General features: G+C 73.6%; 103 protein-coding genes and 1 riboswitch (2 of these 104 only partly in view). Of the genes, 51 read left to right on the top strand and 52 right to left on the bottom strand.

Going from position 1 to position 114195, the window contains the following annotated elements:
- On the top strand, positions 1-498 hold the 3' portion of the coding sequence (locus HCK04_RS18165; protein WP_142648524.1) for a LysR family transcriptional regulator. 414 nt of this gene lie to the left of the window's left edge; 498 of the gene's 912 nt are visible here — the last part of the coding sequence; its start codon lies beyond the left edge, outside the window; its stop codon occupies positions 496-498.
- 51 nt (positions 499-549) lie between these two features.
- Here the strand turns inward: HCK04_RS18165 and HCK04_RS18160 are convergent, their stop codons facing one another.
- A complete protein-coding gene (locus tag HCK04_RS18160) occupies positions 550-981 on the bottom strand; it encodes an SPW repeat protein (RefSeq protein WP_205830399.1) in 432 nt (143 codons plus the stop codon).
- A gap of 264 nt (positions 982-1245) precedes the next feature.
- Between HCK04_RS18160 and HCK04_RS18155 the strand changes: the two genes are divergently transcribed.
- Positions 1246-2163, top strand: coding sequence for a DMT family transporter (locus HCK04_RS18155; RefSeq protein WP_142648523.1), 918 nt, complete (start codon positions 1246-1248; stop codon positions 2161-2163).
- Here HCK04_RS18155 and HCK04_RS18150 read toward each other — a convergent pair.
- A complete protein-coding gene (locus HCK04_RS18150) occupies positions 2075-3217 on the bottom strand; it encodes a hypothetical protein (RefSeq protein WP_240971557.1) in 1143 nt (380 codons plus the stop codon). The genes HCK04_RS18155 and HCK04_RS18150 overlap by 89 nt on opposite strands.
- A gap of 53 nt (positions 3218-3270) precedes the next feature.
- Here HCK04_RS18150 and HCK04_RS18145 point away from each other — a divergent pair, with 53 nt between their 5' ends.
- The 7 genes from HCK04_RS18145 (at position 3271) to hpnH (ending at position 11815) form a co-directional block, all read left to right on the top strand.
- Complete coding sequence (locus tag HCK04_RS18145; RefSeq protein WP_142648522.1) at positions 3271-4044, top strand: polysaccharide deacetylase family protein; 774 nt, start codon at positions 3271-3273, stop codon at positions 4042-4044.
- 172 nt (positions 4045-4216) lie between these two features.
- Positions 4217-5068: a squalene synthase HpnC gene (gene hpnC, locus HCK04_RS18140; RefSeq protein WP_142648521.1), complete on the top strand. Its 852-nt coding sequence runs from the start codon at positions 4217-4219 to the stop codon at positions 5066-5068.
- A gap of 97 nt (positions 5069-5165) precedes the next feature.
- Positions 5166-6059 (top strand): squalene/phytoene synthase family protein, encoded by an 894-nt coding sequence (locus HCK04_RS18135; protein ID WP_142648520.1) that lies wholly within the window; start codon positions 5166-5168, stop codon positions 6057-6059.
- On the top strand, positions 6056-7396 hold the full coding sequence (gene hpnE / locus HCK04_RS18130) for a hydroxysqualene dehydroxylase HpnE (protein ID WP_142648519.1): 1341 nt from the start codon (positions 6056-6058) through the stop codon (positions 7394-7396). The genes HCK04_RS18135 and hpnE overlap by 4 nt, the downstream gene beginning before the upstream one ends.
- Positions 7393-9288 carry a squalene--hopene cyclase gene (shc, locus tag HCK04_RS18125; RefSeq protein WP_142648518.1) on the top strand — a complete coding sequence of 632 codons (1896 nt, stop codon included), beginning with the start codon at positions 7393-7395 and terminating at the stop codon, positions 9286-9288. Before hpnE ends, shc begins: the two co-directional genes overlap by 4 nt.
- On the top strand, positions 9285-10811 hold the full coding sequence (gene ispH, locus HCK04_RS18120; RefSeq protein ID WP_142648517.1) for a 4-hydroxy-3-methylbut-2-enyl diphosphate reductase: 1527 nt from the start codon (positions 9285-9287) through the stop codon (positions 10809-10811). Before shc ends, ispH begins: the two co-directional genes overlap by 4 nt.
- Complete coding sequence (gene hpnH, locus HCK04_RS18115) at positions 10811-11815, top strand: adenosyl-hopene transferase HpnH (RefSeq protein ID WP_142648516.1); 1005 nt, start codon at positions 10811-10813, stop codon at positions 11813-11815. Before ispH ends, hpnH begins: the two co-directional genes overlap by 1 nt.
- Here hpnH and HCK04_RS18110 read toward each other — a convergent pair.
- Positions 11743-12345: a hypothetical protein gene (locus tag HCK04_RS18110; RefSeq protein ID WP_168066015.1), complete on the bottom strand. Its 603-nt coding sequence runs from the start codon at positions 12343-12345 to the stop codon at positions 11743-11745. The two genes, hpnH and HCK04_RS18110, sit on opposite strands and share 73 nt — an antisense overlap.
- A 38-nt stretch (positions 12346-12383) precedes the next feature.
- Between HCK04_RS18110 and HCK04_RS18105 the strand changes: the two genes are divergently transcribed.
- Positions 12384-12662, top strand: a complete 279-nt coding sequence (locus HCK04_RS18105; RefSeq protein ID WP_185948986.1) for a hypothetical protein — start codon at positions 12384-12386, stop codon at positions 12660-12662.
- Positions 12663-12718: 56 nt separating this feature from the next.
- On the opposite strand, the gene HCK04_RS18100 is transcribed toward HCK04_RS18105, so the two are convergent.
- Positions 12719-13504 (bottom strand): SDR family NAD(P)-dependent oxidoreductase, encoded by a 786-nt coding sequence (locus tag HCK04_RS18100; RefSeq protein ID WP_260617319.1) that lies wholly within the window; start codon positions 13502-13504, stop codon positions 12719-12721.
- A 146-nt stretch (positions 13505-13650) separates the two neighbouring features.
- Between HCK04_RS18100 and HCK04_RS18095 the strand changes: the two genes are divergently transcribed.
- The 3 genes from HCK04_RS18095 (at position 13651) to ligD (ending at position 15453) form a co-directional block, all read left to right on the top strand.
- Complete coding sequence (locus HCK04_RS18095; RefSeq protein WP_142648514.1) at positions 13651-13884, top strand: hypothetical protein; 234 nt, start codon at positions 13651-13653, stop codon at positions 13882-13884.
- Positions 13881-14330, top strand: coding sequence for a hypothetical protein (locus tag HCK04_RS18090; RefSeq protein ID WP_142648513.1), 450 nt, complete (start codon positions 13881-13883; stop codon positions 14328-14330). The genes HCK04_RS18095 and HCK04_RS18090 overlap by 4 nt, the downstream gene beginning before the upstream one ends.
- 154 nt (positions 14331-14484) lie before the next feature.
- A complete protein-coding gene (gene ligD / locus HCK04_RS18085; protein WP_142648512.1) occupies positions 14485-15453 on the top strand; it encodes a non-homologous end-joining DNA ligase in 969 nt (322 codons plus the stop codon).
- Between the two features lie 49 nt (positions 15454-15502).
- Here the strand turns inward: ligD and HCK04_RS18080 are convergent, their stop codons facing one another.
- A complete protein-coding gene (locus HCK04_RS18080) occupies positions 15503-15736 on the bottom strand; it encodes a hypothetical protein (protein ID WP_142648511.1) in 234 nt (77 codons plus the stop codon).
- 180 nt (positions 15737-15916) lie between these two features.
- Here HCK04_RS18080 and HCK04_RS18075 point away from each other — a divergent pair, with 180 nt between their 5' ends.
- Positions 15917-17086, top strand: a complete 1170-nt coding sequence (locus HCK04_RS18075; protein WP_142648510.1) for a histidine kinase — start codon at positions 15917-15919, stop codon at positions 17084-17086.
- Complete coding sequence (locus HCK04_RS18070; protein WP_142648509.1) at positions 17083-17832, top strand: response regulator transcription factor; 750 nt, start codon at positions 17083-17085, stop codon at positions 17830-17832. The genes HCK04_RS18075 and HCK04_RS18070 overlap by 4 nt, the downstream gene beginning before the upstream one ends.
- Here the strand turns inward: HCK04_RS18070 and HCK04_RS18065 are convergent.
- The 3 genes from HCK04_RS18065 to HCK04_RS18055 are packed head-to-tail and all read right to left on the bottom strand — an operon-like array spanning position 17747 to position 20220.
- Positions 17747-18469, bottom strand: a complete 723-nt coding sequence (locus HCK04_RS18065) for a haloacid dehalogenase-like hydrolase (protein WP_142648508.1) — start codon at positions 18467-18469, stop codon at positions 17747-17749. The two genes, HCK04_RS18070 and HCK04_RS18065, sit on opposite strands and share 86 nt — an antisense overlap.
- Complete coding sequence (locus HCK04_RS18060) at positions 18466-19071, bottom strand: TetR/AcrR family transcriptional regulator (protein WP_142648507.1); 606 nt, start codon at positions 19069-19071, stop codon at positions 18466-18468. Before HCK04_RS18060 ends, HCK04_RS18065 begins: the two co-directional genes overlap by 4 nt.
- A gap of 45 nt (positions 19072-19116) precedes the next feature.
- The gene (locus HCK04_RS18055; protein WP_260617318.1) at positions 19117-20220 is read right to left on the bottom strand and encodes an enolase C-terminal domain-like protein; all 1104 of its coding nucleotides are present in this window, start codon (positions 20218-20220) and stop codon (positions 19117-19119) included.
- Between the two features lie 103 nt (positions 20221-20323).
- Between HCK04_RS18055 and HCK04_RS18050 the strand changes: the two genes are divergently transcribed.
- Both HCK04_RS18050 and HCK04_RS18045 read left to right on the top strand, forming a co-directional pair.
- Entirely contained in the window at positions 20324-22090 is a 1767-nt protein-coding gene (locus HCK04_RS18050; RefSeq protein WP_142648505.1) for a thiamine pyrophosphate-dependent enzyme, read from the top strand.
- Between the two features lie 4 nt (positions 22091-22094).
- Positions 22095-25097, top strand: a complete 3003-nt coding sequence (locus HCK04_RS18045) for an FAD-binding and (Fe-S)-binding domain-containing protein (RefSeq protein ID WP_142648504.1) — start codon at positions 22095-22097, stop codon at positions 25095-25097.
- On the opposite strand, the gene HCK04_RS18040 is transcribed toward HCK04_RS18045, so the two are convergent.
- On the bottom strand, positions 25094-26137 hold the full coding sequence (locus HCK04_RS18040; protein ID WP_260617317.1) for a family 2 encapsulin nanocompartment cargo protein polyprenyl transferase: 1044 nt from the start codon (positions 26135-26137) through the stop codon (positions 25094-25096). The genes HCK04_RS18045 and HCK04_RS18040 overlap by 4 nt on opposite strands.
- A 109-nt stretch (positions 26138-26246) precedes the next feature.
- On the opposite strand from HCK04_RS18040, the gene HCK04_RS18035 reads away from it, so the two are divergent.
- On the top strand, positions 26247-27182 hold the full coding sequence (locus tag HCK04_RS18035) for an aldo/keto reductase (protein ID WP_142648502.1): 936 nt from the start codon (positions 26247-26249) through the stop codon (positions 27180-27182).
- A gap of 15 nt (positions 27183-27197) precedes the next feature.
- Here the strand turns inward: HCK04_RS18035 and HCK04_RS18030 are convergent, their stop codons facing one another.
- The 4 genes from HCK04_RS18030 to HCK04_RS18015 are packed head-to-tail and all read right to left on the bottom strand — an operon-like array spanning position 27198 to position 33990.
- Positions 27198-27866, bottom strand: coding sequence for an ABC transporter ATP-binding protein (locus HCK04_RS18030; protein ID WP_240971535.1), 669 nt, complete (start codon positions 27864-27866; stop codon positions 27198-27200).
- Positions 27859-28800, bottom strand: a complete 942-nt coding sequence (locus HCK04_RS18025; protein ID WP_221889932.1) for an ABC transporter ATP-binding protein — start codon at positions 28798-28800, stop codon at positions 27859-27861. The genes HCK04_RS18030 and HCK04_RS18025 overlap by 8 nt, the downstream gene beginning before the upstream one ends.
- Positions 28784-31291, bottom strand: coding sequence for an FtsX-like permease family protein (locus HCK04_RS18020; RefSeq protein ID WP_142648500.1), 2508 nt, complete (start codon positions 31289-31291; stop codon positions 28784-28786). Before HCK04_RS18020 ends, HCK04_RS18025 begins: the two co-directional genes overlap by 17 nt.
- Positions 31288-33990, bottom strand: a complete 2703-nt coding sequence (locus HCK04_RS18015; protein WP_142648499.1) for an FtsX-like permease family protein — start codon at positions 33988-33990, stop codon at positions 31288-31290. Before HCK04_RS18015 ends, HCK04_RS18020 begins: the two co-directional genes overlap by 4 nt.
- Positions 33991-34126: 136 nt before the next feature.
- A riboswitch (cobalamin riboswitch) is annotated at positions 34127-34250 on the top strand.
- A gap of 113 nt (positions 34251-34363) precedes the next feature.
- On the opposite strand from HCK04_RS18015, the gene HCK04_RS18010 reads away from it, so the two are divergent.
- From HCK04_RS18010 to HCK04_RS17945, 14 genes are read left to right on the top strand one after another with little or no spacing between them, the layout of a single operon-like run.
- The gene (locus tag HCK04_RS18010) at positions 34364-35866 is read left to right on the top strand and encodes a cobyric acid synthase (RefSeq protein ID WP_260617316.1); all 1503 of its coding nucleotides are present in this window, start codon (positions 34364-34366) and stop codon (positions 35864-35866) included.
- A complete protein-coding gene (gene cobN / locus HCK04_RS18005) occupies positions 35863-39414 on the top strand; it encodes a cobaltochelatase subunit CobN (RefSeq protein WP_185948985.1) in 3552 nt (1183 codons plus the stop codon). Before HCK04_RS18010 ends, cobN begins: the two co-directional genes overlap by 4 nt.
- Complete coding sequence (locus HCK04_RS18000) at positions 39411-41360, top strand: putative cobaltochelatase (RefSeq protein WP_142648497.1); 1950 nt, start codon at positions 39411-39413, stop codon at positions 41358-41360. Before cobN ends, HCK04_RS18000 begins: the two co-directional genes overlap by 4 nt.
- A complete protein-coding gene (gene cobO / locus HCK04_RS17995) occupies positions 41361-41975 on the top strand; it encodes a cob(I)yrinic acid a,c-diamide adenosyltransferase (protein ID WP_142648496.1) in 615 nt (204 codons plus the stop codon).
- Between the two features lie 7 nt (positions 41976-41982).
- On the top strand, positions 41983-43305 hold the full coding sequence (locus HCK04_RS17990) for a cobyrinate a,c-diamide synthase (protein WP_142648495.1): 1323 nt from the start codon (positions 41983-41985) through the stop codon (positions 43303-43305).
- Positions 43302-44036, top strand: a complete 735-nt coding sequence (cobI, locus tag HCK04_RS17985) for a precorrin-2 C(20)-methyltransferase (protein ID WP_142648494.1) — start codon at positions 43302-43304, stop codon at positions 44034-44036. Before HCK04_RS17990 ends, cobI begins: the two co-directional genes overlap by 4 nt.
- Positions 44033-44842: a precorrin-4 C(11)-methyltransferase gene (gene cobM, locus HCK04_RS17980; protein ID WP_142648493.1), complete on the top strand. Its 810-nt coding sequence runs from the start codon at positions 44033-44035 to the stop codon at positions 44840-44842. The genes cobI and cobM overlap by 4 nt, the downstream gene beginning before the upstream one ends.
- Positions 44839-45984: a cobalt-precorrin-5B (C(1))-methyltransferase gene (locus tag HCK04_RS17975; protein ID WP_142648492.1), complete on the top strand. Its 1146-nt coding sequence runs from the start codon at positions 44839-44841 to the stop codon at positions 45982-45984. Before cobM ends, HCK04_RS17975 begins: the two co-directional genes overlap by 4 nt.
- Positions 45985-45989: 5 nt before the next feature.
- Positions 45990-47189, top strand: a complete 1200-nt coding sequence (gene cbiE, locus HCK04_RS17970; RefSeq protein ID WP_142648491.1) for a precorrin-6y C5,15-methyltransferase (decarboxylating) subunit CbiE — start codon at positions 45990-45992, stop codon at positions 47187-47189.
- Complete coding sequence (cobJ, locus tag HCK04_RS42485; RefSeq protein ID WP_142648490.1) at positions 47186-48871, top strand: precorrin-3B C(17)-methyltransferase; 1686 nt, start codon at positions 47186-47188, stop codon at positions 48869-48871. Before cbiE ends, cobJ begins: the two co-directional genes overlap by 4 nt.
- Positions 48850-49068: a 4Fe-4S binding protein gene (locus tag HCK04_RS42480; RefSeq protein ID WP_142648489.1), complete on the top strand. Its 219-nt coding sequence runs from the start codon at positions 48850-48852 to the stop codon at positions 49066-49068. The genes cobJ and HCK04_RS42480 overlap by 22 nt, the downstream gene beginning before the upstream one ends.
- Positions 49065-50171 (top strand): HoxN/HupN/NixA family nickel/cobalt transporter, encoded by a 1107-nt coding sequence (locus HCK04_RS17955; RefSeq protein WP_205830397.1) that lies wholly within the window; start codon positions 49065-49067, stop codon positions 50169-50171. Before HCK04_RS42480 ends, HCK04_RS17955 begins: the two co-directional genes overlap by 4 nt.
- Positions 50168-50755 carry a precorrin-8X methylmutase gene (locus HCK04_RS17950; RefSeq protein WP_142648487.1) on the top strand — a complete coding sequence of 196 codons (588 nt, stop codon included), beginning with the start codon at positions 50168-50170 and terminating at the stop codon, positions 50753-50755. The genes HCK04_RS17955 and HCK04_RS17950 overlap by 4 nt, the downstream gene beginning before the upstream one ends.
- On the top strand, positions 50752-51621 hold the full coding sequence (locus tag HCK04_RS17945; RefSeq protein ID WP_142648486.1) for a sirohydrochlorin chelatase: 870 nt from the start codon (positions 50752-50754) through the stop codon (positions 51619-51621). Before HCK04_RS17950 ends, HCK04_RS17945 begins: the two co-directional genes overlap by 4 nt.
- A gap of 9 nt (positions 51622-51630) precedes the next feature.
- On the opposite strand, the gene HCK04_RS17940 is transcribed toward HCK04_RS17945, so the two are convergent.
- Both HCK04_RS17940 and HCK04_RS17935 read right to left on the bottom strand, forming a co-directional pair.
- Positions 51631-52476 (bottom strand): NAD-dependent protein deacetylase, encoded by an 846-nt coding sequence (locus HCK04_RS17940; protein ID WP_260617315.1) that lies wholly within the window; start codon positions 52474-52476, stop codon positions 51631-51633.
- Positions 52477-52506: 30 nt separating this feature from the next.
- Positions 52507-53115, bottom strand: coding sequence for a YceI family protein (locus tag HCK04_RS17935; RefSeq protein WP_240971534.1), 609 nt, complete (start codon positions 53113-53115; stop codon positions 52507-52509).
- A 34-nt stretch (positions 53116-53149) separates the two neighbouring features.
- Here HCK04_RS17935 and tsaA point away from each other — a divergent pair, with 34 nt between their 5' ends.
- On the top strand, positions 53150-53569 hold the full coding sequence (gene tsaA / locus HCK04_RS17930; protein WP_240971533.1) for a tRNA (N6-threonylcarbamoyladenosine(37)-N6)-methyltransferase TrmO: 420 nt from the start codon (positions 53150-53152) through the stop codon (positions 53567-53569).
- 13 nt (positions 53570-53582) lie between these two features.
- Here tsaA and HCK04_RS17925 read toward each other — a convergent pair whose 3' ends face one another.
- Both HCK04_RS17925 and HCK04_RS41195 read right to left on the bottom strand, forming a co-directional pair.
- The gene (locus HCK04_RS17925) at positions 53583-55889 is read right to left on the bottom strand and encodes a DUF222 domain-containing protein (protein WP_168066034.1); all 2307 of its coding nucleotides are present in this window, start codon (positions 55887-55889) and stop codon (positions 53583-53585) included.
- The gene (locus HCK04_RS41195; protein ID WP_185948984.1) at positions 55868-56251 is read right to left on the bottom strand and encodes a hypothetical protein; all 384 of its coding nucleotides are present in this window, start codon (positions 56249-56251) and stop codon (positions 55868-55870) included. The genes HCK04_RS17925 and HCK04_RS41195 overlap by 22 nt, the downstream gene beginning before the upstream one ends.
- 1793 nt (positions 56252-58044) lie before the next feature.
- Between HCK04_RS41195 and HCK04_RS17915 the strand changes: the two genes are divergently transcribed.
- Positions 58045-60873 carry a glycoside hydrolase N-terminal domain-containing protein gene (locus tag HCK04_RS17915; protein WP_221889930.1) on the top strand — a complete coding sequence of 943 codons (2829 nt, stop codon included), beginning with the start codon at positions 58045-58047 and terminating at the stop codon, positions 60871-60873.
- A gap of 85 nt (positions 60874-60958) precedes the next feature.
- Here HCK04_RS17915 and HCK04_RS17910 read toward each other — a convergent pair whose 3' ends face one another.
- From HCK04_RS17910 to HCK04_RS44240, 3 genes are all read right to left on the bottom strand, one after another.
- Complete coding sequence (locus HCK04_RS17910) at positions 60959-61834, bottom strand: universal stress protein (protein ID WP_142648483.1); 876 nt, start codon at positions 61832-61834, stop codon at positions 60959-60961.
- Positions 61835-61986: 152 nt separating this feature from the next.
- The gene (locus HCK04_RS17905; protein WP_142648482.1) at positions 61987-63495 is read right to left on the bottom strand and encodes an alpha-N-arabinofuranosidase; all 1509 of its coding nucleotides are present in this window, start codon (positions 63493-63495) and stop codon (positions 61987-61989) included.
- Positions 63496-63628: 133 nt separating this feature from the next.
- Positions 63629-64180, bottom strand: coding sequence for a GNAT family N-acetyltransferase (locus HCK04_RS44240; protein WP_142648481.1), 552 nt, complete (start codon positions 64178-64180; stop codon positions 63629-63631).
- A gap of 134 nt (positions 64181-64314) precedes the next feature.
- Here HCK04_RS44240 and HCK04_RS17895 point away from each other — a divergent pair, with 134 nt between their 5' ends.
- Positions 64315-65196, top strand: coding sequence for a hypothetical protein (locus tag HCK04_RS17895; protein WP_205830395.1), 882 nt, complete (start codon positions 64315-64317; stop codon positions 65194-65196).
- Positions 65197-65200: 4 nt separating this feature from the next.
- On the opposite strand, the gene HCK04_RS17890 is transcribed toward HCK04_RS17895, so the two are convergent.
- The 3 genes from HCK04_RS17890 to HCK04_RS17880 all read right to left on the bottom strand — a co-directional run bounded on the left by HCK04_RS17890 (position 65201) and on the right by HCK04_RS17880 (position 68831).
- Complete coding sequence (locus HCK04_RS17890; protein WP_142648480.1) at positions 65201-67471, bottom strand: family 43 glycosylhydrolase; 2271 nt, start codon at positions 67469-67471, stop codon at positions 65201-65203.
- 154 nt (positions 67472-67625) lie between these two features.
- The gene (locus HCK04_RS17885; protein WP_142648479.1) at positions 67626-68255 is read right to left on the bottom strand and encodes an MBL fold metallo-hydrolase; all 630 of its coding nucleotides are present in this window, start codon (positions 68253-68255) and stop codon (positions 67626-67628) included.
- Between the two features lie 69 nt (positions 68256-68324).
- On the bottom strand, positions 68325-68831 hold the full coding sequence (locus HCK04_RS17880; protein WP_142648478.1) for a CBS domain-containing protein: 507 nt from the start codon (positions 68829-68831) through the stop codon (positions 68325-68327).
- Between the two features lie 115 nt (positions 68832-68946).
- On the opposite strand from HCK04_RS17880, the gene HCK04_RS17875 reads away from it, so the two are divergent.
- Positions 68947-69543 carry a CBS domain-containing protein gene (locus HCK04_RS17875; protein ID WP_168066032.1) on the top strand — a complete coding sequence of 199 codons (597 nt, stop codon included), beginning with the start codon at positions 68947-68949 and terminating at the stop codon, positions 69541-69543.
- On the opposite strand, the gene HCK04_RS17870 is transcribed toward HCK04_RS17875, so the two are convergent.
- Positions 69544-70422: a universal stress protein gene (locus HCK04_RS17870; RefSeq protein WP_142648476.1), complete on the bottom strand. Its 879-nt coding sequence runs from the start codon at positions 70420-70422 to the stop codon at positions 69544-69546.
- A gap of 16 nt (positions 70423-70438) precedes the next feature.
- On the bottom strand, positions 70439-72118 hold the full coding sequence (locus HCK04_RS17865; RefSeq protein WP_142648475.1) for a GAF domain-containing protein: 1680 nt from the start codon (positions 72116-72118) through the stop codon (positions 70439-70441).
- A 176-nt stretch (positions 72119-72294) separates the two neighbouring features.
- On the opposite strand from HCK04_RS17865, the gene HCK04_RS17860 reads away from it, so the two are divergent.
- Positions 72295-72753, top strand: coding sequence for an OsmC family protein (locus HCK04_RS17860; RefSeq protein WP_142648474.1), 459 nt, complete (start codon positions 72295-72297; stop codon positions 72751-72753).
- Here HCK04_RS17860 and HCK04_RS17855 read toward each other — a convergent pair.
- Positions 72720-73523, bottom strand: a complete 804-nt coding sequence (locus tag HCK04_RS17855) for an SAM-dependent methyltransferase (protein WP_260617314.1) — start codon at positions 73521-73523, stop codon at positions 72720-72722. The genes HCK04_RS17860 and HCK04_RS17855 overlap by 34 nt on opposite strands.
- A gap of 35 nt (positions 73524-73558) precedes the next feature.
- Positions 73559-74323: an IclR family transcriptional regulator gene (locus tag HCK04_RS17850; RefSeq protein ID WP_142648473.1), complete on the bottom strand. Its 765-nt coding sequence runs from the start codon at positions 74321-74323 to the stop codon at positions 73559-73561.
- Between the two features lie 70 nt (positions 74324-74393).
- Between HCK04_RS17850 and pobA the strand changes: the two genes are divergently transcribed.
- From pobA to HCK04_RS17815, 7 genes are all read left to right on the top strand, one after another.
- The gene (gene pobA, locus HCK04_RS17845; RefSeq protein ID WP_142648472.1) at positions 74394-75584 is read left to right on the top strand and encodes a 4-hydroxybenzoate 3-monooxygenase; all 1191 of its coding nucleotides are present in this window, start codon (positions 74394-74396) and stop codon (positions 75582-75584) included.
- On the top strand, positions 75581-76249 hold the full coding sequence (gene pcaH, locus HCK04_RS17840; RefSeq protein ID WP_142648471.1) for a protocatechuate 3,4-dioxygenase subunit beta: 669 nt from the start codon (positions 75581-75583) through the stop codon (positions 76247-76249). The genes pobA and pcaH overlap by 4 nt, the downstream gene beginning before the upstream one ends.
- Positions 76246-76737, top strand: coding sequence for a protocatechuate 3,4-dioxygenase subunit alpha (locus HCK04_RS17835; protein WP_142648470.1), 492 nt, complete (start codon positions 76246-76248; stop codon positions 76735-76737). The genes pcaH and HCK04_RS17835 overlap by 4 nt, the downstream gene beginning before the upstream one ends.
- Positions 76727-77896 (top strand): 3-carboxy-cis,cis-muconate cycloisomerase, encoded by a 1170-nt coding sequence (pcaB, locus tag HCK04_RS17830; protein ID WP_205830394.1) that lies wholly within the window; start codon positions 76727-76729, stop codon positions 77894-77896. The genes HCK04_RS17835 and pcaB overlap by 11 nt, the downstream gene beginning before the upstream one ends.
- Positions 77893-78660, top strand: a complete 768-nt coding sequence (gene pcaD, locus HCK04_RS17825; protein ID WP_142648469.1) for a 3-oxoadipate enol-lactonase — start codon at positions 77893-77895, stop codon at positions 78658-78660. Before pcaB ends, pcaD begins: the two co-directional genes overlap by 4 nt.
- The gene (gene pcaC / locus HCK04_RS17820; RefSeq protein WP_142648468.1) at positions 78657-79049 is read left to right on the top strand and encodes a 4-carboxymuconolactone decarboxylase; all 393 of its coding nucleotides are present in this window, start codon (positions 78657-78659) and stop codon (positions 79047-79049) included. Before pcaD ends, pcaC begins: the two co-directional genes overlap by 4 nt.
- A 66-nt stretch (positions 79050-79115) precedes the next feature.
- Positions 79116-80456: an MBL fold metallo-hydrolase gene (locus tag HCK04_RS17815; RefSeq protein ID WP_142648467.1), complete on the top strand. Its 1341-nt coding sequence runs from the start codon at positions 79116-79118 to the stop codon at positions 80454-80456.
- A gap of 69 nt (positions 80457-80525) precedes the next feature.
- On the opposite strand, the gene HCK04_RS17810 is transcribed toward HCK04_RS17815, so the two are convergent.
- Both HCK04_RS17810 and polX read right to left on the bottom strand, forming a co-directional pair.
- Positions 80526-81629 (bottom strand): class I tRNA ligase family protein, encoded by a 1104-nt coding sequence (locus HCK04_RS17810; protein WP_142648466.1) that lies wholly within the window; start codon positions 81627-81629, stop codon positions 80526-80528.
- Positions 81630-81639: 10 nt separating this feature from the next.
- The gene (polX, locus tag HCK04_RS17805) at positions 81640-83358 is read right to left on the bottom strand and encodes a DNA polymerase/3'-5' exonuclease PolX (RefSeq protein WP_142648465.1); all 1719 of its coding nucleotides are present in this window, start codon (positions 83356-83358) and stop codon (positions 81640-81642) included.
- A 161-nt stretch (positions 83359-83519) separates the two neighbouring features.
- On the opposite strand from polX, the gene HCK04_RS17800 reads away from it, so the two are divergent.
- Both HCK04_RS17800 and HCK04_RS17795 read left to right on the top strand, forming a co-directional pair.
- Entirely contained in the window at positions 83520-84668 is a 1149-nt protein-coding gene (locus tag HCK04_RS17800) for a histidine kinase (protein ID WP_142648464.1), read from the top strand.
- Positions 84665-85270, top strand: coding sequence for a response regulator transcription factor (locus tag HCK04_RS17795; RefSeq protein ID WP_142648463.1), 606 nt, complete (start codon positions 84665-84667; stop codon positions 85268-85270). Before HCK04_RS17800 ends, HCK04_RS17795 begins: the two co-directional genes overlap by 4 nt.
- A gap of 14 nt (positions 85271-85284) precedes the next feature.
- Here HCK04_RS17795 and HCK04_RS17790 read toward each other — a convergent pair whose 3' ends face one another.
- From HCK04_RS17790 to HCK04_RS17780, 3 genes are all read right to left on the bottom strand, one after another.
- Positions 85285-86292 (bottom strand): acetamidase/formamidase family protein, encoded by a 1008-nt coding sequence (locus HCK04_RS17790; RefSeq protein WP_142648462.1) that lies wholly within the window; start codon positions 86290-86292, stop codon positions 85285-85287.
- Positions 86289-87683, bottom strand: a complete 1395-nt coding sequence (locus HCK04_RS17785) for an APC family permease (protein ID WP_142648461.1) — start codon at positions 87681-87683, stop codon at positions 86289-86291. Before HCK04_RS17785 ends, HCK04_RS17790 begins: the two co-directional genes overlap by 4 nt.
- An 82-nt stretch (positions 87684-87765) precedes the next feature.
- Complete coding sequence (locus HCK04_RS17780) at positions 87766-88872, bottom strand: substrate-binding domain-containing protein (protein WP_142648460.1); 1107 nt, start codon at positions 88870-88872, stop codon at positions 87766-87768.
- Between HCK04_RS17780 and HCK04_RS17775 the strand changes: the two genes are divergently transcribed.
- Together HCK04_RS17775 and HCK04_RS17770 are read left to right on the top strand one after the other, a co-directional pair.
- Positions 88873-89325, top strand: coding sequence for a MarR family transcriptional regulator (locus tag HCK04_RS17775; protein WP_260617313.1), 453 nt, complete (start codon positions 88873-88875; stop codon positions 89323-89325).
- Between the two features lie 18 nt (positions 89326-89343).
- On the top strand, positions 89344-90606 hold the full coding sequence (locus HCK04_RS17770) for a cytochrome P450 (protein WP_142648459.1): 1263 nt from the start codon (positions 89344-89346) through the stop codon (positions 90604-90606).
- 7 nt (positions 90607-90613) lie between these two features.
- Here the strand turns inward: HCK04_RS17770 and HCK04_RS17765 are convergent, their stop codons facing one another.
- The 5 genes from HCK04_RS17765 to HCK04_RS17745 all read right to left on the bottom strand — a co-directional run bounded on the left by HCK04_RS17765 (position 90614) and on the right by HCK04_RS17745 (position 94816).
- Entirely contained in the window at positions 90614-92224 is a 1611-nt protein-coding gene (locus HCK04_RS17765; protein ID WP_142648458.1) for a peptide chain release factor 3, read from the bottom strand.
- Positions 92225-92361: 137 nt separating this feature from the next.
- Positions 92362-93177, bottom strand: coding sequence for an MBL fold metallo-hydrolase (locus HCK04_RS17760; RefSeq protein WP_142648457.1), 816 nt, complete (start codon positions 93175-93177; stop codon positions 92362-92364).
- Positions 93174-93782, bottom strand: coding sequence for a TetR/AcrR family transcriptional regulator (locus HCK04_RS17755; protein ID WP_142648456.1), 609 nt, complete (start codon positions 93780-93782; stop codon positions 93174-93176). Before HCK04_RS17755 ends, HCK04_RS17760 begins: the two co-directional genes overlap by 4 nt.
- Positions 93783-93839: 57 nt before the next feature.
- A complete protein-coding gene (locus tag HCK04_RS44235) occupies positions 93840-94616 on the bottom strand; it encodes a helix-turn-helix domain-containing protein (protein ID WP_168066030.1) in 777 nt (258 codons plus the stop codon).
- Between the two features lie 38 nt (positions 94617-94654).
- On the bottom strand, positions 94655-94816 hold the full coding sequence (locus HCK04_RS17745) for a hypothetical protein (protein ID WP_168066028.1): 162 nt from the start codon (positions 94814-94816) through the stop codon (positions 94655-94657).
- Between the two features lie 63 nt (positions 94817-94879).
- Here HCK04_RS17745 and HCK04_RS17740 point away from each other — a divergent pair, with 63 nt between their 5' ends.
- Both HCK04_RS17740 and HCK04_RS17735 read left to right on the top strand, forming a co-directional pair.
- Entirely contained in the window at positions 94880-95860 is a 981-nt protein-coding gene (locus HCK04_RS17740) for an aldo/keto reductase (protein ID WP_142648454.1), read from the top strand.
- 513 nt (positions 95861-96373) lie between these two features.
- Complete coding sequence (locus tag HCK04_RS17735; protein WP_168066025.1) at positions 96374-98656, top strand: HNH endonuclease signature motif containing protein; 2283 nt, start codon at positions 96374-96376, stop codon at positions 98654-98656.
- A gap of 86 nt (positions 98657-98742) precedes the next feature.
- Here HCK04_RS17735 and HCK04_RS17730 read toward each other — a convergent pair whose 3' ends face one another.
- The 7 genes from HCK04_RS17730 to HCK04_RS17700 form a co-directional block, all read right to left on the bottom strand.
- The gene (locus tag HCK04_RS17730) at positions 98743-98955 is read right to left on the bottom strand and encodes a hypothetical protein (RefSeq protein ID WP_142648452.1); all 213 of its coding nucleotides are present in this window, start codon (positions 98953-98955) and stop codon (positions 98743-98745) included.
- A 288-nt stretch (positions 98956-99243) separates the two neighbouring features.
- Positions 99244-100044 carry a hypothetical protein gene (locus HCK04_RS17725; RefSeq protein WP_142648451.1) on the bottom strand — a complete coding sequence of 267 codons (801 nt, stop codon included), beginning with the start codon at positions 100042-100044 and terminating at the stop codon, positions 99244-99246.
- 261 nt (positions 100045-100305) lie between these two features.
- Complete coding sequence (locus HCK04_RS17720; RefSeq protein WP_142648450.1) at positions 100306-101481, bottom strand: lipid-transfer protein; 1176 nt, start codon at positions 101479-101481, stop codon at positions 100306-100308.
- Positions 101478-101903: a MaoC family dehydratase gene (locus HCK04_RS17715; RefSeq protein WP_142648449.1), complete on the bottom strand. Its 426-nt coding sequence runs from the start codon at positions 101901-101903 to the stop codon at positions 101478-101480. Before HCK04_RS17715 ends, HCK04_RS17720 begins: the two co-directional genes overlap by 4 nt.
- The gene (locus HCK04_RS17710) at positions 101900-102844 is read right to left on the bottom strand and encodes a bifunctional MaoC family dehydratase N-terminal/OB-fold nucleic acid binding domain-containing protein (RefSeq protein WP_142648448.1); all 945 of its coding nucleotides are present in this window, start codon (positions 102842-102844) and stop codon (positions 101900-101902) included. Before HCK04_RS17710 ends, HCK04_RS17715 begins: the two co-directional genes overlap by 4 nt.
- A 152-nt stretch (positions 102845-102996) precedes the next feature.
- On the bottom strand, positions 102997-103827 hold the full coding sequence (locus HCK04_RS17705; protein WP_142648447.1) for a phosphoenolpyruvate hydrolase family protein: 831 nt from the start codon (positions 103825-103827) through the stop codon (positions 102997-102999).
- A 13-nt stretch (positions 103828-103840) separates the two neighbouring features.
- On the bottom strand, positions 103841-105082 hold the full coding sequence (locus tag HCK04_RS17700; RefSeq protein WP_142648446.1) for a Tm-1-like ATP-binding domain-containing protein: 1242 nt from the start codon (positions 105080-105082) through the stop codon (positions 103841-103843).
- A gap of 112 nt (positions 105083-105194) precedes the next feature.
- Here HCK04_RS17700 and HCK04_RS17695 point away from each other — a divergent pair, with 112 nt between their 5' ends.
- The gene (locus tag HCK04_RS17695) at positions 105195-106589 is read left to right on the top strand and encodes a PLP-dependent aminotransferase family protein (protein ID WP_142648445.1); all 1395 of its coding nucleotides are present in this window, start codon (positions 105195-105197) and stop codon (positions 106587-106589) included.
- A 70-nt stretch (positions 106590-106659) separates the two neighbouring features.
- On the opposite strand, the gene HCK04_RS17690 is transcribed toward HCK04_RS17695, so the two are convergent.
- From HCK04_RS17690 to HCK04_RS17655, 8 genes are all read right to left on the bottom strand, one after another.
- Positions 106660-107418 (bottom strand): SIS domain-containing protein, encoded by a 759-nt coding sequence (locus HCK04_RS17690; protein WP_205830391.1) that lies wholly within the window; start codon positions 107416-107418, stop codon positions 106660-106662.
- 12 nt (positions 107419-107430) lie between these two features.
- Entirely contained in the window at positions 107431-108174 is a 744-nt protein-coding gene (locus HCK04_RS17685) for a GntR family transcriptional regulator (protein WP_142648444.1), read from the bottom strand.
- Positions 108168-109058 carry an ROK family protein gene (locus tag HCK04_RS17680; protein ID WP_142648443.1) on the bottom strand — a complete coding sequence of 297 codons (891 nt, stop codon included), beginning with the start codon at positions 109056-109058 and terminating at the stop codon, positions 108168-108170. The genes HCK04_RS17685 and HCK04_RS17680 overlap by 7 nt, the downstream gene beginning before the upstream one ends.
- Positions 109055-109879 carry a carbohydrate ABC transporter permease gene (locus tag HCK04_RS17675; protein WP_142648442.1) on the bottom strand — a complete coding sequence of 275 codons (825 nt, stop codon included), beginning with the start codon at positions 109877-109879 and terminating at the stop codon, positions 109055-109057. The genes HCK04_RS17680 and HCK04_RS17675 overlap by 4 nt, the downstream gene beginning before the upstream one ends.
- The gene (locus tag HCK04_RS17670; protein WP_142648441.1) at positions 109876-110778 is read right to left on the bottom strand and encodes a sugar ABC transporter permease; all 903 of its coding nucleotides are present in this window, start codon (positions 110776-110778) and stop codon (positions 109876-109878) included. The genes HCK04_RS17675 and HCK04_RS17670 overlap by 4 nt, the downstream gene beginning before the upstream one ends.
- Positions 110775-111959: an extracellular solute-binding protein gene (locus tag HCK04_RS17665; RefSeq protein WP_205830390.1), complete on the bottom strand. Its 1185-nt coding sequence runs from the start codon at positions 111957-111959 to the stop codon at positions 110775-110777. The genes HCK04_RS17670 and HCK04_RS17665 overlap by 4 nt, the downstream gene beginning before the upstream one ends.
- 300 nt (positions 111960-112259) lie before the next feature.
- Positions 112260-113885 (bottom strand): beta-1,3-glucanase family protein, encoded by a 1626-nt coding sequence (locus HCK04_RS17660; RefSeq protein WP_142648440.1) that lies wholly within the window; start codon positions 113883-113885, stop codon positions 112260-112262.
- Positions 113886-114048: 163 nt separating this feature from the next.
- On the bottom strand, positions 114049-114195 hold the final stretch of the coding sequence (locus HCK04_RS17655; RefSeq protein WP_142648439.1) for a steroid 3-ketoacyl-CoA thiolase. It continues 1035 nt past the right edge of the window; only the last 147 of its 1182 coding nucleotides appear in the window; its start codon lies off the right edge, out of view; it ends in the stop codon at positions 114049-114051.

Raw genomic sequence — 114195 nt, 5'->3', positions numbered from 1 at the left:
CGCGGCGAGCTCGACGTGCTGGTCGTGTTCGAGCACGCCCTGGATCCGTGGAAGGCGCCGAAGGGCGTCGAGGTCGTCCACCTGTTCGACGAGCCGCAGCTCCTCGTCATGCCGCTCGGCCATCCGGCGGGGCACCGGCCCCGAGTGCGGCTGACCGACCTGGCCGACGAGCCGTGGATCACGACGTTCGGCACCGAGACCCCGGTGTCGGTGCTGGAGCGGGCCGGCGCGCTGGAGGGGATGACGCCCACCATCCGCTGCCGCAGCGACCACTACGAGGTGACGCTCGGCCTGGTGCGGGCCGGGCTCGGCGTGGCCCTCGTGCCGAGCCTCGGCGTGCAGGGCGCGGCGGGCATCCAGGTTTGCCAGGTGGACGGGCCCAGGCTCTACCGGCGGGTGGGCGCCGCGCTGCGCCCCACCAACCCCAATCCCGCGCTGCGCGCGTTCGTCGACTACCTCAGGGACGCCTCGGCCCGCCTCAGCGTGACCCTCCGGTAGGCCGGGCACGCGGCGCCCTGCCCACCGGATGGTGGGCAGGGCGCCGATCGGTCACCAGTTGCCCAGCCTGCGGCCGCTGTGCTCGCCACGCTCGTGCCGGCGGTACGCCTGCGCCATCGCCAGCGTGGCGGCTCCCAGCGCCACGGTCACGATGCCGATCGCGACGTTGTTCCATATGGTCGTCGCGGTGGCCTCACGTCCCGCGCGCAGCACAAACGGCGAGATGATCGCCCACACGCCGAGCAGCGGGAGAAGCCAGCCCATGCCGTAGGTGCGCCCGAAGGCGGACGCGAGCCCCAGGGCGAGGGCGCTGATCACGAGGCCGGTGATGAGGTTGTTGACGGTCATGCCCCGGAATCCGAAGAACCCGACGATCCATGGCGATAGGGCCAGATACAGGCCGGCCAGGAAGGCTAGCCCCTCCAGCACCTGGGCGGGGGCCGTCGAGCCCGCCCGATCGTACGTCTGGCGTAGCTCGCTCACGTCGGGATGACGCTCGAGGCCGGTGGGTCCAACCATGTCTGGTTCCGCCTTTCCTGCTGCGTGCGTTTGTATCGACGGCCATACCCCACAAAATCCCGGCATTCTCGAATTCGATTAATATTCCCGCATTTATTTGGTAATCGCCGGACAAATACGTTCGGGAGCGTTCAAGGCGACATGCGGCGGGAATGGCCGGGCAGGGTAGTGATAGGGCCTTCGACGGGAGGCCCCGCAACCAGAGCCGGAGACGGGACGCTGGGGGTCATGATCGCTGTAGTCCTGGCCTTGCTCGCCGCGGCGGCCAACGCCGTCGCGTCCGTGCTGCAGCGCCGGGCCGCCCGCAGCGCCCCGGCCGACGAGGCGTTCCGGATCGGCCTGATGTGGGACCTCATGCGGCGGCCCACCTGGCTGGGCGGCATCGCCGCGCTCATCGCGGGCTTCCTGCTGCAAGCGGCCGCGCTGACGACCGGCGGGCTCGCGCTCGTCCAGCCCCTGCTGGTCGCGGAACTGCCGATAACGATGCTCGTCGCGGGCTGGATGTTCCGGGCTTGCGTCACTCCCCAGACGTGGCTGGCGGTCGGCGCGCTGACGGTGGGACTGGCCGGGTTCCTCGTTTCGGCGTCGCCCACTCCCGGTGACCGGCTCCCCGGCATGCTGACCTGGGTCGTCTCGGCGGGTGTGACCGCCGGGCTGCTCGCCTGCTGCGTGGCCGCCGCGATCGCCTGTGGCGGGCCCGCCCGCGCGGTGCTGCTCGGGGTCGCCGCCGGACTCGGCTTCGCCTACACCGCCGTGCTCATGAAGCGCACGGTGGAGGAGTTGCCGGCGGGCCTGCGGACGCTCGCCGGCTCCTGGTCGCTGTGGGCCATGGTGGCGGCCGGTCTGTGCAGCCTGTTCCTGCTGCAGAACGCCCTGCACAGCGGTCCGCTCGTCGCCGTGCAGCCCGCGCTGACCGTGACCGACCCCGTGGCGAGCACGGCGTACGGCGTGGCGATGTTCGGCGAGGACATCCGCACCGGTCCGTGGGTGCTGCCCGAGCTGACCGGCATGGCCCTCATCCTGTACGGCAGCGTGCTGCTGTCGAAATACGCCCCGCTCAGGGAGCAGGCTCGCATGGCCGGGGCTCATCATCGCGGAGCGGGAGGAGGTCCGGGAGAAGAAGGGACTCGGCCGGCGCCGTGGTGAACAGGACGGCCGCCCGCGCGATGAGCGCGGCCCGCCCGGGCAGGCCGGGTTCGAGCCGGTCGAGCGCCCGCAGCAGGTCGGCACGGCGGCGCGCGTGGACGCTGACCCCGGCCCGCGCCATCGCGAGCACGCCGTCCCTGCCGTGCCCGGCGATGGGCCGGTGGGTGACGACCGGCACTCCCGCCGCGAACGCCTCCCGGCAGGTCAGCCCGCCCGCGTTGTCCACCAGCGCGTACGCGGAGGCGAGCAGGCCGGCCAGGTCGTCCCGCCAGCCGAGGGCGATCCCCGCACGGCCCAGCAGGCGGTCGAGGCGGCGGCGCAGCCGCTCGTTGCGCCCGCACAGCACGACGGGAATGTAGCGGCCCGAGCGGGCCAGGAGCCGGGCGGTCGCCGCGACCCTGCCGACTCCCCAGGACCCCGCGCAGACGAGCACGATCCGGTCGCCGTCGCGCAGGCCGATGCGGGCCCGCGCGTCCGTCGGCGCACCGGCGCACGCGAATTCCGGACGGACGATCGGGGCGCAGCGGAAGGCCGGCCGGCCGACGGCGGCCGTCACCGCGAGGGCAGTGGACGTGTCCGGACACAGGTAGCGGTCGTTGCCGGGGTGCAGCCAGAGGCGGTGCACGGCGAAGTCGGTCAGCACGACCACGCTCGGCACGGCCAGCCGTCCCCGCTCGCGCAGATGCCCGGCGGCCTGCGCGGCCACGTGGAAGACCGGCACCACCAGGGAGGGCCGCACGCGGCGCACCGCACGGGCCAGCCCGGCAGCGGCCACGATCGTCAGCGGCGAGGTGGAGGGGGCCCGGCGGGAGACGAAGAACACGCGGTAGACCAGCGCGTACAGCCACGGCGACCGCAGCATGACCGCGCGATACCACCAGCGCAGGAGCGCGCCCAGCCGCAGCGGCAGCAGGGCGAGCACGTCCACGACCTCCGCGTGCATGCCGACGGCGGCCAGGCGGCGGGCCAGTTCGGCGGCCACGGCGTCGTGGCCCGCGCCCATAGAGGCGCTGACGATCAAAGCCCTGCCGCTCATGCTCGCGACGTCCCTCATGCTCACGACCCTCCTTCCCGGGCGGGGGGAGGCGTGACGGACACTGGAACGCGATGAGACCTCACGCGCTGGTCGTCGCCGGGCTGGCCCTGCTCCACGCCGGGCCGGGGGCCGCCTGGCTGCCCGCGGTCCGCCGCCTGCTGCCGTCGCTCGCGGGCGAGGGCGATCCCGGGCATGTCGCGCTGACCTTCGACGACGGGCCCGACCCGCGGTCGACCCCGCTGTTCCTCGACGAGCTCGACCGGCTCGGATGCCGGGCGACCTTCTTCGTCCTCGGCGAGATGCTCGACCGCCATCCGGAGCTCGGGCGGAGCATCGCGCGGGCCGGGCACGAGGTGGCCGTGCACGGCTGGCGGCACGACAACGCCCTGCTCACCCGGCCGGGCCGGGTCGCGGCCGAGATGGGCAGGGCCGCGCGCCTCGTCGCCGCCGTCACCGGCACACGCCCGTCGTGGTACCGCCCGCCGTACGGCGTGCTGAGCGCCGAGGCGCTGGTCGCGGCGCGATGGCACGGCCTGCGGCCGGTGCTGTGGACGGCCTGGGGCGAGGACTGGACGCGCCGGGCCACGCCCGGCTCGGTGCTGCGCACCTTGGAGCCCGGCCTGCGCGGCGGGGCGACGCTGCTGCTGCACGACTGCGACCACACCTCCGCCCCGGGTTCCTGGCGCTCGGCGCTGGGCGCGCTCGCCGGCGCGGTCGCGCGCTGCCGCGCCGCCGGACTGCGTGTCGGACCGCTCGGCGCCCACGGCGTGGGTGTACCCGGCGGCGGCGCGCGGCCCCACCGGCTGCCTGCGCCGGCAAGCTTTTACCTGCGGCCGGAAGCATAAAAACGCGGAAAAAGGGACGCTCACCTTTGGCGCCCTTCTCCATCACATTTTTGCGCTTTTTTCCGAACATCACCTGGCCGGGCACGCCGCTTTTCCCGTCGGATTGCCCACGTAAAAGCGCCCGCCCGATCTGTCGGGGTTTGTGGTGAATCGCGGTGGAGATTCTTCAGGCATGTCCGCAGCGGACGTACGCGACGCCGCGCACCGGGAGAACTTCCCGGTGGCCTCCCGCCTGCTCCCGCGCGCGTACCGCCGCGACCTGATGGCGGTGTACGGCTTCGCCCGATATGTGGATGACGTCGGCGACGAGGGTGACCCCGCCGAGCGGCCCGCCCTGCTCGACGAGGTGGAGGCCGACCTCGGCCGCCTGTACTCCGGAGGGAGCCCGCGGCTGCCCGCCGTACGCGCACTGGGGCCGCTGGTCGCCGGGCGGGGCGTGCCGCGAACGCCCTTCCTCCACCTCGTGGAGGCCAACCGGCGCGACCAGACGGTGCGGCGCTACGACACCTTCGCGCAGTTGCTGGGCTACTGCGAGCTGTCGGCCAACCCGGTCGGGCGGATCGTCCTGCACGTCTTCGGCGTGGCCACCCCGGAGCGGGCGCGGCTGTCGGACCGCATCTGCTCGGCGCTTCAGGTGATCGAGCACTGCCAGGACGTGGGCGAGGACCACGCCCGCGGCCGCGTCTATCTCCCCGGCGAGGACCTGCGCAGGTTCGGCTGCCGCGAGGCCGACCTGGACGCGCCGCGCACCTCCCCGCGGCTGCGCCGGGCCGTGGCGCTGCAGGCCCGCCGCGCCGCCACCCTGCTGGACGAGGGCATGCCGCTGCTGGAGACGCTGAGCGGGTTCGCGCGCACCGCGGTCGCCGGGTACGTCGCGGGCGGCCGGGCGGCGCTCGCGGCGCTGGAGCGGGGCCGGCACGACGTCCTCGGCGGGGCGGTCCGCGCGCGCCGCCGCGCGGTGCTGAGCGAGTGGGTGCGCGTGCTGAAGGAGGTGAACGGTGACGGTTCCCGGCGCGATTCCTGATCCCGTTCCCGATCGCCCGCCCGGCCCCGCTCCGCATCGCGCGGGGGACGACCCGCCCGGTCCCGCGCCGCGCCCCCTCACGCCCATTCCCGTGCCGATGCCGGCAGCGGTGCCCGTTCCCGTCGCCTACCGGTACTGCGAGCGCGTCGTCCGCACCCGCGCGCGCAACTTCGCCTACGGCATCCGCCTGCTCGCCCCGCCCAAACGCCGTGCGCTCAGCGCGCTCTACGCCTTCGCCCGGCGGATCGACGACATCGGCGACGCGGCCGGGCCGATGGACGCGCGGCTGTCGGCGCTGGAGCAGGCCCGCGCGGGCCTGCGGGCCGCGCACCCGGATCCCGCCGACCCCGTCCTGGTGGCGTTGCGCGACACCGCCACGCGTTTCCCCGTCCCGCTTGAGGCGTTCGAGGAGCTGATCGACGGATGCGCCGACGACGTCGCGGGCGCGTGCTACCAGTCGTACGAGGACCTGGTCGGCTACTGCCGGGAGGTCGCCGGGTCGATCGGTCGGCTGTCCCTCGGCGTATTCGGCCTCGCCTCCGGGGTGGCGAGCGGTGACCGCGCTCTGCGGCGTGCGGCGCGGCTGGCCGACTCCCTGGGGGTGGCGCTCCAGCTCACCAACGTGCTCAGGGACCTGCGCGAGGACCGCTGCGCGGGCCGGGTATATCTGCCCGCCGACGACCTGCGCAGGTTCGGCTGCACGCTCGACCTGGACGCGTCGGGGGCGTTCACCGATCCGCCCGAGCGGCTGGCGCGTCTCGTCCGCTACGAGGCCGGCCGGGCGCTCGGCTGGTACGCCGAGGGGATGCACCTGGTCCCGCTGCTCGACCGGCGCAGCGCGGCCTGCACGGCGGCGATGGCGGGCATCTACCGGCGGCTGCTCGCGCGCATCGCCGCCGACCCCGGCCAGGCGCTGGCCGGGCGCGTGTCGCTCACCCCGTGGGCGAAGGCGATGGTCGCGGCGCGCGCGATCACGGGAGCGGCCAGATGAACGGCCCGAGGGACGTCGCGCCCGTCGCGGTGGTGGGCGGCGGCCTCGCCGGCATCACCGCGGCCCTCGCGCTCGCGGAGGCCGGATGGCCGGTGACGCTCTACGAGGCGAGGCCCCGGCTCGGCGGGGCCACCCACTCCTTCGCCCGGGGCGGCCTGACGGCCGACAACGGGCAGCACGTCTTCCTGCGCTGCTGCACCGCCTACCGGGGGCTGCTCGACCGGCTGGGCGGCACCGGGCGGGTGCGCCTGCAGGAACGCTTCGACGTGCGCGTGCTCACCCCGCACGGCGGTCGGGGACGGCTGCGCCGGGCCGCGCTGCCCGGGCCGTTCCACCTGCTGCCCGCGCTCGCGGGCTACCGCCTGCTGTCCCCCGCCGACCGGCTGCGCGCGGTGCGCGGCGCGCTCGCGCTGCGCGGGCTCGACCCGGCGGAGCCCGCCCTCGACCGGGCCGCGCTCGGCGGCTGGCTGGCCGACAACGGCCAGCGGGAGGCCGTGCGGCGGGCGCTGTGGGACCTGTTCGCGGTGGCCGCGCTCAACATCCCGGCCGACGAGGCGGCGCTGGGACCGGCGGCGATGGTCTTCAGGACGGCTCTGCTCGGCCGCGCCGACGCCGCCGACATCGGCGTGCCGTCGGTGCCGCTCGGCGAGCTGCACGGCGGTGCCGCACTGTCCGCGATCACCCGGCTGGGCGGGCAGGTGCGGCTGGCGGCGAAAGTCGACAGGGTCCTGCCGGGGCCGGCGATCCGCGTGGGCGGCGCGCGCGTCGGCGCGTCGGCCGTCGTCGTCGCCACCCCGCACGGCCAGGCCGCACGGCTCGTGCCCGCGGAGGCCGCGCCGGACCGGGACGCCTGGGCGGGCCTCGGGGCGAGCCCCATCGTCAACGTGCACGTCGTCTACGACCGGCCCGTCATGCGGCTGCCGTTCGCCGCCGTCGTCGGCTCGCCGGTGCAGTGGATCTTCGACAGGACCGCCTCGGGCGGCCTCACCCGGGGCCAGTATCTGACGGTCTCGGTGTCGGCGGCGCGGCACTGGATCGAGGTGCCCACGGCCGCGATGCGCGAGGTGTTCCTGCCCGAGCTGGAGCGGCTGCTCCCCGCCGCCCGTACGGCGAGGGTCGTGGACCTGTTCATCACCAGGGAGCGGCGGGCGACCTTCCGGCAGGTCCCGGGCAGCGGGGGGCTGCGCCCCGGCGCGGCCACCCGGTGGCCCGGGCTGTTCCTCGCCGGCGCGTGGACCGACACGGGCTGGCCCGACACGATGGAGGGAGCCGTGCGCAGCGGTCTCCAGGCGGCCCGCCTCGCCAGGCGGCATCTCGAACGGGAGCACACCCGATGACCGGCGTCACCGCTGGGGTGGCCACCAGCGCCGCCCGCGCCGCGACCGCCCTGAAGGCGGCGCGCGATCACCTGCTGGGCCTGCAGTCACCCGAGGGCTGGTGGAAGGGCGAGCTTCAGACCAACGTGACCATGGACGCCGAAGACCTCCTGCTGCGCGAGTTCCTGGGCGTGCGGACCGCGGAGGAGACCGCCGAGGCCGCCCGGTGGATCAGGTCGCAGCAGCGCCTTGACGGCCCGCGTTCCGGCACATGGGCGAACTTCCACGAGGGTCCCGCCGACCTGTCCACCACCATCGAGGCGTACGTCGCGCTGCGCCTCGCGGGCGACCCGCCCTCGGCCCCGCACATGCGCGCCGCGGCGGCGTACGTGCGAGGGGCGGGCGGCATCGAGTCGGCCCGGGTCTTCACCCGGATCTGGCTCGCCATGTTCGGGCAGTGGCGGTGGGAGGACCTGCCGGTCATCCCGCCGGAGATCATGTTCCTGCCGCCGTGGTGCCCGCTGAACGTGTACGACTGGGCGTGCTGGGCGCGGCAGACCATCGTCCCGCTCACGATCGTGACCGCGCACCGGCCGGTCAGGCCGCTGCCGTTCGGGCTGCCGGAGCTGCGTACGGGACGGCCCGCGCCGCGGCCCCCGCGTACGGGCTGGGACGCGGCGTTCGCGGCACTCGACCGCGCCCTGCACCGCTACGAACGGCATCCGGTCGCCGGGCTCCGCCGCGCCGCGCTGCGGCGGGCCGTCGAGTGGGTCGTGGCACGGCAGGAGGCCGACGGCTCGTGGGGCGGCATCCAGCCTCCCTGGGTCTACTCGCTGATCGCGCTGCACCTGAGCGGATACGGCATCGACCACCCCGTCATGCGGGCCGGCCTGGCCGGCCTGGACAGGTTCACCATCAGGGAGGACGGCACGCGCCGGCTTGAGGCGTGCCAGTCGCCGGTCTGGGACACCGCGCTCGCGATGACCGCCCTCCTCGACGCGGGCCTGCCCCGCGACCATCCCGCGCTGGCCCGGGCGGGCGAGTGGCTGCTGTGCGAGGAGATCAGGGGGCCGGGCGACTGGGCGGTGCGGCGTCCCGGTCTCGCGCCGGGCGGCTGGGCCTTCGAGTTCGACAACGACGGCTATCCCGACGTCGACGACACGGCCGAGGTCATCCTCGCGCTGCGCCGGTTGCGCCGGCCCGACGCCCGGCCGGCCCTGGAGCGGGGGCTGCGCTGGATGGCCGGGATGGCCTGCCGCGACGGCGGGTTCGCCGCCTTCGACGCCGACAACACCCGCGAGCTGTGCCTGCGGCTGCCGTTCTGCGACTTCGGCGCGGTCATCGACCCGCCGTCTGCCGACGTGACCGCGCACGTGGTCGAGGCGCTCGCGGCCGAGGGGATGGCCCGCTCCCCCGTCGTACGGCGGGCGGTGGTGTGGCTGCTGCGGGCGCAGGAGCCCGACGGCTCGTGGTTCGGCCGGTGGGGGGCCAACCACGTGTACGGCACGGGGGCGGTGCTGCCCGCCCTCGTCGCGGCCGGGGTGCGGCCGCAGGCCCCCTGCGTACGGCGGGCCGTGGCGTGGCTGGAGGCGCACCAGCACCCCTGCGGCGGCTGGGGCGAGGACCTGCGCTCCTACCGCGACCCCGCGTGGATCGGGCGGGGCGAGCCGACCGCCTCGCAGACGGCGTGGGCCCTCATCGGCCTGCTCGCGGCCGGGGAGCGGGGCCCGTGCGTGGACCGGGGCGTGGCCTGGCTCGCCGACAGCCAGCGCCCGGACGGCACCTGGGACGAGCCCTACTACACCGGGACGGGCTTCCCCGGCGACTTCTACATCAACTATCACCTGTATCGGCTCGTCTTCCCGTTGAGCGCGCTCGGCCGTTACCTGCACGCCGGGGAGGAGCCGTCATGACGGACCTGATCGTGTGCACCGCGCTGGGGATCGAGGCCAGAGCCGTCGCCCGCGGGCTGCGGCCCATGCCCGATCACCTCCGGGTCCGGGTCGTCCGGATGGGGATGGGGCCCGAGCGGGCGGCGCGGGCGGTGGCCCTGCTCCCGCCGGGCGCCGCCCTCGCCGTCACCGGCTTCGGCGGGGCGCTCCACGACGGCCTGCGCCCCGGGGACGTGCTCGTCGCCACCGAGGTGCGCTCGGGAGACCAGGTCTGGCCGTGCCCGTCGGCTCCGCTGCTCGCCGGGGAGCTCGCGCGCGCCGGGCTGCCCGCCCGCACCGGCCCGCTCGTCACCTCCCCGCGCATCGTGACGGGCCGTGGCCGCCGGGCGCTGGCACGCGAGGGCGCGTACGCCGTCGACATGGAGAGCGCCCCGCTGGCCGCCGCCGCGGGCGCCCGGCCGTTCGCGGCCGTGCGGGTCATCGTGGACACCCCCGGCGCCCCGCTGCTGAACCTCGCCACGATGGGCGGCGCGGTCGCCGCCCGGCGCACGCTCGCCCGGATCGGCCCGGTGCTGGCGCGGTGGGCGGCGGCGACCGGCCCGCGCCGGGTCCTGCTGGCCTCGCCCCGCTCGTTCTGCGCCGGGGTCGAACGGGCCATCGAGATCGTGGAGCGCGCGCTCGACCGCTTCGGCGCGCCCGTGTACGTGCGCAAGCAGATCGTGCACAACATCCACGTCGTACGCGACCTGGAGCGGCGCGGCGCGGTGTTCGTCGACGACCTGGCCGAGGTGCCGGAGGGCGCGGTCACGGTCTTCTCCGCCCACGGGGTCGCACCCGCCGTACGCGAGGAGGCGGGGCGGCGCGGGCTGCGCGTCATCGACGCGACGTGCCCGCTGGTGGCGAAGGTGCACGCGGAGGCCCGCAGGTTCGCCGCGCGGGGCGACCTCGTCGTGCTCATCGGCCACGCCGGGCACGAGGAGGTCGAGGGCGTGCTCGGGGAGGTGCCCGGCGCGGGCGTGCTGGTCGAGGACGAAGCCGGCGTGGCGGACGCGGTCGCGGCCGTGCCGCCGGGGCGCGGGGTCGCCTACCTCACCCAGACCACGCTGGCGGCCGACGAGGCGGGGCGGGTCGCGGCGGCCGTACGGCGGCGCTTCCCCGACGCCGAGGGGCCGCGCGGCGACGACATCTGCTACGCGACGACCAACCGGCAGCACGCGGTGCGTGCCGTCGCCGAGGAGGCCGACCTGGTGCTGGTCGTCGGGTCGGCCAACTCCTCCAACGCCCTGCGCCTCACCGAGGTCGCCGCGCGCTCCGGCCACGGCGGGGCACCGCTCGCCCGCCTGGTCGACGGGCCCGGCGACGTCGCGCTCGACTGGCTGCGCGGCGCGCGGACGGTCGGGGTGACCGCCGGGGCGTCCACCCCCGGCGCGATGGTGGACGCCATCGTGGCCGCCCTCGGCGGGCTCGGCCCGCTTGAGGTGGAGGAGCGGCGGGTGACCGAGGAGAACGTCGAGTTCACGTTGCCGAAGGAGGTGCGGCCCTGATGCCGATGCCCGTACGCCAGAGTCTGCGCGTCGGGGCCTACATCCTGGCCCAGCGGCTGCGCCGGCGGGAGAGGTTCCCGCTGCTGGTCGAGCTTGAGCCGTTGTTCGCGTGCAACCTGAAGTGCGCGGGCTGTGGGAAGATCCAGCACCCGGCCGACGTGCTGAAACAGCGCATGCCGGTGGAGCAGGCGGTGGCCGCCGTCGAGGAGTGCGGCGCCCCGATGGTGTCGATCGCGGGCGGGGAACCGCTCATGCACCCCCAGATCGCGGAGATGGTCGAGGAACTGGTGGCGCGCAGGAAGTACGTCTTCCTGTGCACCAACGCGCTGCTGATCCCGCGCAAGATCGACCGGTTCACGCCCTCGCCGTACTTCGCCTGGGCGGTCCACATCGACGGCCTGCGCGAGCGGCACGACGCGTCGGTGTGCAAGGAGGGCGTCTTCGACGAGGCGGTCGCGGCGGTGCGCGAGTGCCGGCGGCGCGGCTTCCGCGTCACCACCAACACCACGTTCTTCGCCGGGGACAGCCCGCGCACCGTGATCGAGGTGCTCGACTTCCTCAACGACGACCTGTGCGTCGACCAGATGATGATCTCGCCCGGGTACGCGTACGAGAAGGCGCCCGACCAGGACTGCTTCCTCGGGGTGCGGCAGACGCGGGAGCTGTTCCGCGCCGCGTTCGCGGGCGGCAACCGCAGACGCTGGCGGTTCAACCACTCGCCGCTGTTCCTCGACTTCCTGGAGGGGAAGGCCGACTTCCCGTGCACGGCCTGGGCGATCCCGTCCTATTCGGTGTTCGGCTGGCAGCGGCCCTGCTACCTCATGGCCGACGGGTACGCCCGGACCTACCGGGAGCTGGTCGAGGAGACCGACTGGGACGCCTACGGCCGGGGACGCGACCCGCGCTGCGCCAACTGCATGGCGCACTGCGGCTACGAGCCGACGGCGGTCTTCGCCACCCTCGGCTCGCTGCGCGAGTCCCTGCGCGCGCTGCGCGGCACATAGGAGCCGGGGCGCTCATGGATGCGGAAGACGGGGTGCCGAGGCGCTATCCGGTGGAACTCCGGCAGCGGCGCCGTCGGCCCCAGCCCCAGATGAGGCCGCGCACCCGGCGCGCCGGCAAGGTAGCGGCGCAGGATCTGCGCACGATGCTCGGACGGGATCTCCTCGAGCAGGATCGGACACTCGCGGCCCTGACGGCGGAGCGCGGCCTTGCCGCCCGCGGCCTCGACGTCGCGCACCCAGCTCGCGTCCGGCCCGAGCATCGAGACGAGGAAGTCGGCGCCGCGGTAGTGGGTGACCGCGAGCACGACCGCGGCGAGACCGGGAACACATGGAAGGACCAGCAGCCAGCCCAGCAGCGGGGCCGGACCGACATCACCCGAGGTGTCCCGGACGGTCAGTGCGGCGATCGCGACGCAGAGCGCGATCCCGAGCAGCCCGATCGCCAGCGGGAAAGTCCAGCGCTTACCGGCGCGGGCCGCCCGGATCGTGCCCATCCAGCCCAGGAGTCCCAGCGCCCCGACCACAGACACCGTGGCGCAGGGTCCGTTACTTCTTCGCCGAGCCATCGGTGCGCATGGCCGTCTGCGGCACACTCGACCGCGCCAGCCGGCGGATCGCGCCGCTGATCACCGTGCCCGGAGAGGTGAGCGAAACGCAGGCTCGCGTGATCGCGAAGGCCCTCGCCTTCGGCTACTTCGCCGCACTCGAGCAGTGGTACCTCGACGGCGGCAACCGGCCTATCGCCGAATACGTCGAGGAAGGCATGCGGCCACTACGCGGCATCTGGAGCGCACCGCATCCGTCCTCCGAGCGCGATCACCCCAGCGTCTCGGCGCCTTCCCATTGAGTTCCTTTACGATGTAGATCATCCTATCGGGATGGTCGTACACCTCGGAGGAACGCTCAGGGGCGGCCGAAGCGGCGGGCCAGGATCCGGAACGCGCCGGGCGCGGCCCCGTGCAGGCGGGCGGGCACCCGCAGCCAGGCGGGGACGTACACCTCGGCGCGGTCGCGCTCGACCGCCGTCGCGATGGCGCGGGCCACCCGCTCCGGCGGGACGGGCACCGGCCTGCGGCGCGTGTACGGCCTGCCGCGCCGGGCGAAGAACGGCGTGTCGACGACCCCCGGCACCACCGCCGTCACGCCGACGCCCTTGCCCTCGACGCCGTTCACGTCGACCGCGGGCAGCTCGTAGCGCAGGCTCTCGGCGAAGGCCAGCAGGCCCGCCTTGGTCGCGGCGTACACCGCCTCCTCCCGCACGCCCACCACGCCGGCGATCGAGGCGACGTAGACGAGGTGGCCCCGGCCGCGCTCCAGCATCCCGGGCAGCAGCAGCCGGGTGAGCTGCACGTGGGCCGTCAGGTTGACCGCGATCATGCGTTCGGCCGTGCCCCCGGACATGCGCGGGAGCGGCCCGCTCCAGCCCTCGCCCGCGCACGCCACCAGCACGTCCACCCGCCCGGCGCGTACGGCGAGGTCGGCGGTGGGGTCGGACAGGTCGGCGGGCAGCGTCTCGCCGCCGGTCCGCGCGGCGACGCCGTCGAGCGCCTCCTGATCGCGCCCGGACAGCACCAGCCGCGCGCCGCGCGCCGACAGCTCCAGCGCCGTGGCGGCGCCGATGCCCGACGACGCCCCGGTGACGAGCACCCGTGCCCCCGCCAGCCGCATCCGCCCCACCCCCCTCGTCACCCGCTCGTCACCCCGCTCGTCACCCGCTCGTCACCCGCTCGTCACCCGCTCGCCACCCGCTCGTCACCCGCTCGCCCAAGGGTGTACCCCCGCGGTTTCCGCGAACCGGTGGACCACCGATGGTATGACTGGGTAGCCTGCCAAGTATGACCAAGAAGATTACGATCTCTTTGCCGGACGAGCTGGCCGACGAGGCGCAGGCGTCCGGCAACGCCTCGGCCTACATCGCCGCCGCGCTGCGGGAACGGCGGCGCATCCAGGGCGACCTGGCCATCATGGCCGATTTATGGGGGCCGGGCTGGCAGGACGGCATCACCGATGACGACAGTGCCCGCGCGGCGCGCCTGGTGACCGGCGACGCCAAGGCGGACGCCGCGTGACCGACCCCGTCCCACCGGCCGGCGTCCTGTCCGGCCACGTGCTGGACCTCGACGCCGTCGTCCACCTGATCGAGGGCAAGAGCATGTACGGCAGGGCCGTCGTGCGGCAGTCCTCGGCGCACGGCGTCACCCTCCTCGTCCCCGCGCTCGCCGTCCAGGTGTTGTCGCTCGGCCCCATCCAGCCCCGGCTCGAACGCTTCCTGCGCATGTCGATGGTGGTCACCGGCGCGCTCTCCCCCGGTGACGCCGTCGAAGGCGGGCCGTACGCGCAGACGATCATGACGAGCCTGCGGCGCCACCGGCCGGCCGCCGCGGACGCGCTCCTGCCCGACGTCCTGGTGGCCGCCCACGCGGCCGTCCACGCCATCCGCCGCGACTGGCGGATCATCACCGCGACCCCCTACCTCTACGAGGGCATCGACGTCCGCCTGGAGATCCTTCCCTAGATTTGCGACCAGGCCCTGCGATGCGGCGGCCGGTCAGCGGCAGAGGGATCGACGGCGGGCGAACCATCGCCTGGCGGGAGCCGTCCGCCCATGACCGCGTACACGTCGCCGCAGGTCAGGGGTACTGCCTGGGAGGCGGGGGTACCAGCAGGGCATGGCCGCCCTTCCGGCGTACGCGCCGATGCTGGCCCGGCTAGGGCCGCTGCCCTCGCCCGGCAGCGAGTACGCGTACGAGATGAAGTGGGACGGCGTCCGCGCCCTCGGCTACGTCGAGGACGGCACGCTGCGGCTGGTCTCGCGCAACGGCAAGAACGTCACCGTCGCCTATCCCGAGCTCGCCGGACTGGCCGCCGCCACGGGCGGGCACGCGGTGGTGCTCGACGGGGAGATCGTCGCGTTCGACCAGCAGGGCAGGCCGTCGTTCGAGGCGCTGCAGCCGCGCATGCACCAGCGCGACCCGCTCAAGATCAGGCAGCTCCTCGGCACCACACCCGTGACGTACCTGCTGTTCGACGTGCTGCACGTCGACGCCGCGACCACGATCGCGCTGCCCTACACCGAGCGGCGGAGCCGCCTGGAGGACCTCGTCCACACCGGGCCCCACTGGGCCGTCCCGCCCTACTACACCGGCTGCGGCGAGCACGCGCTGGCCGACTCCCGGCGGCTGGGGCTGGAGGGCGTCGTGGCCAAGCGGCTCACCTCGCCCTACCGCCCCGGCCGCCGCTCCCCCGACTGGGTGAAGGTGAAGAACTTCCGCACACAGGAGGTCGTCGTCGGCGGGTGGCGGCCCGGGGAGGGCCGCCGGGCGAACACCATCGGCTCGCTGCTCGTGGGCGTCAACGACGACAGCGGGCGCCTGCGGTACGCCGGCAGCGTCGGCACCGGCTTCACCGACGAGGCGCTCCGGCGGCTCGCCGAGCGCCTGGCCCCGCTGCGGCGGGACACGCCCCCGTTCGAGGGCATCACACGTGAGGAGGCCAAGGGCTGCCACTGGGTGGAGCCGGTCCTGGTCGGCGAGGTGCGGTTCGCCGAGTGGACGGGCGAGGGGCGGCTGCGCCACCCCTCGTGGCGGGGCCTGCGCGACGACAAGGAGCCAAGCGAGGTCGTCCGCGAGGAGGGCTGAGCCCGCGCCTGCTCACGTGCCGTGTTATGCGGCGCCGCGCCGCCGCGGGTCACGCGTCCTCATCGCGCCGCCACGCGGCGGCGAGGACGACGACGCCGACGACCGCGACGAACAGATCGGCGTAGATCTCGTAGCCGGTGAGGAAGCCCAGGCGCGGGATGACCTGGCGGTTGAAGACGTTCAGTATCGCGCCCCAGAACGGCTGCACGGCCAGGTGGTCGATGGTCCCGCTGATGCCCGCGGCGACCAGGAACGCCCCGGCGAGCCTGATGACTTCACGCATGCCGCCGACGCTAGGGACCGGCCCGCCCGGCGGGGATCGGGCGTCGGCATGCTCCCGTACGGCGAAGGTCGCGGGCGCGCGGCGTGCCCGCCGACCGAAGTCGGACGTCCGCCGACTTCGGTATGGTCCTCGCGCTCGGCCGTTCGCAGGCCACGCGCCGGGTCGTAGGCTGCGGGGGATATGGATGCCCCCGCCGCCCCCCGGCACCGGCGCAGCCGGCGCGACCGGTTCGTGGACACGGCGATGTTCATGCTGGCCGTGGCCTTCGGCTTCTACACGTCGGTGGAGCGTCTGCACACCTCGCCCCTGCCGCCGGCCTGGCTGTTCAGCCTCGACCAGGCCGTGGGCATGCTCGGCTGCGCGGGGTTGTGGCTGCGCCGCAGATGGCCGGTCGGGCTCGCGGTGACGCTCGTCGTGCTGTCGGCCGTCTTCGAGATGATCGCGGGCCCGATGCTGGCCGCGCTCTTCTCCGTCGCGGTGCACCGCCGTCCGCGGACCTCGGGGATGGTGTTCGCGCTCAGCGTCGTCGCCGCGGTCGTCTTCACCTTCCTGCGCCCCGACCCGGACATGCCGCCGCTCGCGCTGCTGACGCTGGGCCTGGCCCTCCAGGGCGCGGCGGCCGGCTGGGGGCTGTTCGTCCACCACCGGCGGCGGCTCGTGCTGGCCCAGCGCGACCGCGCGGCCCGGATGGAGACCGAGGCGAGGCTGCGGGCCGAGCAGGCGCAGCACCAGGTCCGCGAGGCCATCGCCCGCGAGATCCACGACGTGCTCGGCCACCGGCTTTCGCTGCTGAGCGTGCACGCGGGGGCGCTGGAGTTCAACCCCGGGGCCGATCCCGCCGACGTCGCCCGGGCGGCGCGGGTGATCAGAGAGAGCGCCCACCAGGCCCTGCAGGACCTGCGCGAGGTGATCGGCGTGCTGCGCGCCCCGACCACCGAGCACGCGCCCACCCTGGCCTGCCTGGAGGAGCTCGTCGCGGAGTCGGGCCGGGCCGGCATGCGGGTCGAGTTGCGCGACGACCTCGGCGTGCGCGAGGCCGCCGTCCCCGGCCGGGCGGGCCGCGCCGCCTACCGCGTCGTGCAGGAGGCCCTCACCAACGCCCGCAAGCACGCGCCGGGAGCCGCGGTCCGCGTACGAGTGTCGGGGGCGCCCGGCGAGGGCCTGACGGCCGAGGTGGTCAACGACGCTCCCGCCGCCGCGCCGGAGGCCGCCGGTGGGGGCCATGGCCTGGCCGGCCTGGCCGAGCGCGTCACGCTGGTGGGGGGACGTTTGGAGCACGGACCGGCGCACCCGGATGACAGCGGCCCGGGTGGCTGGCGCGTGCGGGCCTGGCTACCGTGGCCGCCATGACCCTCCCGCCGCATGCCCTGCCACCGCATGCCGTGCCGCCGCATGCCGTGCCGGAATCCGCCCCGATCGGCGTGCTCATCGCCGACGACGACCCCCTCGTCCGGGCCGGGCTGGAGATGATGCTCGGCGGCGCACCCGACATCCGCGTCCTCGCCCAGGCCGGGGACGGGGCCGAGGTGCTGCCGCTGGCCGGCCGGCACCGCCCCGACGTGGTGCTGATGGACATCCGGATGCCGGTGATGGACGGCCTGGCCGCCACCGAGGCGCTGCGCGCCCGCGACGGCGCGCCCGAGGTGATCGTGCTGACCACCTTCGACGCCGACGAGCACGTGCTGCGCGCCCTGCGCGCGGGGGCCGCCGGGTTCCTGCTCAAGGACACCCCGCCGGGCGAGATCGTGGACGCCATCCGCCGGGTGGCCGCCGGTCATCCGGTCCTGTCCCCGGCGGTGACCCGGCGGCTCATCGCCCGAGTCGCCGAGGACGGCCAGGACCGGCGCCGGGCCCGCGCGCGGGAGCGCCTGGCACTGCTCAACGACCGGGAGCGGGAGGTCGCGGTGGCGGTCGGCCAGGGCAGGCCGAACGCCGAGATCGGCGCCCTGCTGCACCTCAGCGTCCCCACCGTCAAGACGCACGTGTCGAGCATCCTGGCCACGCTCGGCCTCAACAACCGCGTGCAGATCGCCCTGCTCGTCCACGACGCCGGACTGCTCGACGATCCGCCCGATCCAGGGACCACAGGACGGTGACCTCGTCGCCCAGCTCGGCCCGCACCCGCTGAAGGGTGCGCGGGCTGGGGTCGACCAGGCACCGCTGCGCGGCGGCCCGCAGCAGCGGCAGGTCGACGGCGCTGTCGGTGTAGGCGTGGGCCAGCGGCATCGTGACGCCGATCTCCCGCAGGCGGCCGGGCTTGGCCGCGCCGTAGCAGCCGCGCACCGGCGTGAAGGCGTGGCGGCCACGGCGCAACTGCGCGGCGATCACCTCCACCCCGTCGAGGCCCAGGTTCCGGCAGACGGCGGTGGCGAGCGGGTCCGCGCAGGCGGTGGCGACGACGACCCGGTCACCGGTGTCCAGGTGCGCCCGGAGCCGGTCCAGCGCCACGGCGATCCGGCGGGGCTCGGCGGTGTGCGCGACGGCGAACTCCTCCGCCAGGGCGTGGAACCGCTCCGGCGGCACCCCGGCCGTGGCGAGCCAGACGAACCCCGCCGTCGCCCGCCGCCTGGTGGGCGGCAGGATGAACAGCGGCACCAGCACCACCGCCGCGGTCAGGGCCGTCGCCGCCCGCAACGGGCGGCGCAGCAGCAGCATGCGCAGGAAACGCCCGAAGGAGTCGCCGCGTACGAGGGTGTCGTCGAGGTCGAAGACGACGACGGGCCGGCCGGTCATCGGCGCCCCCGGCTCTCCGGCAGGCCGAGCATGCCGAGCAGGACCTCCAGGACCTCGTCGGACGACCGCGCCCCGGTGGTGGTCGGCAGCGCGTTCCAGATCCACAACTGCGCGAGCCCGTGCAGGGCCGCCCACAGCGCGCCGGCGACCTGCCGGTTGTCCGCCGCCGGGTTCCACCCCTCCGCCTGGCAGGCGCCTACCAGCGCGGCCAGGGTGTCGAACACCGTCAGGCTCGCCCCGGCCAGCTCCGGCTCCTGCGGATCGACCAGGTCGTGCCGGAACATGAGGGCGAACATGCCGGGCTGTTCGAGCGCGAACCCCACGTACGCGCTCGCGGCCGCCCGCAGCCGCTCGACGGCGCCGGCCCGAGCGGGGAGGGCGCCGAGGGCCCGCTCCCCGCGTGCCGCCAGGTCGCCGAACCCCAGGGCCGCCACCGCCGACAGCAGGGCCGCCCGCCCGGAGAAGTGCCGGAGCGGCGCGCCGTGCGACACCCCCGCCGCCCGTGCGATGGCGCGCAGGGTGACGGTGCCGGGGTCGCCCTCGTCGACCATCCTCCGCGCGACCGCGATCAGGTGGTCGCGCGGGCCGATCTCTCTATCCATGTAGACAGTGTCTACACCCTGGACGTAGACACTGTCTACATGACGTCAGACCACGCGATATCGCTCGGCCGCGGCGGCGCGCAGCGTCAGGCCGTGGCCCGGCGCGTCCGGCGGGCGTACGGCACCGCCGGTGGGGTCGGCCGCGCCGTCGAACAGGGCGCCCTCGATGCGCACGTGGTCGTGGAACCACTCCATGTGGCGCAGGTTGGGGGTCGCCGCGGCGACCGGCGCGTGGAGGTTGGGCGCGCAGTGCGCCGACACCTCAAGGCCGTGCCCGGCGGCGATCGCCGCCGCGCCGGACCAGCCGGTGTAGCCGCCGCAGCGGGTCGCGTCGATCTGCAGGCAGTCGACCGCGCCCGCCGCGCACATGCGGGTGAAGTAGACGAGGTCGCCGCCGTACTCGCCCGCCGCGACGTCGGCGTCGGACCGCTCGCGCACCAGGCGCAGCCCGGCCAGGTCGTCGGAGGACACCGGCTCCTCGAACCACCGCACGTCGTGGTCGCGCATCCGGCGTTCCAGCCGTACGGCCTGTTTCGCGCCGTAGCCGCCGTTGGCGTCCACGTACAGCTCGGCGGCGTCCCCGATGACACGGCGGGCGAGCGCGACACGGTGCAGGTCGCGGGCGGGCATGGCGCCCGCGGACTCCCCGATCTTGATCTTGACGCGGGGGATGCCCTGCTCGTGCACCCAGTGCGCGAGCTGCGCCGTCGTGACGTCGTCGTCGTAGGTGGTGAACCCGCCCGAGCCGTAGACGGGCACGGACGGCCCGGCCAGACCGAACAGGCGGGCGAGCGGCACGCCGAGCAGCCGGGCCTTGAGGTCCCAGATCGCGACGTCGACCGCGGAGACCGCATACCCGGCGACGCCCGTGCGGCCCGCGTTTCGCACCCGGCGGACCATCGCGGTCCACAGGCCCGGCACGTCCATGGGGTCGCCGCCGCGCACGACCGGCGCGAGCAGGTCGGTGACGACCCGCGCGGCGGCGGCGGGCGCGTAGGTCCAGCCGAGCCCGGCCGCCTCGCCCGCGTCCGCGCGGACCACCACCATCGTGGTCGCGTCCCAGCTCAGCGTGCCGTCGGCCTCCGGACGGTCGGTCGGCACGCGGTACGCCGACACGTGAAGGTCCCCGATCACGAGGTGGCTGCGCACGCGCGTCCCCCTACCCGGGCGTGACCCCGGGACTCCGGATCGGAGGAAAGATTTTCCCTGGGGCGAGTGTTCGGCTTCCCATTCCAAGGGCAGCGCGCCACATATGACGGAAATCGCCTCAGAAATACTCATCAGGCGGCTCGCCGACTGGGGTGTCGACACCGTCTTCGGGCTTCCCGGTGACGGCATCAACGGCATCATGGAGGGGCTGCGCCGCCACTCCGACCGCGTCCGGTTCGTGCTGGTGCATCACGAGGAGGCGGCCGCCTTCATGGCGGCGGCGCACGCCAAGGCCACCGGTCGCATCGGAGTGTGCCTGGCCACCTCGGGCCCCGGCGGGATCCACCTGCTCAACGGCCTGTACGACGCCAAGCTCGACCACCAGCCGGTGCTGGCCATCACGGGCATGCAGGAGACCAGCGTGCTGGGCACCGGCTACCAGCAGGAGGTCCACCTCGACCGGCTCTACGAGGACGTGGCCGAATACAACCTCGTGGTGGACAACCCGGCCCAGCTCCCTGGTGTGGTGGACATCGCGATCCGCACGGCGTACGCGCGCCGCGGGGTGGCCCACCTGTGCCTGCCCAACGACGTCCAGGTGGCCCCCGCCGACGCCGACCCCTACCAGCACGTCGCCCCCGCGCGGCCGCCCGCGACCGCCCCCGTCTACCTGCCCCCGCCCGGCGTGCCGCGCCAGGAGGACCTGCGAGCCGCCGCCGAGGTGCTCAACGCGGCACGGCGGCCCGCGATCCTGGCCGGCGCCGGCGCCCTGCACGCCCGCGAGGAGGTGCTGGCCGTCGCCGAGACGCTGGGCGCGCCCGTGATCAAGACGCTTCCCGGCAAGGCGGTCATCCCCGACGACTCGCCATACGCGGTGGGCGGGATCGGCCTGCTCGGCACGAAGCCGGGCGAGGAGCTGGTCGAGGACTGCGACACCCTGCTGATGGTCGGCACCAACTTCCCCTACACCAAGCACCTGCCCGAGCCCGGCAGGGTGCGCGTCGTGCAGATCGACGCCGACCCCGCCCGCGCGGGCGTGCGCATGCCGACCGAGGTGCCGATGATCGGGGACGCCAAGGAGGGGCTGGCCGCGCTGCTGCCGCTGCTCCACCGCAACGACGACCGGGCGCACCTGGAGAAGTATCAGAAGGCCATGGCCGCGTGGCGGGAGAACATGGCCGCCCTGGAGAACCCGGAGCGCGCCCCGATCGCCCCGCAGTATCTGATCGGCTGCGTCGACCGGGCCGCCTCCGGCGACGCCATCCTCACCTGCGATTCCGGCACGATCGCCACCTGGGCGGCACGGCACTGGACGATCCGCGGCGACCGCGAGTTCTACCTGTCGGGCAACCTCGCCACGATGGCCCCCGGCCTGCCGTACGCGATCGCGGCGCAGCTCGCCCACCCCGACCGGCAGGTGATCGCGTTCATCGGCGACGGCGGCTTCGCGATGCTCATGGCCGAGTTCCTCACCGCGGCCCGGCTCGGCCTGCCGATCACCGTCGTGGTCAACAACAACGACTCGCTCGGCCAGATCCTGTGGGAGCAGATGGTGCTGGGATACCCGGAGCACGGGGTCAGGTTCGGCGCGCCGGCCTCCGACTTCTCCGCCTGGGCCCGCTCCTGCGGCGGCTACGGCCGCAAGGTCACCGACCCCGCAGAGGTGGACGAGGCCGTACGGCAGGCCCTCGCCCATCCGGGGCCGGCGCTGGTGGACGTGGACCTCGATCCGAACGAGCCGCCCATGCCGGGCAAGGTCGCCCGCGACCAGGCGGTCAGGTTCGCCGAGGCGTTCCTGAAGGGGCAGCCGCACAAGGCGGCCATCGCGACGACGCTGTTCAAGGACAAGATCTCTCAACTGGGGCGGTGACGCCATGTCGGACCAGGTGCTCGTTCCTCCGCCGGTGACGACCCGGCCGCGGCGCCCGTACGTGCGGGTGCGCGACCTCGAACGGGACCTGGCCGCCCGGGTGGACGGCGAGGTCAGGTTCGACCCGGGCAGCCGGGGCGCCTACTCCACCGACGGGTCGAACTACCGGCAGGTGCCGATCGGGGTGGTGGTGCCGCGCACGGTGGACGCGGCGGCCGAGGCGATCGCGGTCTGCCGGGAGCACGGCGCGCCCGTCACCTCACGGGGCGGGGGGACGAGCCTGGCCGGTCAGACCTGCAACACCGCCGTGGTGATCGACTGGTCGAAGTACTGCCACCGGCTGGTGTCGGTGGACGTGGCGGCGCGCACCTGCGTGGTCGAGCCCGGCATCGTGCTCGACGTGCTGAACCGGCTGCTGGCCGACACCGGCCTGATGTTCGGGCCGCGCCCGTCCACCCACGCCCAGTGCACGCTCGGCGGCATGATCGGCAACAACTCCTGCGGCTCGACCGCCCAGGCGTACGGCAAGACCGCCGACAACGTCGCGCGGCTGGAGATCCTCACCTACGACGGCCAGCGGATGTGGGTGGGGCCGACCAGCCAGGAGGAGTTCGACCGGATCGTCGCCCAGGGCGGGCCGAGGGCGCGGATCTACCGCGAGCTGCGCGCGATCGCGGACGAGCACGCCGACGAGATCCGCCGCCGCTTCCCCGACATCCCCCGGCGGGTGTCGGGCTACAACCTCGACCAGCTCCTGCCCGAGGCCGGGTTCGACCTGGCCAGGGCCCTGGTCGGGTCGGAGGGCACACTGGTCACGGTGCTGCGGGCCGAGCTGCGCCTGGTGCCCGCGCCCAAGGCCGAGTGCCTCGTGCTGCTCGGCTACCACGACATCGGCGTGGCCGCCGAGGCCGTGCCGCGCATCGTCGGCCACGGCCCGCTCCAGCTCGAAGGGGTGGACGACAAGCTCGTGGACTTCGAGCGGCGCAAGCACATGCATCCCGACGCCCTCAAGCGGCTGCCGGAGGGCGGCGGCTGGCTCATGGTCTCCTTCGCCGGCCGCTCGCAGAAGGAAGCGGACGCCAAGGCCCGCGGCATGCTGAAGGAGCTGAAGGACAGCGAGCACGCCCCGCACGTCTCCTTCTTCGACGACGCGAAGATCGAAAAGGAGCTGTGGGAGGTCCGCGAGTCCGGGCTGGGCGCCACCGCCCGCGTGCCCGGCATGCGCGAGACGTGGGAGGGGTTCGAGGACTCGGCCGTCCCGCCCGACCGGCTCGGCGACTACCTGCGCGACCTGCGCCGCCTGCTGGAGGAGTTCGGCTATGGCGACGCCTCCCTGTACGGGCACTTCGGGCAGGGCTGCGTGCACACCCGCATCCCGTTCGACCTGGTGACCGCCGACGGGGTGGCGGCCTTCCGTGCCTTCCTCGAACGCGCCGCCGACCTCGTCGTGTCCTACGGCGGCTCGCTGTCCGGCGAGCACGGCGACGGGCAGGCCCGGGGCGAGCTGCTGCCGAAGATGTTCGGGCCTACGATCATGACCGCATTCGAGCAGGTCAAGGCCGTCTTCGACCCGGGTGACCAAATGAACCCCGGCAAGGTCGTCGCGCCGTACCGGCTGGACGAGAACCTGCGGCTCGGCCCCGGGTGGACGCCCGCCGACCCGCCCGTCCACTTCGGCTACCCGGACGACGAGGGCAGTTTCCAGCGGGCCGTGATGCGGTGCGTGGGCGTCGGCCAGTGCCGCCAGCACACCGGCGGGGTGATGTGCCCGTCCTACCGGGCCACCGGCGAGGAGGAGCACTCCACCAGAGGACGCGCGCGGCTGCTGTTCGAGATGCTGAACGGCCACGCCGACTCCGCGGTCAAGGACGGCTGGCGTTCCACCGCCGTGCGCGACGCGCTCGATCTGTGCCTGGCCTGCAAGGGCTGCCGGCACGACTGCCCGATGCAGGTCGACATGGCGACGTACAAGGCCGAGTTCCTCGCCCACCACTACGCCCGCAGGATCAGGCCGATGGACCACTACGCCATGGGGTGGCTGCCGGTGTGGGCCCGCCTGGCCGCGCTCGCCCCGGGCCTGGTGAACGCGCTGGCACACGCGCCCGTGCTGTCGGGCCTGGCCAAGGGCCTGGCGGGGATCGAACCGGCCCGGCCGGTGCCGGACTTCGCGCCGCTGCGCTTCAGCGACTGGTATCGGCACCGCGGGCCGCGCGGCGGGGGCGAGCGGGGGCCCGTGCTGCTGTGGCCCGACACGTTCACCGACAACTTCCACCCGCACATCGGCCGCGCCGCCGTCTGGGTGCTGGAGTCGGCGGGCTACCGGGTGCTGATCCCGCCGCGCACGCTGTGCTGCGGCCTGACGTGGATATCGACCGGCCAGCTCGGCGTGGCGCGGCAGGTGCTGCGCCGCACCCTGCGCACCCTCGCCCCGGCGCTGCGCCGCGGCATCCCGATCGTGGGGCTGGAGCCGAGCTGCACGGCGGTGTTCCGGGCCGACGCGCCCGAGCTGTTCGCGCACGACCGGGACTTCGCCCGGCTGCGCGAGCAGACCAGGACCCTCGCCGAGCTGCTGAGCGCGGCCGGCGGGTGGGAGCCGCCCCGCATCGACCGGGACGCCGTCGTCCAGCCGCACTGTCACCACCACGCGGTACTCGGCTTCGACACCGACAGGGACCTGCTGTCCCGCGCCGAGGTGCGGGTGGAGGCGGCGGGCGGCTGCTGCGGCCTCGCCGGGAACTTCGGCTTCACCGCCGGGCACCTGGAGGTGTCGACGACCTGCGCGGAGCACGAGATCCTGCCGGCCGTCCGCGCCGCCGACGCCCGCACGGTCGTCCTCGCCGACGGCTTCAGCTGCCGTACGCAGATCGAGCAGGCGGGGGTGGGACGCCGGGCGGTCCACCTGGCGGAGCTGCTGGCGGCCGGGGTGCGCGGCACCCCGTTGAGCGAACGTCCCGAGTGCCGCATCGCGCGCAGGCCCGGCCCGGCGCGGGTGCTGGGGACGCGTTAGCGGTCGCGGTCGGCGGCCAGGCGGGCCAGGGCCTCCAGGCCCGCCGCCGGTCCCGGCGCCAGCTCCGCCGACCGCAGCGCCTCCATCGCCTCGGACAGCAGGTCGTCCACCCTGGCCAGGCACCACGCCCGGCCGCCCGCCTCTTCGACGAGCCGCGCGGCCCGCGCGAGGTCGGCCTGGGCGAGCGGGCGGCGATACAGCGCGGCGAGCGCGCCGCCCGCTGCCGTGCCCGACGTCAGCGCGGCGACGACCGGCAGGGACTTCTTCCGGTTGCGCAGATCGGAGTGGACCGGCTTGCCGGTGACGGCCGGGTCGCCCCAGATGCCCAACAGGTCGTCCACGATCTGGAACGCCAGCCCCACGCGCTCGCCGAACATCCGCAGGAAGGACACCTGCTCGCTGGTGGCGCCCCCCGGGAGCCCGGCGGCCTGCAGCGCGCCGAGGGCGCAGGCGCAGCCGAACAGCGCGCCCGTCTTGCCCTCCGCCATGCGCACGCACTCCCCCAGGCTCACGTCCGACCGCTCCTCGAAGCCGAGGTCGGCGCTCTGGCCGTCCAGCAGCGTCTGGACACACCTGGTGAGCGTGCGCACGCTCGCGCCGGCGGATCGGCCGCTCCCGGCGAGCACGGCGAAGGCCAGCGTCAGCAGGGAGTCTCCGGCCAGGATCGCCTCGGAGCGCCCGAAGACGTTCCACACCGTCGGGCGGTGGCGGCGGACCGCGTCGCCGTCCATCACGTCGTCGTGGACGAGGGAGAAGTTGTGCACCAGCTCGACCGCGACGGCGGCCGGCAGCGCGGCGTCCGCGTCCGCGCCGACGCCCTCGGCCGCCAGGAGCGTGAACGCCGGGCGCAGCGCCTTGCCGCCGTCCGCCCGCAGCGGCCGCTCCCGCGCGTCCCACCATCCGAAGTGGTAGCCCGCCATCCGGCGCATCGGCGCGGGCAGGGTGTCGACCGCATGGCGCAGGGCGGGCTCCATCAGGTCGCGCGTCCGGGCGAGCACCTCCGCCGTGGTGCGCACTCCCTCTGCAACCGGTTCCGTCACGCTCCCACCACCTCGGGCTCGAGTGGACACACAGGCCGGCTGGACTTGTCGGCATACCCCGGCCGCCCCCGCGCCACACGTGCCTCCGAATCCCCATAGCGTGGTGCGCATGCGGAAGTGGGTGCAGGAGATGGGGCTCGGGCTCGCGGCCGTCGGGCGGCCCGCGTACATCACGCTGGGCAGGGACGAGGACCTCGGCAGGGACCGTGACGTGGCGGCGATGCGGGCCCGCACGTGGGAGGTGCTGGACGCCGCGTGGGCGGCGGGCGTGCGGTACGTCGACGTGGCCCGGTCCTACGGCCGGGCGGAGGAGTTCCTGGCGGGCTGGCTGGCCGACCGGGGCATCCGGCCCGGGGAGATCGAAATCGGGTCGAAGTGGGGATACGAGTACGTCGGCGGCTGGCGCATGGACGCCGCGCGCCACGAGGAGAAGGACCTGTCGGCCGCCCGGCTGCGCCGCCAGCTGGGCGAGACCCGGGAGCTGCTCGGCGAACACCTGACGCTCTACCAGATCCACTCCGCCACGGTGGAAAGCGGGGTGCTCGACGACGAGGAGGTGCTCGGCGAGCTGCGCGCCCTGCGCGCCGGGGGCGTCGCCGTGGGCCTGTCGACCACCGGCCCCCGCCAGGCCGCGACGATCGACAGGGCGGTCGCGACCGGGCTCTTCGACACCGTGCAGTCGACCTGGAACCTGCTGGAGCGCTCGGCGGGCGAGGCCCTGGCCCGGGCGCACGCCGCCGGGCTCACCGTGATCGTCAAGGAGGGCGTGGCCAACGGCAGGCTGACCTCCCGGGGCGCGCCGCCGGCGCTGGCGGACGCCGCACGCGAGCGCGGCGTCACCCCCGACGCGCTGGCGCTCGCCGCCGTGCTCGCCCGCCCGTGGGCGGGGATCGTGCTGAGCGGCGCGGCCACGACCGCCCAGCTCGCCGAGAACCTGACGGCATCTGCCGTGACCTGGGACGACGAGGCCGAGAAGGCGCTCGCCGGGCTGGCGGAGGACGCCGAGACCTACTGGGCCCGCCGCGCCGCCCTCCCGTGGGCCTGAGCCCCCGGGTCTTTTTCAGGGCAGGAACTCGCCGTCCTTCAGCTCCAGCACGCGGTCGGCGAGACCGACGAGGCCCTCGTCGTGCGTGGCCACCAGCACGGTGACGCCCTCGCCCCGGACGAGCACCCGGAGCAGCTCCATGATCTGGCGGGCGGTCTGGGAGTCGAGCTGACCGGTCGGCTCGTCGGCCAGCAGCAGGCGGGGCCGGTTGGCCAGGGCCCTGGCGATGGCCACGCGCTGCTGCTGGCCGCCCGACAGCTCGTAGGGCCGCTGCTCGGCCTGGCCTGCCAGCCCGACAAGGGACAGCAGCACGTTGACCCGCGCCTCCCGTTCCTTGGCGGGCACCCGGGCCAGCCGCAGCGGCACGCCCACGTTCTCGGCGGCCGACAGCACCGGGATCAGCCGGAACGACTGGAAGACGAACCCGACGACGTCGCGCCGCAGCCGCAGCAGGCCCTCCTCTGGCAGCTCGGGCACGGCCTGCCCCGCCACCCGCACCTGGCCCTCGTCGGGCCGGTCCAGGCCCCCGACCAGGTTGAGCAGCGTCGTCTTGCCCGCGCCGGAACGCCCGCGGATCGCGACCAGCTCGCCGGGGTTGGCCTCGAAGGAGACCCCTCTGAGGGCGCGCACGCCCGCGGGATAGGTCTTGCGCAGTCCCTCTACGACGACCAGCGGCTCACTCATCGGTCTCCTCATCCACCCCGGAAGGCCACACCCCGATGTGGTCGCGTTCGAGCTCCAGGCGCACCCGGTGTTCCATCGACAGGGCGTTGATGAACTCCCTCGGCAACTGCAGGCGCCCGGCCCGGTCCAGCACCGCGTACTCCTCGGCGACCACCCTCCCGTCGGAGGAGGTGCGGCGGAACGTCTCGCTGGAGGTGCGGCCGTCGCGGATGCCGATCGTCCGGTCGACCTGCTGCGACACCATCGGGTCGTGGGTCACGACGACGGTCGTGACGCCCAGCTCCCGGTTGGCGTGGCGCAGCACGCCGAAGACCGTCTCGGCGCTCTCGCTGTCGAGCTCCCCGGTGGGCTCGTCGGCGAGCACCACCTCGGGCGCGTTGGCCAGCGCCACGGCGACGGCCACCCGCTGCTGCTCGCCGCCGGACATCTCCCCGGGCCGCCGGTCCGCGCGGTCCGCCATTCCCGTCAGCTCCAGCAGCTCGTCCGTACGCGACGACCTGGCCCGCCGCGACGTGCCGCCCGCCAGCCGCATCGGGAGCATGACGTTCTCCCGCGCGGTGAGGTACGGCAGCAGGTTGCGGGAGGTCTGCTGCCAGACGAAGCCCACGACGGAACGCCGGTAGCGGAGGCGGTCGCGGGGGGTCATGGACAGCAGGTCGATCCCGGCGACCCGGGCGAGCCCCGCCGTCGGCACGTCGAGCCCCGACAGGATGTTGAGCAGCGTCGACTTGCCCGACCCGGAGGCTCCGACGACCGCCACCAGCTCGCCCCGGCCGATGAGCAGGTCGAGACCCTGCAGCGCGACCACCTCGACCGCGGCGGGCCCCTCGGTCTTGTAGATCCGCACGAGGTTGTCGCACAGGATGTGGGCGTCCGCGCCGAACACGGGTCCGCCCCGCGTGGCCCGGGCCTCCAGGTCAGCCAGCGTGTCCACGTCTTCCTCCCCAATAGGCGCCCGCGAGGGCGACGGCGGCGACCCCGGCGGCCAGAGCACCCGCGACAACGCCGGGCAGCGCGGGCAGGAGCGCGCCGCCCGACAGCGCGCCCTGGCACCCGCCCGCGTACGCCGACAGGTCGATTCCGATCAGCGCGGGCATGGCGAGCCCGGCCGCCAGCCCGGCGACGGCGGTCAGGACGAGCAGCGGGGCCGCCTCCAGGACGGTGACCAGCCCGGCCTGCCTGCGCGTGAGGCCGAGGGCGCGCAGCAGCCCGAGGTCCTCCGCGCGCCGGGCCGCGCCCCCGGTCAGGGCGATCGCGACGGCCGCCAGCGCGTACGCGGCCAGCGCCGCGGCGGCGACCCGCAGCGCGGCGGTCAGCGCCGCCGTCAGCGGCGCCCCGGTGATCTCGGCGAGCGCGCCCGCCACGGTGGTCATGTTCGCGCCGGACGGGAGCAGCGGCCTGACCGCTTCGGGGTCTCCCGCGATCAGCAGCGTGTTGACCTGTGCGGGAGCGCCGGGCAGCACGATGAGGGCGCCGTCGCCGGCCGCCACCCCGGGCATCGCGTCGACGGTCCCCGCCGGGGTGACCGTCGTCCGCGCGGGCCAGCCGACGTCGAAGCTCCCCGCGGCCGACAGGTCGCGCGAGACCAGCGCGCCGCTGCCCGGCGGCGGCAGGCGGAGCGGGCTGCCCGCGACCAGCCGGTGGTAGGCGCCGAGATCGACGGCGACGACCGTGGCCGGCCGCCCGCCGAAGCCCACCTCGGCGACCGTCGTGCCGACCGCGGCGGGGACGACGGCCCTGACGCCGGGCGCGTGGGCGATCTGCTCCAGCGTCTCCGGCGCGATGCCCTCCGCGCGCTCCACCCTGATCTCCGCGCCGGTCCGCTCCCAGGCCGCCTGCCGCTGGGCCTCCTCCAGCCCTCCGGCGGTGACCATGCCGTACGCCGCGAGGGCGACGGCCGGCAGCAGCGTGAGCACCGGCAGCGCGGCGCTCGGCACGGCCCGGGCGGCGGCGAGCCCGAGGAACGGCACGGCGCCGCTGCGCCGGGCGGCGGCCCGGAAGGCGAGGTGGATCAGGGCCGGGCCGGCCCGCAGCACCACCAGCGCGGCGGCCAGCGCCAGCAGCACCGGCCCGGGCGCGAGGAACGCGTCGCCCGTGCCGAGACCGCCAGTGCCGAGACCGCCCGTGCCGAGCCCGCGAGTGCGCAGAAGGTGCACGCTCGCCACCGCGAGCGCGAGCACCAGGAGCTCCAGCACGATGCGGCGCAGCGCGTTCCCCGACCGCCGGCCGCCGGACCGGACCAGCGCGGCGGCGCAGGCGATCGCGATGGTCCCCGCCGCCAGCGCGGCAGGTCCCAGCCGCGCGACCGCCGTCGGGGCGCCCGGCACGAAGCCCGCGGCCGCCTGGCCCGCCGCGGCCGCCGGCACCGCCACGAGCGCGACCGCTCCGCCGCAGGTCAGCATGGTCCGGGCGAGGGACGCGCCGCGGGCGCGCATCAGCAGCAGGTCGCCGCGCACCCGCCCGGCGAACAGCAGCACGGCCAGGGCCGTGGTGCCGAGGCACACGACGGCCAGCCCGCTCAGGAACACCGTGATGAGCGCCCGCGTGAGGGCCAGCCGTTGCAGGTACTCCGCCAGGATGCGGTCGAGCCCGGTCGACAGGGTGACTTCGAGGTCCTGCCTGCCCAGGCGGCGGCCGAACTCCGCCGTGTCGGCGAGCACGGCCGCCGCGTTGCCCGCGCCGATGCGCTCCTGCGCCGGGGTGACGAGCCATCGGAAGAGGATGGGCAGCTCGGCGCCCGCGAGGCTGTCGCCGTCGGCGAGCGCGGTGACGATCAGGTCGTCGTCCATGGCGAGCGGCACGCGGTGGTGGATGACGTAGGTGAGCTCCGGCTCCAGCGCCCAGAACCGGTCGGCGGGACGCACCGGCTCGAACAGCCCGGTGACCTTCACGGTCAGGTCGCCGAGGCGGAGCGTGTCGCCCGTTCTGATCGACATCTCCGTGGCGGCGACCGCGGGGACGGCCACCTCGACGCGGGTGCCGGAGCCGCGGCCAGGTGGGCCGCCCTTGACGTACCGCACATGCCGGCCCGCCCCTGAGACCCATTTCAGCGTCATATACCGATGCGCCCGGTCGTCGATCAGGATCGGCGACGAGGTGGCGAAGTCGTAGAGCCGGCCGGGATCGGCGACCTCCCGCAGCGCCGTTGGGAGCAGGGCGCGCCAGGCGGTGTCCGCCTTGGCCACCTGCTTCGTCGTCCGCATCCCCCTCGGGTCGAACGGCCGGCGGGTGAACTGGACCGCCAGCGAGGCCGTCCCGGGCGGGGCGGAGCCGACGGCCGACCTGGCCGCCGCGTCGAGGGACGACTCGACCATGCGGGGCAGGGCCGAGACGACCAGGGCGGCGCCGAAGACCAGCGCGGCCAGCAGCGCGGCCACACCCTTGTGCACTCCCAGAAGCCCGTGCACTCCCGGCAGGCGGATCATGACGCCTCCCCCGCACGCAGCACGGCGGCCGGCTCACGGCGGTGCAGCGACCGCGCGAGCCCCGCCACGATCGCGAGGAGCACCGCGAGGATCGCGACGGCGAGCGCCGCCACCTGTGGCCACGGCACGTGGAGCGACACCGGCAGCCCGCCCGCGGTCGCGTATCCGGCTGACACCATCGGCGGCACCACCGCGGCGGAGACGGCCACGGCGAGCGCCACCCCACCGGCCAGCGACAGCCCGATCACGAACGACTGCTCGGCCGCGAGCAGGCCGAGCGTCTGCCGGAAACTCACGCCGAGCGCGCCGAGCACGGCGAACTCCCCCCTGCGCTCGCGCGCCGAGACCGCCGTGTTGACCAGGAATCCCAGCACGGCGAACGCCAGCGCCGCCGCGAAGCCGAGCAGCAGCGCGCCCTGCAGACCGGCCGCCGTGGGGTCGTCCCGGTAACCGGCGGTGAGGGCGGCCGCGTCCACGATGTCCCTGCCGCGTCCCGAGGCGGCCAGGGCATCCCGAGTGGAACCGTCGGCGGCCAGCCACCACTCCGTCACCTGCCCCTCGGCGCCCTTCCCCCGGAACGCCGTGAGGTCGGCGAGCAGGGCCGGGGTGCCCTCGGGCGTGCCGGGCATCGCCGTGACGACGCCCACGACCCGGACGGGGATCGCCGCCGTGCCCGCGGTGATCCTGGTGGTGTCCGCCAGCCCGGGGGTCACCACGACCGGGAGCGGTCGCCCGGCGGACCCGGTGATCCGGGAGGCCAGCGTGGCCGGCGGCAGTTGCGACAGGTCGGGGCGCAGCAGCAGCACCCGGCCCAGATCCGCCGCGTCGGCGGCGATCAGCGTGGCGTCCGCGCCGTCGGCGACGACCGTGGCGCGGTGCGCGGGCACGGCCGCCGCGACCCCCGGCAGCCTGGTGAAGGTCCGGGCGTCGTCGCCGGGCAGGGCCGGGACGCGCAGCGAGGATCCGGCGACGTGCCTGGCCCGGTCCTCCTGGGCGGAGCGCCAGGTCGCGGCCGTGGTCAGGGACAGCACGCCGATCGCCGTCGCCATCGTCAGCAGCAGCGCCGGGCCCGAATAGCGGGCCGGGCGCCGGCTCACCTGCCGGGCGGCCACGGCCGGGCCGAACCCGGGGCGTCGCCGCGTCGCCCGCTCGGCGATCTTCGCGACGGCGGGCACCAGCCGCAGGGCGGCCATCCCGCCGCAGAGCAGGGCGAGCGCCGGCCCGGCCCCGACGAGCGGGTCGAGCCCGAGCTCGCCGCCGAGGCGCGTCGTCTCCGCCGCGTCCTGGCCGCGCAGGCGCCAGATGGCGAGGGCCGCCAGGACGAGCAGTGCCACGTCGGCCCCGGCCCGCTGCACCAGGCCGGGCCGGTCGGCGCGCCCGCGCGCCGCCTGCTCCTCGACGTACGTGCGGCGGGCGGCGAGCAGGGGCGGCGCCGCCAGCATGGCGGCGCAGGCGAGCGCGACCACCGCCGCCACGGCGAACGTGCTGCCGTCGGGCGCGCGGGGCGGCTCCACGCCGGTGGCCTCGATCCAGGGGAAGGCGCTCAGCAGCCGCAGGAGGACGGGTGCGAGGAACGGCGCCGCGGGCGCGCAGGGCAGCGCGATCAGCAGCGCCTCCCCCGCCGCCATGGCGGCGAGCCGCGGCGACCCGCCGCCCCTCGATCGCAGCAGGGCCGTCTCCATCCGGCGGTGTTCGGCGAGCAGCCGCGCGGTCAGCGCCAGCGCGTACGCGGCCAGCACGAGCAGCTGGAGCACCGGCACCAGCATGGTCGAGCGGGCGACCAGCGCGCCGTGGTCGAGCCGCAGCAGTGTGCCGGACAGCGTCTCGGTGACCGTGCACCGGGGGCAGCCGGACCGTACGTCGGCGGAGATCCCGGCGACCGACGCCGAGAACGGCCGCAGTCGCTCGGGCGGGAGCCGGCGCAGGTCGGGCTCGGCGAGCCAGCGGGCCGAGGCGCCGGCCGCGAACCGGTCGAGGAAGACGCCGGTCGGCACGACCATGGGGCCTCGGGAAGTGAAGTCGGCGGTCTGCGTGCCGTGGCGCAGCAGGTCCTCTCCCGTCCAGCGCGGGTCGTCGGGGTCGCGCAGCCGGAAGACGCCGGAGACGCGCACGCGGGCCGGCTTGCCGTCCAGGCGTCCGACGACGGTGAACGTGTCGCCGGTGGAGACCCTCATCGCCCGCGCGGCCGGCTCCGAGAGCGCGACGGCCGTATCGCCTGCCGTCCCCGCTGTCGTTCCCCGTGCCGTCCCCGCGGTCCCTTTCCGCGTGGGCCATCGGCCGCTCACCAGGTCGGCCTGGCCGTCCAGTCCCTCGTACGTGGCGAACCGGGTCAGGACGGGCTGACCGCCTTTATCTCGTCCCCTCAGCGCGTAGGAGGCGGACTCGACGCGCGCGGTGACCCGTACGGGCACCTCGCCATGGGCGTGGGCGATGCCCGCGCGGACGGCCTGGTCGACCTTCGCGAAGTCCCCGGACGTGACCGAGGAGGTGACGACGGTGGCGGTGGCGGCGAGCGGCGCCATGTCCAGGGCCCTCCGCACGCCCGCCTGGCTCGCCGACCCCGCGTGCAGCAGCAGCGCCGCGATCGCCGTGGTGGCGAGCAGGATGGAGCCGAACGCGGCCGCCAGCAGCAGCGGCTCGGCCAGCGCACGTCGGATCACCAACGGCAGCCGCCCCAGCACTGCCCTCCCCCGTTTCACCCGGGCATCATGGCAAAGCCGATCCGGGCACACCACACCGGCCCGACATACGTAGCGATTCCGATATATCCGACAGACCGTACTTGCGGGACATCCGGCACGAAGGTGTAAGTTGACCCCGCAAGCGACGGACGCGGAGGAAGCCGGTGTGAATCCGGCGCGGTCCCGCCACTGTCACCGGGGAGCGAACCTCACCCACGCCACTGCCCAGCACGGGCGGGAAGGCTGAGGGGAGCGCTGATCCGGGAGCCAGGATACTCCGGCCGTCGGACCTTCTACCGGGGGCGCGGATACCCCCAGGGGGGACATGCCATGGCCCGGACAGGCCTGCGCAGACGCGCCTCACTGCCGGTTTCGCGCTCCACCTGCTGACGTGGCCGGCGGCGGCCTGCTCGTGGCGGGCACGACCTCCGACGCGGGAAAGAGCGTGCTGGTGGCCGGCCTGTGCCGGTGGCTGGCCCGGCGCGGCGTACGGGTCGCGCCGTTCAAGGCGCAGAACATGGCGCTCAACTCGATGGTCACCGCCGACGGCGGCGAGATCGGGCGGGCCCAGGCGATGCAGGCCGTGGCGGCCCGGGTCGAGCCCGAGGCCGCGATGAACCCGGTGCTGATCAAACCCGCGGGCGATCGGCACTCCCACGTGGTCGTGCTCGGCCGCGCGCACGCCGACGTGGACGCCATGTCCTACCGCGACCACAAGATGCGCCTGCTCGACGTCGCCCTCGACGCGCTCGACGGCCTGCGCCGCCGCTACGACGTCGTGATCTGCGAGGGCGCGGGCAGCCCCGCCGAGGTCAACCTGCGCGACCGCGACATCGCCAACATGGGCCTGGCCCGCGCCGCCGGCCTGCCGGCGCTCGTCGTCGGCGACATCGACAGGGGTGGCGTGCTCGCGCACTTCGCCGGCACCCTCGCCGTGCTCGACCGGCACGACCAGCGGCACATCGCGGGCTTCGTGGTCAACAAGTTCCGCGGCGACCTCGCGCTGCTGCGGCCGGGGCTCGACTGGCTCACGGAGGCGACCGGCCGGCCGTGCCTCGGCGTGCTGCCGTGGCGCTCGGGCCTGTGGCTCGACGTGGAGGACTCCCTCGACCTCGACAGCCGTCCCGGCCTGCTCACCCCGCCGGTGGGACGTGACGTGCTGCGCGTGGCCCTCGTGCGGCTGCCGCGCATGTCCAACGTCACCGACGCCGACGCGCTCGCCGCCGAGCCGGGGGTGAGCGTCCGCCTCGTCACCACCCCCGCCGAGCTCGCCGACGCCGACCTCGTCGTGCTGCCCGGCACCCGCGCCACCGTCGGCGACCTCGCCTGGCTGCGCGAGCGCGGCCTGGACGAGGCGCTGCGCCGCCGCGCCGCCGAGGGCCGCCCGGTGCTCGGGATCTGCGGCGGCTACCAGATGCTCGGCACGGTCATCGACGACGAGGTCGAGAGCCGGGCCGGCCGGGTGCCCGGCCTCGGGCTGCTGCCTGCCCGGACGGCGTACGCGCCGGGCAAGGTGCTCACGCTCGCGGAGGGCGAGTGGCGGGGTCACGTGGTCGCGGGCTACCAGATCCACCACGGCCGGGTGACCTTCGACGGCGGCGAGCCGTTCCTCGACGGCTGCCGGGCCGGGCAGGTGTGGGGCACGACCTGGCACGGCCTGTTCGAGCGCGACGGATTCCGCCGGGCCTTCCTCGCCGAGGTCGCCGCCGTCACCGGCCGGGCCTGGCTGCCCGGGACCGGAACGTTCGCCGCGCACCGGGAGGCCCGCCTCGACGCCCTGGGCGACCTCGTGGAGGAGCACCTCGACACCGAGGCCGTGTGGCGGCTCATCGAGCGCGGCGTGCCCACCGGCCTGCCCATCGCCGAGCTCACGCTGCGGGAGGACCGTCCATGACGACAGCGCCGAGGATGCTGCTGCTGTCCACCGCCGACACCGAGCTGCTCGCCGCGACCCGGAGCGGGGCCGGCTGGCGGGTCGCCAACCCCGCGCGTACGGCCGCGGAGGACGTGCCCGCCCTGGTGGACGGCGTGGGCGCCGTCGTCGTCCGGCTGCTCGGCGGCAGGCGCTCCTGGCCCGAGGGACTCGACGCCGTGCTCGCGGCCGGGCTGCCCACCGTGGTCCTGGGCGGCGAGCAGGCCCCGGACGCCGCGCTGATGGCCCTGTCCACCGTGCCGTCCGGGGTCGCCGCGCAGGCGCTCGCCTATCTGGCCGAGGGCGGCCCGGACAACCTCGCGGAGCTGCGCCGCTTCCTGTCCGACACGCTCCTGCTGACCGGCGAGGGCTTCGCGCCGCCCCGGCCCACGCCCGAGTCCGGCGTACGGCCCGGCCGCGCCCGCCGGGAGGGCCGCCCGCTGGTCGGCGTGGTCTACTACCGGGCGCACGAGCTGTCGGGCAACACGGCGTTCGTCGACGCGCTGTGCGACGCCGTCGAAGCGGCGGGCGCCGACGTGCTGCCGGTCTTCTGCGGATCGCTCCGGGGCGCGGGTGACGACCTGCTCGACCTGCTGCGGCCCGTGGACGCGCTGGTCGTCACCGTGCTGGCCGCGGGCGGGGCGGTCGCCGCCGCCGCGAGCGCCGGGGGCGACGAGGACGCCTGGGACGCGGGGGCGCTGGCCGCCCTCGACGTGCCGGTGCTGCAGGCGCTGTGCCTGACCACGCCCCGCGCGGTGTGGGCGGACTCCGACGCCGGGCTGTCCCCGATGGACGCCGCGATGCAGGTGGCGGTGCCCGAGTTCGACGGGCGCCTGATCACCGTGCCGTTCTCGTTCAAGGAGGACGGGCCCGACGGCGTGCCGGTCTACGTCGCCGACGCCGAGCGGTGCGCCCGGGTGGCCGCGCTCGCGGTCGCGCACGCCCGGCTGCGCCACGTGCCGAACGCGGACAAGCGCCTGGCGATCGTGCTGTCGTCCTATCCCACGCGGCACTCCCGGGTCGGCAACGCCGTCGGGCTCGACACCCCGGCCTCCGCCGTCGTGCTGCTGCGCGCCCTGCGCGACGCCGGATATGACGTGGGCGACGCGCCCGACGACGGCGACGCGCTGATCCACGCCCTGATCGCGGCCGGCGGCCACGACGTGGAGTGGCTCACCGAGGAGCAGATCGAGGCCGCCCCCGCCCGCGTGCCGCTGCACGCCTACCGGGAGTGGTTCGCGGCGCTGCCCGGCGACCTGCGCGACGCGGTGACCGCCCACTGGGGGCCGCCGCCGGGCTCCCTCTATGTGGACGGCACCGACATCGTGCTCGCGGCGCTGCGGTTCGGCAACGTCCTGCTCGCGATCCAGCCGCCCCGGGGATTCGGCGAGAACCCGGTCGCCATCTATCACGACCCCGACCTGCCGCCCAGCCACCACTACCTCGCGGCGTACTGGTGGCTGGCCCGCGAGTTCGGCGCGCACGCGGTCGTCCACCTCGGCAAGCACGGCACGCTGGAGTGGCTTCCGGGCAAGGGGCTCGGGCTGGCGGCGTCGTGCGCGCCCGACGCCGCGCTCGGCGCGCTGCCGCTGGTCTACCCGTTCATCGTCAACGACCCCGGCGAGGGCACCCAGGCCAAGCGGCGGGCCCACGCCACCGTGGTCGACCACCTGATCCCGCCGATGGCGCGGGCCGACTCCTACGGCGACCTCGCCCGGCTGGAGCAGCTGCTGGACGAGCACGCCACCGTGGCCGCGCTCGACCCGGCCAAGCTGCCGGCCGTACGGGCACGGATCTGGACGCTGATCCAGGCCGCCCAGCTCCACCACGACCTGCACGTGGACGAGCGGCCGCAGGACACGGAGTTCGACGACTTCCTGCTGCACGTCGACGGCTACCTGTGCGAGATCAAGGACGCGCAGATCCGCGACGGCCTGCACGTGCTGGGCCAGGTCCACACCGGGGAGGCCCGGGTCGACCTGGTGCTCGCCGTGCTGCGCGCCCGCCAGGTCTGGGCCGGCGCCGCCGGGGCGCTGCCCGGCCTGCGCGAGGCCCTCGGCCTGCCGGGAGACGCCGCCTCGGCCGAGGTGGACGCGTTCGAGGCCGAGGCGCGGCGGCTGGTCCAGGCCATGGAGGACCACGGCTGGGACCCCGCGGCGGCCGGCGTGGTCACGGACTTACCAGAGGTCGCCCGGGTGCTGCGCTTCGCCGCGACCGAGGTCGTGCCCCGGCTCGACCGGACGACGGACGAGGTGGCGCATGTGCTGCACGCGCTCGACGGCGGATATGTGCCCGCCGGTCCTTCCGGGTCGCCCACGCGCGGGCTGGTCGGCGTGCTGCCGACCGGCCGCAACTTCTACTCCGTGGATCCCAAGGCCATCCCGTCGCGGCTGGCCTGGGAGACCGGCTCGGCGCTCGCGGCCTCGCTGGTCGAGCGCTACCACGCCGACACCGGCGAACATCCGCGCACGGTCGGGCTCACGGTCTGGGGCACCAGCGCGATGCGCACCCAGGGCGACGACATCGCCGAGATCATGGCCCTGCTCGGCGTGCGCCCGGAGTGGGACGACGCCTCCCGCCGGGTCACCGGCTTCTCCGTCATGCCCGCCGAGGAGCTGGGCCGCCCCCGCGTGGACGTGATCGTGCGGATCAGCGGATTCTTCCGCGACGCGTTCCCGCACGTCGTGGCGCTGCTCGACGAGGCCGTCCGCACGGTCGCCGCGCTGGACGAGCCCGCCGAGGTCAACCCGCTGCGCGCGCACGTCCACGCCGACCTCGCCCGGCACGGCGATGAGCGCCGCGCCACCAGCCGCGTCTTCGGTTCCAAACCCGGCGCGTACGGCGCGGGCCTGCTGCCGCTCATCGACGCCCGCAACTGGCGCGACGACGCCGACCTCGCCGAGGTGTACGCGGTGTGGGGCGGCTACGCGTACGGCGAGGGCCTCGACGGGCGGGAGGCCCGCGCGGACATGGAGGCGGCGTTCCGGCGCATCGACGTGGCGGCCAAGAACCAGGACAACCGCGAGCACGACATCGCCGACTCCGACGACTACTTCCAGTACCACGGCGGGATGGTCGCCATGGTCCGCCACCTGACCGGCCGGTCCCCGGCGGCGTACGTGGGCGACTCCCACGTCCCCGACGCGGTGCGCACCCGGACGCTGGGCGAGGAGACGCGGCGGGTGTTCCGGTCGCGGGTGGTCAACCCGCGCTGGATCGCGGCGATGCGGCGGCACGGCTACAAGGGCGCGTTCGAGATGGCGGCCACGGTGGACTACCTGTTCGGGTTCGACGCCACGGCCGGGGTGGTGGACGACTGGATGTACGAGTCGCTCGCCTCCTCCTACGTCTTCGACCCGCAGGTGCGGGAGTTCATGCGGGCGTCCAACCCCTGGGCGCTGCGCGGCATCACCGAACGGCTGCTGGAGGCGGCCGACCGCGGCCTGTGGGCCGAGCCGTCGCCGGAGACCCTCGACGGGCTGCGGGCGACGTACCTGGAGATGGAAGGCGACCTGGAGGCGGGCAAGTGACCGTGGGATACCCGTTCAGCGCGGTCGTCGGGCACGACGACCTCAAGCTGGCGCTGCTGCTCAACGCGGTGTCGCCCGCGATCGGCGGCGTGCTCGTGCGGGGCGAGAAGGGCACGGCGAAGTCGACCGTGGTGCGGTCGCTCGCGGCCCTGCTGCCGCGGGTGGCGGTGGTCGCGGGCTGCCGGTTCTCCTGCGACCCCGCCGCGCCCGACCCGTCGTGCCCGGACGGCCCGCACGCGAACGGCCTGTCCCCGCACCCGCGCCCGGCCCGGCTGGTGGAACTGCCGGTGGGCGCGTCGGAGGACCGCGTGGCCGGGTCGCTCGACCTGGAGCGGGCGCTGACCGAGGGCGTCAAGGCGTACGAGCCGGGCCTGCTCGCGGCGGCCCACCGGGGCGTGCTCTACGTGGACGAGGTCAACCTGCTCCACGACCACCTGGTCGACCTGCTGCTCGACGCGGCGGCGATGGGCGTGGCCCACGTGGAGCGCGAGGGCGTGTCGGTCCGCCACGCGGCCCGCTTCCTGCTGGTCGGCACGATGAACCCGGAGGAGGGCGAGCTGCGCCCGCAGCTCCTCGACCGGTTCGGCCTGGCCGTCGAGGTTCGCGCGTCCCGCGACCCGGCGGAGCGGGCCGAGGTGGTGCGCCGCCGCCTCGCCTTCGAGGCCGACCCGGCCGGCTTCGCGCGCGCGTACGCCGGTGGGGAGCACGATCTCGCCCTGCGGATCGCGGCGGCGCGCGACCGGCTGCCCGCCCTGGCGCTTCCCGACGACGCGCTGCGGAAGATCACGGCGGTGTGCGCGGCCTTCGACGTCGAGGGGATGCGCGCCGACCTCGTGATGGCGCGTACGGCCGTCGCCCTGGCCGCATGGGAGGGCAGGGATGAGGTCACCTCCGACGACGTACGGACGGCCGCCCGGCTGGCGCTCCCCCACCGGCGCCGCCGTGACCCGTTCGACGACCCGTTCGACGACACGTTCGACGACCCGTTCGACGACACGGGCGGCCAAGGACTAGACGAGGAGCGGCTGGAACAGGCACTGACCGACGCGGATGACACGCCGGATAAGGGGCCTGATGGCGGGCCGGACGACGGCGGGCCCTCGGGCGGCGGGGGCGGGGAGCAGGCGCCCGTGAGCCAGGCCCCCGTGAACCCTGGGACCCCGTACCGGACCCGGCTCCTCGCGCCGGAGGCGACCGGCCGGGGCGGGCCCGCCGGACGGCGCGGGCGCACGACCGGCGAGTCCGGCCGCGCCGCCGGCGCCCGCACCCCGGGCGGACGGCTGCGCCGGCTCGACCTGGCGGCGACGCTGGCCGCCGCCGCGCCGCACCAGCACAGGCGCGGCCGGGCCGGTTCCGGCCTGGTGCTGCGCCGCGAGGACCTGCGGGAATCCCTGCGCGAGGGGCGCGAGTCGAACCTCGTGCTGTTCTGCGTGGACGCGAGCGGGTCGATGGCCGCGCGGGCGCGGATGCGCGCGGTGAAGGGCGCCGTGCTGTCCCTGCTGCTCGACGCCTACCAGCGCCGCGACAAGGTCGGACTGGTGACCTTCCGGGGCGCGGAGGCGATGGTCGCGCTGCCGCCGACCTCCAGCGTCGATCTGGCCTCCGGCCGGCTGGCCCGGCTCGCCACCGGCGGGCGCACTCCGCTGGCCGCCGGGCTGCTCCGGGCCGAACGGGTGCTGGCCGCCGAGCGGCTGCGCGATCCCCGCCGCCGTCCGCTGCTCGTGGTCGTCACCGACGGGCGGCACACCGCGGGCCCCGACCCGGTCGCCGCGGCCCGGCGGCTCACGGGGATTTCCAGCGTCGTCGTCGACTGCGAGCACGGCCCCGTACGGCTCGGCCTGGCCGGGCGGCTCGCCGCCGCGCTCGGCGGGACCGCGATCCGGCTGGAGGAGCTGGCGGCCGATCATCTGGCCGCGGTGGTGCGTGACGTCAGGAGGGTGGCGTAGATGCCGCAGGGCAGACCGGCCGGCGTGCCGGACGACGGGCTGACCACGCGCGAGCGGCGCAACCGCCCGCTGGTCATCGTGCACACCGGGGAGATGAAGGGGAAGTCGACGGCCGCCTTCGGCCTGGCGCTGCGCGCCTGGAACCAGGGCTGGCCCGTCGGGGTGTTCCAGTTCGTCAAGAGCGCCAAGTGGCGGGTCGGCGAGGAGGCCGCGCTGCGCGCCCTCGGCCGCCTGCACGAGCAGACCGGCGAGGGCGGCCCGGTGACCTGGCACAAGATGGGCGAGGGCTGGTCGTGGATCCAGCGGCCCGGCACCGAGGCCGGCCACGCCGCCGACGCCCGCGAGGGGTGGGCGCAGATCAGGCGCGACCTCGCCGCCGAGACCTACGGCCTGTACGTCCTGGACGAGTTCACCTATCCGATGAAGTGGGGCTGGATCGACGTGGACGACGTCGTCGCGACCCTGCGCGCCCGGCCCGGCCGCCAGCACGTGGTGATCACCGGCAGGGACGCCGATCCCCGCCTGGTCGAGGCCGCCGACCTCGTGGTGGAGATGACCAAGATCAAGCACCCGATGGACGCGGGGCAGAAGGGCCAGAGGGGCATCGAATGGTGACGCGCGCATGGTGACGATCCCCCGGCTCGTCGTCGCCGCCCCCGCCTCGGGCGCGGGCAAGACCACCGTGGCGACCGGGCTGATGGCGGCGCTGACCACGCGCGGCCTGGCCGTCTCGCCGCACAAGGCGGGCCCCGACTACATCGACCCCGGCTATCACGCGCTCGCCACCGGCCGCCCCGGCCGCAACCTCGACGCGTACCTCGCCGGGGAGGACCTGATCGCCCCGCTGTTCGCGCACGGCGCGCGCGGCGCGGACGTGGCGATCGTCGAGGGCGTGATGGGCCTCTTCGACGGGCGTGCCGCCACGTCCGAGGCGTCGACCGCGCACGTCGCCCGCCTGCTCGACGCGCCCGTGCTGCTCGTGGTGGACGCGTCGTCCCAGGCGGCGTCCGTCGCGGCCCTCGTGCACGGCTTCGCCACCTTCGACCGGTCCGTACGGATCGCCGGGGTTGTGCTGAACCGGGTGGGCTCGGCCCGCCACGAGGAGATCCTCCGCGAGGCGCTGCGGCCCCTGGGCGTCCCGGTGGCCGGGGCCCTGCCGCGTGAGGCGGCCGTGCACGTGCCGTCGCGGCACCTCGGCCTGGTGCCCGCCGCCGAACGCGACGCGCAGGCACGGCAGGCCGTCGCCGCCCTCGGGGCCCTGGTCGAACGGCACTGCGACCTCGATCTCGTGCTGCGCCTGGCCTCGGCGGCGTCGCCGCTCGCGGTCACGCCGTGGTCGGCCGCCGACGCGGTGGGAACCCCGGTGCCCGGCCGTCCCGTGGTCGCGGTGGCCGCCGGTGCCGCGTTCACGTTCTCCTACGCCGAGACTGCCGAACTGCTGGCCGCCGCCGGTGCCGAGGTGGCGTACGTCGATCCGCTGCGCGACGAGGCGCTGCCGCCCGGCACCCGGGCCCTGGTGATCGGCGGCGGATTCCCCGAGGTCCACGCCGCCGACCTGGCCGCCAACACGCCGCTGCGGGAGCAGGTCGCCCGGCTGGCGGCCCGCGGCGCGCCCATCGTGGCCGAGTGCGCGGGCCTGCTCTACCTGGCCGCCTCGCTCGACGGCGCGCCGATGTGCGGCGTGCTGCCCACGCGGGCGCGGATGACCGGCCGGCTGACGCTCGGCTACCGCGAGGCCGTACGGCCCGACGGCACGGTCGTGCGCGCCCACGAGTTCCACCGCACGGCCTGCTCCCCGCCCGCCGGGGACTCCCCGGCGTACGTGCTGCCGAAGCGGGAGGGGTTCGTCCGGGGCGGCGTACACGCCTCCTATCTCCACCCCCACTGGGCGGGCACGCCCCGCCTGGCCCCCGAGCTCGTACGGGCCGCCGGGACCGCCGCATGAGGCCCGTGCTGACCGGGGTGGGCGTCGGCCCGGGCGACCCCGACCTGGTGACGGTGAAGGCCGTGCGCGTGCTGCGTGAGGCCGACGTCGTGGTGGTGCCGGTCGCCGACACCGGCGAGGAGGGCCGCGCCGAGCGGATCGTCCGCGCCCACACCGGGCGGGACGTGCTGCGGCTGGAGTTCGCCCTCAGCGATCCACCGGGGAGCGGCCCGCGCCGTGCCGCCGCCTGGGACGCGGCGGGGGCGGCCGTCGCCGCCACGTACGACACCGGCGCGCGGACGGTCGCGTTCGCGACGATCGGCGACCCCAACGTCTACAGCACCTTCACCTACCTGGCCGAGACCGTGCGCGGGCTCGTGCCGGAGGTGGAGGTCCGCACGGTCCCCGGCATCACCGCCATGCAGGCGCTCGCCGCGAGCAGCGGCACCGTCCTGGTCGAGGGCCGTGAGTCGCTCGCGCTGATGCCGCTGACGGCGGGGCTCGACGCCCTGCGCGGGGCGCTCGACGCCCACGACACCGTCGTCGCCTACAAGGGAGGACGCATGCTGCCCCAGGTCCTGGCCGCCGTCCGCGACTCCGGCCGCATCGGCGGCGCGGTGTACGGCGCGTCGCTCGGGCTGCCGGAGGAGGACGTGCGGCCCGCCGCCGGGCTCGATCCGGACGAGGCCGGGCCCTACCTGTCCGCGCTGCTGGTGACCCGGAAGCGCACGGGCCGGGGAGGCCGGCTGTGACCGGGCCTGTTCCGAGGGGCAGGGTGACCTTCGTCGGGGCGGGGCCGGGCGCGCCCGACCTGCTCACGCTGCGCGGCGCGGCGGCCATCGCCGAGGCCGACGTCGTGATCTGGGCCTCCAGCCTGGTCCATCCCGGCGTGATCGAGCACGCCCGCGACGGCACCCGGGTGGTCGACTCCGCCGCCGTGCCCCTGGAGGAGGCCGTCGCCCTGTATGAGGAGGCGGCCCGCGACGGGCTGCGCGTGGCCCGCGTGCACTCCGGCGACCCCGCCCTGTGGGGGGCGGTCCAGGAGCAGCTCGACCGGTGCGCCGCGCTCGGGCTGGAGACCGAGATCGTGCCGGGGGTGTCCAGCTTCACCGCCGTCGCCGCCGCCGTACGGCGGGAGCTGACCGTGCCGGAGGTCGCGCAGTCGGTCGTGCTCACCCGGCTGGAGGGCGGCAAGACGCCCATGCCCGAGGGCGAGACCGTGCGGGAGTTCGCCGCGCACGGCACGACGATGGCGCTGTTCCTGTCGGCGGCCCGCGCGGGCCGGTTGCAGGAGGAGCTGCTGGCGGGCGGCTACCCGCCCGAGACGGCGTGCGTGGTCGGCTACCGGGTCACGTGGGAGGACGAGCTGGTGCTGCGCTGCCGCCTGGACGAGCTGGCGGCGACCATGCGCGCCCACCGGCTGTGGAAGCACACACTGGTGCTGGTCGGGCCCGCGCTGGAGGCCCACGGCACGCGCTCGCACCTCTATCACCCCGGTCACTTCCACGGCCACCGCCGGTCCGACCCTGCCGCCCGCCGAGCATTGCGGGGATCATGATGAGCGAGACCCCAGAACTGCGCGAGCCCGACCTGCCGCGCACGATGCGGGTGCGCAAGCGGGCGCTGCGCACCGGATGGACGACCGGCACCTGCGGGGCCGCCGCCGCCAAGGCCGCCAGCATCGCGCTCGCGCACGGCGACACCCCGTCCACGGTGGACACGCCGCTGCCGGGCGGCGGCCGGGTGACGCTGCCCGTCGACTCGTACGACGTGGCGGACGCGAAGGCCACGGCCGTCGTCGTCAAGGACGCGGGGGACGACCCCGACGTGACCCACGGCGCGCACCTGACCGCGACGGTGTCGTGGCGGCCCGAGGCCGGCATCGAACTGGACGGCGGCGTCGGCGTGGGCGTGGTCACCCGGCCCGGCCTCGGCCTGGAGGTCGGCGGCCCGGCCATCAACCCGGTGCCCCGGGCACAGATCACCCAGGCCGTCGGCGAGGTCGTCGACCTGGGCCGGCGCGGCGTCCGCGTGATCATCAGCGTGCCCGAGGGCGAGCGGATGGCCCGCAAGACCACCAACGCCAGGCTCGGCATCATCGGCGGCATCTCGATCCTCGGCACGACCGGGATCGTGCGGCCGTTCTCCACCGAGTCGTGGCGTTCCTCGGTCGTGCAGGCCATCGACGTGATGGCGGCGCAGGGTGAGCGCACGCTCGTGCTGTCCACGGGCGGGCGCACCGACCGCGCCGCGATGCGGCTGCGGCCCGACCTGCCGCCCGTGTGCTTCGTCGAGGTCGGCGACTTCACCGGGGCCGCGCTGCGCCGGGCCGTCGACGCGGGGCTCACCGACGTGCTGTTCGTCGGCATGGCCGGCAAGCTGACCAAGCTCGCGGCCGGGGTGCTGATGACCCACTACACCCGGTCGAAGATCGACAAGGACCTGCTGGCCCGGGTGACCCGCGAGGCCGGCGGCGGCGAGTCCCTGGCCGGGCGGGTCGGCGAGGCCAACACCGCCCGGCACGCGTACGAGCTGTGGGAGGCCGCCGGGCTGCTCGAACCCGCCGGGCGGGTGTTGTGCGCCCGGGTCAAGGACGTGCTTGAGCGGTTCTGCGACGGCGCGCTCACCGCCTCGGTGATCATGGTCGATCCGGACGGGAACGCGCCGGTCGCCTCCAGCGCGGAGGCACCCGGGTGGTGACGCGGATGGTGACGCGGATGGTGACGCGGGTGGTGACCGTCATCGGCGTCGACGGACGGCCGCTCGCCTCCTGGGCGGCCGCGCGGCTGGCCGAGGCGACGCTGGTCGCCGGCGCCGCCCGCCACCTGGACGCGCTGCCCATCCCCCGGCAGGCGGAGCGCGTCGTGCTGGGGAACGTCACGGCGGGCGTGCGGGCCCTCGCGGGCCACGACGGCCCGGCCGTCGTGCTCGCCTCGGGCGACCCCGGGTTCTTCGGCCTCGTCCGCCTGCTGCGCGAGCACGGCCTGGACGTCGAGGTCGCGCCCGCCGTCTCCTCGGTCGCGGCGGCCTTCGGCCTGGCCGGGCTGAACTGGGACGACGCCGTCGTGGTGAGCGCGCACGGGCGCGACCCCCGCCGGGCGGTCAACGCCTGCCGGGCGCTGGCGAAGGTCGCCGTGCTCACCGCCCCCGGCGCGGGTCCCGCCGAGATCGGCGCGGCGCTGCGCGGCTGGCCGCGCCGTCTCCTGGTCGCCGAACGCCTCGGGGCCGCCGATCAGCGGGTCACCCCGTGCACGCCCGAGGAGGCCGCCGGGAGGGAGTGGGCCGGCCCCAGCGTGGTGCTGTGCCTGGCGGACGGCCCGTCTCCGCGTGGCTGGGCCGCGCCGCCGAACCCGGCTCCGGAACGGTGGGGCCTGCCCGAGGAGCGCTTCGAGCACCGCGACGGCATGATCACCAAGGCGGAGGTGCGGGCGCTGGCCCTCGCGCATCTCGGTCCCCGCGTGGGCGACCTGGTGTGGGATCTCGGCTGCGGCAGTGGTTCCGTGGCCGTCGAGGCGGCCCGTTTCGGCGCCGCCGTCGTCGCCGTCGACCGCGATCCCGCCCAGTGCGACCGCACCCGCCGCAACGCCGCCGCGTACGGCGTCGAGGTGCGGGTGGTGCACGGCGCGGCCCCCGGCTGCCTGGCCGGGCTCCCCGCCCCGGACGCCGTGTTCGTGGGCGGCGGCGGGCCGGGCGTGGTGAGCCACGTGGCGGCCCTCGGCGCGCGGGCCGTGGTCGTCGCGCTCGCCGCCGTCGACCGGCTGCCCGCCGTACGCGACGCGCTGGCCACGGCGTCGTACGAGGTCGGGGGCGTGTCGCTGGCGGCGAGCAGGTTCGGCGCGCTGCCGGACGGCGCGACCAGGCTCGTGGCCGCCAATCCCGTCTTTCTCGTGTGGGGGCATCGATGACGGTCATCGGACTGGTCACCGCGACCAAGGCGGGCCGGGCCGCCGCCGCGCTGCTGGAGCGGGCGTGGCCGCACACTCGGTCATATCCGGTGGCCGACCTGGCGCGGGCCTGGCGCGAATGCGACCGCATCGTGTGCTTCCTCGCGACCGGCGCCACCGTACGGCTGATCGCCCCGCTGCTGGGCGGCAAGCACGAGGACCCCGGGGTGGTCTGCGTGGACGAGGCGCGCCGCTTCGCCGTGGCCCTGATCGGGGGTCATGGCGACGGTCATAGTGGGGGTTCCAACCGGCTCGCGCACGAGGTCGCCGACGTGCTCGGCGCGACTCCCGTCGTCACCACCGCGACCGACGCCACCGGGACGGGCGCGCTCGACACGCTCGGCCTGCCGGTCGAGGGCGACGTGGCGGCCGTGACCCGTGCGCTCCTCGATGGTGAGGGCGTGACGCTCACCGCCGACGCCACCTGGCCGCTGCCGCCCCTGCCCGTCGTCGCGGCGGAGACGCCGCGTCCGCCGTGTGTCGTGGTCACCGACCGGCTCGTGGAACCGCCCCGCCCGGCCGTCGTCGTCCGGCCGCCGAGCCTCGTCGTCGGCGTCGGCGCGAGCCGGGGCGTCGCCGCCGAGGAGGTCCTCGCGCTCATCCGTGAGGCGCTCGCCGATGCCGGGCTGTCGCCCCGCTCGGTCGTCCGCCTGGCCACCGCCGACGTGAAGGCGGACGAGGCCGGGATCGTCGAGGCCGCCCGCACGCTCGGCGTGCCGCTCGTCACCCACCCCGCCGAGCGGCTCGCCCGGGTCGAGGTGCCGCACCCCAGCGAGGTCGTCCGCCGGGCGGTCGGCACCCCCAGCGTGGCGGAGGCCGCCGCGCTCGCCGGCGGCGGCGAGCTCGTGGTGCCCAAGCGCAGGTCGGCGATGGCGACCGCGGCCGTCGCACGGCTGCGGCCCCGCGGCAGGCTCGCGATCGTCGGCCTCGGCCCCGGCGCCCGCGACCTGATGACCCCGCGCGCCGTCGCCGAAGTGCGCCGCTGTGGCTACCTCGTCGGCCTCGACCAGTACGTCGACCAGATCCGCGACCTGCTGCGCCCCGGCACGCGTGTCATCGCGTCGGGCCTCGGCGCGGAGGAGGAACGCGCCCGCACCGCCGTACGGCTGGCCCGCGAGGGGCACGCGGTCGCGCTCGTCGGCAGCGGCGATGCGGGCGTCTACGCGATGGCCGCGCCGGCACTCGAATTCGCCGACGACACCTTCGATGTGGTGAGTGTGCCGGGGGTGACGGCCATGCTCGCCGCCGGCGCGCTGCTCGGCGCGCCGCTCGGCCACGACCACTGCGCGATCAGCCTGTCCGACCTGCACACCCCATGGGAGGCGATCGAACGACGTGTGCGGGCGGCGGCCGACGCCGACCTCGTCGTGGCCTTCTACAACCCCCGCTCGCGCGGGCGCGACCGGCAGCTTCCCCGGGCGCTGGAGATCCTCGCCGAACGGCGCGGGCCCGGCACCCCGGCGGGAGTGGTGACCGACGCGACCCGCCCCGGGGAGAGCGTCACGCTGACCACGCTCGGCCGGCTCGACGTGTCCGCCGTGACCATGCGCAGTCTCGTGATCGTCGGCGCCACGTCCAGCAGGGTCGTGGCGGGCCGCTTCGTGACGCCGAGGGGGTACGCGTGGCAGCCCTCGCCTACCTAGTAACCGAGGCGTGCGCCGGATGCGGCGCCTGCCTGCTCACCTGTCCCGAGCACGCGATCCGTCCCAGTGGCCGGCCCGGTGATCGGCCCGACAGCCGGCCCGGCGCTTCGCTCGTCGTGCTCGACAGCCGGTGCACCCGCTGCGGCGAGTGCGCCGAGGTATGCCCCGTCGACGCCGTACTGGAGGTGCGGGCGTGAGTGTCGAAACCCACAGTGTCGAAACCCACAGTGTCGAATCCCACGGGGCCTGGACGCCCCGCGAACGGGCCAGGATCGGCGGCATCGTCGCCGTCGTCGCCGCCCTGCACATCGCGGGCTGGGCGCTCTACCTCTACTACGCGAACGGCCTGGCCGGGGCCGGGGCGTTCGCGGGCGCCGGGACGCTCGCCTACAGCCTCGGCGTCCGCCACGCCTTCGACGCCGACCACATCGCCGCCATCGACGACACGACCCGGCTCATGATGCAGCGGGGCCGCCGTCCCGTCGGCGTCGGCTTCTTCTTCGCCCTGGGCCACTCGACCGTCGTCCTGGTGCTCGCCATGATCGTCGCGGCCGCCGCGGGAGCGGCGGCGGCCGGGGACGGCGTCGAGGAGTTCCGGCACGTCGGCGGCCTGGTGTCCCAGGTGGTCGCCATGTCGTTCCTGCTGCTCGTCGCCGTCCTCAACGCTCTCGTCCTCGCCGGGGTGATCGGCCTGTGGCGCCGGATGACACGCGGCACGCTCGACCGGAACGAGCTGGAGGTGCTGCTGCTCAACCGCGGCCTGCTCAACCGGATGCTCGGCCGCCGGGCGCGCGGGCTGATCCGGTCGTCGTGGCACATGTATCCCGTCGGCATCCTGTTCGGGCTCGGCCTGGAGACCGCCAGCGAGGTCACGTTGCTCGCGCTGTCGGCAGGCACGGCGGCGCAGGGCGGGCTGCCCGCCCTCGCGGTGCTGACCCTGCCCCTGCTGTTCGCGGCCGGGATGACCGCCTGCGACACCGCCGACAGTCTGCTGATGTCGCGCGCCTACTCCTGGGCGCACCGCAGCCCCGCCCGGCGGCTCTACTACAACGCGGCGACGACCGGGATGACCGTCGTCGTGGCCGCCTTCATCGCGAGCGTCTACCTCGCCGGGCTGCTGACCGAGGCAGCCGGGACCGGTGGGCTCGGGGGACTCCGCGGACCTCTCGCGGCGTACGCGTCGCTCGCCGAGCACTTCGAGATGCTCGGCTACGTCATCGTCGCCGCATTCGCCGTCGTCTGGGCGGGCGCCGCCATCGTGTGGCGGCTGTCCGGGCTCGGCCGGAGGTACGCCGAATGAGGATCGTGCACCCCATCGAGGCGAGGTCGTACGAGATCCTGCGCTCCCGGGCCGACACCTCCGGGCTGCCGCCGCTGACCCGCGCCGTGACCGAGCGGGTCATCCACGCGAGCGCCGACCTCGGCTACCTGGCCGACCTCGTCGTCTCCGCCGAGGAGGACCTGCGGCGGGCCGCGGACGCCCTGCGCGCCGGCGCCCCCGTGGTCACCGACGTCGAGATGGTCGCGGCCGGGATCACCGCCGTCGCCCCCGTCTGCCACGTACGCCGGGCCGTCGCGCGGGACGGCCTGACCCGCAGCGCCGCCGCCGTCCACCTGGCGTACGACGAGGTGGGCCCGGGGGCGGTGTGGGCCGTGGGCAACGCTCCCACCGCGCTGGAGGAGATCCTGCGCCTCGGCGTCCGCCCCGCGCTCGTCGTCGGCCTGCCCGTCGGGTTCGTCGGCGCGGCCGAGAGCAAGGCCGCCCTGCGCGCGTCGGGACTGCCCGCGGTCAGCAACCGCGGCGAGAAGGGCGGTTCGGCGGTCGCCGCCGCCGCCGTCAACGCACTTCTGTACGCCTCAGAAGATCGGGAGGATCCACTATGACCGGCTCGCCGGCGCTGCTCCTCGTCGGCCACGGCACGCGGGACCCGGCCGGAGTCCGCGGCTTCCACCTGCTGGTCGAGGAGGTGGCCGCCCTGTCCCCCGTCCCGGTCGCCGGCGGGTTCATCGAACTGTCCTACCCGCCGCTGCGTGAGGCGGTCGCGACGCTGACCAGGGCCGGGCACACGAGGCTCGGCGTGGTTCCGCTCGTGCTGGTCGCGGCCGGGCACGCCAAGGGCGACGTGCCCGCCGCGCTGCGCCGGGAGGCGCTCCGCCACCCCGGCCTCGGCTACGCGTACGGCAGGCCGCTCGGGCCGCACCCCACCCTGCTCCAGTTGCTCGACGAGCGGCTCGACGCGGTGCTCGACCCGTCCGAGCGCCCGGAGACCACCGTCGTGCTCGTCGGCCGCGGCTCCTCCGACCCCGACGCGAACGCCGAACACGTCAAGGTGGCCCGGCTGCTGTGGGAGGGACGCGGCCTGGCCGGAGTCGAGCCCGCGTTCATCAGCCTCGCCGATCCCGGCGTGCCGGCCGCGCTCGAACGGGCCCGGCTGCTCGGCGCCCGCCGGATCGTCGTCCTGCCCTACTTCCTGTTCAGCGGCGTGCTCCCGGACCGTACGGCCGAGCAGGCACGGGAGTGGGCCGCGGCGCACCCCGAGGTCGAGGTGCGCTGCGCCGACGTGATCGGGCCCGCGCCCGCGCTGGCCGGCCTCGTGCTGGAGCGCTACCACGAGGCGCTGCGCGGCGACATCCGGATGAACTGCGACACCTGTCTCTACCGGGTGCCGTTGCCGGGCCACGAGCACCGGGTGGGCGCCGCCCAGCACCCGCACCACCATCCCGATGACCCGGCGCACGTGCACGCCTAGGAGAGGCTGCTAGGAGAGGTTGCGCAGGAGGGTGGTGAGGGTCGTGCCGAGCGGGGCGTCGAGGGTCATCAGCGCCTCCCCGTCGCCCCGGGTCGGCCCCTGGTTGATGATCGCGACGGGAATCGAACGGGCGGCGGCGCGCCGGACGAACCGGTAACCCGACATGACGGTCAGCGAGGATCCCAGGACGAGCAGCAGACCGGCCCGCTCGGTCAGCGCGTAGCACTCCTCGACCCGTGACGGCGGCACGTTCTCGCCGAAGAACACCACGTCGGGCTTGAGCACGCCGCCGCAGCCCCCGCAGTCCACGGTGCGGAACGTCTCGATCTCGTCCGCGTCCAGGACGGCGTCGCCGTCCGGGTTGATCATCTCCGAGCTGGCCTGCCAGCCGGGGTTGGCGGCCCGCAGGCGCCGGTCGAGCGCCTCCCGCGAGCTGCGCTGGCCGCAGCCCAGGCAGCGCACCCGGTGCAGGCTGCCGTGCAGTTCGACGACCTCGCGCGCGCCCGCCGCCTGGTGCAGGCCGTCGACGTTCTGCGTGATGACCCCCGCGACCAGGCCGCGACGCTGCAGCTCGGCGACCGCCCGGTGCCCGGCGTTGGGCGCGGCGTCCACGATGTGACGCCACCCCAGGTGGCTGCGTGCCCAATAACGCCTGCGGGCGGGGGCGCTGCTCACGAACGTCTGGTAGGTCATCGGCTCGGCCCTGCGCCTGCGCCCGGTCTCACCGCGGTAGTCCGGGATCCCCGACTCGGTCGACAGACCGGCCCCGCTGAGGATCACCACCTCGCCGTCTGCCACGAGATCGGTCAACATGCCCCACCGCTCGGCAATCCCCGCGTCGCTTACCACAGTCACGCATCCATGGTGCCCCAACCTGCGCACAGGTCAGCCCCGCCCCTCCCCCAGCCGTACGTCGAAGATGACCTCGACCTCGTCGCGCAGCTTGAGCGCTCCGAAAAACGCGGTGTAGGGGCGGATGCCCCACTGGGACTGCACGATGGTCGCCCGGCCGCGTGCCCGTCCCTCCTCGATCGCGCCGTCCACCGTGACCGGCCGCGTGACGCCTGCGATCGTCAGGTCACCCTCGATGTGGAACGCGTCGGGATCCCCCTCGACGCGGGTCGACCGGAACGTGACCAGAGGGTGTCGATCCGCCTTGAGGACCTTCTCGCGCATGTTCTTCTCGATCTCGACACGGTCGGAGTCGGTGAGCGGCTTGACCCCGCCCGTACCCTCCCGGACCCGCATCGAGGCCACCTCGGCCTCCAGCGTCACCCGGCAGCCCGCCGGGTCGTCCGGCGTCACCACGGCCTCGCCCCGCCACCGGGTCACCTCGATCGTCAGATCGTGCCCGGCCTTGGCGCCCAGCCCGGCGCGCCCGGTGAGGACCAGGAGCCGGCCGGACCTCGGCCCCAACGCGTACGTGCCCGCCTCGACGTCCATTTCGTGGGCATTCCCACGGAACGGGCCGGGGATGTCGGTGCCGGATGACATGGTGGGCATCCGATCCCCCAGAAGGAGATGGATCATGAGCGAACCCATGTCGTTCACGCTGCGGCCCGTCGGAGTCGTACGCTCCACGCTTACCGATCGCACCGAAGCTCCCCGGCAGGGGCGTGAGGGCGCGCCGGACGCCTGGCTGGAGATCGATCCCGCAGTCGGGGAGGCCCTCGACGGGGTGACAACGGGCGACGAGGTGCTCGTCCTCACCTGGTTCCACCAGGCCGACCGCGAAACCCTGCGGGTCCACCCGCGCGGGGAGACGAGCAACCCGCTGGCCGGCGTGTTCGCCACCCGCTCCCCCGACCGCCCCAACCCCATCGGCCTGCACCGGGTCACGGTCCTGGAGACCGACCCCGCACGGGGCCTGCGCGTGCATCCCCTGGAGGCCATCGACGGCACACCTGTGATCGACATCAAGCCCGTGCTCGACGCGACCGAGCGGTGACACCCTTCCGCCTTTACGTTGTAGATTCGCTTGACACGCGCCGGATTCTCCCCAGGCGGTGGTAGGTGAAGGCCCAGCGGTCTTCGCCTTCTTTGCGGCGGGTGTAGCGGTCGGGGTGCTGGTAGCGGTCGCGGTTGTGGAACTGGCAGGCCGGACCGAGGAGCTTCAGGTCGGTCAGGCCGCCGGTGCTCCAGTTGTCGGCGTGGTCGATCTGGCACATGGTCGCCGGGAGCGGGCAGCCGTCGACCCAGCACGTGGCATACCGGGCGAAGATGGCCCGCCGCTGGGCAGGAGTCGCCAGACGGACCTTGCGGCCCATGTCCAGGACCTGCCCGTCGGCGTTCATGACGATCCGGACCAGGGTTGAGGTGCGGGCGAGGCGGTGCACGCTGGAGAGGGGCAGCACCTGCCCGGTCGCCAGCAGCAACCCCGGCGCGGTCCCCGGTGCCATCCCCAACGACGCCCCCAGGAACGTGCCTGCCGACGCTCCCAACGCCGCACCCAAGAACGCCCCAGGCATCGCGCCCGCCGACACACCCGGAGATCCCGGTGACCCACCTTGCGCCGCACCCCGCGATGCCCCCTGTGCGGCTCCTTGCGACGCTGCTTGCGACGCTGCTTGCGCCGTCCCCGGCGTCCCACGCCCGGCTCCCGGTGCCGTTCCCGATGCCCATCCGGGTGGTGTCTCCCGCTCCGGTCCGGACCCGCCGGGCGTCGCTCCCGACGGTCCCGATGTCCCCGGCACCTGCGTCGCACGCGAGCACCGCGCCTCACCGCAGCACCGCCACGCGCCCTGGCCGTCGCACCGGCACGTGCTGTGGCCATGCCGACAGTCCCCCGCAGGCCCAGGCCCGGCGTGGGTGTGACATACGGAGACATCCTCGGGAGGAGGATCCGGCCACGCCGCCTCCGTAGGCGCCGCCTGCGAGTGCGCCGCCTGCGATGGCGGCGCATCCGAAGCCGTCGCGCCCGAAGACGCTGTGTCCGAAGGTGCTGTGTCCGAAGGTGCTATGTCCGAAGGTGCTGTGTCCGAAGGGGCAGCGTGCGAAGGCGCTGTGTGCGAATGCCCGCCACCGTGAGCAGGCCATGCTGACGCACCCCGCCGGACATGGGTTGCTCCGGACCGGGCCGCGCCGCGATCCCACCCATCGCCCTTGGCGGGCGCGGTCTCGTCGCTCTCGGCAGAGCCAGCGCTCGTGATGTTGTCGTCTTCGGCGGAGTCGGCGTTCGCGGCGTGGTCGCCCTCAGCAGCGGCGGTGCTTGCGGTGTCGCGCGGCTCGCACTCGCCGGGCCGCCGCTCACCGGCCCCGCGCTCACCGGCCCCGCGCTCACCGGCTCCCCAGCCACAAGGCTCCTCATCGCGAAGTCCGGTCGCAGCGTCGCCGGAGCCAGCGGCAGGGTCGGTGGCGGGGACAGCCTCGGCGATGTCGAGCTCGTCCGGGGTCTCGGGGCCGTCGGTACCGCCCGCAGCACCCGGGTCGCCCATCACGGCTGAGACGGCGTCGTCGGCGTCGGGGTTTTCGGTGGCCGGGGCAGCGGGGTCTTGGGTGGCCGGGTCGGTGTCTTCGGTAGCCGGGTCGTCGGCGGGGTCGGTGGTTTCGGGGTCGGTGGGGAGGGATTCGGCGCTGACCACGACGAGGAGCTCGGTGACGATCTTCTGCTCCAGCAGCGCGATCAGCGCGTCCGCCTGGCGTACCGTCAGCGGGCGGTCATCACCCTGCGCCCTCAGCTTGGCGTACGCCTGCAACAACGCCATCAACCGGGCGCCGGCCTCACGCGGCAGGTAGAACTCCCCTTCCACGCCGCCGCCCTTGCCCGGGCGGACCCGCAGGAACCGCCGCCCGTAATCGGCCCGCTCATCCCGCTCATCCCCATCGGGGTCCAGCACCGCCCGCAGATGGCGGCCGGCCTTGGCGACCTCCGCCGCCCCCGCTTTGCCCGCCAGGTCCACCAAGATCGGCTCCGCCAAGGTGGCCTGCTCATCCGATAGCCCGGCCACAGCGGCGCAGATAGCCTCCACCACCCCCGCCGCCAACTCCCCCGCAGCGAACTTCTCCCGCACCTTGGGGAGGCGCGGCAGTTCCGCCCCCAACGTGAGCAGGCGGCCCGCACCCCCCACCGTCATCCCCCCACTGGTGCGCAACCAGCACCGGGTGGAGGCATGCCCATGCTGCCTGGCCTGACCCGCACGATGCACCCGCCCCACCCGATCGGCCAGCGCGCTGGTGATCCGATCCCGGGCGAACAGCAACTCCTCCGCCTCGGCCAGGCACACATCCACGTCATCGGGAAGCGGGGTCAGCGCCAGCTCTTGGGCCACCTCACGAACCGACCCCACCACCACCCACCACGACCGCACACCACCCCGACCCCGACCACGGCCACGATCACGCCCACCCACACCGCCGGAAGCACCCCCACCCGCACCGTCGGAAGCACCCGCACCCGCACTCGGGCCGGCCGCGCCAGGACCATCCGCGCCGGTGCCGTTCGTGCCAGCAGCGCCCGCGCCATCGGCAGCACCACGCGCGGCACCAAAGCCAGCGCCATCCGCGCCAGCGGCATCTCCACGGGCGGCACCCGCGTCAGGGCCATTCGCGCCAGCGGCAGCCGCACCATCACAAGCCCCGCGCACGGCACCGGCGGCAGCCGCACCATCAGCATCCCCTCCACGGGCGGCATCGGCGTCAGATCCCGCACTGTCGGCGGCCCAACGCGCGGCGTTCGCGTCAACGCTGTCCGTGCCAGCACCGCTCATGCCAGCGGCATTCGTACCGGTGGCAGTCCCACGCGTGGCGTCCGCGTTGTCTGCCTCTGCGCCGTCGACAGCTCCACACGCGGTATCCGCGCCAGCGCCGTCCATTCCAACGGCATTCGCACCGGCGGCATCCCTACGCGTGGCGTCTGCGCTGTCGGTATCGGTGCCTGGGACGTCCGTGGTCTCGGCGCCTGGGGCGTCCGCCTCCGAGGCATCCGTGCTTGCGGTTCCGGGTGCGTCGGCGGGCCGCCGGGGCTCGAAGTTGATGATCGGGAAGGGATCGCGGGCGGATGAACCGTCGGACGACCACAGCGGCGAATTGGCGATCAGACGGTCCCACCAGCCGTCGTCAGGGGTGTTCGAATGAGGGGTGCGCTCGGTATCGATGTCGAACAGATCCATGACACCCCCCATCAAGAGATTAGAAAACTTGTATTAATTCTCTCGCGCCTTTGAGGCTAGTTCAAGATCAACTAGCAATCTCTTGGGATCACAGATTAGGGAGACCTTCCTGGTCGCGGCAGGGTTCGCCGCGGGCGGGCGAGCCCACGCCAAGAGATGCGGCCGACGCCCCTGAAGGCGACCCCGGAGACGACCCCGGAGACGACCGCGAAGGCGGCTACGAAGACGGCGACGGCCACAGAGATGCCCCGTTTGAGGTGGTCCGTCGAGGCTGTCCAGGATCGCGCCGAGGGAGCCCACGACGAACACACCGCCGATCTCGCTCCGAGGCATACCGAACAAGAACCGGCGTTTGCACCATTACCGATAGATCGGCACGAATATTGGGAACAAAAACGAAACGGTCGCCACAACGCTCTCACTTGACGGGATCCACATCTTTCCCATGTCAGAAGAGGCGGCGACCGGCAAATAGATGAGAGGATTCAGCAACGCTGAATAATCCGCCATTCCAACCGCAAACGCGACATCGGAGCCGAGCGCAGGGATTTCCCGCGCGAGATGCGATTCCGGTGGCGTTCGAATGGAATGCGGACCGTGCCGCCCGCGCCTTACCTCAGGCGTTCGAGCCGGGTTCGGGGCAGGCGGGACCTGTTCCCAATGCGCCGGTCGTCGCCCGGCCATTCGCGCCGGCCCCAGCACACGCCAGATCGTGTTAGCGCTAACATTTCGAGCTCGTCTTCGCCCTCCTCCACATCGAGAGATCGGCCGGTGGTGGTGGAGCGGAGCAAAGCCCAGGCGTGGGCATGGTGTCAAGTGGCGCGATACGCACACTCAAACGAGGAACTCGGCCCAAGGGCCACATCAGGGAATCTCGGCACTCACGGGCGAGCACGGCGCATGAAACTTTCATCCGATGACTGCGTTCCCCGATCAGACCGGCTGCGAGGCGGATCCGGGATCGGGGGCGATTTATGCGACGCCGAACCGGCGGAATCCTGCTCTTGACACAATTCGCCGGGTTTTTCACACTGAGCCCCGAGGCGGTCTCCCGTTGTCCGGTGGTGGTGCGCGGGGCGGAGAGCCGCCGTTCGCGACGCCCTCATGGTGTGCGCTCCCTTTCCCGCAAGCATGGCGTCCAGCGCTGAATGCCTCCGCGCTTCCCTTTGCCCGAAGTCATGGAGGCACGGGCGCACGCGCCGGTCGGTCACCTTCCGGTTCCCTCACCTCTGCCATCCCCAGTCGAATCGATTCCGAGTGTCACTGACCCCCATGGACTTGGAGAGCTGAATTGTCTGACTTCACCCGACGGCAAGTGCTGCGATTCGGCGCGGTCGGAGCCGGCGCCGCGCTGGCGCCGTTCCAGTGGACGGCGGCCGCCCGGGCCGCGGTGGCGGTCCCTCCCGAGGTGAGCGCCGCCAACGACCTGGCCCTCTGGTACGACGAGAGCGCCGGCACCGACTGGCTGCGCGCACTACCGATCGGCAACGGCCGGCTGGGCGCGATGGTGTTCGGCAACGTCGACACCGAGCGGTTACAGCTCAACGAGGACACCATCTGGGCAGGCGGGCCGTACGACCAGAGCAACACGAGGGGCGCGGGGGCTCTCGGGCAGATCCGGCAACTGGTCTTCCAGAACCAGTGGAGCCAGGCCCAGAGTCTCATCGACCAGAACATGCTGGGCAACCCCTCGGCCCAGCTGGCGTACCAGACCGTCGGCAACCTGCGGCTCGCCTTCGGCAGCAGCAGCGGGGTCTCGGACTACAGCCGGGTCCTGGATCTGACCACCGCCACCACGACCACGACGTACCTGCAGAACGGCGTGCGCTACCGGCGTGAGGTGTTCGCGAGCGCGCCGGACCAGGTGATCGCCATCCGCCTCACCGCCGACAGGGGCGGCTCGATCACGTTCTCCGCGACGTTCGACAGCCCGCAGCGGACCACGCGCTCCAGCCCGGACGGCACGACGGTGGCGCTCGACGGCGTGTCCGGCGACCAGCGAGGTCTGGCGGGCAAGGTCAGATTCCTGGCGCTGGCCCGGGCCGTCGCCAACGGCGGCACGGTCAGCAGCTCCGGCGGCACGCTCCAGGTTCGCAACGCCGACAGCGTGACCGTGCTGATCTCCATCGGCTCCAGCTACGTGAACTACAGGGACACCAGCGGTGACTACCAGGGCATCGCGCGAGGCTATCTCAACGCCGCCAACGGCAGGACGTACGACGACCTGCGCGCCCGTCACGTCGCCGACTACCAGCGGCTGTTCGGGCGCACCACACTCGACCTCGGCCGCACCTCGGCGGCCGACCAGCCGACGGACGTGCGGATCGCGCAGCACGCGAACACCAATGATCCGCAGTTCTCGGTGCTGCTGTTCCAGTTCGGCCGCTACCTGCTGATCTCCTCCTCACGGCCGGGGACCCAGCCGGCCAACCTCCAGGGCATCTGGAACGACTCCCTCAGCCCGTCGTGGGATTCCAAGTACACGCTGAACGCGAATCTGCCGATGAACTACTGGCCCGCCGACACGACGAACCTGTCGGAGTGCTACGAGCCGGTGTTCAGAATGATCAACGACCTCACGGTCACCGGCGCCCGCACGGCTCAGGTCCAGTACAACGCCGGCGGCTGGGTCACCCATCACAACACCGACGCGTGGCGCGGCAGCTCGGTCGTCGACGGCGCGTTCTGGGGCATGTGGCAGACCGGCGGCGCGTGGCTGGCCACCATGATCTGGGACCACTACCTGTTCACCGGCGACGTCGACTTCCTCCGGCAGAACTACCCGGCGATGAAGGGCGCGGCGCAGTTCTTCCTCGACACGCTCGTGCAGGAGCCGAGCCTGGGTTATCTGGTCACGAACCCCTCGAACTCCCCGGAGCTGGCCCACCACTCGGGTGTCAGCGTGTGCGCCGGCCCGACGATGGACAACCAGATCCTGCGCGACCTGTTCAACGGCTGTGCCAAGGCCGGCGAGGTCCTCGGCACGGACGCGAGCTTCCGGGCGCAGGTCCTCGCCGCCAGGGACCGGCTTCCTCCGATGAAGGTCGGCTCGCGCGGCAACATCCAGGAGTGGCTGTACGACTGGGTAGAAACCGAGCAGAACCACCGGCACATCTCCCACCTGTACGGCCTGCACCCCAGCAACCAGATCACCAAGCGCGGCACCCCCACGCTCTACAACGCCGCGCGGCGGACCCTCGAACTGCGCGGCGACGACGGCACCGGCTGGTCGCTGGCCTGGAAGATCAACTACTGGGCGCGGATGGAGGAGGGCGACCGGGCACGCAACCTGATCGGGCTCCTGGTGAGGACCGACCGGCTCGCGCCGAATATGTTCGACCTGCATCCGCCGTTCCAGATCGACGGCAACTTCGGCGCCACCTCTGGCATCGCGGAGATGCTGCTGCAGAGCCACACCGGCGAGCTGCACGTGCTGCCCGCGCTGCCCTCGGCGTGGCCGAACGGGAAGGTGCAGGGCCTGCGGGGCCGCGGCGGCTACACCGTGAGCGCTACCTGGAGTTCCAACGGGACCACCGAGATCCTCGTGAAATTCGACCGCACCGGCACGGTCAACGTGCGCAACCGGAGCTTCACCGGCACCTACCAGGTGGTCGACGCCGAGACCGGCGCCGCCGTCTCCGTCACCAAACCCGAGGCCGACGTCATCGCGCTACCCGGCCAGGCCGGCCGCACCTACCGTCTGACCGGGTCCGGCGGCGGCAGCACCCCCACCGGTTATGTGCGGATCGCCAACGCCGCCACCGGCCTGGTGCTCGACAGCGGCGGCAACGTGGCCTCGGGGTCGAACCTCAAGCAGTGGAACTGGGACGGCAGCACCAACCTCCAGTGGCAGCTCGTCGACCTGGGCGGCGGCTGGTATCGGATCGTCAACCGCACCAACGGCATGGTGGCCGACAGCTGGGGCAACTCCGCCAACGGCGCCAACGCCAGGCAGGCCCCCTGGAACGGCGGCAACAACCAGCAGTGGCGCCTGAACGATCTCGGCAACGGCCGCTATCAGATCGTCAACCGCGGCACCGGCACCGCCCTCGACGGCATGGGCTACACCGCCACCGGCTCCGCCGTCGGCATGTGGACGCCGAACAGCAGCCCCAACAACCAGTGGACGATCATCGCCGTGTGACCGAGCCGGGCAGGACGGAAGGGAGTGCCAGGGGCGGCAGCGGATCCTGCTGCCGCCCTGCGGATCCCCGCGCACCGAATGCGTTTCATTGCCGGCCCTCGCCGTCGCGGGGCCGTACGACCGCGACGGGGCAGTGCGCGCGGTGCAGTACGGCATGGCTGACCGAGCCGATGAGCGCGCCGCGCACCCCGCCCAGCCCGCGGGAGCCGACGACCACGAGGTCGGCGACCAGCGAGGCGTCGGCCAGCGCCGGGGCCGGGTGGCCGCAGACCGCCGACTCGACCAGCGGGACGTCCGGGTGCTTGTCGCGCCACGGTGCGAGCCGCAGCCGCGCCGCCCGGCACTCGTTGTCGTAGATCTCCTGCAGCGCCGTTCCATAGCCGACGGCGAAGGGGGAGAACGCCGGCATCTCCCAGGCGTACACCGCGTGCACCCGCCCGCGCCGCGCCCGGGCCTCCTCGAAGGCGAACTCCAGGGCCGCCTCCGAGTGCGGGGATCCGTCGAAGCCGACGACGACCTCGTGGTATTCCTCCCGGTGCGGTTTGCGTACCACGACGACGGGGACCTCCGCGTGACCGGCGAGGCCGAGGCCGACGGAGCCGAGGATCAGGCCGGAGAAGCCGCCCATCCCCCGGCTGCCGACCACGAGGGCGTCGGCGCCGGCCGATGCGGCGCGCAGGGTCTCGACCACCGTGCCCTCGGCGAGCTCCGTGGTCACCTCAAGGCCGGGGGCGAGCTCCCGGGCGCGGGCGGCGGCCGCCGCGAGCACGCCTTCGCAGAACTCGCTGTAGGACTGGGCGAAGCCCTCGACGGCGTGGAACGGGTATTCGTGCGCCCACGGCTCGCGCACGTGGACGATCTTCAAGGTGGCCCCCCGGCGCCGCGCGTCGTCCGCCGCCCACTCCAGTGCCGCCGTCGCTGGGCTCGATCCGTCGACGGCGACGACGATCTGTCCGGCCATGTACGTCTCCTCCTGTGCTTCAAGCGGTACGCGGACGCGCGCGGGGGTTGATCCTCCCGGGCACCATCGCACCGTCTCCGCTGCCCGCGGCGCAGCAGACGAAAGTCCTCAAGCCGAGGGACTTCCGCCCGCGCGCCGCGCGCGGGAGGAGTTCAGGACCTCGTCAGCCTGATCACGTTCCAGGAGACCGGCGGCAGCACGATCCGGAGCGGATCGCTCTGGTGGTTCGTGTTGGGGCGGGGCGCCACCCGATCGGGGTCGTCGGCGGTGTTGCGGGCGTAGACGTCCTCGTGGGTGAGCGTCGTCGCCTCGGCGATCCGCACGGCGCCGGTGCCCGAGACCAGCGCCCTCGCGTCGAGCTCCAGCTCCACCGGCTCGTCCGTCGACCTGTTCACCACGAACAGCGTCGTCTCCGTCTCGTCCCGGGTGGCGACCGCGTGGAGCACGGGCACCGCGCCGAACTCGGCCGTCTCGTACGTCGGGCAGACGGGCTCGACGCGTACGACGTCGCCCTTGGCGAGCCGCGCCGCCTGCGCGAACGGGTGGAAGGTGGTCTGCCGCCAGGCCCGGCCGCCGGGCTCGGTCATGATGGGCGCGATCACGTTGACGAGCTGGGCCAGGCAGGCCGCCGCGACCCGGTCGCTGTGCCGCAGCAGTGTGATGAGCAGGCTGCCGAAGGCCACGGCGTCGGCGAGGTGGTAGTGGTCCTCCAGGAGCGGCGGCGCGACCGGCCAGTCCTGCCCGGGCTCGGCCGCCTTGACGCGGCTCAGGTACCAGACGTTCCACTCGTCGAAGGAGACGGAGATCTTCTTGCTGGAGCCGAGCCTGGCCCCCACCTGGTCGGCGGTGGAGACGACCGTGGAGATGAAGTGCTCCATGTCGCTCGCGCAGGCCAGGAAGCCGGCGAGGTCGCCGTCCTTCTCCTCGTAGTAGGCGTGACAGGAGATGTGGTCGACCAGATCGTAGGTCTCCTCCAGGACGGTCGCCTCCCAGGTGCCGAAGGTCGGCATGGAGGAGCCGGAGCTGCCGCAGGCCACCAGTTCCAGACTGGGGTCGACCATGCGCATGGCCCGGGCGGTCTCGGCGGCGATCCTGCCGTACTCGTGGGCGGTCTTGTGCCCGATCTGCCAGGGGCCGTCCATCTCGTTGCCCAGGCACCACATGCGGATGTCGTGGGGGTCCTTGGTGCCGTTGGCGATGCGCAGGTCCGACAGCGTGGTGCCGGACGGGATGTTGCAGTATTCGAGCAGGTCGACGGCCTCCTGCACGCCACGGGTGCCGAGGTTGACCGCCATCATCGGCTCCAGCCCCGCCAGGCGGGACCACCGCATGAACTCGTCGATCCCGATCTCGTTGGTCTCGGTGCTGTGCCAGGCGAGATCGAGCCGCCGGGGGCGCCGCTCGCGCGGGCCGATGCCGTCCTCCCAGCGGTAGCCGGAGACGAAGTTGCCGCCGGGATAGCGCACGGTGGTCACGCCCAGCTCGCGGGTGAGCGCGAGCACGTCGCCGCGGAACCCGTTCTCGTCCGCCGTGGGGTGGCCCGGCTCGTAGATGCCGGTGTAGACACAGCGGCCGAGGTGCTCGACGAACGTGCCGAACGTGCGGCGCCGTACGGGGGCCACCCGATGGGCGGGGTCGATGGTCAGTTGTGCCTGGAGCACGCGGGATCTCCTTCACCGGACAGGGGCTCGCGGGGCGATTGTTAGCGTTCGCATGGTGTTCGGTCAAGATTTCGGTCCGGAAAACTCGGCTATTGAGACGCATGCTGTTATCGCTAACAGTCACCGGGCGGCGTCATGACGACCCACCCCAGGGAATACCGTCCCCGGCCCCGGGGCAGGTGCCGCCACGCGCGGTCTTGTAGCCGTGGCCCTGCGAGCAGGTCGTCAGATCCAGAACCCCGACCGTCTGTCCCCCGCTATCCTCACCTGTGAGCTGGAACCCAAGCTTCCGGTAGAAGCCCTCCGGCCCACCCTCTCCCGGCTCCCACGTGACGTACATCTGCGTGCCGCCACGACGCCTGATTTCGGCGGCCACGGATTCGACGGCGAAGCGCCCGACTCCGCGCCCCTGTTCGCCGGCCGCCACGTTGAGCCGCCACAAGCCGGATCGGAAGTCGATCCCCTTGCCGTCCCAGTCGATGTCCAGGAAAGGCATGAGGAAGCCCACCGGACGGTCGCCGTCGAGGATGAGGCGCGGCCACGCCACTTCCCGATGCACGTAGGCCTCGGCCAGTGACTTCGCCACAGGCGAGACGAAGCGCTCCTGCTCGGGGCGAACCTTCACAGCAATAGCCGTCTCGACGTTGGCGGGGGTTACAGGCGCAAGGCGGAGTTTCACATTCACATGGAAACCGTAGGCGTCCTCCGCGTACGGCCCGCCCGGACATCGCCCCCAGCGCGACGGGCACACCGCGAATGCCCGGCATCGGGCTGGGCATGCTCTCGTCAACGAAACCTCTGGTGGCGGGAGCGCACATCGTGACTCGCGGCGTGACAGGCGGCCGGGCGGGCCGGGCCGGGTGGGCGCTCGCCGTGCTGGCCGCGCTCGGCCTGCCGGCGGGCGCGTGCGGAACCACCCCCGGAACCAGCCCAGGGACCGGCACGGCGACCGGCACGGCGACCGGCACGGCGACCGGCACGGCGACCGGCACGGCGACCGGCACGGCGACCGGCACGGCGACCGGCACGGCGACCGCCCTGCAGAGCGGCCCGGCCGCCACCCCGACCCCATCCGCGGGCTCCCTCGTGGCGGGCCGTTACCAGCCGTTGTGGCCCTTCGCCGAGGAGAAACAGGCGCGGGACTGGCAGGAGAGCTACCGCTCGGGCGGCCACCAGCCCTGGCACCTGGACGCCGAGCGGACCGCGCTGTCCTTCACCCAGGGGTTCCTCGGGTTCACCGGTGTCGACCAGGTGGTCGAGCGTACGGTGACCGGTGCGGACGCGCGCGTCTCCGTCGGCGTCCGCGGCGAGGGCGGCGGGCGGCCGGGCATCGCCGCCGTCGTCCACCTCGTCAGGTTCGGCACCGGGCCGGACGCGCCGTGGGAGGTGGTGGGCACCGACGACACCACCTTCTCCCTCACCACTCCCCGGTACGGCGCCCTCGTTTCATCCCCCGTCAAGGTGGGCGGCACGATCACCGGAGTGGACGAGAGCATCCGGGTGCAGGTGCGCTCGACCGGCAGCGCCCGCCCCCTCGGCGAGAGCTGCTGTGCCTCGGCCGGAGGGGAGGACGCCCTCTGGTCCGCCACCGTGACCTTCCAGGCGGCCCCGGGCAGCACGCTCACCCTCGTCGCAAGCACCGGCGGCCACGTGGCGGAGGTCGAGCGCTTCGCCGTCACCGGCGTCCGGGTCGCGCCATAGGACGTTACTTCGCGTGGACGACGACGCTGCCGTTGGCCGCGTCACCGGCTCCGTTCTGGTAGATCACGTCGCCGGTCCGCTCGTCCCAGATCCGGACGGCGAAGCGGTCGACGCCGTCCCCGTCCCGGGTGTCGCCGTCGCGGGCGACGACCTCGAAGCCGTAGCGCCCCGCGCCGCCGACCGTCCCGATGCCGCGATAGCGGATCTCCCCGCCCGACACCACGAGCCAGTCGTACGCCGTGGACCGGAAGTCCAGGGGCCCGGCCTGGAACGAGAACGTCGTCGCCCCGATCGGCACCGCCGTGTGCTTCACGTACTTGGCCACGATCCCGAAGGTGGCCCGGCCGGTCAGCGCGGGGTTGGCGCGGTAGGCGCCCGCGGGCGAGTCGATCCAGCCGCCGCCGGTGACGAAGCCGGAGCCACGGTCGTACACGACCACCGGACGGCCGGTCGCGGTGGTGGTCGCGCCGTCGTCGTCGGCGACGGTGACGACGGGCTCGTTCACGCCCGGCCTCTTGTAGGTGTGCCGCGCCGTGCAGGTCCCGTCGCCGACCGTGCCGGACGCGGTGGTCCCGTCCTTCCAGTCCACCGTGCAGGTGAGCACGTCGTTCGCCCCCCGGTCGGTGACCGGGACCGTGAGGGTCACGCGCGTGCCGGCCTCGACCGGCTTGGCAGGCGTCACGACGTCCCCGGCCTCGGGGGCGGCGTTGGCGACGGTCACCTTCGCGGTGTCGCGGCTGCGGCCGGAGGTCAGCGTGACCGTGTAGGTCCCGTCGTCGTCGCAGGTGACGGCGGTCTCGGCGGCGCCGGAGTCCGAGAAGGAGCAGGTCGCGCCGGAGCCGGCGTCCTCGCCGGGCGTGTAGCTCCACTTGGCCGCGCCGGTGGCCGATCCGGCCAGCCGGATCGGGGACCCCTCGCGGCCCTCGGCGTCCGGCCCGGCGTTCGCGACCGACACCGGGTCGACGCTCTCCAGCGTCGGCACGACCTTCTCGATCAGGCCGTTCGCGTCGAACTCCATCCGGTCGATCGTGGTCTCCCGGTGGGTGCCGTCGCCGCCGGGGATGGCGAAGCGGTGATAGGCGATGTACCAGTCGTCGGTGCCGGGCACCCGTACGACCGAGTGGTGGCCGGTGCCCTTGATCCCGAGGGACAGGTCCTTCCGCAGGATCACGCCCTGTTCGGTCCACGGGCCGAGCGGCGAGGCGCCGGTGGCGTACGCGACCTGGTAGTTCTCGTCGCGCGTGTCGTTCTCCGACCACATGAAGTAGTAGATCCCGCCGCGTTTGAAGACGAACGAGCCCTCGTTGTAGCCGCTCGGCTTGTACGTCCTCACCTTGGCGGGGTCGAACGACACCATGTCGTCGTTCAGCGGCACCTGGTAGGAGTTGCCGTTGCCCCAGTAGAGGTACGCCTGGCCGTCGTCGTCGACGAACACGTCGGAGTCGATCATCTGGCCGCTGTAGGTCCCGGCCGCCACCAGCGGCCTGCCCAGGGCGTCTTTGAACGGCCCCGCCGGCGAGTCGGACACGGCGACGCCGAGGTGTTTGGCGGTGTTGCCGGTGGCCATGCCGCCGCTGAAGTAGAAGTAGTACTTGCCGTTCCGCTCGGCGATCGTCGGGGCCCAGGCGCTGTTGTCGGCCCAGGTCACATCGGGTCCGAGGTCGAGGACGACGCCGTGGTCGGTCCAGTGGACCAGGTCCTTGGACGAGAACGCGTGGAACTGCGTGCCGCTCCATCCGGCGAAGCCGTCGGTCGTCGGATACATGTAGAACGTGTCGCCGAACACGGTGATGTTCGGGTCGGCGTACAGGCCGGGGAGCACCGGGCTCTTCATCACCCGCGCCTCGACCGTCCACGTCCGCCGCGCGCCGTCGCCGCCGGTGACGGTGTAGGTGACCGGCTCGGACAGGTCGCGTGCGGTGCCGGAGGCGGGTTTGACGCTCGCTCCCGGGACCAGGGTGAGCTCGGGCGCGAGCCGGGTGAGGTCGGTGCCCTCCTTCACCGGCAGGACGATCCTGTCGTTCCCGCCGTCCACGATCGCCGGGACCTTGAGCTCGGGCAGCGTGACCGCGCTGACGGCCGCCGTGCTGCCGGAGGCCTGGAGCACCTCGGCCGCCGGCAGCGCGTGGTCGTGGTCGTCCACCTCACCGGCGAAGTAGGGGCCGGCCGCGTGCGCCGGGGTGACGATCGGGCCCGCGACCAGGGACAGCGCGGCGGCGGCCGCGAGAGCGAGGCGAGGGAGGCGTGGGAGGCGTCGTCGGGGGGTGCTGTGCATCGTCTCTCCCGGCCGGCGGCTCGCGCCCCTCGGCCTCGTTAGCGCTAACTTCGAGACCCACGCCACCCCCGTGAACCACGGGGGCGGAGTGAATCGGTCTCGTGAGTGTCGGCCGCGAGGCCCGTGATCGTCAAGACCCGCGCGATGCCTGGGGTCAGTGGCCCCGGCGGATCCACTCGTCGAGGTGCGGCAGCTCGGCGCCGATCGTCGTGCTGTCGCCGTGGCCGGTGTGGACGACGGTCTCGGGCGGCAGGGTCAGCAGGCGGTCGCGGATCGAGTCGATGATCACGCCGAAGTCGGAGAACGAGCGGCCGGTCGCGCCGGGACCACCCTGGAACAGGGTGTCGCCGGTGAAGACGACGCCCAGCTCGGGCGCGTAGAAGCAGCAGGCGCCGGGCGAGTGCCCGGGAGTGTGGAGCACTTCGAGGCGGGTGCCGGCGACCTCGATGACCTGCCCGTCGGACAGCTCGCCGTCGGGCTCGCGGTGGGGGTGGGTGAGCCGCCAGACCGGCAGGTCGGCCGGGTGCAGCAGGACGGGCGCCCCGGTGGCCTCCGACAGGTCCGGCGCGACCCGCACATGGTCGTCGTGGGCGTGGGTGGCGAGGATGGCCAGGACGCGCCGGCCCGCGATCACGTCGGTGATCGCCTTGACGTCGTGGGGCGCGTCGAACACCACGCACTCGGCGTCGTCGCCGAGCACCCAGACGTTGTTGTCGACGTCGAAGGTCTGGCCGTCCAGGCTGAAGGTGCCCGACGTGACGGCATGGTCGATACGGGCACTCACTTGATGATCACCACCGTGCGGAACATGACCTTATTCTGCACGTGATCCGGGGGAACCCACGACCGGGGGTCACGGCCCCTGCCGCTGGTCCTCCGCCGTACGGGAGGGTTTGGGAGGCAGCACCGGCTCCAGGCGGAACATCCCGGCCGACACCTCCTCGTGCGGGGGCGCGGCCCCCCGTCTGCCGGCCACCGCCACGAGCAGGTCGGTCACGGTGACGAGGCCCTGCAGGGTGCCGCAGGCTCCGATGACCGGGACGACGTCCACGCCCGACTCCAGCATCACGGCCGCCACCGAGGAGAGCGGCGTGTCGGGCGACACGTGCGGGCATCTGCGCCCGCTCAGCAACTGGCGCACCTGGCTGCTCGACTGCTCCGCGGGACCGCCGGACCAGTGCGCCGCGATGTCCTCCCGCGTGAGCACGCCGAGGATGCGGGAGCCGGAGTCCACGACGGGCAGATGGTGCATCGACCCGCGGCGCATGAGTTCCCAGGCCATGAGCGGGGACTCGTCCGGCTTCACGGTCACGAGCACCCTGCTCATCACGTCGGCGGCGGTCATGCCTTCTACGGTCATCGTTCCTCCCTGCGCCATCTCCATCCGACCACGTGGGCGGGGGCGCCGCACGGGCCCAAAGACCCGACCGCCGGGGACCTCCGGCACCTGCCCGTACGGCCGGGGCGGCGGTGGAATGACCACGACGACGACAGACGGGGGGTGGGCCATGCTGGCCGGTGAGGTCATGAGCAGCCCGGCGATCACGTTGCGCCCCGACGACTCCGTGCGGCGGGCGATCCGGGTGCTGTACGGCCACGACATCACGGCCGCCCCCGTGCTCGGGGAGTACGACGAGCTGGTCGGCATGGTCAGCGAGATCGACCTGCTGTGCGGCGCGTTCGCGCCGGGCGACGCGGCGCCCCGCACCGTGGAGGGCGTCATGTCGCGCCAGGTGAGCACGGTCGAGGAGACCACGGACGTGCGGGTGCTGACGGACCTCATGGTCGCGAAGCGGATCAAGAGCCTGCCCGTGCTGCGCGACGAGCGGGTCGTCGGGATGATCAGCCGCCGCGACCTGCTGGCGCTGCTGGCCAGGTCGGACGAGGAGCTGCGCGAGGCCGTCCTGGCCGCCCTGCGCGAGCGCTACCCCTCCGACGCGCCCTGGGAGGTGGTCGTGCGCGACGGCGAGATCGACCTGCGGGGTCCCGAGGGCCAGGGCCCCGAGCACGTGGCCGACCTGCTGGAGCGGACCGTCCCCGGGGTGCGGCCGGCCCGCCTGCTCCCCCGATGATCAGCGCGCCTTCACCACGGCGACCGGGCAGTGCGCGTGGCCCAGCACGGCGCGGCTGACCGAGCCGAGCACGGCCGCGGTGAAGGCGTTGCGGCCGTGGGAGCCGACCACGAGCAGGACGGCCCGCGACGACGCCTTGATGAGCGCGGAGACCGGATGGTCGTGGACCATGTCCAGCTCGGTCTTGACGTCGGCGTATCCGCTCTGCAGCGGCTCCAGCTCGCCGCGCGCGTAGTCCTCCGCGGCCCGCCGCATGGCGTCCAGGTCCATCGAGATCACGGGCCCGTACGGCACCGGCGGCTCCCAGGCGCAGACGATCCGCACCCGGTGACCGCGCAGCCGCGCCTCCTCGAAGGCGTACGTCAGGGCGGGCCCGGACTCCTTCGAGCAGTCGAACCCCACCACGATCTCGGCCCCCGCCTCCGGGGGCGCCGGCCGTACGACGACGACCGGCACGGCCACGTGCCCGGCGACGTGGTTGCCCACCGAGCCGAGCAGCATGCCGGGGAAGCCGCCCGCGCCATGGCTGCCGAGCACCACTTCGGCGGCGCGGGCGGCCTGGTCGCGCAGGACGCGGCCGGGACGCCCCTCGACGAGCACCGTCGTCACGTCGAGGCCGGGGCGCCGGTCCCGGGCGACCCACTCGGCGTGGGCGAGGATCTGCTCCCCGGTGGGCGCCATCCTGTCGTAGCTGTCGGGGATCGGATAGCGCGGGCCGTCGTACGGCAGGCGCTCGACGGCGTGGACCACCCGCAGGGGCAGGCCCCGCAGGGCGGCGTCGTCGGCCGCCCACTCCACCGCCCGGGTCGCCCCGGCGGACCCGTCGGTGCCGACGACGACCGGATCGACGCCCGGATCACTGATCGGCTGCTCGGTCATGGCGTAGTGCCCTCCCTCAGCGTGTCGAGCAGGGTGGTGACGGCAACGGGACGCTCCAGCACAGGCGTGTTCCCCCGGCGGCGCCGGGCCCGGCGGCGCACGACCCGCCCAGGCTCTCGGCGCGGTCGCACAGGTTGCGCAGGCCGCTGCGGCGTCCCCGCGGCGGGATGCCGACCCCGTCGTCCTCCACGAGCAGGGTCAGCCGGTCGTGGTCGAGGCAGACGGTGACGGCGGCGCGGGTGGCGTGGGCGTGCCGCACCACGTTGGAGATCGCCTCCCGCGCCACGGCCAGCAGGTGTTCCCCGACGGGGGCGGGCACGCGGGTGTCGAGCTGCCCGTCCATGCGCAGGGCCGGCAGGAAGCCGAGGGGCTCCCGGGCGCCCTCGACCAGCTCGACGAGCCGGGCGCGCAGCCCGGGGGCGCCGGCCGGGGTGCGCAGGGCGAAGATCGTGGTGCGGATCTGCCGGATCGTGCCGTCGAGCTCGTCGATCGCGGTCCGCAGCCGCGCGGCCGCCTCGGGGTGGTCCACCAGCCGCGTGGCGCCCGTGAGCGTCATGGCGATCGCGAACAGCCGCTGGATGACGACGTCGTGCAGGTCCTTGGCGATGCGGTCGCGGTCTTCCAGCAGGACGAGCCGTTCGGCGTCCCTGCGCGCCTCGTCCAGTTCCAGCGCGACCGCCGCGTGCCCGGCGAAGGAGTGGACCATGCAGACCTCCGCCTGGCTGAACGGGACGCGGCCGGGCCGCCTGCCGAGCGACAGCACTCCGCGCACCTCTCCGGGGGCGCCGAGCGGCACGGCGCAGGCCGCTCCCGTCTCCGCGCCCGCGGTGAGGAGGTCGGTGTCGCCGAGATCGGTGATCACGCGGGGTTCCGCGTGGGCGAACGCCTGCCCGGCCAGCGAGCCCTCGACGGGCAGGCGGTGCGGCCGGGGCGGGCCGGGCACGCCGTCCGCGATCGCGACCCGCAGCGTCCGGCCGTCGTCCTCGGGCAGCAGGATCGCCGCCGTGTCCGCGCCGGCCATCCGCCGGGCGCGGCGGGCGATCAGGGTCAGCACCCGCGGCGTCCGCGCGCCGGACAGCAGGCTCCTGGTGATCTCCGCCGACGCCTGGAGCCAGGTCTCCCTGCGGCGGGTGTCCTCGTACAGGCGGGCGTTCTCGATCGCCACCCCGGCGGCGCTGGCGAAGGCCACGATGATCGCCTCGTCGTCCTCGTCGAACTCCCCTCCCCCGCGCTTCTCGGTCAGGTAGAGGTTGCCGAACAGCCGGCCCCGGACCCGTACGGGCACGCCGAGGAAGCCCGTCATCGGCGGGTGTCCCGGCGGGAAGCCGTACGACGCGGGGTGGTCGCGGATGCGGGCCAGCCGCAGCGGCCGGGGTTCCTTGATCAGCAGGCCGAGCAGGCCCAGGCCGTGGGGCCAGTGCTCGATGCGGGCGATCTCCTCCTCGCTCAGCCCGGCGGGGACGAAGCGGGCGAGGGTGTTGTCCTCGCCGATCACGCCGAGCGCGGCATATCGGGCGTCGGCCAGCGTGGCGGCGGTCTCGGCGATCCGGTGCAGCACGGTCTCGAGATCGAGGTTGCCGCCCACCGAGACGACCGCCTCCAGCAGCGCGTGGGCCCGGTCACGCGTCGACAGGACCGCCTGCAGCCTCGTGTGCAGTTCGGCCAGCAGCCCGTCCAGGTGCGTCTGCGGGATCATGGTCCGCTCCCTCGTGGGCGCCACGCATGCCCCCCACACTTGGAGTCTCGCAAACCGGACACTCCGGACTCGCGCCCTTTGCCAGGTCGCGACCGGCTTCTTACGGTGCGTATGCGCCTACCCGCCGTCGGTCACGGACATACTCGGATTGAGGCGAATCGACGCGGGGGTGCGTCATGAGTGAGCCGCGCGACGGCGTCATCCAGGTCGCCTGGCGCGGAGCCGACCGGTTCGACGTACGGATCCGGCGCCACGTGGTCCGCGCCGACCGGCCGCCGGACGTCGGCGGGAGCGACACCGGCCCCACTCCGGCCGAGCTGTTCGTGGGCAGCGTGGCGGCCGGCGTCGCCTGCTGTGCCGAGCGCTACCTGCGCCAGCGGCAGCTGCCCGCCGGGGTGGGCGTCACCGCGCGGTACGGCCTCGGCGTCTGCCCCGGGCGGATCGACCGCATCGAGCTGTCGGTGGACGCCCCGGGGCTGCCCGAGGGGCTGCGCGCCTCGCTCCTTTCGGTGCTGGAGCACTGCGCCGTCTGCACCACGCTGCGGGTGCCGCCGCGGGTCACGTTCGAGGTCCGCCGGTCCGTGCCCGAGAACCCCGTCGCTCAGGCCAGCCGGCCCACACCGCCGAGGACGTAGCCGCCCCTGCTGTGCCGGACGAGGTCGCTGTCGTTGCGCCAGTCGGCCACGTCGACCAGCCCCGGCTCCACCACCTCGAATCCCGTGAAGAACCGGGCGATGTGCTCGGGCGTGCGGTCGCGCAGCGCGGCCGTCGACTTCTCGTACACCTCCCGGGCCTCGGTGATCGTGTCGTCGCTCAGGCGGCCCTGGGTGCCGTGGGAGATCACGAGATAGCTGCCGGGGGCCATGCGCTCGCGGAAGTAGGACACCACCCGCTCGGCGTCGTCGTCGTCCACGAAGTGGAGCACGGCGACGAACAGCACGGCCACCGGCTTGCTGAAATCGATCAGCTTCTTGGTGATCGGGCTCTCGACGATCCGGTCCGGGTCGCGCATGTCGGCCTGCACCACGCCCGTACGGCCACTGCCGGTGAGCAGCGCCTGGCCGTGCGCGGCGACGACGGGGTCGTTGTCGACGTAGACGACGGTCGCCTCGGGATCGACCTCGTGGGCGACCTCGTGGACGTTGCCCTGCGTGGGGATGCCGGTGCCGATGTCGAGGAACTGCCGGATGCCCGACTCGCCGAGGAAGCGGACGGCGCGGCCGAGGAAGTCGCGGTTCTGCCTGATCACCAGGCGGCCGTCGGGGCCGACCAGTTCGAGCAGCTTCTCGGCGGCGGCCCTGTCCACCGCGAAGTTGTCCTTGCCGCCCAGCCACCAGTCGTAGATCCGCGCCACGCTCGGCGTGGAGAAGTCGATGGCCTTCAGCGCTTCCTCGTCCCGGCTCACCCGCGATCCCCTCGCCTTTTCGCTTTGCGACGATCTTACGGGCGGGCCAGGGCGGCCCGGTAGTCTCCGGCGATGCCGGCCGCGACGGCCAGCAGCGGATCGACCAGGCGGGGCAGCTCGCGCACCCGTCTGGAGGAGACCACGATGCCGACGGCCGCGACGGGCCGGTCGCCGACCAGCACCGGCGCGGCCGCCGAGCAGGAGCCGAGCGTCATCTCCTCGTGCGTCGTGGCGTATCCCTGGGCGCGCACCTGGATCAGCTCGCGGGCCAGCCGGCCCGGCTCGGTGATGGTGTGGGGGGTCGGCCGCTCCAGCGGCCTCGACAGGTAGGAGCCGACGAACCAGCCCGGTTCGTAGGCGAGCAGCGCCTTGCCGACGCCGGTCGGGTGCATGGGCAGACGCGTACCGGTCCGCGACACGATCGGCACGGCCCGCTTGCCGTACACCTTGTCGACGTAGAGCACTTCGAGCCCGTCGCGCACCGCGAGGTGGACGTTCTCCCCGGTGCCGCCGAACAGCTCCTGCAGCCAGGGGTGCGCCACCTCCTGCAGCGGGTCGGGAGCGAGCTGCCCGAGCTCCCACAGGCGGCGGCCGATCTGGTAGCGCCCGTCGGCGCCGCGGCGCAGGGCGCGCCACTCCTCCAGCTCCCCGGCGAGCCGGTGGACGGTGCTCAGCGCCATGCCGGTCCGTTCGGCGATCTCCGTCAGCGTGAGCCGCGGGTGGTGGGCGTCGAAGGCGCCGAGGATGGCCAGCACCCGGGACGTCACGGAACGCCCCGGATCGCGTGCGCCGCCGGCCATATGACTCCCTCTTCCACTCAGTAGAAGCAAAGCCTACGCGAGACGGCGGCTGCTTCCCGATGCTTTAGCCATGCGAACTCAGGTCGGGATCATCGGAGCCGGGCCGGCCGGCCTGCTGCTCTCCCATCTGCTCCATCTGCGCGGGATCGAGTCCGTCGTGCTCGAACGCCGCAGCAGGGAGTACGTCGAGCGGCGGGTGCGGGCGGGAGTGCTCGAACAGGGCACGGTCGACACCCTCATCGAGGCGGGGGTGGGCGAACGGATGCGGCGGGAGGGCCTGCCCCACCACGGCATCGAGCTGCGGTACGGCGGAGCGGGCCACCGCATCGCCTTCGAGCGGCTGGTGCCCGGTCGCTGCATCACCGTGTACGGCCAGCAGGAGGTCGTCAAGGACCTGATCGCCGCGCGCCTGGCGGCCGGGGGCGACATCCGCTTCGAGGTGGACGACGTGGCGGTGCACGACATCGGCACCGACCGGCCGTACCTCACCTTCACCGGGGCGGACGGCGCGGGCGAGCGGCTGGACTGCGACGTGATCGCCGGGTGCGACGGCTTCCACGGGGTGTCCCGGCCGTCGATCCCCGAGGGCGTGCTGACCGAATATCAGCGCGACTACCCCTTCGCCTGGCTCGGCATCCTCGCGAGGGTGAAGCCGTCGTCGGAAGAGCTGATCTACGCGCGGACCGAGCGCGGCTTCGCGCTGCACAGCATGCGCTCCCCGGAGATCAGCCGGTTCTACCTCCAGGTCGCGCCCGACGAGGACCTCGCCGAGTGGCCCGACGAGCGGATCTGGTCCGAGCTGCGGGCCCGGCTGGAGACCGTGCCCGGTTTCACCCTCGCCACCGGGGAGATCCTCGAACGGGGGATCACGCCGATGCGCGGCTTCGTGGCCGAGCCCATGCAGTACGGCAGGCTGTTCCTGGCCGGGGACGCGGCCCACATCGTGCCGCCGACCGGCGCGAAGGGGCTCAACCTCGCGGTGGCCGACGTGCGGGTGCTGACCGAGGCGCTGGCGCGGTTCTTCGCCGACGGCTCGACGGAGGCGCTGGACGGCTATTCACAGGCCTGCCTGCCCCGGGTGTGGCGGGCCCAGCACTTCTCGTGGTGGATGACGACGCTGCTGCACACGTTCGAGTCCGACGACGCCTACGCCAGGAAGCTGCAGACCTCCTACCTCGACTACGTGACATCCTCCGAGGCGGCCGCGACGACGCTGGCGGAGAACTACGTGGGCCTGCCCTACCAAGAGGAGAAGCCATGACACATCCTCCTTACCTGCACCCGGACTACGCCAGCACGGTCCTGCGGGCGCCGTCCCGGCCGCCGCTGGAGATGAAGGAGGACCCGGAGGCGGCCGAGCTCACCGGCCCGGTCTTCGGGCACGGCGAGGTGGATCCGCTCGACGCCGATCTGACCGCGGGCCACGCGGGCGAGCCGCTCGGCGAGCGCATCATCGTCACCGGGCGCGTCCTCGACGCCGCGGGCCGGCCGATCCCCGGCACCCTGGTCGAGGTCTGGCAGGCCAACTCCGCCGGGCGGTACGCCCACCAGCGCGACCAGCACCCGGCCCCGCTCGACCCCAACTTCACCGGCGCGGGCCGGTGCCTGACCGACGACGAGGGCCGCTACCGGTTCGTCACGATCAAGCCGGGGGCCTATCCCTGGCGCAACCACCCCAACGCCTGGCGGCCCGCGCACATCCACTTCTCGGTGTTCGGCACGGCGTTCACCCAGCGCCTGGTGACGCAGATGTACTTCCCGGGCGACCCGCTGTTCGCCTACGACCCGATCTTCCGGTCCATTCCGGACCCGGCCGCCCGTGAGCGGCTCGTCGCCGCGTTCGACCTCGACGTGACCGAGCCGGAGTGGGCTCTCGGCTATCGGTGGGACATCGTGCTCGGCCAGACCCCCATGGAGGACGCGTGACCACTCCCTCGCAGACCGTCGGGCCGTTCTTCGGGTTCGCCCTGCCGTACGCGGCCGACTGGGAGCTCGTCCCCGAGGGCCATCCGGGGGCGGTCACGATCACCGGTGTGGTGCTCGACGGGGCCGGTGAGCCGGTGCCCGACGCCCTGCTGGAGCTGTGGACCGGAGAGCCCGGCGAGCGGGGCGCCCTCAGCCGGAAAGGCGCCGGGGCGTCCGGCTTCGGGCGGTGCGGCACCGCGCCCGACGGCTCCTACCGGTTCCGCCTCGCGCCGCCGTCCCGGCCGTACGCCGCGCTGCTGGTCTTCGCGCGGGGCCTGCTCAAGCCGGTGCGCACCCGCGTCTATTTCGCCGACGCGCCCGATCCCCTGCTCGGCTCCCTCGACCCGGCCCGCCGCGCGACGTTGCTCGCCCGCCCGGAGGGGCAGGACGTCTACCGGTTCGACGTACGGCTGCAGGGCGAGCGGGAGACGGTCTTTCTTGAGTTCTGATGTGGGGTTGCTCTCCCCGGTGTGGGCGGGCACGGACGTCGCGGCGGTCACCGGCGACGACGCCTGGCTGCGAGCGATGCTGGAGGCGGAGGTGTGCCTCGCGCGGGCGCAGGCCCGTCTCGGCGTCGTCCCTGAGCGGGCCGTCGCCGCGATCGCCGAGGCGGCGCGTGAGGACCGTCACGACGCCGCCGATCTCGCCCGCCGCGCCAGGGACGCGGGCAACCCGGTCGTGCCGCTGGTCAGGGACCTGCGGGCCGCGGCCGGCGAGGCGGGGCCCTGGGTGCATCACGGCGCCACCAGCCAGGACATCCTCGACACCGCGGCGATGCTGGTCGCCGCGCGGGCCCGCGAGGTGATCCTGCGCGACCTCGATCGGGTGCTCGCCGCGCTGGCCCGGCTGGCCGCCGATCACCGGGACACCCCGATGGCGGGGCGCACGCTCGGGCAGCAGGCCGTGCCCACCACGTTCGGGCTGAAGGCCGCCGGGTGGCTGGCCGGCTGCCGCGACGCGCGCGACCGCCTCGCGGCGGTTCGGCTGCCGGTGCAGCTCGGCGGCGCGGCCGGCACCATGGCCGGGTACGGCGAGCGGGCGCTCGACCTGCTGCCGCTGTTCGCGGCCGAGACCGGGCTGGCCGAGCCGGTGCTGCCCTGGCACACGCTGCGCACGCCGGTGACCGACCTGGCCGGCGCGCTCGCCGCCGTGACGGGCGCGCTGGGCAAGCTCGCCACCGACGTGATCCTGCTGGCGCAGAGCGAGGTGGGCGAGGTCGCCGAGCCCGCCGCGCCGGGCCGGGGCGGTTCGTCGGCGATGGCGCACAAGCGCAACCCGGTGCTCGCCACGATGATCAGGTCGGCGGCGCTGCAGGCGCCCGCGCTCGCGCAGATCGTGCTCGCCGCGCGGGTCGCCGAGCACGAGCGGCCCGCCGGGAGCTGGCACGCCGAGTGGCAGCCGCTGCGCGAGTGCCTGCGCCTGGCAGGCGGTGCGGCGGAGACGGCCGCCGAGCTGACCGAGGGGCTGGAGGTCTTCCCCGGGCGCATGCGGCACAATCTCGATCACCTGCGCGCCGTGCTGGCCGAGCACGGGGAGGACGGCGGCGTCGGGCAGGCGCCCGCGCTCGTCGACCGGGCGCTGGAATGGTACACGAGGAAAGACCGATGATCCTGAACCACCGATTCGACGGGCCGCCGGACGCCCCGGTCGTCGTGCTCGGGCCCTCGCTGGGCACGACGCTCGGCCTGTGGGAGCCGCAGCTTCCCGCGCTCACGTCCACCTGGCGGGTGCTCCGCTACGACCTGCCCTGCCACGGCGGATCCCGGGCCGCGTCCGGATTCACGCGTGATCTGACCGTGGACGATCTCGCCGGCGGCGTGCTGGCGCTGCTCGACCGCCACGGCGTCGAGGCCGCGGCGTACGCCGGGGTGTCGCTGGGCGGGGCCGTCGGGACCGCTCTGGCGCTGCGTGCGCCGGATCGGATCGCGAGCCTGGTCCTGTGCTGCACCTCCGCCCGCTTCGGCACGGCGGACAGCTGGCGCGAGCGCGCCGCGCTGGTCCGCGCCGAGGGCACCGAACCCCTGATCGAGGCGACGCGGGGCCGGTGGTTCACTCCGGGATTCCCCGACGCCGAGCGCTACCTGGACATGCTGCGCGGCGCGGACCCCGAGGGATACGCCGCGTGCTGCGACGCCCTGGCGGTCTTCGACGTACGCGACCGGCTCGGCGAGGTCCGCGCGCCCACTCTGGTGATCGCCGGAGCGGACGACCCGGCGACCCCGCCGTCGCACGCGGAGGTCCTGGCCGAGGGCATCCCGGAGACCGAGTTGCTGGTCGTGCCGGGGGCCGCCCACCTGGCCACCGTCGAACGCCCGGACGTCGCGACCCCGGCGATCACCGAGCACCTGACCACCCGCTGGAGGACGGCATGAGCTACGACGACGGCATGCGGGTGCGCCGCGAGGTGCTGGGCGACGCGCACGTGGACCGGGCGCGGGCGCGCACCACCGAGTTCACCGCGGACTTCCAGAACCTGATCACCCGGTACGCCTGGGGGGAGATCTGGACCCGGCCGGGGCTCGACCGCCGGACCCGCAGCTGCATCACGCTCACCGCCCTGGTGGCGGGCGGGCACCTGGAGGAGCTGGCCATGCACGTGCGGGCCGCGCGGCGCAACGGGCTCACGACGGTCGAGATCAAGGAGGTGCTGCTGCAGACCGCGATCTACTGCGGGGTGCCGGCCGCCAACGCCGCGTTCGCCGTCGCCCAGCGGGTGCTCGCGGAGGAGGTCTCGGAGGAGGTCCCGGAGGACGCCTCATGACGCCTGGGAGGAGGTGAAGTCCTTCTCCCTGGGTACGGGTGCCTCACGAGCAGAGGAGGGACCTGAATGATCGAAATCATCCCCGTCGAGACCCCCTCCCTTGGCGACCGCGGCTACCTCGTCACCGACGGGAAGGTCGCCTTCGTGGTGGACCCGCAGCGGGACATCGACCGGGTGCTCCGCCTGGCCGAGCGGCGCGGCGTCGAGATCCGCCACGTCTTCGAGACCCACGTGCACAACGACTACGTGACCGGCGGGCCCGCCCTCGCCTCGGCCACCGGCGCGGACTACCACGTCAACGCGGCCGACCCCGTGGAGTTCGACCGGTGCCCGATCGAGGACGGCGACGTGGTCGAGATCGGCCCGCGCACGCGCCTGCGTGCCGTCGCCACCCCCGGCCACACCTTCACCCACCTGTCGTACGTGCTGGAGTGCCCGGACCGGCCGCCCGCCGTCTTCACCGGGGGCTCGCTGCTGCACGGCACGACCGGGCGGCCCGACCTGCTCGGGCCCGAGCACACCGGCGCCCTGGCGCGCGCCCAGCACGCCTCGGCGCACCGGCTGGCACGCGAGCTGCCGGCCGAGACCGGCGTCTTCCCCACCCACGGGTTCGGCAGCTTCTGCTCGGCCGCTCAGTCGGACGTCACCGAGTCGACCATCGGCAGGGAACTGCGGGTCAACCCGGTCCTGACCCGCGGCGAGGACGAGTACGTGAAGGCGCTGCTGGCCGGGCTGGACGTCTATCCGGCGTACTACGCGCACATGGCCCCGCTCAACCTGGCCGGGCCCGACGCGCCCGACCTGTCGCCGCCGCGCCACGCGGACGCCGCCGAGCTGCACCGCCGCCTGCGGGCAGGCGAGTGGGTGGTGGACCTGCGGTCCCGTACGGCTTTCGCGTCCGGCCACCTGGCGGGGACGCTCAACTTCGGGCTGGACGGCAACCTCGCCGTCTACCTGGGCTGGCTCCTTCCCTGGGGGACGCCGGTGACGTTGCTGGGCGAAACGCCCGGGGACATCGCGCGGGCCCAGCGTGAGCTGGCGCGGATCGGCATCGACCGCCCTGCCGCGGCCGCCACCGGAGGACCCGCCGAGTGGGCCGGCGACGACAAGCCCGCGTCCATGCCGTCGGCGACGTTCGCCGACCTGGCCGCCGTACGCCGCAGCCGCCCGATCGTGGTCCTGGACGTGCGCCGTGAGATCGAGTGGCGCGGGTCGCACCTCCCGGGGGCGATCCACATCCCGCTGCACGAGCTGCCCGCGCGGCTGGGCGAGGTGCCGGACGGCGAGGTGTGGACGCACTGCGCGAGCGGCTACCGCGCGTCCATCGCCGCCTCGATCCTGGCCGCCGCCGGGCGTGACGTGGTGGCCGTGCACGACGCGTACGACGGCCGGGCCGCGGCCGCGTAGAACACCGCGTAGTTCGGGCAGCCCAGCTCAGGCAGCCCAGCTCAGGCAGCGCAGTTCAGGCAGCGCGGATCAGCCGAGCGCGAGCACCGCGATCACGGTGCGGGCGGCCTGCCCGCCCTCCTCCTCGGCGATCTCCAGGGCGGTCGCGACGTCGAGGTCGTCCAGCAGGGCGCGCACCACCGCCCGCTCGCCCGTGCCGGAGGCCGCGGGCCGCCCGGCCGCGGTGCGGGAGGCAGCACGGTGGAGACGCTCCAGCCGGGCCTCGGCCTTCTCCAGGTCGCCGGGGCGGTAGTCCCAGTCGTCCGCCCACGGGTGGCCGAGGAGCAGCAGGCGTACGGCGCCGGCCGGATGGTGCCGCAGGAGATCGGCGGTGAAGACGAGGTTGCCCGCCGACTTGGCCATCTTGGCGCCGTCCACCCGCACCACCCCCACGTGCAGCCAGGAGCGGGCGAACGGCCGCACACCGGTCACCGCCTCGGCCATCGCGGCCTCGTAGGCGTGGTGGGGGAAGCGCAGGTCGGCGCCGCCCGCGTGCAGGTCGAGGGCGGGGCCGTACGTCGTCAGCGCCATGGCCGCGCACTCGGCGTGCCAGCCGGGCCGCCCGTCGCCCCACTCGCTCGGCCAGCCCGGCTCGCCCTTCGCCGACGGCCGCCAGACCGCGACGTCCGCCGGGTCGTCGCCGTCCGCCGGGTCGTCGCCGAACTCCGCCAGGAGGCGGGCCGCCTCCTCGGGACCGAGCCCGGCCCGCTCACGCACGCCCGCGCCGCGGAAGTACACCGCGCCGTCCCTCTCGTACGCGTGGCCCAGCTCCAGCAGGGCACGGGCGAGCGCCACCACCTGCGGCACATAGGTGTGCGCCCGCGGCTCGTACGTCACCGGGTGCACGCGCAACGCGGCCATGTCCCGGTCGAAGTAGAACTGCTGCACGGCGGCGAAGCTGTCGTAGGGGCGGCCGGCCCGGCGCGCCGCCGAGGTCAGCACGTCGTCCACGTCGGTGACGTTGCGGCAGACCTCGACGGGCACGCCCACGTGCCGCAGCACCCGCACCGCCACGTCGGCCCACACGAACGTCCGCGCGTGACCGAGATGGGTCGTGTCGTAGGGCGTGATCCCGCACACGTACATCCGGGCGCGGCCCACCACGGGCAGCGGCCGCCCGCCGATCGTCAGCATGAAACCCCCTTCATCCCGGGCGGAGGAACTCCCGCAGCCGATCCAGTGGCCACGTGTTGATTACCCGGTCGGGGGTGAGCCAGCCGCGCTGCGCGGTGCCGACGCCGTATCGCATCACGTCGAGGTGCGGCACGGCGTGCGCATCGCTGTCGATCGAGAACAGCACGCCCATGTCGGCGGCCCGCCGGACGAGGTCGGAGGGCAGGTCGAGCCGGTCGGGGAAGGAGTCGATCTCCAGCGCCGTCCCGGTGCGCACGCAGGCGTCGAACACCCTGGTCCAGTCGGCGTCCACCGGCTCGCGCCTGCCGATGATCCGCGCCGTCGGATGGCCGATGATCTTCACGTACGGGTTCTCGCAGGCCCGGATCAGCCGCCGGGTCATCTCCTCGGGCGGCTGGGTGAAGTGCGAGTGCACCGAGGCCACGCACAGGTCGAACCCGGCCAGGAACTCCGGCGGCCAGTCGACCTCGCCCTCCGGGCAGATGTTGAGCTCGCACCCGTGCAGCAGCGTCATGCCGTGGCGGGCGGCGCCGAGGCGGCGGAGCCGCTCGCGCTGGGCCAGCGCCTTCTCGTCGGTCATCCGCTGCATGAACAGGTTGGGCGCGTGGTCGGTCACCGCATAGTAGGCGTAGCCGCGCGCCGCGGCCGCCTCGATCATCTCCTCCAGCGGCGCGAGCCCGTCGGTCAGGTCGGTGTGGGTGTGCAGGTCGCCGCGGATGTCGGCCAGGGTCACCACCTTCGGCAGCTTCCCTGCGAGCGCGGCCTCGATCTCCCCGGTGTCCTCGCGCAGCGTCGGCTCGATCCACGGCAGGCCGAGCATGCCGTACACCTCCGCCTCGTCGGCCGAGGTGATCTTCTCGCCGGTCGCCACGTCGAACACGCCGTACTCCGACAGCTTCAGCTTGCGGTGCACGGCGATCTCCCGGGTGCGGATGTTGTGCGCCTTCGAGCCGGTGAAATACTGCAGCGCGGCGCCCCAGGAGTCCCTCGGCACCACCCGCAGGTCGACCTGCAGCCCCGCCGTCGTGCGGACCGAGCTCTTCGTGTCGCCGTGGGCGATCACCTCGGTGACGTACGGCAGCGTGGTGAAGGCCGCCATCAGGGCGGCCGGGTCCTTCGCCGTGGCCAGCACGTCGACGTCGCCGATCGTGTCCTTCATCCGCCGCAGCGACCCGGCGTACGCGCACCGCTCGCAGCCCGGCACGGCCGACAGCGCGGGCACGATCTCCTCGGCGACCGCCATCGCGGTGCCGATGTGCACCCGGCTGCCGGTCTTGCGCATCACCTCGATGCCGTGCAGCAGGTTCTCCTCGGTCTTCGGCCCGAAGCCGTGCAACCCGCGCAGGTCACCGGCGCGGATGGCGTCCTCCAGCTTCTCGATCGAGTCGATCCCCCGCTCCTGATAGAGCAGCATGGCCTTCTTCGGCCCGAGCGTGGGGATCGTGGTCAGCATGCGCACCCCGGCGGGGATCTTCGTCCGCAGCTCCTCGAGCCGGTGGATCGACCCGGTCCGCAGGTATTCCTCGATCTTGGCGGCGATCGACTCGCCGACGTTCGGGATCGCCCGCAGCTCGGCCGCGTCCATGCCGTCGATGTCGCGGCCGTAGCCGCCGACCGAGCGGGCCGCCTTCTCGTAGACACGCACCTTGAAGGCGTCGCCCCCGGTGATCGCGATCAGGTCGGCGTACTCCTGCAGCAGCCCGGCGACCTCCTCGTTGCAGCGTCTCATCACAGGCACCCCCAGGCCAGGCTGCGACGTGTCCCGGGGCCCCTTCCAGGTGCGGAGGTCCCCACCGGCTGTGACCGAAGGCCCAGGGACCGAAGGCCCGCGTGACCCAAGATCCGCCTGACCTTGTCCGGTTCGGCCGGAAGGCGACCATAATGGCGACCATGACGGAATCGGCGGCGAAGCCCGTGCGGCTGCCGGGCCGGTTGCTCGTCGCCGCGTTCGGGCTGACCGCCCTGCTGCTGATCTCTCCGGCCGCGGTCGCCGCGTCGGTGGTGCCGGCGTGGCCCGCCTGGACCCTGGTGGCCGCCGCGGGGCTGTCGTTCGCGGGAGCCGTGCTGACCACCCGCCTGGACCGCCCGGACGTACGGCCGGTGACGGCGGCGTTCGTCGGGCTGCTCGCGGCGGTCGTGGTGGCGGCGGCCCTGGCCTACCGGGAGGACGGCTGGCAGACGCTGTTCTCGCTGCTCGCCGTGGCCGTGGCGCTCGTGCTCCCGGTCAGGGCGGCGCCCGCGCTCGTCGCCGTCACGGCCGTGCTGGCCGCGGTCGTCCCGGTGCACAGCTCGGTCGGCGAGGCGCTGTGGGGCGCCGGGCTGACCACCTTCCTCGCCGGGATCACGACGTACGGCTTCCGCCGGATGGGCGAGGTGATCGCGGAGCTCGCCCGGACCCGGGAGGCGCTCGCCGTCGCCGCCGTCTCGGCCGAGCGCCTGCGCTTCTCCCGTGACCTGCACGACCTGCTCGGCCACACGCTCTCGATGGTCGTCGTCAAGGCCGAGGCCGTACGCCGGCTGGCCCCGCGCGACACCGAGGCGGCCGTGCGGCACGCCGCGGACATCGAGACCATCGGGCGGCAGGCGCTGACCGAGGTGCGCGAGGCGGTCACGGGCTATCGGGACGCGAGCCTCGCCTTCGAACTCGACAGCGCCAGGGCGGCCCTGGAGGCGGCCGGCATCGAGTGCGTGGTGAAGGAGTCGGGGCCCGCGCTGTCATGGGAGACCGACATGCTGCTGAGCTGGGTCGTCCGTGAGGGGATCACGAACGTCGTGCGGCACTCCGGCGCCCGGCGCTGCGTCATCACGCTGCGCCGCGACCGCGACCCGGTGCTGGTCGAGATCAGCGACGACGGCCCCGACGACGACAGTGACGACGGCATGGGCGGGAAGGACGGCAGCGGCCTGCGCGGGCTGCGCGAGCGCCTGGCCGTCGCGGGCGGGCGGCTGACCACGGCCCGCACGCCGCGCGGCTTCGTCCTCACCGCCGAGATCCCGCACGCGGGCGTGGACGACGACGACCGGAAGGACGGCCTGTGACCCGGGTGCTGATCGCCGAGGACCAGACGATGATGCGCGACGCGCTCACCGTGCTGCTCGACCTGGAGGACGACTTCGAGGTCGTCGCGCAGGTCTCCACGGCGGGCGAGGTCGTGCCGGCCGCGCTGCGGGTCGAGCCCGACGTGGCACTGCTCGACATCGAGATGCCCGGCGGCAGTGGTCTCGACGTCGCCGCGGACCTGCGGGACGCCCTCCCGGAGTGCGTGGTGGTCATCGTCACGACGTTCGGGCGGCCCGGTTATCTGCGCCGGGCGCTCGACGCGGGCGCCCGGGGCTTCGTGGTCAAGGACCGGCCCGTCGGCGAGCTGGCCCAGGCGATCAGGCGCGTGCTGGCGGGCGAGATCGTGGTCGATCCCGCCCTGGCCACCGCCGCCCTGAGCGCCGGGCCCAACCCGCTGACGCCGCGCGAGCGCGAGGTGCTGGCCGCCGCCGCGGACGGCTCGGCCGCCGCCGACATCTCCCGCCGCCTCTACCTGTCGGAGAGCACCGTACGCAACCACCTGTCGGCGTGCATCACCAAGACCGGCACCCGCAACCGCATGGAGGCCGTACGGGTCGCCCGCCACAACGGCTGGCTGTGACCCTCGGCGACCTCTCAGCGGCCGAGGTACTCCTCGCCGAGGGCGCGCAGGCGGGCGTGCGCGGAGCCGTACACGTCCGGGCCGCCCAGGTAGGCCTTGGGCAGCTTGGCCACCATCGTGTAGTTGGTGTCGCAGACGTTGCCGACCGGGGCCTGCCCGCCCTGGCTGACGAGCTGGTAGGCGTCCAGCTCGTCGAGACCGGTGAGGGAGGAGGTCCAGGTGACGAGGTCGTGCTGGCTGATGCGGTAGGCGTCCTCCAGCGGCCGGGCCGAGCCGGTGGACATGATGTGGTGGTCGTCCTCCAGCCGGGGCCACGGCGTGCCGACGCCCTTGATCAGCTCGACGGCGACGACGGTGTTCATCGCGGCCTCGACGGCCGTGCCGCAGACCTCGCCGTGGCCCTGCCGGCAGTGTCCGTCGCCGATGGCGAACAGCGCGCCCGGCACGTTGACGCCCAGATAGACGGTGACCCCGGCACGCAGCTCGGGGGTGTCCATGTTGCCGCCGTGGGCGTCGGGGGTGATCGTCATCCGCGCCTCGGCGGCGGCCGGGGCGACGCCCACGGTCCCGTGCATCGGGTCGAGCGGCATCTCGACGGCGAAGTCGCCCCGCCGGGCGCGGTAGCGCACGGTCCGCTTCCCGGCGTCCACCTCGTACATCCACACGACCTCCTCCAGCGGCGGCTGGAGGGTGGCGGTGGTGTGCGTGCTCGTCAGCGCCCCGAAGTGCGGGAACGTCGTGGAGACCGCCCAGTCGCGGGCGGGCTCGATCGAGACGAAGTGGAGGGCCAGCGTGTCGCCGGGCTCGGCCCCCTCGACGTGGAACGGGCCGGTGACCGGGTTCAGGTAGGGGAACTCGCAGACCTGCGAGGGAAGGTCGCCGGGGCCGCGCACCCGGCCGCCGAAGCAGTCCTCGGTGTACAGCTCGAGCACCGTGCCCGGGGCGACGGACTCGACGGCCGGACGACCGCCGAAGGTGTACGCCAGGTCGTCGGGACGGGGACGGTAGGACACGACGTTCACTCGGTGGCCTCCGGGGTGACGGCGGACAGGGTGGGGCGCCGGCCCATCATGTAGGAGCCGGCGAGGATCACGACGCCGATCGCCAGCCAGACGAATCCGAGCACCTGGGCGGCGATGCTGGCGTTGATCACGACGTAGAGCAGGATGAGGAAGCCGATCGCGGGGGCCACGAGGTGCCGCCACCAGTCACGGCTGCCGTTGCGGACGACGTAGTGGACGACGACCGAGACGTGCAGGGCGAGGAACGCGGTCATCGCGCCGAAGTTGACCAGCGAGCCGAGCAACCCGATGCCGTCGTCGCGCGTGCTCATGTACAGGCCGAGGGCCAGGGACACCGCGGCCACCAGGAACGTGGCGTTGACCGGCACCTTGTGCTTGGGGTGCACCTTGCGGAGGAACGCCGGGAGCTGGCGGTCGCGGGCCATGGCGAACAGCAGGCGGGAGGTGGCCGCCTGGGCGACCAGGGAGTTCGCGAACCCCCAGGCGACGGCGGTGGCGACGGCCGTGAGCACGCTCAGCCAGTGGCCTCCGGCGTACTCGGCGGTGTCGTAGAACGCGTTGTCGCCGCCGTGGGCGAGGAGCTCGGCGCGGTTGGGGGCGAGCAGCGCCGCCACCCAGGTCTGCGCGACGAACAGCGCGCCGGCCAGGACGAGGGCGAAGACCATCGAGCGGCCCAGGCGCCGGGTGCTCTCGCGGCTCTCCTCGGCGAGCATCGAGATGCCGTCGAACCCGAGGAACGACAGCACCGCCACGGACACGGCTCCGAACGCCAGCGGCCAGGAGAACGTGGAGGAGTCGAACAGCGGGCTGAGCGCGGCGCCGTGGCCCTTGCCCTGTGCCAGGGCGACGATCCCGACGATCAGGAAGATCGCGAGCACGATCAGCTCGGCGACCAGCATGATCTTGTTCATCCGGGCGGTCATCTCGATGCCGAGGTAGTTGACCACCGTGTTGAGCACGATGAAGGCGATCAGCCACACCCAGATCGGCACGCCGGGCACGAACGACGTCATGGCCGAGCTCGCCACGAGGTACAGCAGCGCCGGCACCAGCACGTAGTCGAGCAGGATCACCCAGCCCGCGAGGAAGCCGACCGGGGCGGCGATGCCCCGGCCCGCGTACGTGTAGACCGAGCCCGCCATCGGGAACGCCCGCGCCATCTGGGCGTACGACTGGGCGGTGAACGCCATCGCGACCATGCCGATCACGTAGGCGAGCGCCACCATCCCGCCGGACGACTGGAAGACGCTGCCGAAGATGCCGAACGGCGCGATCGGCACCATGAAGATCAAACCGTAGATGAGCAGGTCGGCGAAGCTGAGCGAGCGCTGCAGCTCTTGTTGGTAACCGAAGCGCTCGACGCTGGGCGCCGTTGGCTGTGGGGAGGACATGGATCCGCTCCTAAACGCACATGGGGGCAGAGCCGTACGATAGGGGCAATCCTTGAAAACGAAAAGGTTTCTAGTGGAAGTTTTACATGGGGTACATAAACGGCGTGACGACCTCGAAGTCCAGCCCGTCGGCCCTGGCGAGGTACACCCGCTGCCGCACCCGCCCCTCGGCCAGCGTGAGCGGGCCGCGCCCGGAGACGATCGTCGTGCCGTCGGCGACCGCCTCCACGGCGGGCACCGCCAGCGTGCCCGCGCGCCGGGCCAGGGCGGCCAGCATGAGCACACCCTCGTAGCAGCCGTGACCATGCCCGTTCAGCAGCGGCGCCTCCGGGCCGAACATCGCCGTGTAGCGCTCGGCCAGGGCGAAGTTGGCGGCGGTCACGATGCCGCCGAAGTACCCCATCGCGGCGTAGAGCCCGCCGGTCGTGTCGCCGCCCGTGGCGAGCAGCCCGTGCTCCTCCAGCGCGCCGCACAGCCGCGCGCAGCCGAGACCGCTGGCGGCGAAGGCCCGGTTGAACGCGATCAGGTCGCTGCCGATGAGCGTGAGCAGCACGGCGTCCGGCCGCGCCGCGGCCACCTCCTCGAGCAGCCGGTCCGTCGCGGCGGTGCCGGGCGGGACGAGCCGCTCCCCCACGACCGTCGCGGACCGGGCGCGCAGGTGCCCGCGGGCCGAGGCGTGCACCAGGCGGGGCCAGACGTAGTCGTTGCCGAGCAGGAACCAGCGCCGGGCCTTCCGGTGCCCGACCAGCCAGTCGATCCCCGGGGCGACCTGCAGCGACGCCGGCTCGCCGAGATAGTAGACGCCCGGACGCCGGGCGCCGCCCTCGTACGGCGGGGTGTAGACGAACGGGGCCGCGCCGCCGAGCGCCTGCTCGACCGCGATGCGCACGTCGCTGGCGTGCGTGCCGACGACGGCCTGGACGGCGCCGGAGAGCACCAGGCTCCGCACCTCCGAGGCGACCGCGGACGGACCACGGCCCCCGTCGACGAGCACGAGCTCGACCGGCCTGCCCAGCACTCCCCCGGCGGCGTTGACCTCCCGGGCGGCCAGCACGGCACAGTTGATCGCTCCGGGCCCGAGCAGACCGAGCACACCGGAGACCGGCACCACCAGCGCGACCCGGAGCGTGTCCGCGGGCAGCAGGTGTGCCTCAAGAGAGTCGATGACGACTGTGACAGGATCGGCCACGTGCACGAGTATCCCCCCACCGAACAGGTGACCGGCCTCGGGTCGTCGCTCGCCTATCTGCTGAGCCGGGCAGAACGCAGCGTCAACCGCGGCCTGGCCGCCGTGCTCGCCACCGAGGACGTGACCGTCGAGCAGTGGCGCATCCTGCAGGCGCTCGCGGACGGGCGCGGGCACTCGATGGGCGACCTGGCAGAGGCCGCGCTGATGCCCCACCCCACGCTGACCAAGGCGGTCGACCGGCTGGTGGACCGCGCGGTCGTCTACCGGGGACACGACCCGGCCGACCGCCGCAAGGTCGCGGTCTTCCTCGCCGACCGGGGCCGCGACCTGCTCGCCCGCCTGGAGGCGGGCATCGCCGAGCACCAGCGGGGGATCATCACCGCGTACGGCCCGGCCCGCACCGACCGCCTGATGCGCGACCTGGAGTCGCTGCTGGCCTCCCTGGAGGACTGACATCGAAGTGAGGTAGGCATGAGCACGTCCGGCACGGCACGACCCGTCGACCTGTTCGGCGCGGATCTGGTGCGCAACCCGTTCGAGGGCTACTCGCGCCTGCGGGAGCAGGCCCCGATGGTGCGCGGCTCCTTCCCCGGCCTGGACTCCCCCGTCTGGCTCGTCACGCGGTATGACGACGTCAAGACCGTGCTGGGCGACCGCAGGTTCGTCAACAACCCGGCCAACGTGCCGGGTGCGAACGTGCACAACATCCGCGAGCAGCTCATCGAGGCCCGGGGCATTCCCTGCGAGTACGCCCCGTACATCCTCGACAGCGTCCTCGACTCCGACGGCGACGACCACCTCCGGCTGCGCAGGCTCGTCTCGCGCGCCTTCACCGCACGCCGGGTGGCGGAGCTGCGGCCCCGGGTCCAGGAGATCACCGAGGACCTCCTCGGCAGGCTGCCCGGCCACGCCGAGGACGGCGTCGCCGACCTGATCGAGCATTTCGCCTACCCCCTGCCGATCACCGTCATCTGCGAACTGGTCGGCATCCCCGAGGAGGACCGCCCGCTGTGGCGGGAGTGGGGCAGGAGCCTGGTCTCACTCAGGTCCGGAGCGATGGCCGAGCCGCTGCGGCACATGGTGACCTACATCCGGGAGCTGATCGCCCGCCGCCGTGCCGAGCCCGCCGGAGACCTGCTGACCGGCCTGATCCGCGCCCACGACGAGGACGGCGACCGGCTCACCGACACCGAGATGGTCACCATGGTCCTCACGCTCGTCCTCGCCGGGCACGAGACCACCGCCCACCTGATCGGGAACGGCACCGCCGCCCTGCTCACCCACCCGGACCAGCTCGCCGCGCTGCGGGCCGCCCCGGAGCTGCTACCGCGCGCCGTGCACGAGCTGATGCGCTGGTGCGGGCCCGTCCAGGGCACCCGGATCCGGTACGCCGCCGAGGACGTCGAGTTCGGCGACATGACCGTGCGCCGGGGCGAGCCGGTGATGGCGGTGCTGGTGTCGGCCAACTACGACCCCCGGCGCTTCGACGACCCCGACCGGCTCGACGTCACCCGCGAGCCCGACGGGCACAAGGAGGTCCACGTCGGCTTCGGCCACGGCCTGCACTACTGCCTGGGCGCGGCGCTGGCCCGGCAGGAGGGCGAGGTGGCCTTCGGCGCCCTGCTGCGCCGTTATCCGGCGCTCGAACTGGCCGTCGCCCCGCAGGACCTCGACCGGCAGTTCCTGCCCTTCTCCTGGCGCCTCGCCCGTCTTCCCGTACGCCTGGGGGCGTGAGCGGACGTCAGGGGGACGTGCCGGGGACGGCCTGGCCGGCGATCAGCGGTTCGAGGGTGAGGCCCTCGTGCTCGCGCTGGATGGAGCGCATGCGCCACTGATCGGTGAACACGGCGAGCAGGGCCTGGTCGCGGCTGCGGATCAGCACCTCCGCGCCGCGCTGGCGCCGCAGCACCTCCGCGGACTCGGCGTCGGTGCGCAGGGCGAGGCCGTACTCCAGCCGGTCGAGCACGATCTCCGCGCCGAACTCGGTGGCCAGGCGCTGCTCCACGACCTCGAACTGCATGGGCCCGACCGCCGCGAGCACCGGGGCCTGGTCGCCGCGCAGGTCGGAGCGGAGCACCTGGATCACGCCCTCGCCGTCGAGCTGGTCGATGCCGCGGCGGAACTGCTTGGCCTTGGCGGTGCTGCGCGACCGGGCCACGGCGAAGTGCTCGGGGGCGAAGCTGGGGATGGGCGGAAACTCCACCGGCGTCCCCTCATAGAGGGTGTCGCCGGGCCGCAGCGCGGTGGCGTTCACCAGCCCGACCACGTCTCCCGGGTACGCCTCGTCGATGGTGGCGCGCTCCTGGCCGAACACCGACTGGGCGTACTTGGTGGCGAACGGACGGCCGGTGGCGGCGTGGGTGAGCACCATGCCGCGCTCGAACCGGCCGGAGCAGACCCGGACGAACGCGATCCGGTCGCGGTGGGCGGGGTCCATGTTGGCCTGCACCTTGAAGACCAGGCCGGAGAACGGCGCGTCCAGCGGCCGGTCCGCGCCCTCGACGTCCGGGCGGGGCGCCGGGGCGGGGGCGAGGTCGACGAGCACGTCCAGCAGCCGGGCCACGCCGAAGTTCGACAGCGCCGCGCCGAACAGCACCGGCGTGGACTCGTGCGCCTCGAACGCCTTCTGGTCGTGCTCGGCCCCGATGGCGGCGAGCAGGTCGGCCTCCTCCCCCGCGCGCACCCAGTCGGCCCCGAGCTCGGCGGCGGCCTGCTCGGGGGTCAGCTCGGTCTCCAGCGCCTTGGTCGCGCCGCCGGGCGTGCGGGTGTAGCGGACCGCGCGGCCCTGCAGCCGGTCGACCACGCCGTGGAAGTTCCCGGCCGCGCCGATCGGCCAGGTGACCGGCGTGGGACGCAGCCCGGTGCGCTCCTCGATCTCGTCGAGCAGCTCCAGCGGCTCCCGGCCCGGCCGGTCCCACTTGTTCACGAACGTGATGACGGGGATGCGGCGGTGGCGGCAGACCTCGAACAGCTTCATGGTCTGCGGCTCCATGCCCTTGGCCGCGTCGAGCAGCATGACCGCGCAGTCGACCGCGGCCAGCACGCGATAGGTGTCCTCGGAGAAGTCCGCGTGGCCGGGCGTGTCCACCAGGTTGAACACGTGGCCGCGATAGTCGAAGCGCAGCGCGGCCGACGTGATGGAGATGCCGCGGGCCCGCTCCATCTCCATCCAGTCGGACGTCACGCCCCGCCGCCCGGCCTTGCCGTGCACGGCTCCCGCCTGGGTGATCGCCGAGGCGTGCAGGGCCAGCGCCTCGGTCATCGTGGACTTTCCCGCATCCGGGTGGCTGATCACCGCGAACGTGCGGCGCCTGGCCGCCTCACTCGCGGCGGCGCTGGTGGCGGTGCTCATCGCCGCGTCCCCCTGTCGGCGCGGGCGCGGGTCGTCGTGATGCGGTCGTACGTGCAGGCCATCCGTGCTCCCAAACAGCATGAGGACGGTTGAGGTTACCGCACGCCGGAGGATGCGAAGGATCTAGACGGCCCGGCTCACTCGCCGGGGGACGTGAAACGGCGCAGCTCCCACGGATCGTGGGCGGAGAAGACCTCGACCTCGTCCGCGTGGTCGCGGACCAGGGCGCGCAGCCGGTCGCGGTTGCGCAGCCGCAGCTCGGCGTCGACCTGCGAGCCGGTCTGCACGAAATCGAGCAGCGGGTGCGGCTGCGGCTCGTCCGCCCGCAGCTCGCCGTGGTAGAAGTACGCGTCGCCCGCGTGCAGCAGCCACCGGCCGCCGTCGCGCACCGCCACCGCCGCGTGCCCGGCCGTGTGCCCGCCGAGCGGCACCAGCAGGAAGTCCGCCGGCAGCCCGTGCGGCAGCCGTACGCCGCCGAAGCCGAACCACTCCTCGCCCGCGCCGGTCTCGTACGTCTCCCACCGGGGCCCGTGGGCCCAGTGCGCCGGCCGGTAGCGCCTGCTGGGGGCCTCGGCGAGCGCCGCGGTCAGTTCGTCCTCCAGGACGTGCACCCGGGCGCCCGGGAAGTCCGGCAGGCCGCCGGAGTGGTCGACGTCGAGGTGGGTCAGCAGGACGTGCCGCACGTCGGCGGGCGCGTATCCGAGCCGCTCGACCTGCCGCACGGCGGTCTCGGCCGGATCGAGCACCGGCTCGACCATCTCGGTCCAGTCCGCGGCGAGCGAGCCCGCCGGGTCGCGGACGTCGCCGAGCCCCAGCCCGGCCTCCACGAGCACCAGGCCGTCGCGATCGGTCTCGACCAGCAGGCAGTGCGCCACCGCGTGCGCGGACGGCATGCCGTCGTCGATGGGCTCGAGCTTCCGCATCGAGCCGCAGTTGAGGTGATGGATCTTCATTCGGAGTCCTTTCGCGCAGCGGCATCGGCGGCGTCGGCGACCATGCCCCCGACCATGCCGCCGATCCGTTGCGTGACCGAGTGGATGACGGCGGCGTCGCGGCGCACACGGGCGAGCAGGAGCGCTCCCTGCAGCGACGACAGCACCAGGTCGGCGACCGCCTCGGGGTCGTCCACGCCGTGCCCGCGCAGATAGCCGGCCAGGCCGCGCAGCCAGGAGGCGTACGTCGTGTCGCAGGCCGACCTGATGGGCTCGCTGTCGCCCGCGGCCTCCAGCGCGACCGTGGCCACCGGGCAGCCCTCCTGGAACCCCGACTCCTCCAGGTCGCGGGCGAGCAGATCGCCGATCCGGGCGACTGCCTCGGCGGGGCCGGAAGCGGCGGCCACGGCCGCGGCCATGCGCTCGCCCAGCTCACCGCCCGCGATCGCCACCGCCTCGGCGGCCAGCTGCTCCTTGCCGTCGGGGAAGTGGAAGTAGAGCGAGCCCTTGGGCGCCCGGCTCTCCGCCAGCACCTGGTTGAGGCCGGTGGCGTTGTAGCCCTGCCGCTGGAAGAGCCCGGCGGCCGTGCGCAGGACCCGCTCGCGCGTGTCGTTCCTTCGCGTCATGCCGATCAGACTAGACCGGTCTACATAGTTTCGGCAAGATCCCCGTTCAGAGCGCGTCTACGGCGCCTGGTCCTCCCCGGCGAGCTGTTCGCCGAGGCCGGTGCGGCGGTAGGGCAGGCGGCGGCCGTCCCGTTCGCCGGTTATCAGGCCGGCGTCCCTGAGCGTGGTCAGGTGGTGCGACGCGGTCGCCGGGGCCAGCCGGAGGGCGGCGGCCACCTCCCCCGTGCCGGCCGGTTCCGCCAGCAGGGCGAGCACGGCCGCGCGGGTCGGGCCGAGCAGGGCGGCCAGCGCCGCCGGCGGTTCGGCCGGCGCGGGCCGGTCCCACAGCCGGCCGTGGCCGCGCGGCGCGTACCACAGGGCGCGTCCCGACGGGGTGCCGGTCATCGTGTACACGTGCGGGCCGGTGAACCCGGTCGGCAGCAGCGTGAGCGGGTGCCCGTCCAGGCCGAACTCGCCGTCCTTGTCGTACGCCAGCCGCAGCGCCCCGCCGTCCCAGTCGAGGCGCGGGTGCAGATCCGTCAGCAGCGCCCCCGGCCCGCGCTCGGCGGCCAGCAGCCCGCGGCGGGTCACCTCGCCCTCCGCGAGCGCGCGCAGCCGCGGCCAGCTCGGCGCGATCGCCGTCGAGAAGTAGCGCCGGATCTCCCGCACCGTCACGGCCAGCGCGCCCGCGGGGTCGGTCGCGAAGCGCTCGGTTTCCGGCGGCGCGCGGTGCCCGGCCCAGGCCCGTTCCACCTCGGACGCGACCCGGTCGAGCGGCGTGGCCGCCACCACCCGCAGCTCCTGCTCCAGGGTCGGGCGGGTGACGGGCGGCGCCGGGGTGAGGAAGTCCGGCACGTAACCGCTGGGGCCCGGGACCAGCGGACGGAGCGTGGTCAGTCCTCGCAGCAGCGGCTCGGCCCGGGCCGCCAGGACGCGGGGACCAGACGCGCCGAGCGGGAGCGCAGCGCGAGGCAACTGGCCACGACCTCCGCCATCGGGCTGTGCGCGAACCTGAGCCGCAGCAGGTCGGCGGGGGCGAGCTCGATCCGGATCACCCGTCCATTCGAGCATGCTCGAACGGTTAACGGACAGCGGCCCCGCGTTCCTACGGTCGGCGCATGGAATACACCCGTTTGGGGCGGACCGGCCTGCGCGTCAGCCGGATCTGCCTCGGCACCATGAACTTCGGCTGGCAGATCGGCGAGGCCGAGAGCCACGCGATCCTCGACCGGGCGCACGACGACGGCGTCAACTTCGTCGACACCGCCAACATGTACGGCAGCGAGACCGGCGACGGCCTGAGCGAGCGGTTCATCGGCCGCTGGTTCGGCAAGACCGGCCACCGCGACCGGATCGTGCTGGCCACGAAGGTGTACGCCCCGATGACCGACTGGCCGAACGACGGCGGGCTGTCGGCCCGGCACATCATCGCCGCCTGCGAGGCGTCGCTGCGCCGCCTGGGCACCGACTGGATCGACCTTTACCAGATGCACCACGTGCAGCGGGACACGCCGTGGGAGGAGATCTGGCAGGCCATGGAGACGCTCGTCGCCCAGGGCAAGGTGCGATATGTGGGGTCGTCCAACTTCGCCGGCTGGCACCTCGCCCGCGCCCAGTCCGCGGCCGACCGGAGGAACTTCCTCGGCCTGGTCTCCGAGCAGTGCAAGTACAACCTGCTCACCCGGCACGTCGAGCTGGAGGTGCTGCCCGCGGCGATCGAGCTGGGGATCGGGATCCTGCCCTACTCGCCGCTGCACTTCGGCGCGCTGTCCGGGGCGCTGCGCAAGCAGCGCGAGGGCGCGGCCGGTCGCAGCGTCCTGCACGCCCCCGAGCGGGTCGAGCCGCACCGGGCGGCGATCGAGGAATACGAGAAGCTCTGCGCCGATATCGGTGCGGAGCCCACCACGGTCGCGCTCGCCTGGCTGCTGTCGCGGCCCGGAGTGACCGCCCCGATCATCGGGCCGCGCACCCCCGGGCAGCTCGACCTGCCGCTGACCGCGCTGCGCACCGAGCTGTCCGCAGAGACCCTGGCCTGGTTGGAGGAGCTGTTCCCCCCTGTCGGCAACGGCGGCCCCGGCCCCGAGGCCTGGGCCTGGTGATCCCGCGCCCATGAGCCTCACCCAGTCGCGCACGCGGGGCGGTACGCGGGGCCGTACGCGGAGGCGGATGCGAGGCCGTACGCAGGGCCGTACGCGGAGGCGGATGCGGAGGCGGATGCGGGGGCGGCGGCCGGGTCCGTCGGCACACTTCAGGATGGAAACGCCCCCGCCCGGCGCTCGTCCGGCCTTTTCTGCCTTTTCTGCCTTTTCTGCCTTTTCTGCCTTTTCTGCCTTACGAGCCTTTCGGGCCGGTCCATGCCCTGCTCGATTTCCTGCCTGCCGCCTTATGTCCCGTACGTGCTTATGCCCATGTCCCGCAGGCGCGTTTTGCGGCTTTTATGACCCGCCTGAAGCTCCAACTTAGCCCCTCGGCGAGTTGCCGCTCACGGAAAATAGGTGAGAGAATTAATACAAGTTTTCGAATGACTTGAGGAGGGCGAGATGGATCTGTTCAATCCAGACCCTGATCGCTCTCGTCGTGCGAATAGTTTCGACGACGGCTGGTGGGATCGGTTGACCGCCAATTCCCCGCTGTGGTCGTCCGACGGTTCATCCGCCCACGAGCCCTTCCCCATCATCGGCTTCGAGCCCCCGCAGCGTGCGAGCCGTGCCGAGGACGAGGGCGACACTGGCGCTGATGGCGACGCCGATAGCAGCACCAGCGATGACGCCCCCGGTGCCGGTCAGGGCAAGGGCCGGTCGTCGTGGGTGGTGGTGGGGTCTGTTCGTGAGCTGACCCAAGAGCTGGCGCTGACCCCGCTTCCCGACGACGTGGATACCTGCCTGGCCGAGGCGGAGGAGTTGCTGTTCGCCCGTGACCGAATCACGAGTGCGCTGGCCGATCGGGTGGGGCGGGTGCATCGTGCGGGACAGGCCAGGCAGCATGGGCATGCCTCCACCCGCTGCTGGTTGCGCACCAGCGGGGGGATGACGGTGGGCGGTGCGGGCCGCCTGCTCACGTTGGGGGCGGAACTGCCGCGCCTCCCGGTGGTGCGGGAGAAGTTCGCTGCGGGTGACCTGGCGGCGGGGGTGGTGGAGGCCATCTGCGCCGCCGTCGCCGGGCTGTCCGACGAGCAGGCCGCGTTGGCCGAGCCGATCCTGGTGGAGCTGGCAGGAAAAGCCGGGGCGGCCGAAGTGGCCAAAGCCGGCCGCCACCTACGCGCGGTGCTCGACCCCGACGGCGAAGAACGCGACGAGCAGGCCGACTACGGGCGGCGCTTCCTGCGGGTCCGCACCAGTAAGGGCGGCGGTGTGGAAGGGGAGTTCTACCTGCCGCGTGAGGCCGGCGCCCGGCTGATGGCCTTGTTGCAGGCCTATGCCAAGAAGAGGGCGCAGGGGGATGACCGCCCGCTGACGGTACGCCAGGCCGACGCGCTGATCGCCCTGCTGGAGCAGAAGATCGCCACCGAGCTCCTCGTCGTGGTCAGCGCCGAATCCCTCCCCACCGACCCCGACAACACCGACACCAGCGACTCTGCCCCCGACGACGACGCCGACCCCGCCGCCGACCTTGCTGACGGCGAGGCCGACGACACCGTCTCCGACCCGATGAGCGGCCCCGGTCACGCGAGCGGCGCAGACGACCCCGACGACTTCGACGCTGCCCAGGCCGACGACACCAGCGGCTACGCCCCCAATGAGACCGGAAGCACCGAGGACCCGAGCCAGGGTGACGACACCGTCTCCGGCGAAATGGGCGGCCACGATGATGCGGGCGGCAGCGACGCCCCCGATGGCTCAGATGAGTTCGACACTGCCGAGGCCGCCCCCGCCACCGCCCCTGCCGCCGACTCCGCCATCGACCCTGCCCCTGGCTCCACCGATGCCACGACCGGACTTCGCGACAAGGAGTCTCGCGAGTATGGAGTCGGTGAGCGCGAGGCCGGTGGGCGGCGGCCCGGTGAGTGCGAGGCCCGTGACCGGCGGCCCAGCGAGCGCGAGCTGCGCGACACCGCGAGCACTGCCTCTGCCGACTGCGACATAGCGCCCTCGGAGGCGGCGCGGCCAGACCCTCCTCCCGAGGACGCCTCCCCACGTCACACCCACGCCGGGCCCCGGCCTGCGGGGGACTGCCGGCATGGCCAGGGCACGTGCCCGTGCGACGGCCAGGCGCGCTGCTCGGGTGCGACGCAGGCACCGGGGGCACCGGGGCCATCGGGAACGGCGCCCGGCGGGCCGGGACCGGAGCCGGAGACACCACCCGGGAGGGCATCGGGAACAGCACCGGGAGCCGGGCGAGGAACACCGGAGACCGCGCAAGGAGCGACGCAAGGCGCGTCACCGGGAGCAGCGCCGGGGGCGTCGGCAGGCGTGCTGCCCGGGGCACTGCTCGGACCAGCGCTGGTGGCATCGCTGGGGGCATCGCTGGGGGCGTCGGTGGGGATGGCGCCGGGGTTGTTGCCGGCGACCGGGCAGGTGCTGCCCGTCTCCAGCGTGCACCGCCTCGCCCGCACTTCCACTCTGGTGCGGATCGTCATGAACGCCGAGGGACAGGTCCTCGACATGGGCCGCAAAGTCCGCCTCGCCACCCCCGCCCAACGACGGGCCGTGTACGCCCGGTATGCCACCTGCTGGATCGACGGCTGCCCGCTCCCGGCGACCATGTGCCAGATCGACCACGCCGACAACTGGAGCAGCGGAGGGCTGACGGACCTGAAGCTGCTGGGCCCGGCCTGCCAGTTCCACAACCGCGACCGCTACCAGCACCCCGAGCGCTACACCCGCCGCAACGTAGGCACTGACCGCTGGGCCTTCACCTACCACCGCCTGGGAACAGCCCGGCGACTACGGGAATGAGGCGGGGGAGTGAGGAGGGGCGACGCACGGGGGGGCACCGACCGCTGGGCCTTCACCTACCACCGGATCGGGATCAGGCGGCGGTGCTACGAGAGCGACTGAGCCGCGCCGACCACGAAGGACTCCAGCCGGTGCAGCAGCGCGGCCATCTCGCTCTCGGGCAGGCGGGTGGTGTCGGCGTTCAGCTCCACCCCGAGCGTGCCCTTCCAGCGCATCAGGGCCACGCAGAAGTCGCAGCTGCGCTTGTCGGTGCCGGGGACACTCCAGCTCGGACTCCCCGTCCGCGCCGCCGCCGACACACGGGTCCTCGCCGGGGCGCAGGTCGTTGAAACAGCACGACGGGAACATGGGGACCCCCCGGTCGGCGCTCATCCGGTCGATCATCGCGTTCAGGGCCAGCGAGTCGAAACGGGCCCGCCGGTAGGACGCGAGAACCGCCGGATAGGCGCTCACGAGGGTCTCGGGAAGGCTCTCGCAGGGCCCGAGGGTGAACAACCCCAACTGGTTGAGGCTGGTGACCAGGTCCCGGCTCCGGTCGTTGAAGCGGTTGTGCACGATCGGGGTGATCGCGCACACCTCGTGGCCGGTCAGCTCGCGCAGCAGCACGGCGACCGCCACGAGCAGGACGGTGGCGGTGCTGACGCCGGCGCGGCGGGCCAGCACCTGGCCGGCGCGGTTGAGCCGGGGCGACGACAGCACGGCCCGCGCGTATCGCGGCGTCGCGCCCGCTCCGGCCGCTTCCGGGAACATGGCGGACGGCACGGTGTGCGGAGCAGCGTCTCCCACTGCGCGATCGCCCGGTCCGAACGGGCCGAGGCCATCGACTCGTCCCGCACGAGGTCGAGCAACTGCGACGGCGGCGGCCCCGCGATCGCGCCGCGGAGCAGCAGCATCCGCAGGTCGCGCACCACGACGTCGGCCGCGTGCCAGTCCGCGACGACGTGGTTGAGCACCAGCGCCACATGTGTGGCGGCGCCGTCGCAGACGACGAGACCGGCGCGCAGCGGCTGCTCGCCGTCGCCGAACGAGCGGCCGGCCAGGCGGGCGACGAGGTCCGCCGCCGCGCCGTCCGCGGCGTCGCGTGCCACCTCGACCGTCTCGATCGGCAGGGTCCCGGCCGCCGCCACCTCCTGGTACGGCCCCTCCGCGCCGAGCCGTACGAGCGATCGCAGGGCGTCGTGCCGGCCCATCACCTGCGCCAGGGCGGCCGCCACGGCCCGGGGACTGCGCGGGCCGCCCGCGCCCGGGACGGCGAGGAGCCGGGGCACGTTGAAATAATGCGCGTTGTCCGGCCCGACCTTCTGGATGGCCTCCCAGATGTCCCGCTGCCCCCATGCGAGCTCCGCCGTTCCGGAACGATCGGCGGCGAAGTCCACAGAAAGCCGCATGGCTCTCCTTTATCGAACGCGGGCGGGTGGATCCGGAAACGCTCCAACGAAGGCTAGGTTTGCGCTCCGCGCCGGTCAAGATTCGGCTTTGACCATTCGGGAAACGCTCTCACGTCACCCCCGGGATATGGGCCCGCCGAAAACAGGGCAAGAACTGCGCGTGAAAATCGCCGTCATCGAAGCGGAACTGACGGGAGTGAATTTCCCTCGTGGAACTTCGGCGCCCCTATCCTTTACCGCGGGGCGGCCGGCTGCGGGTGTTCACCGGTCCGTCCCGAGGACCAGGCCGCTGGTGGGCACGCCGGTGCCGGCGGTCACGATCACGTTGCGCACGCCTTCGGGCTGGTTGACGCTGGTGCCCCGCACCAGCCGCACCGCCTCGGCGATGCCGTTCATGCCGTGCAGGTACGCCTCGCCGAGCTGGCCGCCGTGGGTGTTGAACGGCAGCCGCCCGCCGAGCTCCAGGTTGCCCTCGGCCACGAAGTCCTTGGCCTCGCCGGGGGCGCAGAAACCCAGCTCCTCCAGTTGCGGCAGCACCAGCGGCGTGAAGTGGTCGTACAGGATCGCCGCGTCCATGTCGGCGGGGCCGAGGCCGCTCTGCGCGTACAACTGCCGCCCGACCAGCCCCATCTCGGGGATGCCGGTGATGCGGGGACGGTAGTAGCTCGTCATCATGTGCTGGTCGTCGCCGGAGCCCTGGGCCGCGCCGAGGATGACGGCGGGCGGGTGCCGCAGATCGCGCGCCCGCTCGGCCGAGACCACGACCAGCGCCTGCCCGCCGTCGGTCTCCTGGCAGCAGTCGAGCAGGTGCAGCGGCTCGGCGATCCAGCGCGACGCCTGGTGGTCTTCGAGCGTGATGGGCCGCCGGTAGAACCAGGCCGCCGGATTGGTCGCGGCGTGCGTCCTGTCGACCACGGCCACCCGGCCGAAGTCCTCGCTGGTCGCGCCGTACTCGTGCATGTAGCGGCGGGCGAACATGGCCACCCACTGGGCGGGCGTCGACAGGCCGAACGGGGTGAGCCACGCGTACGCCGCGCCCTCGGCCCCCGTGTCGGCCGGGTCGCCCGCCTGGCCGAGGCCGTAGCGCAACCCGGAGCGCTCGTTGAAGGCCCGGTAGCAGACCACGACGCCGGCGACGCCGGACGCGACGGCCAGCGCCGCCTGCTGGACGGTGCCGCAGGCCGCGCCGCCGCCGTGCGGGATGCGCGAGAAGAACGTCAGGTCGCCCATGCCGGTGGCACGGGCGACGTGGATCTCGGCGTTGGTGTCGGCGGTGAACGTCACCATCCCGTCCACGTCGGACGGCTTCAGGCCGGCGTCGGCGAGAGCCGCGAGCACGGCCTCGCAGGCGAGCCGGAGCTCGCTGCGGCCGGAGTCCTTGGAGAACTCGGTGGCCCCGATGCCGGCGATCGCCGCCGCGCCCGAAAAGCCGCTCATGTCACGTCCTTCGCGGGAAGCCGTACGGCGACGGTGCCGGTGACGTGGGCGCCCAGGCCGTTCTCGCCGCGTACGGCGATCTCGACCCGGTGGTCGTCGTCGTGCTTGGCGGTGACCGTGCCGGTCAGCGTCATCGTGTCGCCCGGGTAGTTGGGCACGCCGAGCCGGATCTTGATGGCCTTGACGACGGCGGCCGGGCCCGCCCATTCCGTGACGTACCGGTCGACCAGGCCGTTGGTGGTGAGGATGTTCATGAAGATGTCCTTCGACCCGCGCTCGGCCGCGAGGCCGGGGTCGTGATGGACGTCCTGGTAGTCGCGACTGGCGATCGCGGTCGCCACGATGAGCGTGCGGGTCAGCGGGATCGGCAGCGCGGGCAGCTCCTCCCCCACCGCCACCTCCTCGTACGTCCGCCCGTTCATGACACGACCCCGAGCTGCGGGCGGAACACGGGAAGCGACAGGCCGGGATCGGCGTCCAGCCAGTCGAGGACGACGGGCATGCCGATCTCGACCTCCCCCGGCTCCACGCCGACGAGGTCGGTGACGAGCCGCGTGCCCTCCTCCAGCTCCACGAGCGCGACGATCAGCGGATAGCCGAACGCCGGGTGGCGGGGGTGATGGTTGACCACGAAGCTGTAGACCTGCCCGCGGCCCGACGCCTCGGCGGTGTCCCACTCGAACGAGCCGCAGTGCGGGCAGCAGGGGCCGGGCGGATGGCGCAGCGTCCCGCACCCGGCGCAGCGCTGGATCACCAGCCGGTGCTCGCGCGCCGCCTCGAACCAGAACGCGTTGTCGCGGTTGATCACCGGCCGCGGCCGCGACGCCTTCGGGACCCGCTCGCCAGGGGAGGACGCCTTCGGCCGGAACCACAGCAGGCGCCAGCGCTGGACGGCGACGACCTCGCCGTGCTGGTCGGTGTAGGTGCGGACCGTCGTCACGAACCGGCCGGCGCCCAGCGCGGTGCTCTTCTCCGGGGAGATCGACTCCACCACCTCGCGGACGCTCACCCGGTCGCCGACCACCAGCTCGCGGTGGAACTCGAACTCCGAGTCGGTGGCCACCACCGAGGTGTAGCCGTCCTTCTCCAGCAGCGCGTACAGCTCCTCGGCCCCCGGCGCTCCGCCGGCGCCTCCCCCATCGGGAGCCCGGGCGTACCCGCGCATCGTCCACGCCTGGGTCATCGACGCGGGCGCGACGATCCCGGTGCGGCCGGTCGCGCGGGCGGCGTCCTCGTCGAGGTAGATCGGGTTGCGGTCGCCCATCGCCTCGGCCCAGTGCCGGATCATGGGCGCGTTCACCGGGTCGGGCCCCTCCTGCGGGGGAAGGATCTCCCGTCCGGCGAAGTCCTCGTAGGCGGTCATCGGTCCTCCACACCGGTCTGCACGCCGGTCTGCACGCTGTCCAGACGTTAGTCAGCGGGACCCGCCGGCGATCCGGCGAATCCCGCTGACCGGGAGCGGAGTGAGACCGAGTGAAGCGGAATGAGGCCGAGTGAGGCCGAGTGAGGGCCGGGTCAGGCGGGACCGAGCCGCAGGCTCTTGAACTCGGTCGCCTGGGCGGCGATCGCCTTCTCCGTGGGCAGGCGTTCCATCGACGACGCCCCGAAGAAACCCGCGATCCCGTTCGTGTGATCGAGCACGAACTGGGCGTCCTGCGGCTCGGCGATGGGGCCGCCGTGGCACAGCACGATGACGTCGGGGTTCACCGCGACGGCGGCGTCGCGCATCTCCTGCACCGCGGCGGCGGCCTCGTCGAGGGTGAGGGCGGTCTCGGCGCCGATGCTGCCGCTCGTGGTCAGCCCGACGTGGGGCACGAGAACATCGGCTCCGGCCTCGGTCATCGCCGCCGCCTGCTCCGCGTCGAAGACGTAGGGGGCGGTGAGCAGGTCACGCCGCCGCGCCTCCCTGATCATCTCCACCTCCAGCCGGTATCCCATCCCGGTCTCTTCGAGGTTCTGCCGGAACTTGCCGTCGTACAGCCCCACGGTGGGGAAGTTCTGCACGCCGGCGAAGCCCATCGCCTTGAGCTGGTCGAGGAACGGGCCCATGAGCCGGAACGGGTCGGTGCCGCATACCCCGGCCAGCACGGGGGTGTCGCGGACGACCGGCAGGACCTCCCTCGCCATGTCGACGACGATCGCGTTGGCGTCGCCGTACGGCAGCAGCCCGGCGAGCGACCCGCGACCGGCCATGCGATAGCGGCCCGAGTTGTAGATGATGAGCAGGTCGGCCCCGCCCGCCTCGGCGGCCTTGGCCGACAGGCCGGTGCCCGCGCCCGCGCCGATGATGGGCCGGCCGGCCCGTACGGTGGCGCGCAGACGTTCGAGAGCTGTCTCGCGGTTCATCTCAGTCTCCAGTTCAGCGTGCGGAGTCGGACGCACGGATGAGGCGGTGCAGCGCTTCCGCCGCGGCCCGGCCGAATCCCGGGTCGTTGATGGCGGCGTCCACGTCGTGGACGGGGACGCCGGTGTCCTTCAGGGCGTCCCGCAGCGCGGTGAAGCAGGCGGCGTCGGCGTCGGGGTCGGCGAAGGGCCCGCCTTCGACGTCGATCCCCGAGACGCCCTTCAGCGGCAGGAAGACCTCCACCGGCCCGGTGGCGCGGCCGAGCTTGCCGCCGATCCTGGCGCCCAGCTCGGCCATCTCCTCGCGGGTCGTCCGCATGAGGGTGACCGTGGGGTTGTGCACCAGGAACTTCCGGTCCGCGAACTTCTCCGGCACCGTGTCCCGGGGCCCGAAGTTGACCATGTCGAGCGCGCCGACGCTGACCACCTGCGGGATGCCGGCCCGCCCTGCCGCCTCCAGCCGGTCCGGTCCCGCGGTGAGGACGCCGCCGACGAGATCGTCGGCCAGCTCGGTGGTGGTCAGGTCGAGCACGCCGTCGAGCATGCCGGAGGCGGCGAGGGCCTCCATCGCCCGCCCGCCGGACCCCGTGGCGTGGAAGACCAGCACCTCGTATCCGAGGGCGGTCAGGTGGTCGCGGGCCTCGTCGACGGCGGGCGTGGTGAGCCCGAACATCGTCGCGCCGATCAGCTTCCGGTCGTCGCCGGTCCCCGTCTCGCCACGGACCCGGGCGTACCGCTGGGCCATCCCGGCCATGGCGGCGGCGGCGTTGCCGAGCACCGCCCGCGAGAGCCGGTTGATGCCGGAGATGTCCACGACGGAGTACATGAGCGTGACGTCCACGTCTCCGACGTACGGGCGGACGTCGCCCGAGGCCATGGTCGAGACCAGCAGCTTGGGCACACCGACGGGCAGGGTCTGCAGCGCCCGGGCCGCGACCGACGAGCCACCGGAGCCGCCGATCGCGAGCAGGCCGTCGAGGCGGCCCTCGTCGTACAGCCGGCGGACGACCACGGCGGCGCCGGTCGCCATCGTGTCCATCGCGGCGCCGCGGTCGCGGCCGGCGCGGAGCCCGTCGAGGTCGGCGCCCGCCGCCCGGGCCACCTCGTCCGCGCCGACGTCGGCGTGCTCCGCCCCGGCGGCGAAGGTGCCCACGTTCACCAGGAGCACGTCGCAGCCCGCCTCTCGCAGCCGGTCACGGACCCAGAGGTACTCCTCGGTCTTGGTGTCCAGCGTTCCCAGCAGCACTACCGTCGCCACCGCGGCCTCCTGTCGTCGTCGACCTGCCCGTACGGTCGAGAATGTCCGGCAGCGGCCGAACCGGCCAGGCCAATCACGCAGAATTGGTCCACGCGTACAGGGGGACGGTGAGATGGCACGCGCGGAACATGTCGACAGTGCCGCGTTGGCCCGCCTGCTCGGGGGCTGGCGGGCGGACGACATGCCGCTGCCGCACGCCCTCGCGGACGCGCTCGACGAACTGGTCGCCGGCAACGTGCTGGTCGAGGGGGCCGCGCTGCCGCCGCAGCGCGCGCTGGCCGCCGCGCTGGGGGTCTCCCGCGGGACCGTCGCCGAGGCGTACGCGGAGCTGGCCGCGCGGGGGCGGCTCACGTCACGGCAGGGATCCGGGTCGCGGGTCCGGCGCGACCGCAGCGCGGGCGGCGGCGACCACGTCGTCGACGGACGGCTGGCGTCCTTCGGCAGCACCCGCCGCCTGGCCGAGCTCGACCTGTCCAGCGGCGCCCTGCCCGCCCTGTCGCTGGTGCGGGAGGCCGTGTCAGCGGTCGACCTATGCGAACTCGACGTCTATCTCGCCGGCGACGGCTACTACGCGGCGGGGCTGCCGCGTCTGCGCGCGGTCGTCGCCGAGCAGTATCGCGCGCAGGGGCTGCCGACGGAGGCGGATCAGATCCTCGTCACCTCCGGCTCCCAGCAGGCCGTCTGGTTGTGCGCGTCGTCCCTGGTGACGCCGGGAGACGAGGTCCTGGTCGAGGAGCCGGGCTACCGCGGCGCCATCGAGGCGTTCCGTACGGCGGGGGCGCGGCTGACGGCGGTGCCCGTGCGGGCGGACGGCCTCGACCTGGATCACCTCGACCGGGTGGCGCGCCGGGCCGCTCTGCTCTACTGCCAGCCCGCCGCGCACAACCCCACGGGGATCAGCCTGCCCGCGGCGGCCAGGGAGCGGCTCAACGAGATCGTCGGCAGGCACGGCCTGCTCACGATCGAGGACCGTTCCTGCGCCGACCTCATCCTCGACGACCGCGGGGTGCGCCCGCCGCTGCCCGATCCGCCCGGCCCCGGCCTGGTGATCCGGATCGGCACCGCGTCCAAGCTGCTGTGGGGCGGGCTGCGGGTCGGGTGGATACGCGCGGAACGCCCGATGATCAAGCGGTTGACGCAGGCCAAGGCGGCGCTGGACCTGGCCGCTCCGGTGCTCGACCAGATGGTGACCGCCGAGCTGCTGACGCAGGCGGACCGGGCCCGGCGGGAGCGCACGCGGCGCCTGCGGGCCCATCTCGCCGACGCCGTGGCGGTCCTGGCCGAACGCCGCCCGGCGTGGCGGTGGACGCCGCCGAGCGGCGGCACGGCGCTGTGGATCGACACCGGGACCGACGCCGTCGCTCTGGCCGAGCGCGCTCGCAGGAGAGGCGTGCTGGTCACCGCAGGCCCGGCCTTCTCCCCCGCGAACGCGCAGCGCTCCCGGATCCGGCTGCCGTTCTGGCGGCCCGTGGACCAGTTCGCGCAGGCGGTCGACCTGCTCGAATGAGCGACGGCGCCGGTCACAGTGTCATCTCATCCGGGTCATCTCATCCGGGTCATCTCAGTGCCGGGTCACCTCAGCGCTGATCGCGGGCCTCGGCGGCGAGCAGGCGGCGCCGGTGGTCGGCGAACACCTCGTCATTGGACGAGACGGTGGCACCGGGCACGGTCGGGGAGACGAACGTCGGCACCACGACGCCCCGGCCGGCCAGCACGGCGGCCGTACGGGTCACGATCTCGTGGCTGACCACGCTGGCCACCACCGTCGAGGCGCCCCCTGTCGGACGGTCCCAGCCGTCCACCTCGATGATGGCGTCCTGCACCGGCACGCCGGTGTCGATCGTGACGTCGCAGATCTCCGCGATCCGCTTGCCGCTGGAGTGCTCGGCCGGGCGTTCCAGGTTGGCCACCGAGGTGACCGCGACGGTGAACAGCCCGCGCTCGGCCGCGTACATGGCCGCCTCGACGGGCGCCGCGTTCCTGCCGCCGTGGCTGTAGACCACCATCACGTCGCCGGGGGCGAGCGGCTCGTGGTCCAGATACTGCTTGATGTATCCCTCGGTGCGCTCCAGCCAGAGCAGCTCGCGCACGCCGCCCGGCCCCAGCACGTTGTGCCACATCAGCCGGGGATCGGTGAGCGGGTGGATGCCCGCGAAGCTGCCATACCTGGGGAAGGCGTCCATGGTGGGGATCACCGAGTGGCCGCTGCCGAACAGGTGGATCAGGCCGCCGTTCTGGATGGCGTCCGCGCTGCGCTCGGCCACGGTCGCCAGCGCCTCCTCCTGTGTGGAGGCGAGCCGGTCAAGGATGGTCATCAGGGTTCGGGTGTAACTCACGGACGTTTCCTTTCATGGGGTCCGCAGCGCCAGCCGCACGCGGTATCGGTCTCCGCGCATGACGCTGCGTACGTGTTCGAACGGGCCGTGGGCGTCGAAGGTGAGGCGTTCGACGTAGAACGCGTGCGCGCCCGCGGCCACTCCGAGGGTCGCGGCGTCCTCGTCGAGGACGCCGCCGACCGTGAAGGTCTCGACGGCCTCGCGCGGGACCAGCCCGTACTTCTCGTTGAGGGTCTGGTAGAGCGACCGGTCGGTGAAGTCGATGTCGTCGATACCGGGGAACCGGTCGAGCGGGAGGAGCGCGGTCTGCACGCCCACCGGCCGGGTGCCGTCGGTCCTGAGCCTGCGCAGCCGCAGCATCCGGGCGTCCGGCGGCAGCTGCATCTCGGGGGGCAGGTCCTCCTCGCCCGCCGTGACGACCGACTGGCCGAGCACCCGCGAGCCCGCGCTGTGGCCGAGCTGCGCGAGCTCGGCGGTGAACGACGTCACCCACCGCGCGCCGGCGGTCAGGCTCGTGTCGCGGACGAAGGTGCCCCGGCCCTGTTCCCTGACCAGCACCCCGCGGTCGACCAGCCGGGCCACCGCCTGCCGGACCGTGACGCGGCTCACGCCGTACGCCTTGCCCAGCTCGTCCTCGGTCGGCAGGCGCTGGCCGGGCACCCATTCGCCGGCGTCGACGCGCTGCTGGAGGCTCCGTTCGACCTGCAGATAGAGAGGGACACCCGAGGTGGGGTCCAGCCCCTTCACGATCACCATTCCTCCGTTCTGGCGATGAGGAGTGCCCCCACGACGCCCGCCCGGGAGCCCAGTGCGGCGGGCCGCACCGGCACCCGGCGGCCGTCGGGTGAGGCGAACCTCGCGACGTGCCGCTGGAGCGGAGGGCCGAGGACGTCCATCGCGTCGGCCAGCCCGCCGCCGATGAGAATGATCTCGGGATCGATCGTGCTGGCGACAGCCGCGACTCCCCGGGCGAGGCGGGCGGCGTACGCGTCGAGCGCGGCGCACGCCCGCTCGTCTCCCGCGCGGGCCGCCGCCATCAGGGCGGGGCCGTCGCGCAGCGACGAGCCGGACGCGGCCCGCTCGAACGACCCGTGAACAGGGCCGTGAACAGGGCCGTGAACAGGGCCGTGAACAGGGCCGTGAACAGGGCCGTTGAGAGGGCTGTCCGGCACGTCGGCGGGCAGCCAGCCCCACGAGCCGGCGCTGCCGTGGACGCCGCGCCAGATCCGGCCGTCGATCAGGAGGGCGCCGCCGATGCCGGTGCCGACGGCCAGCAGCACGGCGGACCTGGCCCCCTTGGCCGCGCCTTCGGCGGCCTCGGCGAGCAGCGTGAGGTGGCCGTCCAGGGCGAGCCGTACGGGCGCGCCGAGGCGGGCCTCCATGTCCTCCCGCAGCGGGCGGCCCTCCAGCCACGGCAGCGCGGGGACGAACACCGGCCGATCTTCCCCGGAGGTCCCCGGCAGGCCGATCCCGACTCCGGCCGGCCGGGCGATTCCCGCGCAGAGCGTGGTCACCTGGGCGAGGAACGCGTCGTAGGAGCCGGCCACCGGGGCCGTGACGAGCTCGCCGCGTCCGTCCGGCGTCTCGGCCAGGACCCGTACGGAGGTGCCGCCGACGTCGATGCCGACGTACGTCGTCATCCCTTCACCCCCGTCCGGGAGATGCTCTGGACGAACACGCGCTGGGCGAGCAGGAACACCACGATCGTGGGCACGCTGGCGATCAGCGCCCCGGCCATGACCACGTTCTGGTACTGCACGCTCGTGCTGTAGGACAGCAGGCGGCTCAGCGCGAGGACGACGGGGAACTTGTCGTCCGACTGCAGGATCGACAGCGGCCACAGGAAGTTGTTCCAGTAGAAGACGAAGGCGAAGATCGCGAGGCTGACCAGCGCCGGGCGCAGCAGCGGCGTGACGATCTGCCAGACGATGCGCCCCTCCGAGGCGCCGTCCAGGCGGGCGGCCTCGATCAGCTCGTCGGGGACGTCCGCGATGAACTGCCGCATCAGGAAGATGCCGAAGGCGTTGGCCAGCCAGGGCAGCATCACGCCCATGTAGGAGTCGGCCAGGCCCATCGTGGAGACCAGCCAGTACAGCGGCACCAGGGTCACGATCGGCGGCAGGAACATCGTCGCGACGACCGACCAGAAGAGCAGGTCGCGGCCCCGGAAGCGATACTTCGCGAACACGAAGCCCGCCATGACGCTGGTCACCAGCACCGACAGCGTGGAGACCCCGGCGATCAGGACGCTGTTGGCGAAGGCGCTGCCGAAGGGGACGGCCTGGAAGACCTCGCCGAACGCGGAGAACGTCACGTGCGACGGGAACCAGGTCGGCGGCGCCTTCTGGAGCTCCTCCGGGCCCTTCAGCGCCGAGATCACCATCCAGTAGAGCGGGAACAGCGGCACCAGGATGACCAGCCCGAGCGCGAGCGCCGTGGCCGCGCGTGCCGTGCGCCTCATGACCGTCCCTCCGCCGCCGTACGCCTGCGCATGGCCGCGAGGACGACTCCCGTGACGGCCACCAGCACGAGCAGCAGGCTGAAGGCCATCGCGCTCGCCTGGCCCGCCATGCCGTTCTGGAACGCCGCCCGCTGGATCGCGTACGACAGGACCGTGGTGCTCTCGGCCGGCCCGCCCTGGGTGAGGATGTAGACGGGGTCGAAGACCTGGATCGCGTTGATCGCGGCGATCAGCACGATGAACGTCGTCGTACGGCGGAGCAGGGGCAGCGTGACGCTGAACGTCTGCCGCCAGAAGCCGGCGCCGTCGATGCGGGCCGCCTCGTACACGTCGTCGGGGATCTGGGTGAGCCCCGCGATGACCAGGATCGTGTAGTAGCCGGTCATCTGCCAGACGTGGAAGATCACCAGGGAGAACAGCGCGGTCCCGGGGTCGCTCAGCCAGGCGGGCGAGTCGATCCCGAGGGCGCCGAGCGCCTGCGAGATCGGGCCGTAGTCGGGCGCGTAGAGCGCACCCCAGACGATCGCGATGGCCACCGTGGGGATCACGTAGGTCGAGAACAGCGCGGCCCGCGCCACCGCCTTGCCCGCCGTCTTCGGGAAGTAGAGCAGCATCCCGAGCGCCAGGGCCAGCGGAACCGTCGTCACCAGGACGAGCACGACGTAGACCAGGGTGTTCCCGAGCGCGTTCAGGAAGTCGTCGCTGTGCAGCAGGTCGGCGTAGTTGCCCAGGCCCCGCCACGTCATCTGCGTCAGCGGCGTGTACATCGACCAGTCGTGCAGGCTGATCCAGAAGGTCAGGGCGATCGGCACGGCGACGAACAGGACGATCACCGCCATCGCCGGCGAGAGGAAGGCTATCGCCGCCCCTCGCCGGGCGTGCCCCCGAGCAACGGTCATGCCCCGGCCTTGGCCAGGATGTCGGCGACCTCACTCTGCGCCGCGGTCATCGCCTGCTGCGCGGTCTCCTTGCCGAACACGATGTTCTCGATGTGCTTCTGCACGGCCTGGCTCATGGCCTCGCCGCCCAGCACCGTCGGGAACGGCTTCGCGTTCGGCAGCTCGGCGACGTACGCCGCGATGAACGGGTCGGACAGGTCGGCCTTGTGCGCCGTGAGGTCGCTGGTCCTGCTGGGCAGGATGCCCATCGACATCAGGATGTCGCCCATCGCGGACGAGCCGCTCTTGCCGCTGTCGGGTCCGTTGAGGAACTGGAGGAACTTCCACGCCGCGTCCTGCTTGGCGGGCGAGGCCTTGCCGTTCACCATCGTCAGCCAGGAGTAGGACACCCCCGCCGAGGCCGTGCCGTCCGGGCCGACCGGCACCGGCGCCACGCCGACGTCGGAGTAGCGGTCGCCCATGGCCTGCTTGAGCGCGCTCTGCCACCAGTTCGCCATGATGATCATGCCGGTCTTGCCGTTGACGAAGTTGTCGAGGTAGGGCCCGGTGGTGTTGGCGTTGGCGCTGCTCATGGACGGCTGGGTGGCGCCGCTCTTGATCAGGTCGGCGTAGAGCTGCGCGGCGGCCACGACCTTCGGGTCGTCCAGCTTGGGCGTGCTGCCGTCGAGCAGCTGCCCGCCGTTGGAGTCCACCAGCGACAGCCAGGGGTGGACGGCGCCCGAGGCCCAGCTCGTGATCACGCCGAAGCCCTGCTGCGTCACCTTGCCGCCGTCGCGCTTGGTCAGCTTGGCGGCGTCGGCCTTCAGCTCGTCCCAGGTCTTGGGCGGCGCGGGGATGCCCGCCTCGGCGAACAGCTTCTTGTTGTAGTTGAGCGCGTAGAGGTCGACCTCGTTCGGATAGCCGCGCACCTGGCCCTGCTTGGTGACGTCGTCGACCATGTTGCCCGGCCAGGCGGCCTTGACGTCCGCGGCCACGTCCGAGGGGGCGGGAGCGGCCAGGCCGTCCCGCACCAGTTCGGGCAGCCAGAGGTCGTAGATGCCCGCGATGGTGGGGCCGTTGGGGCTCGCGCCCTGCGTCCTCAGCGTGCTGAGCAGGTTCGCGAACGGGACCGCCCGGATGTCCACCGTGACATCGGGGTTCTTGGTGTGGAACGCGGCGGCCGCGGCCTTGAGCGCCGTCACCTGTTCGGGTCCCCAGTGGGTAAGGAATGAAATCGTCTGCGGTCCGCCGGCCGCTCCGTTGTCCGCTGAGCCGCCGCATCCGGCGAGCGCGAGCGCCAGCACGGCACCTAGTGAGATCGCTCCGACAGTTCTCAAGGGGGTCTGCCTCCTCCCCGCTGTACGCCGCCGCCGACCGGGCGTCGTTACATCGTTAGGTTGTTATAACGAATTTTTGCCGCGAGGGGAAGGGCTGCGGGCGAGGACGTGAACGAGCGAGCGGCCCGGCGGTTGCCGCCGGGCCGCTCTTTCACCTCTGCCGGGTCACCGCATGACGAAGCGCTGGGCCGCGGTGCCGTTGCAGTCGTAGATCTGCAGGCGGGTGCCGTTGCCGGTCGCACCGCCGGGCGAGTCGACGCACCGGCCCGACTGGGGGTTCTGGATCGACCCGTCGGCCCGCAGCACCCAGTTCTGCGCGCCGGTGTTGTTGCAGTCGTAGAGCTGCAGCGGGGTGCCGTTGGCGGTGCCACCCGACCGCACGTCGAGGCAGCGGCCGAGGGTGCGCAGCGTCTGCCCGCTCCAGGTCCAGAACTGGTCCTTGGCGTAGGACTGGCAGTCCCACAGCTGCACCGCCGCGCCGTTGCCGCCGGTGTCGTCGCCCGCCACGTCGACGCACTTGCCGCCGGGGCCGATGATGTTCGCGCCGGACGGGCCGCCCGTGCCCCCGCCGAAGCTCCCGATCGTCATCCCGGCCGACGACGGGTTGGGCTGGTCGATGACCGGGGCGAACCCGCCGACGTCGTCGTAGGAGAAGCCGTAGGCCAGGCCGTTCAGCGAGTGGGCGTGGATCGTCTTGCTGAACAGGTTCGACGCGGACTGGCCGTAGAACTTCGTGGCGTCCGTCGTCGGCTGGGTGTCGTACATGACCCGGCCGGTCGTCGAGAGCGTCGCGCGGTTGAGCGCGGCGCAGACCCGCGCGCCCACCGCGAGGATGGCCGCCTGGTCGGGCTGGTTCGGCGGCTGCATGCCGCCGGCGCACGCGAAGACGTCGCTCGTGGCCGGTTTGGTGAGCGTGCCGATGACGGCGCCGGACGCGTTGCGGAACGTCCAGTTCGCGCCGCTTGTGGTGCCGGTGAAGGTGCCCAGCGACGTCTGCACGGTCAGCGGACGCGTCGCGTAGTAGGACCACACGCCGTTCACGTAGGAGTCGAGGTACGTCGAGGGGAACAGGCCCTTGGCGATGGCGTGGACGGGTGCGAGCACGCGCAGCGGGAGGCCGTCGGAGGCCCGGGTCGTCGTCAGGGCCGACCACGGCGACCCCAGGCCGGCGAACGCGTTGAGGATGGCGGCGCGGTCGCCGGCGATGCCCTGCGTCTGGGTGTTGCCGGAGGCGTCGGTGACGCCGACCGTCAGCGGGAAGCCGAACATGTCGACGGTGGTGGAGTTGATGAAGATGCCCGCGCCGCCGTTGCTCGTCCGGGCGAACTCGGCCCAGTCGTAGAGGATGCCGGCGTTCGGGTCGCTGTCGACCCAGGGCGCGGGCTCGACCAGCCCGTTCGTGGTGAGGAAGAAGCGCAGCTTCGCGCCCATCGACACGTAGACGCGGCCGCCGGACAGGTTCGGCGGCAGCGTGACGGTCGTGCGGGCGCCGGTGCCCGGCCCGGGGATCGCGATGTCCGGCGCGGGAACCGGCCCGTTGGGGATCGACGAGGGGAAGGAGTAGGCGCGCCACGTTCCCGAGGCGTCCACATAGCCCTGCTGACCGGTGATCGAGTTGCGGGCGACGACATAGACGTACGTCGCGTCGCCACGGCCGGAGTTGTTGGTGATCGTGAAGGGCAACTGCGTGACGGCGGCGTTCGCCCGCTGCCCGGCGGCGAGGACCACCGCCTGGGCCAGCAGGACGACGGCGAGCAGGGCGCGCCGCCATCGCCGCGACGACATGTGCATCTCTCGGCTCCTCTGGGGGGTGAAGGGCGTAGACGAGCTGTGAGAGCGCTCTCAGACAAGTAACTTTACTGTTAACTGACCACCCGTCAATAGGCATCTGACACCTGTCATGCCGCCGCCGGGAGCCGAGCCCGCTCGGGAGAGCGCTTTCCGATCCGGTTGCTCAGACGCGTTCGATGACGGTGGCCGTGGCGTGCGCGCCGCCGGCGCACATGGTCACCAGGGCGGTCGAGCCTCCGGTGCGCTCCAGCTCGCACAGCGCCTGGGTGAGCAGGCGGGAGCCGGTCGAGCCGACCGCGTGCCCGAGCGC

This window comes from Microbispora sp. CL1-1, assembly GCF_012034195.1.
GTDB lineage: Bacteria > Actinomycetota > Actinomycetes > Streptosporangiales > Streptosporangiaceae > Microbispora.
Note: the sequence above shows the minus strand (reverse complement) of the source record. Positions and strands in the feature narration are given on the sequence as shown.

Bases quoted from the DNA above. Each gene is read 5' to 3' on its own strand.
- tsaA (WP_240971533.1), top strand. From the start codon at position 53,150: ATGAGCGAACCCATGTCGTTCACGCTGCGGCCCGTCGGAGTCGTACGC.
- HCK04_RS17875 (WP_168066032.1), top strand. From the start codon at position 68,947: ATGACCACGACGACGACAGACGGGGGGTGGGCCATGCTGGCCGGTGAG.
- hpnH (WP_142648516.1), top strand. From the start codon at position 10,811: ATGCCGATGCCCGTACGCCAGAGTCTGCGCGTCGGGGCCTACATCCTG.
- cobI (WP_142648494.1), top strand. From the start codon at position 43,302: ATGAGGCCCGTGCTGACCGGGGTGGGCGTCGGCCCGGGCGACCCCGAC.
- ligD (WP_142648512.1), top strand. From the start codon at position 14,485: ATGGCCGCCCTTCCGGCGTACGCGCCGATGCTGGCCCGGCTAGGGCCG.
- HCK04_RS17740 (WP_142648454.1), top strand. From the start codon at position 94,880: ATGGAATACACCCGTTTGGGGCGGACCGGCCTGCGCGTCAGCCGGATC.
- HCK04_RS18035 (WP_142648502.1), top strand. From the start codon at position 26,247: ATGCGGAAGTGGGTGCAGGAGATGGGGCTCGGGCTCGCGGCCGTCGGG.
- HCK04_RS17755 (WP_142648456.1), bottom strand. From the start codon at position 93,782: ATGACGCGAAGGAACGACACGCGCGAGCGGGTCCTGCGCACGGCCGCC.
- HCK04_RS41195 (WP_185948984.1), bottom strand. From the start codon at position 56,251: ATGCCGCCCGTGGAGGGGATGCTGATGGTGCGGCTGCCGCCGGTGCCG.
- HCK04_RS17870 (WP_142648476.1), bottom strand. From the start codon at position 70,422: ATGACCGAGCAGCCGATCAGTGATCCGGGCGTCGATCCGGTCGTCGTC.
- shc (WP_142648518.1), top strand. From the start codon at position 7,393: ATGACCGGCGTCACCGCTGGGGTGGCCACCAGCGCCGCCCGCGCCGCG.
- pcaD (WP_142648469.1), top strand. From the start codon at position 77,893: ATGATCCTGAACCACCGATTCGACGGGCCGCCGGACGCCCCGGTCGTC.
- HCK04_RS18065 (WP_142648508.1), bottom strand. From the start codon at position 18,469: ATGACCGGCCGGCCCGTCGTCGTCTTCGACCTCGACGACACCCTCGTA.
- HCK04_RS18050 (WP_142648505.1), top strand. From the start codon at position 20,324: ATGACGGAAATCGCCTCAGAAATACTCATCAGGCGGCTCGCCGACTGG.
- HCK04_RS17865 (WP_142648475.1), bottom strand. From the start codon at position 72,118: ATGATCCCGCAGACGCACCTGGACGGGCTGCTGGCCGAACTGCACACG.
- HCK04_RS17990 (WP_142648495.1), top strand. From the start codon at position 41,983: ATGGTGACGATCCCCCGGCTCGTCGTCGCCGCCCCCGCCTCGGGCGCG.
- hpnC (WP_142648521.1), top strand. From the start codon at position 4,217: ATGTCCGCAGCGGACGTACGCGACGCCGCGCACCGGGAGAACTTCCCG.
- HCK04_RS18095 (WP_142648514.1), top strand. From the start codon at position 13,651: ATGACCAAGAAGATTACGATCTCTTTGCCGGACGAGCTGGCCGACGAG.
- HCK04_RS17670 (WP_142648441.1), bottom strand. From the start codon at position 110,778: ATGACCGTTGCTCGGGGGCACGCCCGGCGAGGGGCGGCGATAGCCTTC.
- HCK04_RS18075 (WP_142648510.1), top strand. From the start codon at position 15,917: ATGGATGCCCCCGCCGCCCCCCGGCACCGGCGCAGCCGGCGCGACCGG.
- HCK04_RS17680 (WP_142648443.1), bottom strand. From the start codon at position 109,058: ATGACGACGTACGTCGGCATCGACGTCGGCGGCACCTCCGTACGGGTC.
- HCK04_RS17975 (WP_142648492.1), top strand. From the start codon at position 44,839: ATGATGAGCGAGACCCCAGAACTGCGCGAGCCCGACCTGCCGCGCACG.
- HCK04_RS18145 (WP_142648522.1), top strand. From the start codon at position 3,271: ATGAGACCTCACGCGCTGGTCGTCGCCGGGCTGGCCCTGCTCCACGCC.
- HCK04_RS17715 (WP_142648449.1), bottom strand. From the start codon at position 101,903: ATGAACGGGCGGACGTACGAGGAGGTGGCGGTGGGGGAGGAGCTGCCC.
- HCK04_RS17760 (WP_142648457.1), bottom strand. From the start codon at position 93,177: ATGAAGATCCATCACCTCAACTGCGGCTCGATGCGGAAGCTCGAGCCC.
- HCK04_RS17675 (WP_142648442.1), bottom strand. From the start codon at position 109,879: ATGAGGCGCACGGCACGCGCGGCCACGGCGCTCGCGCTCGGGCTGGTC.
- HCK04_RS17935 (WP_240971534.1), bottom strand. From the start codon at position 53,115: ATGTCATCCGGCACCGACATCCCCGGCCCGTTCCGTGGGAATGCCCAC.
- HCK04_RS17695 (WP_142648445.1), top strand. From the start codon at position 105,195: ATGGCACGCGCGGAACATGTCGACAGTGCCGCGTTGGCCCGCCTGCTC.
- pcaC (WP_142648468.1), top strand. From the start codon at position 78,657: ATGAGCTACGACGACGGCATGCGGGTGCGCCGCGAGGTGCTGGGCGAC.
- HCK04_RS17785 (WP_142648461.1), bottom strand. From the start codon at position 87,683: ATGTCCTCCCCACAGCCAACGGCGCCCAGCGTCGAGCGCTTCGGTTAC.
- HCK04_RS18020 (WP_142648500.1), bottom strand. From the start codon at position 31,291: ATGATCCGCCTGCCGGGAGTGCACGGGCTTCTGGGAGTGCACAAGGGT.
- hpnE (WP_142648519.1), top strand. From the start codon at position 6,056: ATGAACGGCCCGAGGGACGTCGCGCCCGTCGCGGTGGTGGGCGGCGGC.
- HCK04_RS17850 (WP_142648473.1), bottom strand. From the start codon at position 74,323: ATGGCCGGCGGCGCACGCGATCCGGGGCGTTCCGTGACGTCCCGGGTG.
- HCK04_RS17945 (WP_142648486.1), top strand. From the start codon at position 50,752: ATGACCGGCTCGCCGGCGCTGCTCCTCGTCGGCCACGGCACGCGGGAC.
- HCK04_RS17725 (WP_142648451.1), bottom strand. From the start codon at position 100,044: ATGCGGCTTTCTGTGGACTTCGCCGCCGATCGTTCCGGAACGGCGGAG.
- HCK04_RS17860 (WP_142648474.1), top strand. From the start codon at position 72,295: ATGAGTGAGCCGCGCGACGGCGTCATCCAGGTCGCCTGGCGCGGAGCC.
- HCK04_RS17800 (WP_142648464.1), top strand. From the start codon at position 83,520: ATGACGGAATCGGCGGCGAAGCCCGTGCGGCTGCCGGGCCGGTTGCTC.
- HCK04_RS18150 (WP_240971557.1), bottom strand. From the start codon at position 3,217: ATGAGGGACGTCGCGAGCATGAGCGGCAGGGCTTTGATCGTCAGCGCC.
- cobJ (WP_142648490.1), top strand. From the start codon at position 47,186: ATGACGGTCATCGGACTGGTCACCGCGACCAAGGCGGGCCGGGCCGCC.
- HCK04_RS18060 (WP_142648507.1), bottom strand. From the start codon at position 19,071: ATGGATAGAGAGATCGGCCCGCGCGACCACCTGATCGCGGTCGCGCGG.
- HCK04_RS17710 (WP_142648448.1), bottom strand. From the start codon at position 102,844: ATGACCGCCTACGAGGACTTCGCCGGACGGGAGATCCTTCCCCCGCAG.
- HCK04_RS17950 (WP_142648487.1), top strand. From the start codon at position 50,168: ATGAGGATCGTGCACCCCATCGAGGCGAGGTCGTACGAGATCCTGCGC.
- HCK04_RS17880 (WP_142648478.1), bottom strand. From the start codon at position 68,831: ATGACCGTAGAAGGCATGACCGCCGCCGACGTGATGAGCAGGGTGCTC.
- HCK04_RS17815 (WP_142648467.1), top strand. From the start codon at position 79,116: ATGATCGAAATCATCCCCGTCGAGACCCCCTCCCTTGGCGACCGCGGC.
- cbiE (WP_142648491.1), top strand. From the start codon at position 45,990: ATGGTGACGCGGATGGTGACGCGGGTGGTGACCGTCATCGGCGTCGAC.
- HCK04_RS18155 (WP_142648523.1), top strand. From the start codon at position 1,246: ATGATCGCTGTAGTCCTGGCCTTGCTCGCCGCGGCGGCCAACGCCGTC.
- HCK04_RS18045 (WP_142648504.1), top strand. From the start codon at position 22,095: ATGTCGGACCAGGTGCTCGTTCCTCCGCCGGTGACGACCCGGCCGCGG.
- HCK04_RS17910 (WP_142648483.1), bottom strand. From the start codon at position 61,834: ATGGCCGGACAGATCGTCGTCGCCGTCGACGGATCGAGCCCAGCGACG.
- pcaH (WP_142648471.1), top strand. From the start codon at position 75,581: ATGACACATCCTCCTTACCTGCACCCGGACTACGCCAGCACGGTCCTG.
- HCK04_RS17685 (WP_142648444.1), bottom strand. From the start codon at position 108,174: ATGGTGATCGTGAAGGGGCTGGACCCCACCTCGGGTGTCCCTCTCTAT.
- HCK04_RS17765 (WP_142648458.1), bottom strand. From the start codon at position 92,224: ATGAGCACCGCCACCAGCGCCGCCGCGAGTGAGGCGGCCAGGCGCCGC.
- HCK04_RS18070 (WP_142648509.1), top strand. From the start codon at position 17,083: ATGACCCTCCCGCCGCATGCCCTGCCACCGCATGCCGTGCCGCCGCAT.
- polX (WP_142648465.1), bottom strand. From the start codon at position 83,358: ATGAGACGCTGCAACGAGGAGGTCGCCGGGCTGCTGCAGGAGTACGCC.
- pobA (WP_142648472.1), top strand. From the start codon at position 74,394: ATGCGAACTCAGGTCGGGATCATCGGAGCCGGGCCGGCCGGCCTGCTG.
- cobO (WP_142648496.1), top strand. From the start codon at position 41,361: ATGCCGCAGGGCAGACCGGCCGGCGTGCCGGACGACGGGCTGACCACG.
- HCK04_RS17770 (WP_142648459.1), top strand. From the start codon at position 89,344: ATGAGCACGTCCGGCACGGCACGACCCGTCGACCTGTTCGGCGCGGAT.
- HCK04_RS18135 (WP_142648520.1), top strand. From the start codon at position 5,166: ATGCCGGCAGCGGTGCCCGTTCCCGTCGCCTACCGGTACTGCGAGCGC.
- HCK04_RS17660 (WP_142648440.1), bottom strand. From the start codon at position 113,885: ATGCACATGTCGTCGCGGCGATGGCGGCGCGCCCTGCTCGCCGTCGTC.
- ispH (WP_142648517.1), top strand. From the start codon at position 9,285: ATGACGGACCTGATCGTGTGCACCGCGCTGGGGATCGAGGCCAGAGCC.
- HCK04_RS17810 (WP_142648466.1), bottom strand. From the start codon at position 81,629: ATGCTGACGATCGGCGGGCGGCCGCTGCCCGTGGTGGGCCGCGCCCGG.
- cobN (WP_185948985.1), top strand. From the start codon at position 35,863: ATGACGACAGCGCCGAGGATGCTGCTGCTGTCCACCGCCGACACCGAG.
- HCK04_RS17720 (WP_142648450.1), bottom strand. From the start codon at position 101,481: ATGAGCGGCTTTTCGGGCGCGGCGGCGATCGCCGGCATCGGGGCCACC.
- HCK04_RS17890 (WP_142648480.1), bottom strand. From the start codon at position 67,471: ATGCACAGCACCCCCCGACGACGCCTCCCACGCCTCCCTCGCCTCGCT.
- HCK04_RS18080 (WP_142648511.1), bottom strand. From the start codon at position 15,736: ATGCGTGAAGTCATCAGGCTCGCCGGGGCGTTCCTGGTCGCCGCGGGC.
- HCK04_RS17705 (WP_142648447.1), bottom strand. From the start codon at position 103,827: ATGAACCGCGAGACAGCTCTCGAACGTCTGCGCGCCACCGTACGGGCC.
- HCK04_RS18030 (WP_240971535.1), bottom strand. From the start codon at position 27,866: ATGAGTGAGCCGCTGGTCGTCGTAGAGGGACTGCGCAAGACCTATCCC.